Annotated in this window: 119 protein-coding genes and 2 pseudogenes (2 of these 121 only partly in view); 58 read left to right on the top strand and 63 right to left on the bottom strand. The window is 64.3% G+C overall.

Going from position 1 to position 111,131, the window contains the following annotated elements; all coding sequences use genetic code 11:
• Positions 1-822, top strand: partial view of a hypothetical protein gene (locus AC07X9_RS14650; RefSeq protein ID WP_086485797.1) — the 3' portion only. It extends 66 nt beyond the left edge of the window; the window shows 822 of its 888 coding nt (coding positions 67-888); its start codon lies off the left edge, out of view; it ends in the stop codon at positions 820-822.
• A 223-nt stretch (positions 823-1,045) separates the two neighbouring features.
• Positions 1,046-2,071 carry a hypothetical protein gene (locus AC07X9_RS14645; RefSeq protein WP_086485798.1) on the top strand — a complete coding sequence of 342 codons (1,026 nt, stop codon included), beginning with the start codon at positions 1,046-1,048 and terminating at the stop codon, positions 2,069-2,071.
• On the opposite strand, the gene AC07X9_RS14640 is transcribed toward AC07X9_RS14645, so the two are convergent.
• The 3 genes from AC07X9_RS14640 to AC07X9_RS14630 form a co-directional block, all read right to left on the bottom strand.
• The gene (locus tag AC07X9_RS14640; protein ID WP_086485799.1) at positions 2,068-2,979 is read right to left on the bottom strand and encodes a 3'-5' exonuclease; all 912 of its coding nucleotides are present in this window, start codon (positions 2,977-2,979) and stop codon (positions 2,068-2,070) included. The genes AC07X9_RS14645 and AC07X9_RS14640 overlap by 4 nt on opposite strands.
• Positions 2,979-3,608, bottom strand: coding sequence for an antitoxin Xre/MbcA/ParS toxin-binding domain-containing protein (locus AC07X9_RS14635; RefSeq protein ID WP_176342121.1), 630 nt, complete (start codon positions 3,606-3,608; stop codon positions 2,979-2,981). The genes AC07X9_RS14640 and AC07X9_RS14635 overlap by 1 nt, the downstream gene beginning before the upstream one ends.
• A gap of 191 nt (positions 3,609-3,799) precedes the next feature.
• Positions 3,800-5,101: a hypothetical protein gene (locus AC07X9_RS14630; RefSeq protein WP_086485801.1), complete on the bottom strand. Its 1,302-nt coding sequence runs from the start codon at positions 5,099-5,101 to the stop codon at positions 3,800-3,802.
• 118 nt (positions 5,102-5,219) lie between these two features.
• On the opposite strand from AC07X9_RS14630, the gene AC07X9_RS14625 reads away from it, so the two are divergent.
• The 6 genes from AC07X9_RS14625 (at position 5,220) to AC07X9_RS14600 (ending at position 9,553) form a co-directional block, all read left to right on the top strand.
• Positions 5,220-5,570 (top strand): ArsR/SmtB family transcription factor, encoded by a 351-nt coding sequence (locus AC07X9_RS14625; RefSeq protein ID WP_086485802.1) that lies wholly within the window; start codon positions 5,220-5,222, stop codon positions 5,568-5,570.
• Positions 5,567-5,983 (top strand): arsenate reductase (glutaredoxin), encoded by a 417-nt coding sequence (arsC, locus tag AC07X9_RS14620; RefSeq protein ID WP_086485899.1) that lies wholly within the window; start codon positions 5,567-5,569, stop codon positions 5,981-5,983. The genes AC07X9_RS14625 and arsC overlap by 4 nt, the downstream gene beginning before the upstream one ends.
• Complete coding sequence (gene arsB, locus AC07X9_RS14615) at positions 5,967-7,046, top strand: ACR3 family arsenite efflux transporter (RefSeq protein WP_411778949.1); 1,080 nt, start codon at positions 5,967-5,969, stop codon at positions 7,044-7,046. The genes arsC and arsB overlap by 17 nt, the downstream gene beginning before the upstream one ends.
• Entirely contained in the window at positions 7,043-7,366 is a 324-nt protein-coding gene (locus tag AC07X9_RS14610; RefSeq protein WP_086485804.1) for a YnfA family protein, read from the top strand. Before arsB ends, AC07X9_RS14610 begins: the two co-directional genes overlap by 4 nt.
• Positions 7,363-8,112 carry an arsenical resistance protein ArsH gene (gene arsH / locus AC07X9_RS14605; RefSeq protein WP_086485805.1) on the top strand — a complete coding sequence of 250 codons (750 nt, stop codon included), beginning with the start codon at positions 7,363-7,365 and terminating at the stop codon, positions 8,110-8,112. The genes AC07X9_RS14610 and arsH overlap by 4 nt, the downstream gene beginning before the upstream one ends.
• Before the next feature lie 73 nt (positions 8,113-8,185).
• Positions 8,186-9,553 carry a phospholipase effector Tle1 domain-containing protein gene (locus AC07X9_RS14600; protein WP_086485806.1) on the top strand — a complete coding sequence of 456 codons (1,368 nt, stop codon included), beginning with the start codon at positions 8,186-8,188 and terminating at the stop codon, positions 9,551-9,553.
• Here AC07X9_RS14600 and AC07X9_RS14595 read toward each other — a convergent pair whose 3' ends face one another.
• From AC07X9_RS14595 to AC07X9_RS14575, 5 genes are all read right to left on the bottom strand, one after another.
• Positions 9,554-10,432, bottom strand: a complete 879-nt coding sequence (locus AC07X9_RS14595; protein ID WP_086485807.1) for a DNA/RNA non-specific endonuclease — start codon at positions 10,430-10,432, stop codon at positions 9,554-9,556.
• A gap of 55 nt (positions 10,433-10,487) precedes the next feature.
• Positions 10,488-11,045, bottom strand: coding sequence for a hypothetical protein (locus tag AC07X9_RS14590; protein WP_086485808.1), 558 nt, complete (start codon positions 11,043-11,045; stop codon positions 10,488-10,490).
• An 88-nt stretch (positions 11,046-11,133) separates the two neighbouring features.
• A complete protein-coding gene (locus AC07X9_RS14585) occupies positions 11,134-12,447 on the bottom strand; it encodes a hypothetical protein (RefSeq protein ID WP_086485809.1) in 1,314 nt (437 codons plus the stop codon).
• 6 nt (positions 12,448-12,453) lie between these two features.
• Positions 12,454-12,708, bottom strand: a complete 255-nt coding sequence (locus AC07X9_RS14580; protein ID WP_369596837.1) for a MerR family DNA-binding protein — start codon at positions 12,706-12,708, stop codon at positions 12,454-12,456.
• Positions 12,633-12,884 (bottom strand): MerR family DNA-binding transcriptional regulator, encoded by a 252-nt coding sequence (locus tag AC07X9_RS14575; RefSeq protein ID WP_369596838.1) that lies wholly within the window; start codon positions 12,882-12,884, stop codon positions 12,633-12,635. Before AC07X9_RS14575 ends, AC07X9_RS14580 begins: the two co-directional genes overlap by 76 nt.
• A 73-nt stretch (positions 12,885-12,957) precedes the next feature.
• Between AC07X9_RS14575 and AC07X9_RS14570 the strand changes: the two genes are divergently transcribed.
• The 7 genes from AC07X9_RS14570 (at position 12,958) to AC07X9_RS14540 (ending at position 20,921) form a co-directional block, all read left to right on the top strand.
• Complete coding sequence (locus AC07X9_RS14570; protein ID WP_086485810.1) at positions 12,958-13,608, top strand: cation efflux transmembrane domain-containing protein; 651 nt, start codon at positions 12,958-12,960, stop codon at positions 13,606-13,608.
• Positions 13,609-13,700: 92 nt separating this feature from the next.
• Positions 13,701-14,030 (top strand): hypothetical protein, encoded by a 330-nt coding sequence (locus tag AC07X9_RS14565; protein ID WP_140159593.1) that lies wholly within the window; start codon positions 13,701-13,703, stop codon positions 14,028-14,030.
• A 152-nt stretch (positions 14,031-14,182) separates the two neighbouring features.
• Positions 14,183-15,340: a TolC family protein gene (locus AC07X9_RS14560; RefSeq protein WP_369596856.1), complete on the top strand. Its 1,158-nt coding sequence runs from the start codon at positions 14,183-14,185 to the stop codon at positions 15,338-15,340.
• Complete coding sequence (locus tag AC07X9_RS14555; RefSeq protein WP_086485898.1) at positions 15,337-16,485, top strand: efflux RND transporter periplasmic adaptor subunit; 1,149 nt, start codon at positions 15,337-15,339, stop codon at positions 16,483-16,485. Before AC07X9_RS14560 ends, AC07X9_RS14555 begins: the two co-directional genes overlap by 4 nt.
• A gap of 3 nt (positions 16,486-16,488) precedes the next feature.
• Positions 16,489-19,704, top strand: coding sequence for an efflux RND transporter permease subunit (locus tag AC07X9_RS14550; protein WP_086485812.1), 3,216 nt, complete (start codon positions 16,489-16,491; stop codon positions 19,702-19,704).
• Complete coding sequence (locus AC07X9_RS14545; RefSeq protein ID WP_086485813.1) at positions 19,701-20,309, top strand: cation efflux transmembrane domain-containing protein; 609 nt, start codon at positions 19,701-19,703, stop codon at positions 20,307-20,309. The genes AC07X9_RS14550 and AC07X9_RS14545 overlap by 4 nt, the downstream gene beginning before the upstream one ends.
• A 60-nt stretch (positions 20,310-20,369) precedes the next feature.
• Positions 20,370-20,921, top strand: coding sequence for a manganese efflux pump MntP (locus tag AC07X9_RS14540; RefSeq protein WP_086485814.1), 552 nt, complete (start codon positions 20,370-20,372; stop codon positions 20,919-20,921).
• A 279-nt stretch (positions 20,922-21,200) separates the two neighbouring features.
• Here the strand turns inward: AC07X9_RS14540 and cueR are convergent, their stop codons facing one another.
• From cueR to copC, 5 genes and pseudogenes are all read right to left on the bottom strand, one after another.
• Positions 21,201-21,587 carry a Cu(I)-responsive transcriptional regulator gene (cueR, locus tag AC07X9_RS14535; protein ID WP_086485815.1) on the bottom strand — a complete coding sequence of 129 codons (387 nt, stop codon included), beginning with the start codon at positions 21,585-21,587 and terminating at the stop codon, positions 21,201-21,203.
• Entirely contained in the window at positions 21,584-23,923 is a 2,340-nt protein-coding gene (locus tag AC07X9_RS14530; protein ID WP_254908103.1) for a heavy metal translocating P-type ATPase, read from the bottom strand. The genes cueR and AC07X9_RS14530 overlap by 4 nt, the downstream gene beginning before the upstream one ends.
• 21 nt (positions 23,924-23,944) lie before the next feature.
• Positions 23,945-24,157: pseudogene (locus tag AC07X9_RS14525) on the bottom strand (YHS domain-containing protein); the annotation flags it as partial.
• 94 nt (positions 24,158-24,251) lie between these two features.
• Positions 24,252-25,169: a copper homeostasis membrane protein CopD gene (gene copD / locus AC07X9_RS14520; RefSeq protein WP_086485817.1), complete on the bottom strand. Its 918-nt coding sequence runs from the start codon at positions 25,167-25,169 to the stop codon at positions 24,252-24,254.
• Positions 25,169-25,546, bottom strand: coding sequence for a copper homeostasis periplasmic binding protein CopC (gene copC, locus AC07X9_RS14515; RefSeq protein ID WP_086485818.1), 378 nt, complete (start codon positions 25,544-25,546; stop codon positions 25,169-25,171). Before copC ends, copD begins: the two co-directional genes overlap by 1 nt.
• 131 nt (positions 25,547-25,677) lie before the next feature.
• On the opposite strand from copC, the gene AC07X9_RS14510 reads away from it, so the two are divergent.
• Genes AC07X9_RS14510 through AC07X9_RS14500 form a run of 3 tightly spaced genes read left to right on the top strand, consistent with a single transcriptional unit; the run spans position 25,678 to position 26,956 of the window.
• Positions 25,678-25,956 carry a hypothetical protein gene (locus AC07X9_RS14510; RefSeq protein WP_086485819.1) on the top strand — a complete coding sequence of 93 codons (279 nt, stop codon included), beginning with the start codon at positions 25,678-25,680 and terminating at the stop codon, positions 25,954-25,956.
• The gene (locus AC07X9_RS14505; RefSeq protein WP_086485820.1) at positions 25,953-26,393 is read left to right on the top strand and encodes a periplasmic heavy metal sensor; all 441 of its coding nucleotides are present in this window, start codon (positions 25,953-25,955) and stop codon (positions 26,391-26,393) included. Before AC07X9_RS14510 ends, AC07X9_RS14505 begins: the two co-directional genes overlap by 4 nt.
• Positions 26,390-26,956 (top strand): RNA polymerase sigma factor, encoded by a 567-nt coding sequence (locus tag AC07X9_RS14500; RefSeq protein ID WP_254908075.1) that lies wholly within the window; start codon positions 26,390-26,392, stop codon positions 26,954-26,956. The genes AC07X9_RS14505 and AC07X9_RS14500 overlap by 4 nt, the downstream gene beginning before the upstream one ends.
• On the opposite strand, the gene qatD is transcribed toward AC07X9_RS14500, so the two are convergent.
• The 4 genes from qatD to AC07X9_RS14480 all read right to left on the bottom strand — a co-directional run bounded on the left by qatD (position 26,925) and on the right by AC07X9_RS14480 (position 31,497).
• Positions 26,925-27,719: a Qat anti-phage system TatD family nuclease QatD gene (qatD, locus tag AC07X9_RS14495; RefSeq protein WP_217884250.1), complete on the bottom strand. Its 795-nt coding sequence runs from the start codon at positions 27,717-27,719 to the stop codon at positions 26,925-26,927. The two genes, AC07X9_RS14500 and qatD, sit on opposite strands and share 32 nt — an antisense overlap.
• Positions 27,710-28,969 carry a Qat anti-phage system QueC-like protein QatC gene (gene qatC / locus AC07X9_RS14490; protein ID WP_086485821.1) on the bottom strand — a complete coding sequence of 420 codons (1,260 nt, stop codon included), beginning with the start codon at positions 28,967-28,969 and terminating at the stop codon, positions 27,710-27,712. The genes qatD and qatC overlap by 10 nt, the downstream gene beginning before the upstream one ends.
• On the bottom strand, positions 28,963-29,532 hold the full coding sequence (locus AC07X9_RS14485) for a Qat anti-phage system associated protein QatB (RefSeq protein WP_086485897.1): 570 nt from the start codon (positions 29,530-29,532) through the stop codon (positions 28,963-28,965). Before AC07X9_RS14485 ends, qatC begins: the two co-directional genes overlap by 7 nt.
• Before the next feature lie 201 nt (positions 29,533-29,733).
• Positions 29,734-31,497 (bottom strand): KAP family P-loop NTPase fold protein, encoded by a 1,764-nt coding sequence (locus tag AC07X9_RS14480; RefSeq protein WP_176342123.1) that lies wholly within the window; start codon positions 31,495-31,497, stop codon positions 29,734-29,736.
• Between the two features lie 241 nt (positions 31,498-31,738).
• Here AC07X9_RS14480 and AC07X9_RS14475 point away from each other — a divergent pair, with 241 nt between their 5' ends.
• From AC07X9_RS14475 to AC07X9_RS14430, 10 genes are all read left to right on the top strand, one after another.
• Positions 31,739-33,604, top strand: a complete 1,866-nt coding sequence (locus AC07X9_RS14475) for a copper resistance system multicopper oxidase (protein WP_017184146.1) — start codon at positions 31,739-31,741, stop codon at positions 33,602-33,604.
• Positions 33,601-34,806, top strand: coding sequence for a copper resistance protein B (locus tag AC07X9_RS14470; protein WP_086485824.1), 1,206 nt, complete (start codon positions 33,601-33,603; stop codon positions 34,804-34,806). The genes AC07X9_RS14475 and AC07X9_RS14470 overlap by 4 nt, the downstream gene beginning before the upstream one ends.
• Before the next feature lie 32 nt (positions 34,807-34,838).
• Entirely contained in the window at positions 34,839-35,309 is a 471-nt protein-coding gene (locus AC07X9_RS14465) for a DUF305 domain-containing protein (protein WP_017183606.1), read from the top strand.
• Positions 35,310-35,410: 101 nt separating this feature from the next.
• Positions 35,411-35,818 (top strand): DUF305 domain-containing protein, encoded by a 408-nt coding sequence (locus AC07X9_RS14460; RefSeq protein ID WP_017183605.1) that lies wholly within the window; start codon positions 35,411-35,413, stop codon positions 35,816-35,818.
• A 30-nt stretch (positions 35,819-35,848) separates the two neighbouring features.
• Positions 35,849-36,286, top strand: a complete 438-nt coding sequence (locus AC07X9_RS14455; RefSeq protein ID WP_411778945.1) for a DUF411 domain-containing protein — start codon at positions 35,849-35,851, stop codon at positions 36,284-36,286.
• A 7-nt stretch (positions 36,287-36,293) separates the two neighbouring features.
• Entirely contained in the window at positions 36,294-36,746 is a 453-nt protein-coding gene (locus AC07X9_RS14450; RefSeq protein WP_026002481.1) for a hypothetical protein, read from the top strand.
• A 34-nt stretch (positions 36,747-36,780) separates the two neighbouring features.
• The gene (locus AC07X9_RS14445; RefSeq protein ID WP_017183603.1) at positions 36,781-37,140 is read left to right on the top strand and encodes a hypothetical protein; all 360 of its coding nucleotides are present in this window, start codon (positions 36,781-36,783) and stop codon (positions 37,138-37,140) included.
• A gap of 235 nt (positions 37,141-37,375) precedes the next feature.
• A complete protein-coding gene (locus AC07X9_RS14440; protein WP_017183601.1) occupies positions 37,376-37,984 on the top strand; it encodes a hypothetical protein in 609 nt (202 codons plus the stop codon).
• A 321-nt stretch (positions 37,985-38,305) separates the two neighbouring features.
• Positions 38,306-38,869: an NfeD family protein gene (locus AC07X9_RS14435; protein WP_441347667.1), complete on the top strand. Its 564-nt coding sequence runs from the start codon at positions 38,306-38,308 to the stop codon at positions 38,867-38,869.
• 35 nt (positions 38,870-38,904) lie between these two features.
• On the top strand, positions 38,905-39,672 hold the full coding sequence (locus AC07X9_RS14430) for a slipin family protein (protein WP_086485896.1): 768 nt from the start codon (positions 38,905-38,907) through the stop codon (positions 39,670-39,672).
• Between the two features lie 46 nt (positions 39,673-39,718).
• Here AC07X9_RS14430 and AC07X9_RS14425 read toward each other — a convergent pair whose 3' ends face one another.
• Positions 39,719-42,433, bottom strand: coding sequence for a cation-transporting P-type ATPase (locus tag AC07X9_RS14425; protein ID WP_086485895.1), 2,715 nt, complete (start codon positions 42,431-42,433; stop codon positions 39,719-39,721).
• A gap of 43 nt (positions 42,434-42,476) precedes the next feature.
• A complete protein-coding gene (locus tag AC07X9_RS14420; protein WP_254908105.1) occupies positions 42,477-44,147 on the bottom strand; it encodes a cation:proton antiporter in 1,671 nt (556 codons plus the stop codon).
• A 46-nt stretch (positions 44,148-44,193) separates the two neighbouring features.
• On the opposite strand from AC07X9_RS14420, the gene AC07X9_RS14415 reads away from it, so the two are divergent.
• Positions 44,194-44,343, top strand: a complete 150-nt coding sequence (locus AC07X9_RS14415) for a hypothetical protein (RefSeq protein ID WP_495197983.1) — start codon at positions 44,194-44,196, stop codon at positions 44,341-44,343.
• Positions 44,344-44,393: 50 nt separating this feature from the next.
• The gene (ppsA, locus tag AC07X9_RS14410) at positions 44,394-46,787 is read left to right on the top strand and encodes a phosphoenolpyruvate synthase (RefSeq protein WP_086485893.1); all 2,394 of its coding nucleotides are present in this window, start codon (positions 44,394-44,396) and stop codon (positions 46,785-46,787) included.
• A 4-nt stretch (positions 46,788-46,791) separates the two neighbouring features.
• Here the strand turns inward: ppsA and AC07X9_RS14405 are convergent, their stop codons facing one another.
• Together AC07X9_RS14405 and AC07X9_RS14400 are read right to left on the bottom strand one after the other, a co-directional pair.
• Positions 46,792-48,273, bottom strand: a complete 1,482-nt coding sequence (locus tag AC07X9_RS14405; protein ID WP_086485892.1) for an L-lactate permease — start codon at positions 48,271-48,273, stop codon at positions 46,792-46,794.
• Between the two features lie 3 nt (positions 48,274-48,276).
• Entirely contained in the window at positions 48,277-48,945 is a 669-nt protein-coding gene (locus AC07X9_RS14400; RefSeq protein WP_086485891.1) for an NAD(P)-dependent oxidoreductase, read from the bottom strand.
• 130 nt (positions 48,946-49,075) lie between these two features.
• Between AC07X9_RS14400 and istA the strand changes: the two genes are divergently transcribed.
• Together istA and istB are read left to right on the top strand one after the other, a co-directional pair.
• Positions 49,076-50,590 carry an IS21 family transposase gene (gene istA, locus AC07X9_RS14395; protein WP_021238707.1) on the top strand — a complete coding sequence of 505 codons (1,515 nt, stop codon included), beginning with the start codon at positions 49,076-49,078 and terminating at the stop codon, positions 50,588-50,590.
• Positions 50,577-51,305 carry an IS21-like element helper ATPase IstB gene (gene istB, locus AC07X9_RS14390; protein ID WP_031304487.1) on the top strand — a complete coding sequence of 243 codons (729 nt, stop codon included), beginning with the start codon at positions 50,577-50,579 and terminating at the stop codon, positions 51,303-51,305. The genes istA and istB overlap by 14 nt, the downstream gene beginning before the upstream one ends.
• Before the next feature lie 96 nt (positions 51,306-51,401).
• On the opposite strand, the gene AC07X9_RS14385 is transcribed toward istB, so the two are convergent.
• Positions 51,402-51,818: a Rossmann-fold NAD(P)-binding domain-containing protein gene (locus AC07X9_RS14385; protein WP_086485890.1), complete on the bottom strand. Its 417-nt coding sequence runs from the start codon at positions 51,816-51,818 to the stop codon at positions 51,402-51,404.
• A gap of 11 nt (positions 51,819-51,829) precedes the next feature.
• Positions 51,830-52,765, bottom strand: coding sequence for a 1-phosphofructokinase family hexose kinase (locus tag AC07X9_RS14380; protein WP_086485889.1), 936 nt, complete (start codon positions 52,763-52,765; stop codon positions 51,830-51,832).
• A 166-nt stretch (positions 52,766-52,931) separates the two neighbouring features.
• Here AC07X9_RS14380 and AC07X9_RS14375 point away from each other — a divergent pair, with 166 nt between their 5' ends.
• The 3 genes from AC07X9_RS14375 to AC07X9_RS14365 are packed head-to-tail and all read left to right on the top strand — an operon-like array spanning position 52,932 to position 56,262.
• On the top strand, positions 52,932-54,518 hold the full coding sequence (locus AC07X9_RS14375) for an MBL fold metallo-hydrolase RNA specificity domain-containing protein (protein WP_217884251.1): 1,587 nt from the start codon (positions 52,932-52,934) through the stop codon (positions 54,516-54,518).
• Positions 54,515-55,387, top strand: coding sequence for a universal stress protein (locus tag AC07X9_RS14370; protein ID WP_086485887.1), 873 nt, complete (start codon positions 54,515-54,517; stop codon positions 55,385-55,387). The genes AC07X9_RS14375 and AC07X9_RS14370 overlap by 4 nt, the downstream gene beginning before the upstream one ends.
• 44 nt (positions 55,388-55,431) lie before the next feature.
• A complete protein-coding gene (locus AC07X9_RS14365; protein ID WP_086485886.1) occupies positions 55,432-56,262 on the top strand; it encodes a universal stress protein in 831 nt (276 codons plus the stop codon).
• A gap of 106 nt (positions 56,263-56,368) precedes the next feature.
• On the opposite strand, the gene AC07X9_RS14360 is transcribed toward AC07X9_RS14365, so the two are convergent.
• The 3 genes from AC07X9_RS14360 to AC07X9_RS14350 form a co-directional block, all read right to left on the bottom strand.
• The gene (locus tag AC07X9_RS14360) at positions 56,369-57,199 is read right to left on the bottom strand and encodes a universal stress protein (protein ID WP_086485885.1); all 831 of its coding nucleotides are present in this window, start codon (positions 57,197-57,199) and stop codon (positions 56,369-56,371) included.
• Positions 57,200-57,315: 116 nt separating this feature from the next.
• Positions 57,316-57,765, bottom strand: a complete 450-nt coding sequence (locus AC07X9_RS14355; protein ID WP_086485884.1) for a universal stress protein — start codon at positions 57,763-57,765, stop codon at positions 57,316-57,318.
• A gap of 204 nt (positions 57,766-57,969) precedes the next feature.
• Positions 57,970-58,203: an aldo/keto reductase gene (locus AC07X9_RS14350; protein WP_254908081.1), complete on the bottom strand. Its 234-nt coding sequence runs from the start codon at positions 58,201-58,203 to the stop codon at positions 57,970-57,972.
• Between the two features lie 258 nt (positions 58,204-58,461).
• On the opposite strand from AC07X9_RS14350, the gene AC07X9_RS14345 reads away from it, so the two are divergent.
• From AC07X9_RS14345 to AC07X9_RS14325, 5 genes are all read left to right on the top strand, one after another.
• Positions 58,462-59,199: a LuxR family transcriptional regulator gene (locus AC07X9_RS14345; RefSeq protein WP_495197985.1), complete on the top strand. Its 738-nt coding sequence runs from the start codon at positions 58,462-58,464 to the stop codon at positions 59,197-59,199.
• A gap of 108 nt (positions 59,200-59,307) precedes the next feature.
• On the top strand, positions 59,308-59,934 hold the full coding sequence (locus AC07X9_RS14340) for an acyl-homoserine-lactone synthase (RefSeq protein ID WP_086485882.1): 627 nt from the start codon (positions 59,308-59,310) through the stop codon (positions 59,932-59,934).
• On the top strand, positions 59,931-60,815 hold the full coding sequence (locus AC07X9_RS14335; protein WP_086485881.1) for a phytanoyl-CoA dioxygenase family protein: 885 nt from the start codon (positions 59,931-59,933) through the stop codon (positions 60,813-60,815). The genes AC07X9_RS14340 and AC07X9_RS14335 overlap by 4 nt, the downstream gene beginning before the upstream one ends.
• Positions 60,812-61,426 carry a GntR family transcriptional regulator gene (locus AC07X9_RS14330; protein WP_086485880.1) on the top strand — a complete coding sequence of 205 codons (615 nt, stop codon included), beginning with the start codon at positions 60,812-60,814 and terminating at the stop codon, positions 61,424-61,426. Before AC07X9_RS14335 ends, AC07X9_RS14330 begins: the two co-directional genes overlap by 4 nt.
• Before the next feature lie 52 nt (positions 61,427-61,478).
• On the top strand, positions 61,479-61,709 hold the full coding sequence (locus tag AC07X9_RS14325) for an EexN family lipoprotein (protein ID WP_254908080.1): 231 nt from the start codon (positions 61,479-61,481) through the stop codon (positions 61,707-61,709).
• 11 nt (positions 61,710-61,720) lie between these two features.
• Here the strand turns inward: AC07X9_RS14325 and AC07X9_RS14320 are convergent, their stop codons facing one another.
• Together AC07X9_RS14320 and AC07X9_RS14315 are read right to left on the bottom strand one after the other, a co-directional pair.
• Positions 61,721-62,110: a type II toxin-antitoxin system VapC family toxin gene (locus AC07X9_RS14320; RefSeq protein WP_086485879.1), complete on the bottom strand. Its 390-nt coding sequence runs from the start codon at positions 62,108-62,110 to the stop codon at positions 61,721-61,723.
• Positions 62,107-62,352, bottom strand: coding sequence for an AbrB/MazE/SpoVT family DNA-binding domain-containing protein (locus AC07X9_RS14315; RefSeq protein WP_011542865.1), 246 nt, complete (start codon positions 62,350-62,352; stop codon positions 62,107-62,109). The genes AC07X9_RS14320 and AC07X9_RS14315 overlap by 4 nt, the downstream gene beginning before the upstream one ends.
• 160 nt (positions 62,353-62,512) lie before the next feature.
• Between AC07X9_RS14315 and AC07X9_RS14310 the strand changes: the two genes are divergently transcribed.
• The 5 genes from AC07X9_RS14310 to AC07X9_RS14290 all read left to right on the top strand — a co-directional run bounded on the left by AC07X9_RS14310 (position 62,513) and on the right by AC07X9_RS14290 (position 70,184).
• A complete protein-coding gene (locus AC07X9_RS14310; protein ID WP_086485878.1) occupies positions 62,513-63,445 on the top strand; it encodes a nucleotidyltransferase and HEPN domain-containing protein in 933 nt (310 codons plus the stop codon).
• Between the two features lie 355 nt (positions 63,446-63,800).
• Positions 63,801-64,364: an RNA polymerase sigma factor gene (locus AC07X9_RS14305; RefSeq protein ID WP_217884262.1), complete on the top strand. Its 564-nt coding sequence runs from the start codon at positions 63,801-63,803 to the stop codon at positions 64,362-64,364.
• Positions 64,361-65,359: a FecR family protein gene (locus AC07X9_RS14300; protein WP_086485877.1), complete on the top strand. Its 999-nt coding sequence runs from the start codon at positions 64,361-64,363 to the stop codon at positions 65,357-65,359. Before AC07X9_RS14305 ends, AC07X9_RS14300 begins: the two co-directional genes overlap by 4 nt.
• Positions 65,360-65,445: 86 nt before the next feature.
• Entirely contained in the window at positions 65,446-68,007 is a 2,562-nt protein-coding gene (locus AC07X9_RS14295; RefSeq protein ID WP_254908079.1) for a TonB-dependent receptor, read from the top strand.
• A 20-nt stretch (positions 68,008-68,027) separates the two neighbouring features.
• The gene (locus AC07X9_RS14290) at positions 68,028-70,184 is read left to right on the top strand and encodes a prolyl oligopeptidase family serine peptidase (RefSeq protein ID WP_176342127.1); all 2,157 of its coding nucleotides are present in this window, start codon (positions 68,028-68,030) and stop codon (positions 70,182-70,184) included.
• Here AC07X9_RS14290 and AC07X9_RS14285 read toward each other — a convergent pair.
• The 14 genes from AC07X9_RS14285 to trbB form a co-directional block, all read right to left on the bottom strand.
• Complete coding sequence (locus AC07X9_RS14285; RefSeq protein WP_176342126.1) at positions 70,181-71,914, bottom strand: asparagine synthase-related protein; 1,734 nt, start codon at positions 71,912-71,914, stop codon at positions 70,181-70,183. The two genes, AC07X9_RS14290 and AC07X9_RS14285, sit on opposite strands and share 4 nt — an antisense overlap.
• Positions 71,911-72,558, bottom strand: a complete 648-nt coding sequence (locus AC07X9_RS14280) for a lasso peptide biosynthesis B2 protein (protein ID WP_086485874.1) — start codon at positions 72,556-72,558, stop codon at positions 71,911-71,913. The genes AC07X9_RS14285 and AC07X9_RS14280 overlap by 4 nt, the downstream gene beginning before the upstream one ends.
• A 70-nt stretch (positions 72,559-72,628) precedes the next feature.
• On the bottom strand, positions 72,629-72,763 hold the full coding sequence (locus AC07X9_RS14275; protein WP_140159597.1) for a benenodin family lasso peptide: 135 nt from the start codon (positions 72,761-72,763) through the stop codon (positions 72,629-72,631).
• Positions 72,764-73,073: 310 nt separating this feature from the next.
• The gene (locus AC07X9_RS14270) at positions 73,074-73,298 is read right to left on the bottom strand and encodes a DUF2274 domain-containing protein (RefSeq protein WP_086485873.1); all 225 of its coding nucleotides are present in this window, start codon (positions 73,296-73,298) and stop codon (positions 73,074-73,076) included.
• Entirely contained in the window at positions 73,298-74,590 is a 1,293-nt protein-coding gene (locus AC07X9_RS14265; protein WP_086485872.1) for a TraB/TrbI/VirB10 family type IV secretion system protein, read from the bottom strand. Before AC07X9_RS14265 ends, AC07X9_RS14270 begins: the two co-directional genes overlap by 1 nt.
• Positions 74,587-75,600 (bottom strand): P-type conjugative transfer protein TrbG, encoded by a 1,014-nt coding sequence (gene trbG, locus AC07X9_RS14260; RefSeq protein WP_086485871.1) that lies wholly within the window; start codon positions 75,598-75,600, stop codon positions 74,587-74,589. Before trbG ends, AC07X9_RS14265 begins: the two co-directional genes overlap by 4 nt.
• Positions 75,597-76,280 (bottom strand): conjugal transfer protein TrbF, encoded by a 684-nt coding sequence (trbF, locus tag AC07X9_RS14255; protein ID WP_086485870.1) that lies wholly within the window; start codon positions 76,278-76,280, stop codon positions 75,597-75,599. The genes trbG and trbF overlap by 4 nt, the downstream gene beginning before the upstream one ends.
• 21 nt (positions 76,281-76,301) lie before the next feature.
• A complete protein-coding gene (gene trbL / locus AC07X9_RS14250; RefSeq protein WP_086485869.1) occupies positions 76,302-77,669 on the bottom strand; it encodes a P-type conjugative transfer protein TrbL in 1,368 nt (455 codons plus the stop codon).
• Entirely contained in the window at positions 77,666-77,914 is a 249-nt protein-coding gene (gene trbK-alt, locus AC07X9_RS14245; RefSeq protein WP_086485868.1) for a putative entry exclusion protein TrbK-alt, read from the bottom strand. The genes trbL and trbK-alt overlap by 4 nt, the downstream gene beginning before the upstream one ends.
• A gap of 1 nt (position 77,915) precedes the next feature.
• Positions 77,916-78,638 (bottom strand): P-type conjugative transfer protein TrbJ, encoded by a 723-nt coding sequence (trbJ, locus tag AC07X9_RS14240; protein ID WP_086485867.1) that lies wholly within the window; start codon positions 78,636-78,638, stop codon positions 77,916-77,918.
• Positions 78,635-81,124, bottom strand: a complete 2,490-nt coding sequence (gene trbE / locus AC07X9_RS14235; RefSeq protein ID WP_086485980.1) for a conjugal transfer protein TrbE — start codon at positions 81,122-81,124, stop codon at positions 78,635-78,637. The genes trbJ and trbE overlap by 4 nt, the downstream gene beginning before the upstream one ends.
• Positions 81,121-81,390, bottom strand: a complete 270-nt coding sequence (locus AC07X9_RS14230) for a VirB3 family type IV secretion system protein (RefSeq protein ID WP_086485866.1) — start codon at positions 81,388-81,390, stop codon at positions 81,121-81,123. Before AC07X9_RS14230 ends, trbE begins: the two co-directional genes overlap by 4 nt.
• The gene (locus tag AC07X9_RS14225) at positions 81,390-81,722 is read right to left on the bottom strand and encodes a TrbC/VirB2 family type IV secretion system protein (RefSeq protein WP_086485865.1); all 333 of its coding nucleotides are present in this window, start codon (positions 81,720-81,722) and stop codon (positions 81,390-81,392) included. Before AC07X9_RS14225 ends, AC07X9_RS14230 begins: the two co-directional genes overlap by 1 nt.
• Entirely contained in the window at positions 81,719-82,702 is a 984-nt protein-coding gene (gene trbB, locus AC07X9_RS14220; RefSeq protein WP_086485864.1) for a P-type conjugative transfer ATPase TrbB, read from the bottom strand. Before trbB ends, AC07X9_RS14225 begins: the two co-directional genes overlap by 4 nt.
• 395 nt (positions 82,703-83,097) lie before the next feature.
• Between trbB and AC07X9_RS14215 the strand changes: the two genes are divergently transcribed.
• Positions 83,098-84,204, top strand: coding sequence for a Fic family protein (locus tag AC07X9_RS14215; protein WP_086485863.1), 1,107 nt, complete (start codon positions 83,098-83,100; stop codon positions 84,202-84,204).
• Here the strand turns inward: AC07X9_RS14215 and AC07X9_RS14210 are convergent.
• Together AC07X9_RS14210 and AC07X9_RS14205 are read right to left on the bottom strand one after the other, a co-directional pair.
• Positions 84,177-84,629 carry a CopG family transcriptional regulator gene (locus AC07X9_RS14210; protein WP_086485862.1) on the bottom strand — a complete coding sequence of 151 codons (453 nt, stop codon included), beginning with the start codon at positions 84,627-84,629 and terminating at the stop codon, positions 84,177-84,179. The two genes, AC07X9_RS14215 and AC07X9_RS14210, sit on opposite strands and share 28 nt — an antisense overlap.
• The gene (locus AC07X9_RS14205; protein ID WP_086485861.1) at positions 84,626-86,689 is read right to left on the bottom strand and encodes a conjugal transfer protein TraG; all 2,064 of its coding nucleotides are present in this window, start codon (positions 86,687-86,689) and stop codon (positions 84,626-84,628) included. Before AC07X9_RS14205 ends, AC07X9_RS14210 begins: the two co-directional genes overlap by 4 nt.
• Positions 86,690-86,978: 289 nt before the next feature.
• On the opposite strand from AC07X9_RS14205, the gene AC07X9_RS14200 reads away from it, so the two are divergent.
• Positions 86,979-87,251 (top strand): type II toxin-antitoxin system TacA family antitoxin, encoded by a 273-nt coding sequence (locus AC07X9_RS14200; protein WP_086485860.1) that lies wholly within the window; start codon positions 86,979-86,981, stop codon positions 87,249-87,251.
• Positions 87,239-87,757, top strand: coding sequence for a GNAT family N-acetyltransferase (locus tag AC07X9_RS14195; protein ID WP_086485859.1), 519 nt, complete (start codon positions 87,239-87,241; stop codon positions 87,755-87,757). The genes AC07X9_RS14200 and AC07X9_RS14195 overlap by 13 nt, the downstream gene beginning before the upstream one ends.
• Positions 87,758-87,815: 58 nt before the next feature.
• Here AC07X9_RS14195 and AC07X9_RS14190 read toward each other — a convergent pair whose 3' ends face one another.
• From AC07X9_RS14190 to AC07X9_RS14135, 12 genes are all read right to left on the bottom strand, one after another.
• Positions 87,816-89,561 (bottom strand): relaxase/mobilization nuclease domain-containing protein, encoded by a 1,746-nt coding sequence (locus AC07X9_RS14190; protein WP_086485858.1) that lies wholly within the window; start codon positions 89,559-89,561, stop codon positions 87,816-87,818.
• 244 nt (positions 89,562-89,805) lie between these two features.
• The gene (locus AC07X9_RS14185) at positions 89,806-90,531 is read right to left on the bottom strand and encodes a lytic transglycosylase domain-containing protein (protein WP_441347666.1); all 726 of its coding nucleotides are present in this window, start codon (positions 90,529-90,531) and stop codon (positions 89,806-89,808) included.
• 66 nt (positions 90,532-90,597) lie between these two features.
• Positions 90,598-90,942, bottom strand: a complete 345-nt coding sequence (locus tag AC07X9_RS14180) for a DUF736 domain-containing protein (RefSeq protein ID WP_086485857.1) — start codon at positions 90,940-90,942, stop codon at positions 90,598-90,600.
• Complete coding sequence (locus AC07X9_RS14175; protein WP_086485856.1) at positions 90,933-91,532, bottom strand: S26 family signal peptidase; 600 nt, start codon at positions 91,530-91,532, stop codon at positions 90,933-90,935. The genes AC07X9_RS14180 and AC07X9_RS14175 overlap by 10 nt, the downstream gene beginning before the upstream one ends.
• A complete protein-coding gene (locus AC07X9_RS14170) occupies positions 91,529-92,047 on the bottom strand; it encodes a DUF2840 domain-containing protein (RefSeq protein ID WP_086485855.1) in 519 nt (172 codons plus the stop codon). The genes AC07X9_RS14175 and AC07X9_RS14170 overlap by 4 nt, the downstream gene beginning before the upstream one ends.
• A gap of 277 nt (positions 92,048-92,324) precedes the next feature.
• Positions 92,325-93,182 (bottom strand): replication initiator protein A, encoded by an 858-nt coding sequence (locus tag AC07X9_RS14165; RefSeq protein ID WP_441347665.1) that lies wholly within the window; start codon positions 93,180-93,182, stop codon positions 92,325-92,327.
• 31 nt (positions 93,183-93,213) lie between these two features.
• Positions 93,214-93,474, bottom strand: a complete 261-nt coding sequence (locus AC07X9_RS14160) for a helix-turn-helix transcriptional regulator (RefSeq protein ID WP_086485853.1) — start codon at positions 93,472-93,474, stop codon at positions 93,214-93,216.
• A gap of 127 nt (positions 93,475-93,601) precedes the next feature.
• Complete coding sequence (locus AC07X9_RS14155; protein WP_254908078.1) at positions 93,602-94,081, bottom strand: DUF2285 domain-containing protein; 480 nt, start codon at positions 94,079-94,081, stop codon at positions 93,602-93,604.
• Positions 94,082-94,166: 85 nt separating this feature from the next.
• A complete protein-coding gene (locus tag AC07X9_RS14150) occupies positions 94,167-94,373 on the bottom strand; it encodes a transcriptional regulator domain-containing protein (protein WP_086485852.1) in 207 nt (68 codons plus the stop codon).
• A gap of 134 nt (positions 94,374-94,507) precedes the next feature.
• Positions 94,508-94,825: a DUF736 domain-containing protein gene (locus tag AC07X9_RS14145; RefSeq protein ID WP_086485851.1), complete on the bottom strand. Its 318-nt coding sequence runs from the start codon at positions 94,823-94,825 to the stop codon at positions 94,508-94,510.
• Between the two features lie 586 nt (positions 94,826-95,411).
• The gene (locus tag AC07X9_RS14140; protein WP_086485977.1) at positions 95,412-95,864 is read right to left on the bottom strand and encodes a hypothetical protein; all 453 of its coding nucleotides are present in this window, start codon (positions 95,862-95,864) and stop codon (positions 95,412-95,414) included.
• 144 nt (positions 95,865-96,008) lie between these two features.
• Complete coding sequence (locus AC07X9_RS14135) at positions 96,009-96,173, bottom strand: hypothetical protein (RefSeq protein WP_170935532.1); 165 nt, start codon at positions 96,171-96,173, stop codon at positions 96,009-96,011.
• 429 nt (positions 96,174-96,602) lie between these two features.
• On the opposite strand from AC07X9_RS14135, the gene AC07X9_RS14130 reads away from it, so the two are divergent.
• Positions 96,603-96,878: an HU family DNA-binding protein gene (locus AC07X9_RS14130; RefSeq protein ID WP_086485976.1), complete on the top strand. Its 276-nt coding sequence runs from the start codon at positions 96,603-96,605 to the stop codon at positions 96,876-96,878.
• A gap of 96 nt (positions 96,879-96,974) precedes the next feature.
• Here the strand turns inward: AC07X9_RS14130 and AC07X9_RS14125 are convergent, their stop codons facing one another.
• The 3 genes from AC07X9_RS14125 to AC07X9_RS14115 form a co-directional block, all read right to left on the bottom strand.
• Complete coding sequence (locus AC07X9_RS14125) at positions 96,975-97,295, bottom strand: DUF736 domain-containing protein (protein WP_086485850.1); 321 nt, start codon at positions 97,293-97,295, stop codon at positions 96,975-96,977.
• A gap of 431 nt (positions 97,296-97,726) precedes the next feature.
• The gene (locus tag AC07X9_RS14120; RefSeq protein WP_086485849.1) at positions 97,727-98,329 is read right to left on the bottom strand and encodes a DNA-3-methyladenine glycosylase I; all 603 of its coding nucleotides are present in this window, start codon (positions 98,327-98,329) and stop codon (positions 97,727-97,729) included.
• On the bottom strand, positions 98,326-98,511 hold the full coding sequence (locus AC07X9_RS14115) for a hypothetical protein (protein WP_140159596.1): 186 nt from the start codon (positions 98,509-98,511) through the stop codon (positions 98,326-98,328). The genes AC07X9_RS14120 and AC07X9_RS14115 overlap by 4 nt, the downstream gene beginning before the upstream one ends.
• Positions 98,512-99,166: 655 nt before the next feature.
• On the opposite strand from AC07X9_RS14115, the gene AC07X9_RS14110 reads away from it, so the two are divergent.
• From AC07X9_RS14110 to AC07X9_RS14095, 4 genes are read left to right on the top strand one after another with little or no spacing between them, the layout of a single operon-like run.
• Positions 99,167-99,745 (top strand): hypothetical protein, encoded by a 579-nt coding sequence (locus AC07X9_RS14110; protein ID WP_086485975.1) that lies wholly within the window; start codon positions 99,167-99,169, stop codon positions 99,743-99,745.
• A gap of 23 nt (positions 99,746-99,768) precedes the next feature.
• Entirely contained in the window at positions 99,769-100,461 is a 693-nt protein-coding gene (locus tag AC07X9_RS14105) for a hypothetical protein (RefSeq protein ID WP_254908077.1), read from the top strand.
• A complete protein-coding gene (locus AC07X9_RS14100) occupies positions 100,461-101,768 on the top strand; it encodes a hypothetical protein (RefSeq protein WP_086485846.1) in 1,308 nt (435 codons plus the stop codon). Before AC07X9_RS14105 ends, AC07X9_RS14100 begins: the two co-directional genes overlap by 1 nt.
• A gap of 13 nt (positions 101,769-101,781) precedes the next feature.
• On the top strand, positions 101,782-102,321 hold the full coding sequence (locus AC07X9_RS14095) for a hypothetical protein (protein ID WP_086485845.1): 540 nt from the start codon (positions 101,782-101,784) through the stop codon (positions 102,319-102,321).
• A gap of 50 nt (positions 102,322-102,371) precedes the next feature.
• Here the strand turns inward: AC07X9_RS14095 and AC07X9_RS14090 are convergent, their stop codons facing one another.
• Positions 102,372-102,602, bottom strand: a complete 231-nt coding sequence (locus AC07X9_RS14090) for a hypothetical protein (RefSeq protein ID WP_176342092.1) — start codon at positions 102,600-102,602, stop codon at positions 102,372-102,374.
• Between AC07X9_RS14090 and AC07X9_RS14085 the strand changes: the two are divergent.
• Positions 102,579-103,259: pseudogene (locus tag AC07X9_RS14085) on the top strand (ATP-binding protein); the annotation flags it as partial. The gene AC07X9_RS14090 and the pseudogene AC07X9_RS14085 overlap by 24 nt on opposite strands.
• 1,733 nt (positions 103,260-104,992) lie before the next feature.
• Here AC07X9_RS14085 and AC07X9_RS14080 read toward each other — a convergent pair.
• Positions 104,993-105,814 carry an IS5 family transposase gene (locus AC07X9_RS14080; RefSeq protein WP_053556532.1) on the bottom strand — a complete coding sequence of 274 codons (822 nt, stop codon included), beginning with the start codon at positions 105,812-105,814 and terminating at the stop codon, positions 104,993-104,995.
• Positions 105,815-105,888: 74 nt separating this feature from the next.
• Between AC07X9_RS14080 and AC07X9_RS14075 the strand changes: the two genes are divergently transcribed.
• Genes AC07X9_RS14075 through AC07X9_RS14060 form a run of 4 tightly spaced genes read left to right on the top strand, consistent with a single transcriptional unit; the run spans position 105,889 to position 109,152 of the window.
• Positions 105,889-106,263 carry an ATP-binding protein gene (locus tag AC07X9_RS14075; RefSeq protein ID WP_086485843.1) on the top strand — a complete coding sequence of 125 codons (375 nt, stop codon included), beginning with the start codon at positions 105,889-105,891 and terminating at the stop codon, positions 106,261-106,263.
• Positions 106,256-106,948 carry a hypothetical protein gene (locus AC07X9_RS14070; RefSeq protein WP_086485842.1) on the top strand — a complete coding sequence of 231 codons (693 nt, stop codon included), beginning with the start codon at positions 106,256-106,258 and terminating at the stop codon, positions 106,946-106,948. The genes AC07X9_RS14075 and AC07X9_RS14070 overlap by 8 nt, the downstream gene beginning before the upstream one ends.
• Positions 106,941-107,546 (top strand): HNH endonuclease, encoded by a 606-nt coding sequence (locus tag AC07X9_RS14065; RefSeq protein ID WP_086485841.1) that lies wholly within the window; start codon positions 106,941-106,943, stop codon positions 107,544-107,546. Before AC07X9_RS14070 ends, AC07X9_RS14065 begins: the two co-directional genes overlap by 8 nt.
• On the top strand, positions 107,524-109,152 hold the full coding sequence (locus AC07X9_RS14060) for an Eco57I restriction-modification methylase domain-containing protein (protein ID WP_086485840.1): 1,629 nt from the start codon (positions 107,524-107,526) through the stop codon (positions 109,150-109,152). Before AC07X9_RS14065 ends, AC07X9_RS14060 begins: the two co-directional genes overlap by 23 nt.
• Positions 109,153-109,408: 256 nt before the next feature.
• Here AC07X9_RS14060 and AC07X9_RS14055 read toward each other — a convergent pair whose 3' ends face one another.
• Both AC07X9_RS14055 and AC07X9_RS14050 read right to left on the bottom strand, forming a co-directional pair.
• Entirely contained in the window at positions 109,409-110,341 is a 933-nt protein-coding gene (locus AC07X9_RS14055; RefSeq protein ID WP_086485839.1) for a DUF2493 domain-containing protein, read from the bottom strand.
• 314 nt (positions 110,342-110,655) lie between these two features.
• A protein-coding gene (locus AC07X9_RS14050) for a DUF7146 domain-containing protein (RefSeq protein ID WP_086485838.1) crosses the window boundary here: on the bottom strand, positions 110,656-111,131 show its end. It continues 571 nt past the right edge of the window; 476 of the gene's 1,047 nt are visible here — the last part of the coding sequence; its start codon lies beyond the right edge, outside the window; the stop codon is at positions 110,656-110,658.

The raw sequence follows: 111,131 nt of genomic DNA, 5'->3' as shown, positions 1-111,131 counted from the left end.
ATCCTGCCACCCAGGATCGGCGAAGCGAGCACGCCACCGCTCGCCGAGCTGCAGATCACCCGACTTCCGACCCCGACCTACAACTGGAACACCGGAGAGCTTCGCCTCGGGGAGCGGACGACGGTCGTGCGGCACGGCTCCAACGACCTGCGGCGGGATGCCCGGAAAGTGACGCGCCTGGCCGACGCCGCCGCTTGCGACGCCGCTCTCCTGCACGCGGCCGCGCCCTCCATTCGCGATATCGACGTGGCGGCTCCCGGTGGCCTCCTGCAGTTCCGGGCGCCTATGCCCGCATGGTCCTGGACCATCGACGCCGCTGTTCGCGACGTGCTCGCCGCTTGCGGGCTGTCGGCCGTCGAGGTGCTTGAGATCGCCGCCAGACGGGATGGCGGGCGCGTCACCATCGAAACCGGAGATCCGGCGGGACCGCGAACGATGATCCTGACGGGAGTCTTCCCGCTGATCACGGCTACGCTGCCTATCGGGCAAGGCCTCGTCATCCGTGTCGCGCAACGGTCTGAGCTGATCACCAGCGAGGTCTTTCCCGCCAGCATCTGTTCGGCATGCGTAGGGCGCCTGCTGTCCGCGGTGGTGGAGACGAAGTTGCCCCAGTTCGACCGTCTGACGATCACGGCCAGCCGCAATTCCGCCAGCGGCACGCGCTTCGTCCTGGCGTCGCGGCCGGTCCAGCTTGCGCAGACGCCCGCCGAGGTGCTCGACACTCTGCCCGAGGACGCCCGCGATCATTTCGGACCTCCGCGCTGGGGGCGCGATCCGTCGCTCCTGCAGCGCGCGCTCGGGCTGCTTCGCAAAAACCGCTGACCACCTGCCCTCGCTTCCCAAAAACCGTCCAGCACGATGTCCAGCGCCGGCTTCGCGTGATCACGATCATGTGACGAGACCTTGGCTGCCCCTTCCATGCAATTCCCCTACATGAGCTATAAAGTGACATCGATCTAACCTCGGCCAAACGGAAAATCAAGATGAGTGTCACTTTTTCGTTTGAGTGGAGAAAGTTCGCGTGCGATCGTCCCGAAGGAAAGACATGACTGACAAGGCACCGCCACAATCCGCGCCCGCGCAGGACGAGAAGGATCCCGCATGGCTCGCGCTGCCGGAGACGAAGAAGGCGGTCGCGCGGAGCCGCGCGCTGGTGTTCGACGAATACACCGCGCTTGCGGTGCCCACCCAGGGCGACCTGGCCGAGGCAATGGCCGCACTTAACCTCGGCCGCACCAGGTTCTATTCACTGCTGCGCAAGTGGACGCGACGCAGGAGCCTGATCGACCTGGCGCCACATGCCAGGGGCCGAAGCCGCGTGGAAGAAGGCATCGCAGACGAGGCGGGCCGGGCGGGTGACGAGATCGTGGCGCGCGTTATCGAAGGCGCGGCGTTGAAACGCGACGCAACCGTGCCGCCGTTCAGCCTCAACGCCAAAAGTCCGACAGGCCACGTGGCCCACTCCTTCGGCGAAGTGCTGGTCATCGATCACCCCCGGCCGGACCTCTTCGTGGCGGCGGACGACGCTGAATTCAGGCCATCGCTCTGTCTGGTGATCGACCTCTTCTCGACGACCGTACTCGGCAGCCGGGTCTACCGCGGCGATCCTACCGCAGACGAGGTCAGGCAGGCAATCGTCGATGCGGTGAATCGCACGGGAAGCCTCGCCCCCGCGGGCAACCGCATAACGCCCACAATCCTGCTGCCGGCGGACTGGTCCACTCAATGGCGCGAACTCGAGAAAATGCTGAAGCAAGCCGGCGCGGACGTTGTCGTGCGCCGGTCGCCAAAGCTGCACCGCGGACATGTCTCGCGCCGTCTCGTGGGAACCAGGATCGACGAGGTGAAGCTTCTCACGAGGCAACCGCGCCACGACTTCCGGACCGCGCAGTCGGTGCCTTCGAGGCACGCCGTCCTCTCGATCGAGGATGCCCGCCTCGTTATCGACGCCGCGATCGCGCGGAGGAACGGGAGACTGATGCCGGGGACATGGCCGGCACAGCTGGACCTCGAGGTCGAACGGCTGACGAACGGCCGCGTCTCGCTCGCAGACCGCTCCAACCCAAGCTAGCTCGGCAGCGAGTAGCGGTTGCCGCTGTGGATGACCTGCACCCGCGGACCAGGGCGGCGCGCGCCCATGCCCGGCGCGTAGACGTGGTCCTCCAGCCAGCGACGCTCGCAGTCGACGTCGCCATCGCGGACCTCGCGCCACCATTCCTTGAGGCGCCCGTCCCAGCGGTAGCCCCGTGCCTTCAGCACGTGCCGCGCCTCGAAGCCGGCGCCCTCGGCGCTCACCTTCCACCCGGCCCTGTTCATCCCCTCCAGCGCCGACGCCAGCACCGTGCGCCGATCGGGGCCCGCATGGGCCAGAAGGGCGATCAGCGCATCGACGTCGGCAGCGGCGCGGTGGGCGTCGAAGAACCAGCCTGACTGCGCCGCCAGCCAGCCCAGTGCCCGGCCCTCGAATCCGAACTCGTCCCAGTCGACGTCCGCCAGACTGCATCCCCAATCGAGCCCGGCTGCTCGGGGCAGACGGCGCTCGACGAAGGGCCGGTCAAAGGCGGCGTTGTGGCTGAATACCGCCCCGCACGACGTCAGAACTGCTGCGGCCTCGGCGGCGTCGATGCTCTGCCCGGCGAGGTCGGGGTCCGTCAGACCCGTCACCCGCGTGATCTCAGCATGGAGAGGAACACCGGGATCCTCCCGCCACGAACGCGCTCGCCCGATCCGAACGATCCGCCCTTCCTCGTCATAGGCGAAGCGGCGGATCGCCAGCTCGATGATCTTGTCGCAGGCGACATCCAGGCCGGTCGTCTCGACGTCGAGAGCGGCAGCGACGGAGAGCGGCCGGGCTGCATCGTATGCGTGCAGCTCGAGGGAACCATCGCCCAGGTCCAGGCGGCGCAGGACGCGGTAGTTCAGGCTCGATGAGAGCAGAGCGGCCGCGCTGGCAAGCGCGGGGTCAGACTCGCGCAACATCAATGCACCGTCGGGTAGGCAGCTGCGATACCGTTGAGCAGGAACATCTGGATGCGACGGAAGCCGATCTCCCCGTCGTTGAGGAGAAGGTCCGCGATCGACCGGCCACCGAAGGCGCTGCGGGGCTGACGGACCCAATCCGCAGCCATGCCGTCGGGAATGCCCAGTATGATGCGCTCGGACTCCACGATCACGAGGCGGCGGATGTCGTTGGCGATGGCGACCGAGAGCACCGCCGATCCATTGCCCGAGCGGGCATCGGCGATCCAGCGATCGAGCAGGTAGGTGCCGCAGCCCAGATAGCCGGCGATGTCGTCGGAGCCGAGGTGCCAGTGGAACATGGCATAGCAGAGTTCGGCAACGAGCAGCGAACGCCGGTTGCCCTCCTCGTCCGCGCGAATGTAGCGGGGCACCGTTCCGCCGAGCCCGGCTTCCGACATCCAGAACCTGTTCTTCTCCACGGCGAGTTCGGTTACGACCTCGTCGCCTCGATGCCCCGACACGTAGAGGTAGAGGTCGCTGTATCCGTCGACACCATAGGCATCCAGGGTCGTCACGGCGCTTGTGAGAATATCCAAGAGGCCGGAAAGATCGCGCTTTCCGACGGCGTTTGTTTCAGCATCACTCATGGCGGTTCCCCCTTCGAGAAAATTGGCCAACATGCGAAAGAGTGTAAACCCTTACATGATGTCAGGGTTGCCGTCAAGAACATTGTGAGAACAAATCGGATTGCGTAATGGCCGACGGGTCAGGGCGACCGGCATGATCGGGTGCGCGCCGGCTCGCCAGGCGTTGGCCGCGCGAACTAAAGCCGGGCTCGCTACTCGTCCGAGGCTGCCGCGAGACTCCACCCGCCATCGTCGCTCATCCGGTCGTCGAGACGCTTCATCACCAGCAGCGCCTCGAGCATCTGGGTGCTGTCAACCATGCGGGCGTGGGCTGCCGGCCGGCGGACGGCCATCAGCGTCAGCATGTCGTGATCGAAGCGCTGGCGGTTGACGAAGATCACCTCGAACACCTGCTCCCAGTTGTCCTTGCGGAGGATCACGTCCTTCAGCTCGCCGAGCTCCGTGTAGTTGATCAGGGCCGACGACTGCTCACCCGACTTCAGCGCCGACTCCCGGACGCCTTTGGCCTTGGCGAACACCCCCTGGTCGACACGCTGCTTGAACCACTTCGGACCCGCGTGTGCGAGGAGCTTCTCTGCGAGGAATTCCCGCAATCGCCGCTCGAAGGCCAGGACACCGCGGTAGGCGTCGATCTGTGCGTCCGTCGCGCGGATCGACACCGAAACCCCTCCGAACGAGAACAGCGCGACGGCGCCGTCCTCATCGCGTCCGCCGGCGGCGAGTCCGCTTTCGATCATGACCTCCACCGCCACCAAAGGAGGTGCGGCGACCAATCCGGAGTCGACCTCCGCACGCCGGTAGTGGCGCTCTCGAACCCGGCGGTCCCGCCAGAAGCTTGGCGGCAGGTCGGGGCGCGTCCGCCATCCGCCCATCAGGCTCCGCACCGCCTCGTCGTAGGACGAGCCATCGATGCCCCGCATGTCCCCCACGCCCGCGATGACCGACATCTTGAGGCTCGTGCCCGCGATCGCAGATCGAACGTCATCGGGAAGGCCGATCGAGGCCAGCGTCTTGCCCAGCTGCGAGGTTCCCACAGCGGCGCCAAAATCCCCCAGCCGGCCCCTAGCGCGAGCAAGGTCGGCGGCGATCTCGGCGAAGCCGGAGCCGATGATCGACATGTCGGCCACCTTCGGCCCCTGCAGCGCGGCGGCCCAATTGCCGATGCGAAGTCGATCAAGCTCGCCGATGCCGCCAACCCGATCGATGATCCCACTCATCCGCCGCTGCTGTTCGGCCAGATCGCGGATGATCTTGCCGACACCGAGATCGTTCCGGGCCAGCCCCTGAAACCTGTCCATCGTTGCGCCCAAACCGAGCCGTTCGATGTTCAGAACCGACGCGCGCGCCACGTCCAAAGCGGAGCCCACTTCCGCTTTGCCGATGGACATCCCCAGGTCGCGCCTGATCACGTCCAGCGCGCTGCGTCCCATCAGCTCGTCAATACGCGAGATGCCGAAGAGTGCGCGTTCGAGGTCCGACCGGTTTCCTGCCATGCCAGACGTATACCTCAGCATCCGACCGGCGACCACAATCCCACGTTGAAAGCTTCCTCGACGTTGACTCTTTGACGATCATCGAATAGTTCGATGATCGTCAAACCGAGGGTTTAGAGTGGAGCAAGATAGAGCTGTTGAAGCGCTCGCCGCGCTTGCCCAAGACACGCGGCTGAACGTGTTCCGGATGCTGATCCGGGCGGGTCCCAGCGGGATGACCGCAGGCAGCATCGCAAGCACCCTGTCAGCCCAGCCGTCCACCATGTCGCATCATCTCGGGCTGCTGGAGCGGGCGCGCCTTGTGCGATCGCACCGTGAAGGGCGCACCGTAATCTACGTGGCCGACTACGAGGGCACGCGCGAACTCCTTGGATTCCTGACCGAGGACTGCTGCCAAGGCCGCCCAGAACTCTGCGGGCCCCGCATCAGCGACCCGCTCTCCTGCTCACCCAATGGGAATTGCGAATGACCACGACCATCTACCACAACCCGGCCTGCGGGACCTCGCGCAACACCCTGGCGATCATCCGCGCCAGCGGCACCGAACCGGCCATCGTCGAGTATCTTCAGGATCCGCCCTCGCGGGAGCGGCTGGTCCAGCTCATGCGCGACGCGGGCCTATCGCCCCGAGACCTGCTCCGCCAGAAGGGCACGCCATATGCGGATCTCGGCCTCGCCGACCCGACGCTCAGCGATGACCAGCTAATCGACGCGATGGTCGAACACCCCCTGCTGATCAATCGCCCCCTCGTCGAGACACCACGGGGTGTGCGGCTTTGCCGTCCGTCCGAAGCAGTGCTCGAAGTCCTCGCGACGCCCCTCGCCACCGACTTCATCAAGGAGGACGGCGAGGTGGTGAAGGCCGATGCCCGGGCTGATTGAAATGTCCACCTCGCCCACCACAACCGCCAAGCCCGCGATCTCGACGTTCGAGCGCTACCTCTCCGTTTGGGTGGCGCTCTGCATCATCGTCGGCATCGGCCTGGGTGCAGCGCTGCCGGGTCTCTTCGGCGCGATCGCCGCGGCGGAGGTCGCCCGCGTGAACCTGCCCGTGGCTTTGCTCATCTGGCTGATGATCATCCCGATGCTGCTGAAGATCGACTTCGCCGCGATGGGACGGGTGCGCGAGCACGCCCGGGGCGTCGGCGTCACGCTGTTCATCAACTGGGCGGTCAAACCGTTCTCCATGGCACTGCTCGGCACCGTGTTCATCGGCTGGCTGTTCAGACCGCTGCTGCCGGAGGCGCAGATCGAGAGCTACATCGCCGGGCTGATCCTGCTGGCCGCAGCGCCATGCACGGCCATGGTATTCGTCTGGTCAAACCTGTGCGATGGCGAGCCCAACTACACGCTCAGCCAAGTCGCGCTCAACGATCTGATCATGGTGTTCGCATTCGCCCCGCTGGTGGGTCTTCTCCTTGGCGTGGCCTCCATAACAGTGCCTTGGGACACCTTGCTGCTCTCGGTCGCGCTCTACATCGTGGCGCCGGTGATCGTCGCTCAGCTGATCCGAATTGCGGTTCTGGCGAACGGCAGCAATGCGGCGCTCAATCGGCTGCTCGCAGCGCTCGGCCCCGTCTCGCTGGTGTCGCTGCTGACGACGCTCGTGCTGCTCTTCGGCTTTCAGGGCGAGCAGATCCTCGCGCAGCCGCTCGTCATCGCGCTCCTCGCCGTGCCGATCCTCATTCAGGTCTACTTCAACGCGGGTCTCGCCTACTGGCTGTCGAAGCGCCTCGGCGTCGCGTGGTGCGTCGCCGCTCCGGCCGCGCTGATCGGGGCGTCGAACTTCTTCGAGCTCGCGGTCGCGGCCGCGATCTCGATCTTCGGCCTGAACTCGGGCGCGGCCCTTGCCACGGTGGTGGGCGTGCTGGTCGAGGTCCCGGTGATGCTCTCGGTCGTCTCGATCGTGAAGCGCAGCCGCCTCTGGTATGAGCGCTCGGCATGACCATCCCCATCTACATCGGCGCGGCCCTCGCAGAGATCGGCGGCTGCTTCGCGTTCTGGGCATGGCTTCGGTTGGACAGGTCGCCACTCTGGCTGCTTCCCGGAATGGTGTCGCTGGCGCTGTTCGCCTGGCTACTCACCCTCGTCGATAGCGACGCGGCAGGACGGGCCTACGCCGCATACGGCGGGGTCTACATCTGCGCATCGCTAGCCTGGCTCTGGGCCATCGAAGGACTGCGCCCGGATCGCTGGGACCTGATCGGCGCATCGCTTTGCCTCGTGGGCGCGGCGGTGATCCTTCTCGCGCCGAGGACCGCATGATGCGCGTCCGGAATCTCCCTGCGCCGGACGCCTTCCCGGCGCTAGATGATCGATACCTCATCGCGCGGCCAGCAATTGGCCTGGGAGATGTCGAGCCGCGCCCCAGGATCCTGCTGCTCTACGGTTCGCTGCGCGAGCGTTCATTCTCGCGCTTCGCGGTTGAGGAAGCCGCACGGTTGCTGCAGCTGTTCGGCGCCGAAACGCGCATCTTCGACCCCTCGGACCTGCCGCTTCCCGATCAGGTACACGGCGACGACCACCCCGCCGTCCATGAGCTCCGCGAGCTCTCGATGTGGTCCGAAGGGCACGTCTGGTGCAGCCCCGAGCGGCACGGGCAAATCACCGGCATCATGAAGGCGCAGATCGACCACCTGCCGCTCGAGATGAAGGGCATGCGGCCAACCCAGGGTCGGACGCTCGCCGTCATGCAGGTCTCGGGCGGATCGCAGTCGTTCAATGCGGTCAACACGCTGCGCCTGCTCGGGCGCTGGATGCGCATGTTCACCATCCCCAACCAGTCCTCGGTCGCCATGGCCTACAAGGAGTTCGACGAGGACGGGCGTATGAAGGCTTCTGCCTACTACGACCGGATCGTAGACGTGATGGAGGAACTGGTGCGCATCACCGTGCTTATGCGGCCTCACGCAGCGCAGCTGGTCGACCGTTATTCGGAGCGCAAGGCAGCGGGATCGTCCGGGAATCCGCAGACGGACCATTCGGCCGTCGCCATTGGAGATGCACGCTGACCCTGCGTAGTTTCCACCAGCGCCGATGCACCCTATATGGGCCGCGCGGTCAAATGGCGGTGGAGGAAGTTGCATGAAGCGCTTGGTGTTCTGCTTCGACGGGACGTGGAACAAGCTCGTTCCCGATCTCGCCACCAACGTGGTGCTCACGGCCGCAAGCATCGACCGCATAGACAAGAAGGGCGTCGCGCAGATCATCCACTACGACGAGGGCGTCGGCACCGGTGCCCTCGACTCGCTGCGCGGCGGAATGTTCGGCACCGGCCTCATCGATAACGTGCGCGAGGCCTACCGCTTCCTCGTCTTCAACTACGACCCGGGCGACGAGATCTACGTCTTCGGCTTCTCGCGCGGCGCATACAGCGCTCGGACCTTCGTCGGCTTCATCCGCCACGTCGGCCCGCTCCACCGGCTCCACGTCGGCCGGATCGACGAGGCGGTGAAGCTTTACCAGGAGCGCAAGGAGGGCAAGGACGGTGCCGGCGAGGCGATGCGCCGATTCCGCGCCGAGTTCTCTAACAAGGTCTGCATCGGCACGGCCGACGACGACTGGCGCTGCGCGAATCAGCCCGGCTACGTGGCGGGCAGCGCTCCGCAGCTCAGGGTCAAGTTCCTGGGCGTTTGGGATACGGTGGGCGCCCTCGGCGTCCCCGAGATCCTGCCCTTCAGCGGCTGGCTCAATAGCGAATACGACTTCCATGATCCCAGCCTGGACTCCTTCGTCGAAAGCGCGCGGCACGCAGTCGCCATCGACGAGCGGCGCGAGTTGTTTCCGCCCGTGCTGTTCGGTGACCTCGTCACGCTGAATACCGCCGCGGGCTTCGAGAACGAAGATCCCAAGGCGCCCTATCAGGAGCGCTGGTTTCCCGGCGTGCACGGGTCGGTCGGCGGCGGCGGCGATATCCGCGGCCTGTCCGACGACGCGCTCGCCTGGGTCCTCGCTGGCGCCAAGCGGGCCGGGCTGAAGCTGGATACTACCGTGGGCACGCGCATCCACGGCTTCCGCCCCGATCCGCTCGCGCCGCTGGTGAACGAGGCCGACCCCGAATGGAGCATGACGCAGCTCGCCAAGGACGACCGCGATGGCCCAAAGCATCTCTGGCAGCTTTCCGCGAGCGCCATCCGCCGCTGGCGCACCCCGGCGGAACGGCTGGGTGGCAAACCCTACCGGCCAGATTCACTCGCCAAGGTGGCCCATCAGCTCGACGCCATGGGACCGTGGGACTTCATCCCGCCCGCCGACCTGCTGGCGACCGAGAAAGTCAAGGTTGGCGACCTGCTGAGCACCTATGCGCATCGGCACTACGGCAAGGCAGACCTCTGGCCGCACATCCTCGAAGCGAACCAGGACGTGCTCGACGATCCGGACGAGATATTCCCGGGCCAGGAGATCAGGATTCCACGGTTGCCAGCCGCGACTGCGCCTCCGCCGACGACCTGATCAGGGTCGAACGGGCTCCGACGCCGGCGTCTCGCCCGCGCCGCCACTTGGCGCTGGCTCGGCGCAGCCCAATTCCTGATCGAGCGGTGTGAATGGTGCGGTGCGCATGGGGAAGAGCCGAAGCCGTGCGCGAAGCTCCACCTCGTCGAGCGAGCGGCGCATCCCGCAGTAGTTAGCTGCGCGCGGTGTATCCTGGTCGAAGATGAACGCGGTCATACGGCCATCGAGAGTGACGACCACCTTCCAATAGCCCGAGGGCACGCGGTGCCGCTCATCGGCGCCGGGCATCGGACGCATGAGGCGCTCGAACAATGGGCCGGTCAGCACGTGAACGGCAACCTTCTCCTTCTGCGCAAGCCGCGTCTCGCGGGCCTCGAGCCGCTGCCAGCTCGCCTGGTTCAGCGCTGATGACTGCGGCGTGATGTTGGACAGCCTGTTGGTGTCGGGCCAGAACGGCGTGCCGGAAAACGCCGCGAGCGGGGCCTGGTGCCCACGATCCACGCCGAGGGCTTCGTTGGCACCGTCGTAGTCCTGCTCCTCCAGCGTCTCTTCCGGCGCCAGCCAGGGATCCACGCTCCACCCCCGCGACTGCGACTTGCCGACGGTCTCCGGGGTGATCCGGTAGGCGACCCAGACCGCCATCTTAGTCAGCGGATCGGCCGACAGCGTGTAGATCTCGCGCACGATCGTGTCCGCGTTCTCCGGTGCGCCGAGCGGGCAGGCTTCGACGCAGTGGAAGGTGTGCAGCCGCGCGTCGTCGGCGAACGCAGGCGCGGGGGTGGCCGATATCGCCGCTAGTGTTGCGACCAGGACCGCCGAGCGGCCCAGAAATCGAGCGATCATCGCGTCCGGAAGCAGTGTCCAACTTGGCATCATCATCTCCCGTTATGACGCGTCCTAGGCTAATACCATGCCGATCGGCGTGGTATGCTGGTTAATCACCTACTTGCCAGCCCTCGGCTTGCTTCAGCGACAGCTCCATTGCCTGCTCGATCCATTCGTCGGAGATGCCGTGGCGCTCGCTGATCGGCCGGATGAAGGCGTCAACCTCGTCAGACAGTTCCTTGAAGAGCTCGACCCGCGCCTCACACCAGGCGATCATCGCCGTCCTCCCCTGCGGGCTCATGAAAGCTATGTCGTTCTGCCAGAAGAAGCGATGGGCCAGCACGTCGCGATCTTCCTTCGCCTGCCTGAGCCGTGCCAGGAGGTCCGGCGGGAAGCCCTCCAATCCTTCGATCTGCTTCAGCATGTTGCCATAGGTCCTGGCGAGGCCAACCTCGTAGGCCGCGTCGAACGCGACATGCCAGCTTGCTTCATTGTCGTGCGACGCCTTGGTGCCCAGCGTGCGCATGACGATGTCAGCGTTGACCATGCCATGCTCGAGCACCTGAGCCATATACATCGCCAAGCCATAGCGCGAGTACACCTCGCGGATCTGCTCCTCCTCGAAGGAACCGGTTGGCCATATCGACCCGGGCTCGTGACCATCCATGCGTTTCTGACCTAAGCGTGGCCAGCAAGGCCGGCAACGACAAGCGTTGCTCGCACAACTGAACGGTCAATGGGGTTAAATACCCGCCTCAGTCGTCGAACTCGGCCGGCTCGGCGAGGAAGTGCTCGACGATGCAGAGCGACGCCAGATGCCGCTCGTGGGGCCAGTCCGTTCCGCAGGGGCAATCGTCATCCCGCGGTTCGCGCCGCCACACGCCATCCTCGCCAACGCGGTGATACCAGCCGCGATCAACACCTACTGCATCAATCTCCTGGCCGGGATGCCGCACCATCAGCGCGCCGAGGTGAACGAGGTCGGGCTCGACGAGATCGAGCGCTAGCCCCTTCTGATAGAACAGGCCGCCGGCGTGCTGGGGAAACTTAACCAGCGTTGGCGCCTCGAACACGATGCCCCCGTGCTCCCGCAGCATCTGCATGACCTTTGGGTAGACGCGCGGGAAGCCTCGATCGGGCGAACCGAAAAGGGTGATTTCGGGAACCTGGACGCCGATCCCGCCAGAAAAACCATCAACCTGATCGAAGAAGTCCTCGATCTTCCCGCCACGATAGAATGCAACCACAGGCGAGGCGATCTTCACGAAGCTGTCGTCGTATTCCGGCAGCTCGATCCCGCGGCGGAATGCCGGAATATCACCCAGCGGGTTCTCTACGCCCGGTATCGGGATCCAGGGCAGACTAAGCAGCGCATCGAGGATAGGATCCTCGGTGGACGGGGGGAAAACGTCACCTGTAGAGACGAGACCGGCTTCTGCGGCGAACTCGCGAAAGGTGGCGCAATCCGCCTCTATGTGCGCGACAAAGCACTTGGCCGGCAGCGGCGCGTTGCGTAACGGTCCGAGGAGGTAGGCCCGCTGGACGCTGGCACGGGTCCGGGCGCCTTCTAGGGCGATGGCCGTCAGATCTGTCAGGCCGACCGCCTGGCAAGCCGCCCGATCAAGCACGTAGAGATGACCGACACCATCGGCGGCCTCGTAGCTCGCCATCTTCTTGCGAAGGAACAACGGGCGCTCGTCGCAGTCCTCACAGAGTTCTGCGGTGAGTTTGTCGGAATACCGGTTCCCAGCGAACCACGCCGAGACGGACGCCTCGCCCGAACAATCGAGATAGAACGACCGCCACCCGTAGTGTTGCAGAATCGCCTGGTTCAGCGCCAGATCGGAGTGCTGGCCGGTGAACGCGCCCAGCACCTCGTCAGCGTAGCGGCCCCATCGAAGCATCTCGGTCGGAATGCAGCCGTGCCGATCGAACGACGTGGTGGCGGAGGGCCGGTTCGCCGGGCCGTAGTGCTGCGTCTGTCCGCGGAACAGAACATCCTCGCCGAACTCGGCCAAGCACGCCTTCAACCCGGCCAGGTCGTCCACCCTGATGTTCATCGTTGCCATTCTCGCCTACCCCTGAGCTCCGTTCTGCACATTCGCCATATCGCTCGAAAACGCCTCGAGAATGCGGCATTCCGCGACCGTGCCGCCCGCGCAGGTGGAGATGGCCGCCGAAAGCTGCCGGCGAAGCGACTGCAGGTCGGCGATCTTGCGGTCAACCTCGACGAGATGCTGGCTTGCCAGCGCATCTACCTCGCCGCAGTCCCGATCCCGCTGCCCAGCGAGGTCCAGCAGCGCCCGGATCTCCTCCAGGCTGAAGCCCAAGTCCCGGGTCCGACGGATGAATCCAAGCCGGGCCACACGTCGTCGGCGCCGTAGGAACGGTAGTTCCCCTCGGTGCGCGCCGGCGGATCGATCAGTCCCGCGCGCTCGTAGTAGCGGATCGTCTCGATCTTCACGCCCGTCGCCGTGGACAGCCGCCCTATGGTGATCGCCGTCATGAAAAAAACCTCTTGAGCCTGTAGCTACTACAGGGTGCATATAGGCTTCCACTACGATTCTTTCGGGGTGGAAATGGCCTGCACCAGCTGCCCATCGGACAAGGTAAGCCCGAGCAACGATCCCGCCTGGCGCCGGGCGCTTTGGATCGCGCTCGGCGTCAACGGCGCGATGTTCGCGGCCGAGATGGCCGCCGGCGTCGCGGGCGGGTCGAAGGCGCTCCAGGCCGACGCGCTAGACTTCCTCGGCGACGCGGCGAACTACGCCATCGGTCTCGGCGTCGCCGGCATGGCGCTCGCCTGGCGCGCCCGAGCCGCGATGCTCAAGGGCGCCACGCTGGCGGTCCTCGGCCTCTACGTGCTGGCATCCACGGTCTGGGCGGTCTGGCACGGCCGGACGCCCGAGGCCGAACTGATGGGGATCGTGGGCATCGCGGCGCTCGTCGCGAACGGCGCGGTGGCGCTCATGCTCTACCGCTTCCGCAGCGGTGACGCGAACATGCGCTCGGTCTGGATATGCTCGAGGAACGACGCCATCGGCAACGTCGCCGTAGTGCTCGCAGCAGCGGGCGTGTTCGGCACCGGCACGGCATGGCCTGACCTGTTCGTGGCGGCGATCATGGCTGGGCTCGGCATCTCCGGAGGCATCCAGATCATGCGGCAGGCCGGTGGCGAACTTGCGTCGACGCCTGAAGCCACCGGAAGCCGCGAACGGAGGGCGGTGTGAACCGGGGTAGCACGCTTCGGCGCGGGTTCCTGATGGAGGAGCTTGCGTGCCATCGGGTGACGCGCGGTCCTCGAAATGCTATCGGGCGCCGCATGGCTCGCATGGTCGGCATCCTGATCGGCATCGCGCTCGCCCTGTCGCTGGCGACGGGCGGGGTCGCGCACGCGGCCGAGCGGATCTGCCTGCCTGGCACAGAAGCGATCGCCGAAGGCCACAGCGACGGGGATCGCGACCAGAAGCGGGACGGTGAAAAGGGCCAGGCTCATCACCATGGCACCTGCAGCGGGCACCACCTCGCTGCACCCTCGGATGGCCAAGTCCTGAGACCGGCGCTCGTTGGCGGTGTCTCGCCAAACATAGCCCCCGTCACCCTCGGCACGCCCGTCGTTCCGCTGGCCGAACTGAGACCGCCGATAGCCTGACGCCGTGACCGCGTGCGCGTGAACGCGCGCCGCAGCCCACATCGTCAGGAGCAATCAACATGCATCGTGTCATCGCGGCCGTCCTCGCCGCAGCGCTCTGCGCACAGGCCGCGCAGGCGTAGAGCGCCCCGCCCGGCGGGGAGCGCCTCACCCTGCCGCAGGCACTCGAACTCGCCGGCGCCGGCGCTCCGGCCGTGGAAGCCGCCAGCGCAGGCCTCCGCGCGGCCCGGGCCCAGCGTCGGGTCGCTGGCCTGCGGCCAAATCCCACGGCCAGCCTCGAAGCCGAGAACGTGGCCGGCAGTGGTCCCTACGCCGGCATCCAGTCCGTCGAGGCCACGGCCAGCCTGTCGCTGCCCATCGAACTCGGCGGCAAGCGGTCCGCGCGCATCGGCGTGGCCGACGCGGAGACGCGCCGCGCAGGCCTCGCAGCCTCGGTGGCCGAGGCCGACCTCGCGCTGCGGGTGACGCAGGCGTTCAGCACGCTCGCGGCCGCCGAACTGCGGACCTCGATCATGCGCGAGCAGGCGGGTTTCGCCCGCGAGGGTCTACGCGTGGCGCAGGTGCGCGTCCGGGCCGGGCGCGCCTCGCCGCTCGAGGCGGAGCGAGCCGAAGTGGCGCGGGTGAACGCCGAGACCGCCGCCGATCGCGCCGACCGTGCGGCCCGGCTCGCCCGTGCCAACCTTTCGCGGCTCATCGGGCGTGACCCCGGGGAGATCGACACCGCTTGGTTCGACCACGTGGCTCTTGGTCCACGGCCGGCAGCCTCAAGCCAGGGAAGCCTGGCGCTCGCCACCGCGCGAGCGGACACCGACATCGCGGACGCGCAGCTCCGCCTCGCGCGGAGCCAGAGGATCGGCGACCTGACCGTCAGCGCCGGCGCACGCCGCCTCGAGGCCACCAACGACGTAGCGGCGGTCGTCGGGGTGAGCATTCCCCTCCCGCTGTTCAACAACGGCAGGGCGGCGGTCGATGCCGCCCAGGCCCAGCGGGACCAGGCTGCGGCGCTCGCACGCGCCGCAAGGATCGAGGCGGAACAGGCGATCGCGGCGGCGGAGAACGATCTCGCCGACGCCGAGGCCAACGCCCGCAACGCGGCGGGACCGGCCTTGGCGGCCGCGCAGGAGGCGGCGCGCATCGCCCGGATCGGCTATCGCGAGGGCAAGTTCGGCCAGCTCGACCTGCTCGAGGCCGAGCGCACGCTCGCAGAAACCAGGGCGGCCGCGATCGACGCGCTTGCCGCATACCACGACGCCGAGGCGCGACTGACGCGGCTTACCGCCCGCACGCCCATCACCGAGGACCAGCCATGACGAGCAAATACCTGCGGGCGCTTGCGCCCGTCACCCTGGCGCTGGCCCTGGCCGGCTGCGGGGGAAGCCAGCCCGAGGAGAAGGCCGGCGGGGAGCGCGGCGAGAAGGAGTCCCATGCCGACGAGGGCGCGGTGAGCCTCTCGCCGCAGCAGATCGCCGAGGCCGGCATCGCCATAGTCCGACCCACCATCGGCGGGGAGGCCGGCGCGATCGAGATCAGCGGCACCGTCGAGGGCGATCCGCAGGGGGTGCAGGTCGTCTCGGCCGCCATCGGTGGCCGTGTCGTCTCCCTGACGCGCAACCTCGGACAGCCCGTCAGCCGCGGCGACGCAATGGCCATCCTCGAGAGCCGCGAGGCCGCTTCACTGAAGGCCGAGGTCGAAGCCGCGCGTGCCAGGGCCGCGCTCGCGCAGACCAACCTGCGCCGCGAGCAGCGACTGTTCGCCGAGCGCGTCTCCCCCGAGCAGGACCTCGTTGCCGCCCGCACGGCCGCGACCGAGGCCAACGTCGCCCTGCGGCTCGCCCAGCAGCAGCTGGCCGCGACCGGCGGCGGCGGCGGAGCGCTCAACCGCATCGCGGTCCGCGCGCCGATCTCAGGCCAAGTCATCGCCCGCTCGGCCACGCTCGGCCAGACCGTGGCTGCCGACGCCGAGTTGTTCCGCGTCGCCAACCTCTCGCAGGTGTCGATCGCGATGTCGCTCCTGCCGGCCGACGCGGGGCGGGTGAGGCCGGGCGCAGGGGTCACGGTCACCGCGGCCGGGCGGCGCCAGGAGGCGCGGGTCACGTTCGTCTCGCCCGTGCTCGACGAGACGACCCGGCTCGTGCCGGTGATCGCGAGGCTCGCCAACAATGGCGGAATCTGGCGCGTGGGAGAGACGGTCAACGCCTCGATCATCGTTCCGGCAAGTGGCGACCGCACCGTCGCGGTGCCCTCGACTTCGGTCCAGATGATCGAGGACCGGCCGCACGTGTTCGTGCGCACTCCGACCGGGTTCAAGGCGGTGCCCGTCACGCTAGGCCGGACCAACGGCGGCCAGGTGACTGTCCTGTCCGGGCTTACCGGAAGCGAGCAGATCGCCTCGGCCAACAGCTTCACCCTCAAGGCGGAGCTCGGCAAGGGCGAAGCCGGCCACGACGAGCACTGAGCCATGATCGCACGCATCGTCACTTTCTCAGTCGAGCGGCGCTGGCTCGTCCTGCTGCTCACAGCCGCCGCATCCATCCTCGGCATGTTCGCGCTCCAGCGCCTGCCTATCGACGCCGTCCCCGACATCACCAACAACCAGGTGCAGATCAACGTGGTCGCGCCCGCGCTCTCGCCGGACCAGGTCGAGAAGCAGGTCGCGTTCACCGTGGAGACGGCGCTCGCCGGCATTCCCGGGCTCGAATACACGCGCTCGCTCAGCCGCAACGGCTTCGCGCAGGTCACCGCCGTCTTTGACGAGGGCACCGACATCTACTTCGCGCGGGCGCAGGTGGCAGAACGGCTCCGCACGGCGGAGGAGGACCTGCCGGACGGCGTGAACCCGGAGATGGGGCCGATCGCCACGGGCCTCGGCGACATCTTCATGTGGACCGTCGAGTTCCGCGAGCTCGACAGCGTCAACCACAAGAACGGCGAGCCCGGGCTGCAGAAGGACGGCAGCTACATCACGCCGGAGGGCGACCACCTCGTCAGCGAGGCCGACAAGGCGACCTATTTGCGCACCGTGCAGGACTGGATCGTGACGCCCCAGCTTAAGGGCACCGCCGGCCTCGCTGGCATCGACTCGCTCGGCGGCTATAACAAGGAATACCTGGTCGTTCCGGACGTCCAGCGCATGGCCTCGATGAAGATCACGCTTGAGGACCTCGCCAAGGCGCTCGAGCGCAACAACACCAGCGTGGGCGCTGGCATCGTCAACCGCAACGGCGAAGGTCTGTCCGTTCGAGCCGATGGCCGTGTCCGCAACGCCGACGAACTGGCCGCCACCGTGATCGCCACCCGCGAGGGCGTCCCGATCGTCCTCAGCCAGGTTGCGGCCGTTCAGATCGGCCAAGGCCTTCGCATGGGTTCGGCTTCCGAGAATGGGCGCGAGGTCGTCGTGGGCACTGCCGTGATGCGTATCGGCGAGAACAGCCGGACCGTGTCCACCGCCGTCGCCGAACGCCTGCAGGGCCTCGGCCGGTCCCTCCCGGTGGACGTCATCGTCAAGCCCGTGCTCAATCGGACCGACTTGGTCAACTCGACCATCGCGACAGTCGCGCGCAATCTCGGCGAAGGCGCACTGCTCGTCATCGTCGTGCTCTTCGCTCTGCTGGGAAATTTCCGCGCGGCACTGATAGCAGCCCTCGTCATTCCGATTACGATGCTGCTCACCAGCATCGGCATGCTCCGTGCCGGGGTCTCGGCGAACCTCATGAGCCTTGGCGCGCTCGACTTCGGCCTGATCGTCGATGGCGCCGTCATCATCGTCGAGAACTCGCTGCGCCGGCTCGCGCACGCGCAGCACGACCGCGGCGATGTGCTGTCATTGCGCGAACGCCTCGACATCGTCGCGGCCTCGGCGCGGGAGATGATCCGGCCTTCTGTATACGGACAGGCGATCATTATCCTCGTGTTCGCGCCGCTGCTCACTTTCACGGGGGTCGAGGGCAAGACCTTCGAGCCAATGGCGCTCACGGTGATCATCGCCCTGGCCTTCGCATTCGTCCTGTCTCTCACGTTCGTCCCGGCGGCGATCGCCATCTGGCTGTCGAAGCGGGTGGAGGAGAAGGAAAGCCGGGCGCTCGGCTGGCTGCGCGAGCGCTACGAACCGGGCCTCGACAAGGCGATGCGCCGCCCCAGCGCGACCCTCGGCATAGCGCTGGGCGCGCTCGCCCTCGGCGGCGTCACGTTCGCAACCCTCGGCCAGGAGTTCCTGCCGCAGCTCGACGAGGGCAATCTCCTCGTCCAGGCGATCCGCATTCCCGGCACTTCGGTCGACCAGAGCCAGGCGATGCAGTCGCAGGTCGAGCGGGCGATCGCCAAGCAGCCCGAGGTCGCCTTCGCGTTCTCGCGCACCGGCACCTCGGAGATCGCCTCCGATCCCATGCCGCCCAACATCAGCGACACCTTCGTGATCCTGAAGCCCCGCGACGACTGGCCCGATCCGGACCTCGCAAAGGCCGAGTTGGTCGAGCGCCTGGAAAAGCGCCTCTCATCAATCCCCGGCAACGCCTACGAGATCACCCAGCCGATCCAGATGCGCTTCAACGAGCTCATCGCGGGCGTGCGCGGCGACGTGGCCGTGAAGGTGTTCGGCGACGACTTCGCACAGATGAACGCGACCGCCGAAGCCATCGCCGACGTGCTGCGGCGGACGGAAGGTGCCACAGACGTGCGCGTCGAGCAGACGGAGGGCCTGCCGATGCTCGACATCCGCCCCAATAGGACGGCGATGTCGCGGGTCGGCGTGACGGCGGCCGATGTCCAGGACACGGTCTCCGCGACGATCGGCGGCCGCCAAGCAGGCATGATCTTCGAGGGCGACCGCCGCTTCCCGGTCGTCATCAGGCTGCCCGAGGCCGCCCGTTCCGATCTGACCGCGATCGCGAAGGTGCCGGTGCCGACGCCTGACGGCGCGTTCGTGCCGCTCTCCACCGTCGCCGACATCGCGATCGTGGACGGGCCCAACCAGATCAGCCGCGAGAACGGCAAACGGCGCGTCGTCGTCCAGGCGAACGTGCGAGGCCGGGACGTGTCGAGCGTGGTCGACGACGCAAGGGCGGCGATCGATGCACGGGTGAAGCTGCCCGCCGGCACATACCTCGAATGGGGCGGCCAGTTCGAGAACCTCGCATCCGCGAGGGACCGCCTGATGATCGTGGTGCCGGTCTGCTTCGCCGTCATCATGCTGCTCCTCTACGGAGCGCTTGGATCGATCCGCGACGCGCTCATCGTCTTCACCGGTGTTCCGCTTGCGCTCGTGGGCGGCGCCTTGGCGCTGGCCCTGCGGGGCATGCCGTTCTCGATCTCCGCTGCAGTCGGCTTCATCGCGCTCTCGGGCGTGGCCGTCCTCAACGGCCTGGTGATGGTCACCTCGATTCAAGACCTGCTGCGCCGAGGCCTGGAGCGAGCCGCCGCCGCGCGGGAGGGTGCGCTTGTTCGACTCCGGCCGGTCGCGATGACGGCGCTCGTCGCTTCGCTTGGATTTGTGCCGATGGCGTTCGGACACGGGGCCGGCGCCGAGGTGCAGAAGCCGCTGGCGACCGTGGTCATCGGCGGGCTGATCTCGGCGACGCTGCTGACGCTCTTCGTCCTGCCGACGCTCTACGCTCGCTACGGCGAACGCCGGGATCCGGCAGCCGGCGTCGGGTCCGAGGTTGACGAGGCGACGACATGAGCGAAGAGCACATCTCGCTGGACACCGCCGAGCAGCGGCGGACCCTCTGGATCGTCCTGCTGCTGAACGTCGCGCTGGCCGCGGCCTTTGGCATCACCGGCGCGACGGCGGATTCCAGCTCGCTCATCGCCAACGGCCTCGACAACGCGTCAGATGCGCTTGTCTATATTATCAGCCTGCTGGCGCTCACCCGCTCGGCGGCCTGGAAGCGAGGCGCGGCGCGAGCCTCCGGCGTGCTGCTTCTCCTGTTCGCCGCTGGCGTGCTGTTCGATGCGGCGCGGCGTTACCTTACCGGCAGCGAACCGCTCGGGCCGACGATGATCGCCATGGCCCTGGCAGGCGCCGTGGTGAACGGGATCTGCCTTTGGCTGCTCAAGCGGGTGGAGGAGCCGGACGTGAACATGCGCGCGGCGACCACCTTCAGCTTGAACGACTTCATCTCGAACGGCGGGATCGTGGTGGCAGGGGCCCTGGTTCTCTGGACCGGCCGCAACTGGCCGGACCTGCTCGTCGGCGTGGCGGTAGCCGCGATCGCGATCAAGGGAGGCGTCGAGATCCTGCGCGACGCAAGCGCAGAAGTGCGGCGCGACAAGCTTCAAGACTGACGGGCGATTTTTCAGGAAAGTCCGGCTGATAGTTGCTGCGCGGTCTGATAACGGAACACCATGTTTGCACTTCTTCTTCTCTCCCTCGCACTGGCAATGGACGCCTTCGCCGTGTCGCTCGTGCGGGGTGCCGCAGGCAAAGGTCGCAAGATTGATGCTCTGATCCTCGGGAGCGCATTCGGTTTAGCACAAGGCCTCATGCCGTTGGTCGGCTGGCTGCTAGGCGTCGCTTTCGCAGAGACCTTCAGGTCAATTGACCACTGGATCGCGTTCGCGCTGCTGACGGTCCTTGGCCTGCGAATGATCAGGGAGGCTCGCTCAAAAGAGACCGAGACGGTCGCAAGAGGGCCACTCTCACCCTTGGGCCTACTGGTCGCCGCATTCGCTACGAGCATTGATGCCGCCGCTGCGGGAGTCGCCCTCCCGCTACTCGGTGTGCCGATACCGGTCGCGTGCCTTGTGATAGGCGGGGTGACCGGCGTGCTATGCGCGAGCGGATACGTAGCTGGCGCTCGGATCGGGACGAAGCTCGGGAAGAAAGCTGAACTGGCAGGCGGTATCGCGTTGATCAGTCTTGGAATAAAGATACTGATAGAACACCTCAGCGCGTGAGGCCCTACCTTCGCGGTAGCATAGATGTAGCCGTGATGGCGGCAACGGGAAAAGCATCGGTGCGGTGCCAGCACAGCTTCGTTAACAAGCGTTCGGGCCGCGGAACTCCCCGCTGTGGAGACGACGCCCCGGGAAGCAGAATCGCTCAGCTCGGCAGGCCATCGGCGGCACTACCCACGGCTGGTTCAAGATTCGACGGATGCCGGGCCCCGGATGCCGAAGAGAAGATTGGCAATGCGAAAGGCTGGCGCCGGACGGCTATGACCGCACTCTGGCGTCTTATTCGGCAAGCGTGTCGATGATGGGGCACTCGGGCCTGTCGTCGCCGTGACACTTCGACGCGAGGTCGAGCAGCGTGGCACGCATCTGCTCGAGCGCCTGTGCCTTGCGCCCGAGTTCCTCGGCCCGCGCGGTCGCCAGCGCCTTCACGTCAGCGCTCGACCTCGACCGGTCCTGCCAGAGCCCGAGCAGCGCACGGATTTCTTCGATCGGGAAGCCGAGGTCGCGTGCATGGGCCACGAACCGAAGCCGAGCGACATCAGCGTCCGAATAGTCGCGATAGCCGCTGTCCCGGCGCGGCGGCGACGGGATCAGCCCGATCTTCTCGTAGTGGCGGATCATCCGCTGCGAGACGCCGCTCGCATTCGAGGCCTGGCCGATGTTCACAGCCGCACCGTATTCAACCTCAGCGCATTCGTCACCACCGCAAAGGACGACAGCGCCATCGCCGCGCCGGCGAGCATCGGCGATAAGAGGATGCCCGCCACAGGATAGAGCACGCCGGCCGCGATGGGCACGCCGACACCGTTGAAGACGAAGGAGAACCACAGGTTCTGGCGGATGTTGCGCATGGTGGCATCCGCCAGCCTGCGCGCCCGCACCATCGCGGCCAGGTCGCCCTTCGTCAGCGTCATGCCCGCGCTTTCGATCGCGACATCCGTGCCGGTGCCCATAGCCACGCCCACGTCAGCCGCGGCGAGCGCGGGCGCGTCGTTGATCCCATCTCCGGCCATGGCGACCACGGCCCCATTGGCCTTCAACTCGCCGACGATCCTCGCTTTGTCCTCTGGCCGCAGATCGGCGTGCACCTCGTCGATGCCGCCGATCATCCGCGCGACAGCATCGGCAGTGCCGCGTCCGTCGCCGGTCAGCATCACGATCCGCAGGCCCTCGACATGCAATTCAGCAATTGCGCCGCGGGCCGACGCCTTCACCGGATCGGCCACGGCGAGCATCCCGGCCAGCTGGCCGTCCACCGCGACGAGCATGACGCCAGCGCCTTCCGCCCGGCGCGCCTCGGCCTGCGCCCGAAGCCCCGCGGGATCAGCACCAGCGGCTTGCATCATCGCCGCGTTTCCGATCGCCACGGCCCGCCCCGAAACCGTGGCGGCCACACCCGCGCCGGTCGTCGAGGCGAAATCCTCAGCCGCAGGGACGTCGAGCCCCCGCTCCTCGGCGGCGACCACGACCGCATGGGCAAGCGGGTGCTCGGACCGGCGTTCGACCGCGGCGGAAAGCGCCAGAAGCTCGTCCTCGCCGATGCCGCCCACCGTCTCGACGGCGATCAGCTTGGGCCTGCCCTCAGTGAGTGTGCCGGTCTTGTCGATCACCAGGGTATCGACCTTTTCCAGCGCCTGCAGCGCCTCGGCGTTCTTGACTAGGACGCCGGCGTGCGCGCCGCGCCCGGTGCCGACCATGATCGACATCGGCGTCGCCAGCCCGAGCGCGCACGGGCAGGCGATGATGAGCACGGCGATGGCGTTGAGCAGCGCGTGGCCGAAGCGCGGCTCGGGCCCGACCAGGTTCCAGACGACGAAGGTCGCGACCGCCACCGCCATGACGAGGGGCACGAACCACGCCGAGATGCGATCGGCAACGGCCTGGATCGGCGCGCGGCTGCGCTGCGCCTCTGCGACCATCCTGACGATCCGGGCGAGCACCGTGTCGGATCCGATCGCCTGCGCCTCCATGACCAGGCTGCCGGTCGTGTTGACGGTGCCGCCCGTCAGCTTCGCGCCAGGCTCCTTCGCAACGGGGGCCGGCTCGCCGGTCAGCATGGATTCGTCGACGGCGGAGCGCCCCTCGACAACGGCGCCGTCCACCGGGATGGCCTCGCCGGGACGGACCCGTAGCCGGTCGCCGATCATAACCTCGGACAGGTCGACCTCAACCTCGGATCCATCCACGCCGATGCGGCGGGCCGTCTTTGGCGCCAGGTTCATCAGGGCTCGAATCGCCCGGCCCGTAGCTGCGCGGGCGCGCAGCTCGAGCACCTGCCCGAGCAGGACGAGCGTGACCACGACGCCGGCCGCCTCGTAGTAGACGGGCACCATCCCGTGCATGCGGAAGGTCGGCGGGAAGAGCTGTGGGGCTACCGTCGCGACCAGGCTGTATAGGAACGCCGCCCCCACGCCGATCGCGACCAGAGTGAACATGTTGAGGTTTCGCGTGCGGATGGATGACCAGCCGCGCTCGAAGAAGGGCCAGCCGGCCCATAGCACGATCGGCGCCGCCAGCGCCAGCTGCACCCACGGGTTCCAGGCGGCCGGCACGAAGTGGACCCCGAGCATCTCGGCGACCATCGAGACCAGCAGGAGCGGAACGGCGAGCGCGCCCGCGACCCAGGTCCTACGCGTGAAGTCCACGAGCTCCGGGTTTGGGGCGTCATCCAGAAATGGCTCCTCGGGTTCGAGAGCCATGCCGCAGATCGGGCAGGTGCCCGGTCCCTCCTGCCGGATCTCGGGATGCATGGGGCAGGTCCACATTGCGCCTGGAGTGGCCTGCACTTCCGGGCGGGGCGCGTTGCTCAGGTAGGTCGCCGGATTTGCGACGAACTTCGCGCGGCATCCAGCGCTGCAGAAGTGGTAGTCATGGCCGGCGTGCTCAGCATGATGCATCGTAGTCAGCGGATCGACATCCATTCCACAGACCGGATCCTTCTCGGTCCCCTTGGATTGACCCCCGCCGCAGCACGCGTGCGCGGCTGCCGGAGCCGCCGCCACGGGCACCGGTTCCAGATAGCGCGCCGGATCAGCGGCGAACTTCGCCCGGCAGCCGGCGCTGCAGAAATGATGGTCCTGATCCCCGTAATGGGCATGGTGGGGCGTGGCCGCCGGGTCCACGGTCATGCCGCAGACGGGGTCCTTCACCTGACCGTCCACTTGATCGCGGACGTTCTTGCCGGCTCCTCCGCAGCAACCGTGGCCTGCATGCGCCGTAGATTTCGGGTCGGTCATAGCCTTCTCCTGTTCGACGCATGAGGATGTAGGGCTTGACACCGTGTCAGGGTCAAGAGCCAATTTCAGACCGCGGCCGAACCCTTTTCAACGCTCAGCCCGAAGCCGGAGGCTCGAGCGTCCCAAGCCACGCGACCAGGCCGAGTATCGCGACCCCCGTCGCCGCCTCGAGGCCGACGCTGAGCCGAAGCCGGGCCACGGCCGCAGACCCACCATCGATCCCGGCCGCGATCGCCGGGGTCAAACGAAACCGGTTCGAAGCGGCCAAAGCGAGCATTGCGGCGAACAGCGCGAGCTTGAGGATCAACAATTGGCCGTAGGTGCTAGCACCCAGCTTCCAGCCCCCCTCCACTCCGACCAACAGCGCGCCGTTCACGAGACCAGTTAGAACGATTAGGCCGACGATGACGCTTCCGCTGACGGCGAACCCGTCAAGGGCCCGGTGCAGACGGTGCAGCGATCCTGCAGATCCGCCGCGGGTGGTCGCGGCCGCCCATAGAAGCGCCGCAAGGGCTCCGAGCCAGGCCGACGCCGCGAGCAGGTGAATCACGTCGCTGGTGAGGTGAATCCACCCTGCCATACCTTCGCTCGCCACGCCGTGGCCACTCCACGCGAGCGTTGCGGTCGCGAGGGCCGCCATCGCCGTTATCGCCGGGACGGTGACCCGGCCGCCTGCCCGCCAGGCGCAGGCTAGCGCGAGGACTACCAGCAGGGCGATCACGCGCACGACGAACGCCCAGCCGACGGCGGTCTCCAGCGTCACTGACCCGAGCGTCGCGCGATCGAGCGAGAGCAGCGGCACACCCATCATCCCGGCCGTCGTGACGAGGTAGCCGCAGACGCTGAGCAGCAGGCCGGCAATCGCGAGGAGCGACAACGGCGCCCGGAGCCGGAACGGCCCGGGCACCTGGCTCCCTTGCGGCGTATAGAGCGAGAAGAGCGGAAGACCGAAGAGCAGCCCGAGGTTCAGGTATAGAAACCAGCGGGCGACGATGAGCTGCTCCTCCAGCATCAACGGACCGTGAAGCTCAGGCTACCGGTGATGCGGTGCGTGTCCGCGGACACCGCATGCCAGTCGACCCTGTAGGTCCCGGCGGATAACGGCCGGGGCAGGCGCGCGACGAGGGTCCTGCCGTCGGGACCGACCGTAGTCCGGACACCCGAAACCTTCATCGGGCCGTGGTTCGCCATGCCAGACATGCCCGTCATGGTCACCTCGGCGCCTGAGAGTCTAGGCATCAGCCGCTCGCTGAATGCCAGCGTGGCCACGTCGGTGCTCCGCACCACGGCGCGCGCCGCCGGGGCGGAGCTGACGAGCTTGGGATGGGCAATGGCGGGGACTGCTTGGCCGAGCAGAAGCAGGGCGGCGGGCAGGAGGAACTTCTTCATCGCGTATCTCCGTCTGGATTTGACTGAGATACGCAGCTTGGGCCCGCCCCCCTCGGTCCGGCTACGCTTTGGAGCCGAGGGTTCTCACGCTACAATGCGTAATGCCTGGACGCAGGGGCGGGAGTTAGACGATGAACCAAGTAGACGCGGCGCTCTCGCGCCTGAGGGACCATCCGGTCGATCCCCGCCTGGCGGACATCGGCCAGGCCGTTCTCGCGGAGGTCGATTTCCAGCGGCGCCATGGCCCGCCCCTATCAGGCTCGGTCTTCGGGTTGGCGGCGGGGCTGGCGCTCACCATAGGGCTGCTGGGGACGGCCCTGCCGAGCTGGGAGAACCGCGCCTCGCCGATCGCGCCATTCGGCGCGCCACCCGCGCTCGCGCCTTCCACCCTGCTCGGAACAGGCGAATGACCGATCGCCGCCGACTGCTCGTCATAGCCCTGATCGCCTTCCTCGCGGCCATCGCGGGCGCTTTCCTGGGCCGCGCCTTCATCACACCGCAGGTGGCTGTGGAGAGCGAGCTGCATGCGCTGCTCCACCACGACCTCGGCCTCGACAAGGCCCAGGAAGCGAAGATGGAAGCGATCGAGCGGAACTTCGCGACGCGCAAGGCCGCCCTCGAAAGGGAGCTACGCGCAGACAACGTGAGGCTCGCCGAGGCCATCGAGGCGGAACACGGCTACGGCCCGGCCGTCAGTGCCGCCGTCGACCATTCGCATTCCGCCATGGGACAGCTGCAAAAGGAGACGCTCGAGCACATCTTCGCGATGCGGTCGGTGCTCAGACCCGATCAGGCCGCCAAGTTCGACGCGGCGGTCGTGAAGGCGCTGACGGCCCCCGAACGGTGAACGCGCAACTCGCCGCGTGCCCGGACGGCGAACTCGCCGCGCTGGCGCTCGGCGGGCGGCAGCCCGCCTACAGCGAGCTGATGCGTCGCCACCGGGACCAGGTGTTCCGTCTCCTGCGCGGCTACACCAACGACGACGATGCCGCCCTCGACCTCACGCAGCAGACCTTCATCGCCGCGTTCGGCGCGCTTGCACGATATGACCAGGCAAGGCCGTTCCGCGCCTGGGTAGCGCGGATGGCGATCAACAAGGCGCACGACTGGGCACGCCGCCGCGCCGTGCGCAGGTTCCTCACGTTCGCCCGTCCGATGGACGAGGCCCAGCACGTCGCCGATGCGTCGGCGTCCGCCGAGGACGGCCTCGCCGATCGTCGGGAACTCGCCTCGGTGATGTCTGCGATTGCAGACCTGCCCGCGAACCTCAAGGATACGCTCCTGCTGCGCACCGTCGAGGGGCTCAGCCAGGCGGAGACCGCCGAGTTGCTTCGGATCAGCGAGAAGGCGGTGGAGACGAGGCTGCGCCGGGCGAGGGTCAAGCTCGCGGACCGCCTAGAGGACCGGTGATGGCGTGCTGCGCGGGGGAGCGGCGGCGATCGGACGAGAGTAGCGCGCGAAGGTTGCGATGGACCAGATGGTCCACTTCCGCGCGGGTCATCTCCAGCGTCGATGCCAGCATGTCGTAGGCAGCACCGACGTCGAGCGGCGTCGATGGCCTCCCCTCGGTGCAACCGAACGGACCGTCCGTCTCGGTGAGCAGGCGATCGCGCGGCATCGCCTTCACGGCCGCCCGCCCCGCCGCACTGGCGAGCATATTCGCCCCGACCGAGAACCAGCAGCCGAGCCCGGCCGCCCGCTCGACCACTGATGGCTTCGCGGAGAACCAATGCAACACGCACTCGCCCGCCGTCGGCTCGGTCTCTATCAGCTCCAGGAGCATAGCCGCGGCGCCCCGGCCATGCAGCGAGATGATCTTCCCGCCTGCGGCCGAGCAGATCGACAGTATCTCGGACAGGACTTCGCCTTGGACATCGAGCGTGGCCCGGTGCGGTGCCGATCCGTCGAGGCCCACCTCGCCGACGTAGTCGGTCTCGTTGATGAGCGAGCGGAACAGCGGCAGCTCATGCCGCCGAGCGGCGGCGAGTTCGGGGTGAAGGCCAAGGGCGGTGCGGATGCGGCTGCCCTCCGGCGCCAGACGGCGAGTGCCCTCGAAGGCGCTAGGAGTGGTCGTGACAGAGAGCACGTACATGCCGCGGCTCGCCGCCGCGTTCGCCACCGCCTGGGGATCGGAGAACAGGTCGAGGTGACAGTGGAAATCGATCAGCGCCATCGCACCCGTCTAAACAGACCGCCGAGTTCTGCCAAACCCCGACCGACAGCATCGACCGTGGCGACGCGAGCTACGTGATCGGACGGCAGAGGGCCTGATCGCAGCACCCAGCGCTCAAGCTGCCTGGAGTCCATGCCCACGGACCGCGCCGCCCCCTGCCTTGCCGCTAGGACATCGTCGTTACGGGCACTGTCGCGGAGCTCGTTCAGATATGGCGTGCCGTCGCGCACCCCTGCCGCGTCGAACGCCGCCCGCCGGATCAGGCACGGCACGCATCGGCCGCACTGTCCGTTGCCGCGCTTGCCCTTGCCGCACGAGTAGGACTGCGATGCCAGGCGCGCCAGCTGCGGATGGCGCGCCTGCCCGAGCATCTCGCCCTTCGTGGTGGCGAAGAACGGGTTGTCGATCCGCACGTCGAGGCCAACGCCTGCCAGCACTTCGTTGAGCGTCGATAGCAGGTAGGGGTGGACGGTCCGGGTGCTGAGCGAACCGATCCTGCGCCGGGTCAGCGGCGGATTGATCGCGATGAGCGCGTTCTCAGGCACGATCAGGCGGTTCAGCCCGCAAGCGGCCGCCGCTACGACCCCATAGCCGTAGAATAGGAGCGAGCGCGACCGGGTCGACGGTTCATAGGGCTGCCGCCACCTTTCGCGGATGCGCCCCTCGAAGCGGTCACCGGCCAGACCGAGGCCAGCCTCGAGGATACGCTGCGGCGAGATCTCCTTGGCCGAGCCCTGACTGACCAGAAGCGGCCGTCCGCCCGACTCCCGCAGATGGAGCGCTCCCAGGAAGCTGTCGAGGCCACCGGAGAAAAGGCAGACGGCGTCGTATGAGTGCGGCCTAAGCCGCACGTCCGGCGGGGGCGAGCCTCCACCCGTTATCTCGAGATGCCAGACGTCCCCCGTCAGGAAACGCAGCGCGCGCGTCAGCGCGTCCACCTGCGACAGCCAAGGTGCCGGATCGAGGACCGAGACGCGCAGACCGATCGAGCGGGTCCACCCGTCGGGCGAGCCCGCGCGCAGGACGAAGCGGTCGGCCGCGAAGACTGCCGAGGCTACGGCCAGAAAGTCCCAAGCCGTCGTCGAGATCGGTCCGGGCAAGGTTCGCACGCTTTCCAGCAACGCCGCCCCCAGGCCCGGGAGCTCAGCGCTGCCACGACCGAACAGCCAGACGCCGATCGTGCCCGGCCGCGCATGCGCAGCGGCGGCGTCCGCCGCGACCGGCGTCGCGACGACCATAGTGCCTACCATTCGGCGAGCTCCCCGTAGACCGTGGACGTGATCTCCACGACGATGTTCTCGATCTGCGCGGGCGCAAGCGCACCTCCGTTGCGCTGGACGATCGGCGTGGCGACGTGGTCCGCGACCTCGCGCACGAGGTCGCGCAGCGCGTTCTCGCGCCGGACGGCCGTCGCCGGGTCGACCTGATCGGCCGAGTGGCCCTGCTCCGCCATGACGGAAGCGAAGACCAGCTCGGCCACGAAGCAGACCGTCGCGATCACGACCGTGCGGTCGTCGATCGCAGCCGGATCGAATACGTCGGCACCGTCCAAGCTCTCGACCAGCGCCTCGGTTATCGCAGCGCGGACAAGCTCCTCGTCGAGAATTCCGGGCGGGCAGAAGCGATCGACGATGGCGTCGATCGCGGCCTCCATCGGCAGTCCGGCGAGCTGACCCAGGTCGAACCCGTCGGCGCCGGGCTGCCCGCGCGCCGCAGCCGCGAAGCAGCCGATGGCCGCCCCGCCGGTGCGCGCGGCCCTGGCGTGCCGGGCCGATGCGCCACCTCCGCCCATGGCGCGCGCGTAGCGACCCAAGGCTGTCCTGCCCCTGGCGACGTCACCCGTGCCCATGTAGTCGCGCAGAGCCCGCCGAGTGCCCGCAAGGGGCGAGGCGGGTAGCACGTCGGCCCCGGGTGGCGGCTGGGGTTGGTCCGGCGGCGGCGGGTCCTGGTCGGCCCATGGCGGAACCAACGGCGACCCGCCCGGCGGCGACGGCTTCGATTGCGACGTGCCCACTCAATCCCCCTTTATGTAACCCATCCGCTTCAGCAGGAACTTCGTGCCCGAATGCATGGCCTTCGCCGGCATCGTGTCGACCAGCGCGCCTAGCTGCCGCTTGGCCGCCGCCGAAGCCTCGCCGAGGATGACGGCGCCGTGGATGCCCTCGACCTTGCTCGACCAGTCCATCTCGCGCAGCCTGCCGACGATGAGACCCATCGCCGTGACCCGCTCCTCATCCGCCAGCGCACCGATGGCGGCGGTCGCAGCGGGCGAGTTCGCGCTGGCCACAGTCATCAGCGTCTCGACCGTGCGCACCACAAGGTCGGCCGGGCCGCCTCTGGTCGCGGGCGCCATCACATCGCGGCTGAGGAAGAGCGCGGGGCGCAGCGCATCGGGGTCCGTGAAGTGCGGCTCGAGATCCCGCCACTGGTCAATGAAGGATTCGAGTCCCGTCCACGCCGGCGGCATGGCCGGCCGTTCCTCGCCGTCCTTCATGCTCGAGGCGGGCAAGATCATGAGCCGGGCCGCGTCGCCACCCGCCATCACCATCGAGTAGAGCGCCTCCGTCGCGGCCGCGTCGGTGACACGCTCGAAGATGGCGAGCTTCAGCAGGGTCGCCAGATCGACATTCATCTTCCTCGACTGCGCCAGGTCGCGTCGGAGCAGAACCGCATTCAGCAGGCGTTTGACGATGCGCGGGTTGCCGCCGATGTTCGGCGCGATGGCGAGTATCGGTGCAACCCGATCCGCCGTCCCCAGCATGTCCAGAAGGCCATCCGCCCGCCCGGCCGTCTGGTCGATGCCGGTGGCGTCGAAGGTGGTCCCCTGCCAGGAATTCTGCAGCGCCTTGAGGAGCTCGGCCTGCACGTCGGAGAGCCGGGCAGGGGCGATCAGCTGGGTGAAGAGCGAGTAGAGGTAGGCCCGCACGTCCTCGGCACCGATGCGCGGAACGCGGAACGGGACCTGGATGACCTTGTCGAGGTAGTCCTTGACGTGGGAGCTGTCAGGATCGCGGAAGTGGCGGGCGACCGAATGCCGGACCATGTCCTCGTCGGCGGCGATCACGAACGACGTGCCGGGCATGAACAGGAAAAGCCGGATCGCCTCCAGGGTCCCGATCGCGACATCCGGCAGGCACCTGTCGAGATTGTCGATGAACACTACGAGAGGACGGCCCAGCTCCTCCAGGATGTCGCTGAACTCCTGGCGGAACGCGCTGATCTCCTTCGGCGGCGTCCTCGCCTTCTCCGGCTTGATGAGCTTGCCCCATCCCTCGCTGGCCGCCTTCCCCACCTCCTTGGCGGCGTCGACGTCGTCCGACTTGACGTTGCCGGACACGAGCGACGAGATCGCGTCACCCGCCTTCGTCAGCAGCCCCGGCGGCACGCCCAGAGCCATGCCGATGCCAAAATCCGCAGCCACGCCCAGAGCGCGGAAGTAGTTCACGCGCGCCGCCAGCGCCTTGGCCTTGCCCAATATGCCCTCATCGTCCTTGGCGGCCTTGATCAACGTGTCCGCCACGACCTCCATCAGGGCAGCCTTGGAGTCGTCGAAACCCTGGAACAGCCACGCGTCGAACTCGATCACGACCGGTTTCGGATCGTGTCGCTCCAGGTCCTGCTTCACCAGATTCAGGACGGTGGACTTGCCGGTGCCCCATGTGCCGAACACCCCGACGGACACCGGCAGCATCTCAGGACTGCGCGCAAGCGCCGAGATCTGTTCCGCGACCTCGGTGAAGTTGAGGAAGTCGGTCTTGCTGTCCCTGTCGCTCCACATGCGCCTGCATTCCCCCATTCCGACCCAACACGCACCTTGGGGGCTCCCCCGTCCACGTCCAGTTCCATCGAAGCCGAAATGGAGCATTCGCTACCAGGCGTGGTCCATCGGTCGTGCCCGAAGATAGAAGCTTGACCCTGACACTATGTCAAACCCCACATCGTTAATTGGCCGAGGGGTGTGGCCCCCTGGCGCGTAATCACCGGGGACGAAGTCCTCGCAAATGGAAGACCGTATTCGAATGAGCCATCAGATCGACCGACGCCAGCTACTTCGCGGCGCCAGCCTCGCGGGAGGGGGCCTCGCGCTCTCCGCATGGATGCCGGCCTGGGCCCAGCCAGTGTCCGCTGGCATCGCCAGGGCGCTGCCCACGGTCTCGGGCGAGGACATCCAGCTGCGCGTCGCGCACCAGACCATGACTATCGATGGCCGCACCTCGCACGCCATCGGCATCAATGGCACCGTGCCCGCACCGCTCATCCGCCTGCGCGAGGGGCAGAACGCGCGACTGACCGTCGTCAACGAGCTCGACGAGGAGACCTCGATCCACTGGCACGGGCTCATCCTGCCGTTCCAGATGGACGGCGTGCCCGGCATCTCGTTCCCCGGGATCAAGGCGCGCAGCACCTTCACCTACGAGTTCCCGATCGTGCAGTCCGGCACCTACTGGTATCACAGCCACTCGGGCCTTCAGGAGCAGATGGGCCACTACGGGCCAATCGTCATCGATCCAGCCGGGGCGGATCCGGTCGCATACGACCGCGAGCACGTGGTCGTCCTCTCCGACCACAGCCAGCTCCACCCGCACGAGATCTTCCTGAAGCTCAAGAAGCAGGCCGGCTACTTCAACCGCCAGCGCCAGACGCTCGCCGGCCTGCTCAAGGGCGAGGACCAGCCGCTGAACGAGCGGCTGATGTGGGGCAAGATGCGGATGGACCCGACCGACGTGTCGGACGTCACCGGCTCAACCTACACCTACCTCGTCAACGGCCATGGCCCCCGTGACAACTGGACCGCGCTGTTCCGCCCCGGCGAACGGGTGCGCCTGCGCATCATCAACGCCTCGGCCATGACGACCTTCAACGTTCGGATACCGGGCCTGCCCATGACCATCGTCCAGGCAGACGGGCTCAACGTGCGCCCCGTTCGGGTCGACGAGTTCCAGATCGGCGTGGCCGAGACCTACGATGCCATCGTCACCCCTACCGACGAGCGCGCCTACACACTGGTCGGCGAGAGCGTGGACCGGTCCGGAATGGCCCGCATGACCCTAGCGCCGCGCGAGGGGATGGCCGCCGAAGTTCCGCCGCTGCGCAAGCGGCCGCTCGCCACCATGAAGGACATGGGCATGGGCGCCATGGACCACGGCTCGATGCCGGGCATGGACCACGGCGCGACCGCCGGCGCCGCGGCGGGTGCCATGGACCACTCGGCGATGGGCCGCGGGCCCGCGAACGCGATGCCCGGCATGGACCACTCGCAGATGGGTGACGCCGCGCCCGCCGCAGCCGGCGCAATGGCGGGAATGTCGCACGGCGGCGCCGGCATGGACCACAGCATGCGCGACTTCTCGAACGCGCCCGGCGTGAGGAAGGGCCCCGGCGTGCAGACGATCTCGCCGATGCCGATCGATCGGACCGGCGAGCCGGGACAGGGTCTCGAGGATGTCGGCCACAAGGTGCTGACCTACCGCGATCTCATCGCGCTGGAGCAGAACCCTGACCTGCGCGCGCCATCGCGCGAGCTGGAGATCCACCTCACCGGCAACATGGAGAGATACATGTGGGGCTTCGATGGCGAGAAGCTCTCCGAGATCAAGGATCCGATCCCCTTCACCACCGGCGAGCGGGTGCGGGTGACCCTTGTGAACGACACGATGATGGCGCATCCGATCCACCTGCACGGCCACTTCTTCGAGCTCGTGACGGGGCACGGCGCATTTAGCCCGCGCAAGCACACGGTGCTGGTGCAGCCCGGCGGAAAGGTGAGCTGGGACGTGACCGCCAACGAGGGGGACTGGGCCTTCCACTGCCACCTCCTCTACCACATGCATTCGGGAATGATGCAAACCGTCCAGGTCCGCTCCGGCAAGGGAGACGCGGCATGAAGGCGCTCCTCCTCGCCGGTCTCGCGTCGCTCGCCCTGACCACCCCCGTCGCCGCGCAGCACGCCGGCCATGCCGGGCACGGTGCGGCCGCGCCTGCCGCGTCGGCACCTTCACCGCAGCGGGCCAGGCCGGCGGCGAAGCGCCCGCCCGCGGCCGGGAAGGCGGCGCCTCGTCCACCCGCGCCGGTGCCCGTCGTCAGCGGGCCCGCCGACCCACACGCGGGGCATACGGCCGCACCACCCAAAGCTCCGCCGGACCCGCATGCCGACCACGAGATGGGCCAGACGGCTCCGACGGCCGACCTGCATGCCGGGCACGACATGTCTCAGATGGCGCCGCAAGCAGATCCGCAGGCCGGGCACGACATGTCACAGATGCCGGCGGCTGCCGATCCGCATGCGGGCCACGAGATGCCAGCAATGCCGATGGCCGGCCAGCCGAAGGTCGGCACCGACCTTCCAGCGGGCGACGCTCCGGCTCCAGCACCTCAGCCCGGCCTTGCCGCGGCGCGCTATTGGGGCGCCGAGGCGATGGCCGAGGCGGACCGCCACCTGCGGCGCGAGCACGGCGGCATGACCTATCCGACGGTCATGCTCAACATCGCCGAATACCAGGCGAGGGAAGGCCGCGACGGCTACCGGTGGGACGGCGAGGCGTCATTCGGCGGGGACATCGACCGCTTCGTGCTGAAGAGCGAGGGCGAAGGCACGTTCGGCGAGCCGCTCGAACAGGCCGAGGTGCAGGCGCTCTACAGCCGCGCGTTCGATCCCTATTGGAACCTGCAGGTCGGCATCCGCCACGACATCACGCCGAACCCATCGCGGACCTACGCGACGATCGGCATAGAGGGTCTCGCGCCATACTGGTTCGAGGTCGAGGGCGCGCTCTTCGTGTCGAACAAGGGCGAGGTCTCGGCACGCGCCGAGGCCTACTACGATCAGCGGATCACGGAGGACTTCGTCCTGCAGCCGCGCGTCGAGGCGAACTTCTCGGTGCAGGACGTGCCCGAACTCGGCACTGAGTCCGGGCTCACCGACCTCGAGGTGGGGCTGCGGCTGCGCTACGAGCGAATCCGCGAGTTCGCGCCCTACGTCGGCGTGTCCTGGGAACGGCAGTTCGGCGACACCGCGCGCTTCAGCCGGGCGCGCGGCGACGGCACGGGCGGGTTCAGCTTCGTCGCAGGCGTGCGAACCTGGTTCTAGGGCGGACGGGCAACTCGGAAAGGAGACAGGCAATGGAACATGGCGAACATAAGGGCGGGATGGCAAACGGCTACTTGAGTCTCGCCGTGCAGACCCTGATCAGCGGAGTGATCATGTATCTGGTCATGTTCGTCATGATCGACGGGCTCGACAGCTTCTACAACAACCTGAACATGCTCTACATGACGGTCATGATGGTCGCGCCCATGGTGGTGCTCATGATCGTGGCCATGCGGCACATGTTCCCCTCCAGAGCGGCCAACGGTCTGATCATCGGCGCCGCGGCCATCGCTTTCCTCGGCGCCTTCGCCCTGATCCGGACCCAGACGACCATCGGGGATCGGGCATTCCTCCGCTCCATGATCCCGCACCACTCGGGCGCGGTGCTCATGTGCCGCGAAGCCGACCTGCAGGATCCCGAGATCAAGCAGCTGTGCAGCCAGATCATCGAATCCCAGAAGCGGGAGATCGACCAGATGAAGGGGATGCTCGAACGCCTCTGACGACATCGCGCGCCGCCCCTGCGGAAGTGCGCGCGATTTTGGCGAGGGCTGGCTGCTCCATCTGCGTATCGGCAGTGGCGGGAGAGACGAAGGAGAACCTGATGAGGAAGACGCCCCTCGCCCTGGCTGCAATCGCGATCGCCATGGCCAACCCCGCAGCCGCCCAGAGTCGCGGCCAGGCGGACGACCACAGCAGAATGAACCACGGCCAGATGGACCATTCCGCCATGGGCGGCATGATGCAGCCCACGCCGGCTAACCCGTATCCGCCGGCCGAGATGGAGATGCACCGCAAGATGACGGCTGCGGTCGGAGGCGACGCGACCGAAACCTGGGTCCGCAAGATGATCGAGCACCACCGCGGCGCCATCGCGATGTCGCAGATCGTGCTGAGGCAGACGCGCGATCCGCGCGTGCGCCAGATGGCGACCAAGAGTTCGGCGCAGCAGCAGCGTGAGGTGGGCGAACTGGAGGCCTGGCTGAGGCAGCACGGCAAGCGGGCGCAGTGATCCGCTTGGATGACCTGAAGGGAAAAACAGTTGAAGAAACACTGGGTGGCGGCACTGGCCGCCGTGTTCGTCGCGACGGCGGCGAACGCCGCGACGCCGATCCTGATGCACCGCGACGCGGGTTGCGGCTGCTGCGCCAAGTGGGCCGAGCAGGTGCGCGCCGAGTTCAAGCGGCGCGTCACCGTCGTGGACGACCCGTCGCGCGCCGCCTTCCAGCGCGCGCGGGGGGTCCCGCAGCGGCTCTCGTCGTGCCACACCGCCGTCATCGACGGGCTCGTCTTCGAAGGCCACGTGCCGGTGGCTGACATCAAGCGGCTTCTGGCTCAGCGCCCGAGGGGCGTCGCCGGACTGGCTGTCGCGGGGATGCCGCTGGGCTCTCCCGGCATGGAGGTTCCGGGCCAGCACCGGCAGCCCTATGTCGTGATGTCGTTCGGGCCAGCCGGCGAGCGCGTCTTCGCGCGGCACTGACCACGGCATGACTCGCCACACCAAAACGATTGGCCCCTCCCCGAGGATGCCATCGAGCGATCCCGAGGGAGCGCGCCCGCACGGCCCGCTTGCCGCATGGCGGGCGCGCTCCTACAAGCCCGCCATGTTCCGGTTGGTCTCGACACTCCTGATCGCCCTTGGCCTTTTCCTAGGACCGATCACCATGGACATGGGTCCGGCCATGGCCGCCGCGCAGACCATAGGTGCAGGCGAACATGGCTGCGCGGACATGCCGCACCCGGCACCTGACGAGAAGAGCAAGACGAGCGGATCGCCAAGTTGCGCAGCCCTCTGCGCAGCCATCCCCGCGCTACCTGCCGACCTGCGCGCGCTGCCCGCAACGCCGAGGACGATCCTCGTCGCGGCGGCGACACTTCCGCTAACCGGGATCGCGCCGAGGGTGGAAACACCTCCGCCGCGACTGAATCCAGAAACCTGACATCATCTTCGATCGAAATTCTGGAGTCACATCAATGAAACTACTTCTCTCGGTGATCGCGCTCGCGATCGCCACACCCACTCTCGCCCAGAACGCGCCTGCGGGCGCCCACGCCGGACACGCGCAGCACGCCGAACAGGCTGCGCCCGCGGCTGGCACCGCCTGCTCCCCCGAGCATGCGGCGATGGGACACTGCACGCCGAAACAGAGCACCCCGGCCGCTCCGGCTGGGCAGCCGGCCGAGCACCAGCACGGCGACGGCTGCTGCGAGAAGGACGCGAACGGCAAGATGGCGTGCTGCGAAAAGGCGCGTGCAGCAGGACGGAAGATGGATTGCTGCAAGGAGCCGGGCGGTGCTGCTGCCGCCACTCCGTCGGACCACGCCGGCCATTGAATGGACGGGAGGCGCCCAGCGGCGCCTCCCGCTCTTCTTCGGTTCGCCAGGTTGTGGAAGATCTGTCCGACCGTGCGAGCTCGATGCTCGCCGGGTCCCCGGATGAGCTACAAGAGATGACGATTGATCCGCCGATCGGCGGATTTCCTCTGATTGGATGGTGGGTGCCGAAGGCACTTGAAGGGAAAAATGGTTTTCCTGCCGACGGCTGAACACAACCGTCGAGGATACCGAAATGCTTCCTGCTCAAATCGAAGAGAACGAGAACTACAAGTTCGTCATCGATCACCGCAACCCGCTCTGCATCGTGCTCGCGTCGCAAGCGCTGCTTGCGGCGAACACGCCCGTCCAGCCCCTATGGCACCGCGAGGCGGGCGATGAGCGTTCATTCAAGGCGCTCGTGCGCTGGATCGGCGTGCGGCGCAGCCGCTGGCAAGAGTGGGGCCGGCTGGCAGAAGCCCTTGGCCGCGACCGGTTCTACCACCACATGGCTGAACGCATGGCATTGGAGCCGATCGGCGAGTGCGTCGCCAGCGTCATGCAGCCGCTCGACGATCCCCGCGCGCTAATGGTCGGCGAGATGCTGAACGGCGCTACCGGGTTGGTGACGGAAGAACTCTACGTCCACCGCTTCGACACGGCCGCCAAGCGCAAGCAGTTCCTCGATTGGTTCTACACCGGCGACAACTGCAACCATGCGGCGACATTGATCCAGGTGGCCTACTCTCATGGAACCACCGTGTTGGGGGAGATGCTCGATCAGATCGCCAATGGGCCGAAACCCTTGAAGGCGAATCGCAAGACGGGGCGAAGAGCAGCGCCGAAAAATCGGAAGGCTGCATAGTCTCTTCGACTGCCGCTGCATGACGCAGCGGCAGTTGCCCTCCAGGCGAATGAGCGGATACCTTCAGGTCGCCGCCGGTCTCATATCCCAAAGGGGGGGGCAGCCGTGACCTCATCACAGCCGCCTCACGAATTCCCAGCACGACTTCCTGCTGGTCGAGCCGGAGCATCGCCCAAAATATGGCGGCCCGAGCCACGAGTGCGGAGGAGCGGATGATGGACCTCAATCGCGCGTTTAAGCCTAATTGAGTCCAACTACTGCCTAATTGCGTCCAAATTCAGCCTAATTGCGTCCGTTAAGACCACGAACCCCAACATCGCGTTGATCCTGATGATGATCGGCGCCTATGGCTTGTTGTTCGAGTTCATGAATCCAGGTGCCCTCTATCCGGGGACCATCGGCGCGATCTGCCTGCTGGTTGGGCTCTATGCCCTCTCGGTCCTGCCGGTGAACTACGCCGGGATAGCACTGATCCTCTTCGGCATGGCCCTCATGGCGGCAGAGGCCTTCTCCCCATCCTTTGGCATATTGGGTATTGGCGGGATAATCGCATTTGTGCTCGGCGCCACGATCATGTTCGACACCGACGTTCCGGAGTTTCGCGTTGCGCTTCCCGTGCTCGGCGCTGTCGCTGTTACGAGCCTGGGCGCAACCCTGCTGATCATGCGGTTGGCATTGAAATCACGTCGCAGCAGGGTCGTGAGCGGCCGCGAGGAAATGATCGGTGCGTCAGGGCGGATCCTGGATTGGGAAGGAACCAGTGGCCATATCCACATCCATGGCGAACGCTGGCGTGCCAGCGGTGGAGAAGACTTTCACACAGGCCAACTGGTCCGCGTTGTTGGCCTCGAAGGGCTGACCCTGAGGGTCGAACGAACAGCCTAGCATCGTTAGCTCAGGACAAGGAAAGGGGACGAATCATGCCCATGCTCGGTGATCTCGCATTCTATCTACCGCTGCTTGTTTTTCTGCTCATCTTCCTGATGGCAGCCATCAAGATCCTCCGGGAATATGAGCGAGGCGTGATTTTCACACTGGGACGCTTCACGGGCGTGAAGGGGCCGGGATTGATCCTGCTCGTGCCCTTCGTCCAGCAGATGGTGCGCATCGATTTGCGGACGATCGTGCTCGACGTGCCAACCCAGGACGTGATCTCGCGGGACAATGTCTCTGTGAAGGTGAATGCCGTGCTGTACTTTCGCGTCGTCGCGCCCGATCTTGCGACCATCCAGGTCGAAAACTTCATGCAAGCGACGAGTGAACTCGCCCAGACAACGCTACGCTCTGTCCTCGGAAAACATGAGCTGGACGAGATGCTGGCCGAGCGTGACAAGCTCAACGCCGATATCCAGGAAATCCTCGACTCCCAGACTGACGCGTGGGGTATCAAGGTCGCCAACGTCGAAATCAAGCATGTCGACATAGACGACTCCATGGTTCGAGCGATCGCTCGTCAGGCCGAGGCTGAACGCGAGCGGCGGGCCAAGGTCATCAATGCGGAGGGCGAGCAGCAAGCCGCGGCAAAACTGCTCGAGGCGGCCGAAATTCTGGGACAACGGTCCGAAGCGATGCAACTGCGCTATCTGAATACGCTCAATGTTATCGCCGGAGAGAAGAACTCGACAATCGTGTTCCCATTCCCTCTGGACGTCATGGACCTTCTGAAAAACTCGAAGCGCGACGTCTGAGAGATCGGAATGCGATTACATGGCTGCGTCAGATATCGGCCTACCATCATGATGGCACGGGAGCCGTCGGCCTGCGAAAGCTCAGCCGCATCTGTTTTTCGATTTCGATCAACGCAAAGAACATGGCCCCGACCATCACGATGATAATACCATCGATAAGCGGCACTGCTTGTGTCCCGAAAACTGTCTGGAACTGCGGTACGTAGGTCATGGCGAACTGGGCGGCGGTTATCGTGATCACGGAGAACCAGACTATAGGTGTCCCTCGTACGGCGGCGAGAGTCAGCGACGTTCCGTGAATGTTACGGATGAAGAAGAGGTGAAAGATTTCCAGGACGACCAGGGTGTTGACCGCCATTGTCTGGGCAAGAGGAATCGGATGACCCTTGTCGATTGCATAGGCGAAGACGCCGAACACGGCGATGACGAACAGGCTTGATACCAGCAGAATATGCCAGACCAGTTCGCCAGTCAGCAAGGGAGCGCCCCGATCACGTGGCGGCCGCCGCATGGTTCCCTTCTCGCTCGGCTCGAAGGCCAGCGCTAAACCCAGTGTCACTGCAGTAACGAGGTTGATCCAGAGAATCTGCACCGCCGTGACCGGCAAAGTCATGCCGGCGAACAAGGCGACGATGATGGTCATCGCTTCACCCGCGTTCGTAGGCAAGGTCCAGCTGATGACCTTCTTGATATTGTCGTAAACCGTGCGTCCCTCGCGCACCGCCGCAGCAATCGAGGCGAAATTGTCGTCGGCAAGCACAAGTTCGGATGCCTCCTTGGCAGCTTCGCTGCCTTTCACCCCCATCGCCGTGCCGGCGTCTGCGCGTTTGAGTGCGGGGGCGTCGTTTACTCCGTCCCCGGTCATCGCAACGATCAATCCGCGTGATTGCAGCGCTGTGACCAGCCGCAGCTTGTCGGCGGGGGATGTGCGCGCGAAGATGTCGGTTTCGATCACGGCATCGGCAAGCTCACCGTCCGACATTTCTTCAAGATCCGCGCCTGTCAGCACGCGTTCGCTGTTGTGCAAGCCGATTTGCGTGGCGATCGCCCGAGCCGTGGCACCATGGTCGCCGGTAATCATCTTCACCCTGATGCCCGCGCGGTGGCATTCGGCGACGGCTTCGATTGCCTCGGCGCGCGGCGGGTCGATGAGGCCGACAAGACCGACCAATATGAGATGCCCCCCGAGGTCGGACATGTTGAGGACAGTGTGCGATTGCGGGGCATTGCGCGACGCCACCGCGATCACACGCTGTCCCGCGCCGGCCAGTTCCTCGACACCTTTCTGCCAGAAAGCCAGGTCCAGCGGGGCAACATCGTCTTCACCCACTCGCTGGTTCCGGCACATGGCCAGGACGGCCTCGGGCGCACCCTTTACGTGGATGAAGGCATGGCCTTCATGGTCATGATGCAGAACCGCCATATACCGATGGGCCGCGTCGAACGGGATCGCGTCTGTTCGGGCAAGACCGCCGAACGGCGCGACGCCCCCGTCGGTGACCTTTCCTGCCAGAGTAAGCAAGGCTCCCTCCATCGGATCGCCTTCCGTGCGCCAACCGTCATCGGTTCGGTGCAGGGCCGCGTCATTGCACAGCGCGGCGGCGCGTGCGAACTCCAGCAGAATGGGGTGGTCAGCGGCCTGTACGGTCGCGCCATCCACCTCGAACATGCCCTCCGGGACATATCCCTCGCCAGTCACGGTGAACCGGCGGTCGGCGGTGAGAAGTGACGTGACCATCATCTCGTTGCGCGTGAGTGTGCCCGTCTTGTCGGTGCAGATGACGGAGACCGAGCCCAGCGTCTCTATGGCCGGCAAGCGCCGCACGATCGCGTTGCGACGAGCCATGGCCTGCACGCCCACCGCAAGGGTGATCGTCAGCACCGCCGGCAACCCCTCGGGTATCGCCGCCACCGCAAGGCCAACCACGATCATGAACATTTCGTCGAAAGGCAGATGCCGGACCAACGTACCGAAGGCCAGCAATCCGGCGCTGACCACGAGAATGAAGAGTGTCAGCCAGCGCGCGAAGACGTCCATCTGTCGTACCAGTGGCGTCGTCAGCGTTTCCACCTTTGCGAGCATACCGCTGATCCGGCCGATCTCGGTCCCGGTGGCCGTCGCCGTGACGATGCCCCGGCCCGTGCCCGCGACAATGAGCGTTCCGCTGAACAGCATGGACGTGCGATCGCCGAGGGGCGCGCTCTCCGCCACGGGCGCGACATCCTTATCGACAGGAACGGACTCACCCGTAAGAATGGCCTCTTCAACCTTCAGAGCTCTGGCTTCGATGAGCCGGAGGTCTGCCGGTACGCGATCCCCGGCCTCCAGCAGAACGATGTCACCTGGCACAAGGTCGATCCCGTCGATGCTCTGTCGTTTGCCGTCGCGCAGAACCGCCGTATGCGGGGCCAGCATGCCCCGGATCGCAGCCATAGCGTTTTCCGCGCGTCCTTCCTGGATGAAACCTATGATCGCGTTTGCGATAACAACGGCAAGAATGACGCCCGTATCTATCATGTGGTCAAGCACTGCGGTGACAACTGCGGACGCCAGCAGCACATAGATGAGGATATTGTGAAAATGCGCCAGAAACCGGAGGATGGCGCTTCGCTGCCGTGCTTCGGGAAGCCGGTTCGCGCCGTACTCGGTCAACCGGCGGGCGGCCTCACTAGAACTCAACCCGGCAGGATCGGCACCGAGCGCGACAAGGACGTCACTGGTTGCCCGAGCGTGGTAATTCGATACCGTCTGCTTGTTCATTCCGATCCGCTCACTTTATTGTTCCGCTGCAGTCGCAAGGAGGTCAATTGAGGATGGGCTCCTCGGGAATGGCGGGAAACCGGGTTCTTTCCCGCTCCTCCTGCCCGCAAAGGATGTCGACCGCCCTGTCCGCGGCATCCTGGAAGGGCTCCAGGATCAGGTCGGCACCCGCATTGCTGAAATCTTGCCCCTCTCCATCGCCGCGCGCCGCGACCGCGACCCGCCCGGTGAAACCCGAAAGACGGGAGAGTTGGATAAGCGTTCTCTGGACGTCTTCAGCATTCAGCCCCGGCAGATGAACCGGGACCGTCGAGACCAGCCATTTCGCGGAAACGAGGGGCAGTTCGGACACGAACTCCGGATCTCCGGCATCTCCGAAAGCGGCATCAAGCCCGAGTTCGCGCCATCGCTGTACTGCCGCAGGGTTGAAATCGATCCCCAATATGCGAAAGCCCCTGTTCTTCAGGCGCATGCCGATCGCCGTGCCAAAGCGTCCGAGCCCGAAGATCAAGATATCGTAGCCCGCATTGGCTTGAGGTGCGCCATCGTGCGGCTCTCGCGGCGTCTCTTTTCTCTCGAACAGACCGAGGAGGGGCTCGAGCCGGTCATAAAGGTGATGGGAATAGGTGATCATGTAGGTGGACGCCGCGATCGTGACGAGGCCAACGAGCGTAACGAGGCCAAGCGCGTCCTGCGTCACATGCCCCAGCGATACGCCCATCGCGACAAAAATCAGTGAGAATTCGCTGATCTGGGCAACGGTGAGCCCGGCCAGGAAACCTGTGCGTTTGCGGTACCCCATTGTACCCATGATCGTGAGCACGATCAGGGGGTTTCCTATGAGAACGAAAACCGAAAAAACTAGAGCGCCGGTCACATGAGTGCCGAGCAATGACAGGTCGAGCCCGGCGCCGAGTGCAATGAAGAAGAAGAGAAGCAAAAAATCGCGCAACGGTGCCAGACGCGCAGCGATGGTCTCGCGATAAGGGGTCGAGGCCAGGGATACCCCCGCCAACAGGCCGCCAACTTCCTTGCCGAGACCGACCAGTTCGCCGACGGCCGCGAATATTGCCGCCTGCGCGATGGCGAAAATCATCATGAGCTCCGGCGCCTGCGCGAGCCGCCGCGTCAGTGGATCGGCGAGGTAGCGGACGAACAGGATGACGAGCGCGACCATGGCACCGCCCGACAGAAGGACCATGGGGATGCTCTGCCCCTCTCCATGCGCTTCGGAAGCGCCAATGCCGATCGCCGACAGCACTATCATCGCAAGGACCACGACAAGATCCTGTACGATCAGGAAGCCTAGGGCGATTTGTCCGTGCAGCGAGTCTATTTCGCGCTTGTCGGAAAGCAGCTTCACGATGATGATCGTCGAGGAGAAGGTGAGCGCGACCGCCACATAAAGGCTGGTCACATGCCCCAGGCCAAGAGCTAGGCCGATCAGATAGCCGAAGATGGATGTGAACAGGACCTGGCCGAGCCCGGTAAGAAGGGAAACCGTGCCGAGTGATCGTATCAGTTTGACGTCCAGCTTGATGCCGACGAGGAACAGCAGCAGAGCGATCCCGAGTTCCGAGAGCAGGTCGATCTGCTCGGCGGATTGCACAAGGCCGAATGCCGATGGGCCGGCCAGCAGGCCCACGGCGATAAAACTGACGATCAGCGGTTGGCGCAGCACGATGCCGATGAATCCGACAACTGCCGCCAGCACCAGCAAGGCAGCGATCTCGCCAAATGTGGACTGGACAATGACCTCCATGGAACTCCTCGATGCTGACCCGACAACCGATTGGCTCGGCGAACAAGCCGACCTCGATGGAATCTGGTCCCGCTGCTATAAGCATGACGTGATCGCTGACCGCCAAGCCGTAACAATACTGACAGACCTGCTGTTTTGTCCGGCTTAGGATCAGCATCGGATGTGACACGCTCAAGGTCAACCAACGAGAGGTAGAAAATGGCGGCCAAGCAACCTGAAGCGGCAGTTCTCTGGCTTGAAGAGCTTGGCATTGCAGATGTGCCGATAGTTGGCGGCAAGAACGCTTCGCTCGGCGAACTCGTGCGCCAGCTAGGCGATGCGGGCGTCAGGGTTCCCGGCGGATTTGCGACAACGGCGCAGGCTTTTCGGGAGTTCCTCGAAATCAACGCCATCGAACCCGCCATCCGCGACCATATCCGTCGTTATCGCGCCGGTGACGTGACGCTCCAGGACGCGGGGCACGAGATTCGTGCGCTGATGCTGGCGAGCACCTTGCCTGCCGATTTGGCTGAACAGGTTCGCGCGGCATATGCCAAGCTTGGCGAAAGAACCGGCGCGCGCGATCCGGCGGTAGCTGTACGCAGCAGCGCGACCGCCGAGGATCTTCCGGACGCAAGCTTTGCCGGCCAGCATGAGACCTTCCTCAACGTCCGCGGCGAACAGGCTCTGCTCGACGCCTGCTTGCGCTGCTTCGCCTCGCTTTTTACCGATCGCGCGATCAGCTACCGCGAAACCAAAGGCTTCGATCATCTGGCGGTCGCGCTTTCGATCGGTGTACAGCAGATGATTCGCGCCGATATTGCCGGCTCGGGCGTGATGTTCACGATCGACACGGAGTCCGGGTTTCCCGGGATCGCCACCATCAGTGCGGCCTGGGGGCTTGGGGAAACCATTGTCCAGGGCGCGGTCAACCCTGATCGCTACGTTGTCTTCAAGCCACTTCTCAGCCAGCCGGGATCGCGCCCCATTATCGAGAAGACGTTAGGCGACAAGGCCATCCGTATGGTCTACGCCGACGAGGGGGGAAAGCAGACCCGTCTCATTGCCTCCACCCCCGCAGAGCGTCGCTCATTTGTCCTGAATGATGATGAAATCCTTGAATTGGGGCGCTGGGCCACCGCAGTCGAACAACATTATGGCCGACCGATGGACCTTGAATGGGCCAAGGATGGCGGCAACGGCCTGCTTTACCTGGTTCAGGCACGGCCAGAGACCGTTCACGCCGGTCTCCAACAGGCACAGTTTCGCCGATATATTCTCAGGACGGAAACGCAGCCGCTATTGTCAGGTGTGGCGATCGGCAGCGCCGTCGCCAAAGGCAAGATATGCCTGATCCATGACGCCTTGGACATTACCCGATTTCCGGACGGCGCGATTCTGGTCACCGGAAATACGGACCCCGATTGGGTTCCGATCATGAAACGGGCAGCCGGCATCATAACCGACCGCGGCGGCAGCACCAGTCACGCTGCTATAGTAAGCCGGGAACTCGGCGTTCCAGCGGTCGTCGGCACCAGAACGGCAACATCTGTGCTGCAGGAAGGACAGGACGTCACGCTCTCTTGTGCGAGCGGCGACAAGGGATTGATCTATGGAGGCCTGCTCGACTTCACGGTCGAAGATATCGACCTGTCGGTCGTGCCGGAAACAGCCACCGAAATCATGCTCAACATCGCGGACCCGGCAGCGGCGTTCCAATGGTGGCGATTGCCAGCCAAGGGCGTAGGCCTTGCCCGTATGGAATTCATCATCAACAATCTGATCAAAGTCCATCCGATGGCGCTGCTTCATCCGGAAAGGGTGTCTGCGGCGGACAATCGCCATATCCGGGAACTTGTTCGCGGCCACGAGCGCCCTGCGGACTATTTCGTCGACATGCTGGCGCGCGGTATCGGCCGTCTTGCCGCACCCTTTTTTCCCCACCCGGCGATTGTCCGGCTAAGCGATTTCAAGACCAACGAATATGCGCATCTGATCGGAGGTTCCGCGTTCGAGCCGCAAGAAGAAAATCCGATGCTCGGTTTTCGCGGGGCGTCCCGCTACTATGATGAACGTTACCGCGAAGGCTTTGCGCTGGAGTGCCAGGCGCTCCGCAAAGTCAGGGAAGATATGGGCTTCACGAATGTGATCGTGATGGTGCCGTTCTGTCGCACGCCTGCGGAGGCGGACCGGGTGCTTTCCGTGATGGCGGAGTATGGTCTCAGGCGAGGTGTGAACGGCCTGCAGATATACATGATGTGCGAAATTCCCTCCAACGTCATCCTGGCCGAGGAATTCGCCAAGCGGTTCGACGGCTTTTCCATCGGCTCCAACGATCTCACGCAGCTGTTGCTCGGCGTTGACCGGGACTCGGAATTGCTCGCCGCGATGTTCGACGAGCGCGACGAAAGCGTCAAAATCGCCATCGGCGAGGCGATCCGCAAGGCTCACGCCGCCGGCATCAAGATCGGAATCTGCGGTCAGGCGCCAAGCAATTATCCCGATTTTGCGGAGTTTCTGGTCGGCCAAGGGATCGACTCGATCTCGCTAAATCCCGACAGCTTTGTGAAGACTTGTTCTGTCGTTGCAGCTGCGGAGGGCGCCGCCCAATGAGCGTTCAGACCTGCCCCCATGCCAGCAGCAGCAACCCTCCCGCCAAAGCGTAAACAAGGCATAGAGGGAAGGTTTTCTTGAGCACACGCCCTTCGCGCCCGATCAGCCCCACGGTCGCTGCGCCGGCTACGATGTTGTGCGGAGCTATAATGTTGCCGATAGCGGCTCCAAAACCTTGGCCGACGAGCGCACTCAGCGGTGGAAGCTGCGTTGCCTCTGCTGCAGTCAACTGAAAGCCGCCGAACAGGATGTTCGAAGCAGTGGCCGAACCGGTAATGAAGGAACCAAGGGCCGCGACCAGCGGGATGGCCAGCGGCCAAGCCGAACCGAAAATGCTTGCTGCCGTCTGGGCTAGAACATCGATCATGCCGCTGTGCACCAAGATACGCGAAAGCAGCAGAACGGAAACGAGCGCGACGCTTACCATCGGAAGCCGCCGCGCCGCGTGGATCAGCGAAGGCAGTATTACGCGCCGCCTCTCCCGGCTCGCTGTCGCTGTCGCTGCCAAGGCGAGCATAAGCATCGTGCCGGGATGATATAGCGGCATAACCGAACCCGTGAAGCGATCCGTCAGCTTCCAGTCGAGAACAATGGACTGCAGTAAGGTCGTGAGCGTCGGCACAGTGCGAGTTGCCGTGATCGCCACAAGGATGAGGATATAGGGCAGGACGGCACTCATGACCTCCTTCGTCCCTGGATCGGCCACCGCAGAATTCGCAGGCCTCCGCCCTTTGGCGAAGGCCGCGAACATGACGCCGCCAATGAGGGCGCCGCCGAGCGTAGGCAATTCGGGGCCGGTCAACCACGCGAGGCCCAGTGCAGGCAGAAAAAAGCAAAGCGCGGCGATCGCTACGACAGTCGGATCATGATCGCCCTTATTGCGCCGGGCCAGGAGAGACACGACCAAAACCAGAGACCAGCCAAGCGCCGCATGCAAGAGCATGATCATGAGCGCCAGTTGTCCGGCATTGACGGGGCGCAGGCTCAGCAGTGGCAAGATTGGCGTGCCGACTGCGCCGAAGGACACACCTGCGGCATGGCCGATCAGGGCGAGGACCAGTGCGCGGTGCGGTGAAAAGCCGAACCCCACGAGCATGGGAGCGACCAATGCAACGGGCGTACCGAACCCGGCAGCGCCTTCGAGCAGCAGGGCGAAGAACCACGCCAGAATGATCACCGTCACTTGCTGCTTGTCGGACACTGAAGCCAGCCAGATGCCAAGACGTTCGGACGCGCTGGACCGGGCCTGTACCTCGTACAAGGCCAGAGCGGGAAAGATGATCCAAAGGATCGTCGCTGTCATGAACGCGGCTTCGAGCAGGGGGCCTGCCAAGCTCATCATATCCGGCACATATCCAAAGGCCAGGATCGCAATGACAACTGCGGCAACAGCGCTGATCAGGCCGGATCGCGCCGCCGACCATCCCAACACCGCCATGCACAGCAGGAGCAGGCCGATCGGGAGCAGCGCAAGCAGGGCTGCCACTTCTCAAGCCAGCATTTCAATTGAGATCGGGTGAGCGGCGCGACCAGTGGACTCGAACTGCGAAAGATTATCGATCGTTGTTTCAGCTATGGAGGTTAGGGCTTCCTGCGTGAAGAATGCCTGATGCCCCGTTATCAATACGTTCGGGAAGGTCAGTAGCCGCGCGAAAACATCATCCTGGATGATTTGGTCTGACAGGTTTTCAAAGAAGAGGTCACTCTCCTCTTCATAGACATCAAGGCCAACATGGCCGATTTTGCCGGCCTTCAGTCCTCGGATGAGGGCGCGGGTCTGAACAAGCGCGCCGCGCCCGGTGTTTATGACCATGACGCCCGGCTTCATCATATCGATCTGTGCCGTATCGATGAGATGATGGGTCTGCGGTGTCAGCGGGCAATGCAACGTAACTACATCGGAACGGGCGAGAAGATCGTCCAATTCGACATAAGAGCCACCGAGCTCAGTAAACTCCGCGACGGGATCGGGATCGAAACCCAGCAAATTGCAGCCGAAACCGCGCATTATGCGCGCCACGCATATCCCGATTTTTCCTATGCCTATGATGCCGACGCTACGTCCTGCCAGGTTGAAACCCAGCAATCCGTCGAGAGCGAAGTTCCCTTCCCGGACCCGCGCATGAGCACGATGAATCTTGCGATTCAGCGACAGCATGAGTGCGACCGTATGTGAGGATCAGCGTGCAATAGGCACCCCCTTCGTGGGGTGATCGGCGTGCAAAAAGGACCCCTTCATCCCGGGGATTTAGTCGGCCGACTGGTTTTGATCAGTTGGCGAGAACGGGATGTTGATCGTGGAGACAGTGGTTCGGATTCGGCGTGAGCATGCAGCGGGTAAGGCGATCAAGGCGATCGCTCGTGACCTTCGTTTGTCGCGGAAGGTCGTCCGCAAAGCGATCCGGTCGCCGGAGGCGGCGTTCAACTATCAGCGCAAAGTCCAGCCGCTGCCGCGGATCGGTCCTTATCAGGATCGTCTCGATGCGCTGCTTGAGGAGAACGAAGGTCGCGGCCGCCGCGATCGGCTACGGATGACGCGTATCCATGACCTGCTGGTGCGCGAGGGGTTCGATGGATCCTATGATGCGGTGCGCCGCTATGCGGCGCGCTGGCGTGCTGCGCGGCGGAAGGATGCTGGCGAAGGCGCACCGGCGTTCATCCCGATGACCTTCCAGCCGGGTGAGGCCTACCAGTTCGACTGGAGCCACGAGGATGTGGAGATCGCCGGCAAGCCGATGCGGGTGAAGGTGGCGCATATGCGTCTCTGCGACTCGCGCGCACCCTATGTCCGGGCCTATCCGCGCGAGGGCCAGGAGATGCTGTTCGATGCCCATGCCCGGGCGTTCGCGTTCTTCGGCGGTGTGCCGCGACGCGGTATCTACGATAATATGAAGACGGCGGTGACGGCCGTGTTCACCGGCAAGGAGCGTGTGTTCAACCGCCGCTTCCTGATCATGACCGATCATTACATGGTCGAGCCGACCGCCTGCTCGCCGGCGGCGGGATGGGAGAAGGGCCAGGTCGAGCAGCAGGTCCAGACAATCCGAGGCCGCTTCTTCCAGCCGCGGCTCCGGTTCGCCAGCCTGGCCGAGCTCAACGGGTGGCTGGAGGCCGAGTGCCGGCGCTGGGCCGAGCATCATGCCCATCCCGAACGCGGGGATATTACCGTCGCCGAGGCGCTGGATATGGAGCGACCGGCCCTGCAGCCGATCCTGGCACCGTTCGACGGCTTCCATGAGAGCGAGCATGCCGTCACCGGCACCTGCCTCATCAGCTTCGATCGCAACCGCTACTCGGTCATGTCGACGGCCGCACGCCGGACCGTTCAGGTGCGCTCCTATGCCGATCGCATCGTCATACGCTGCGGCGATGCGATCGTCGGGGAGCATGAGCGCCACTTCGGTCGGAACCGCACGATATACGATCCCTGGCATTATCTGCCGGTCCTCGCGCACAAGCCCGGCGCGCTGCGTAACGGCGCACCGTTCCAGGACTGGGATCTGCCGCCCGCCCTGCACCGATTACGGCGAAGGCTCGGCACCGGGGACGAGGCCGATCGCAGGTTCGTGCGGGTCCTCTCGGCGGTGCTCACCGATGGCCTGGAGCCGGTAGAGGCTGCCGTGCGCGAAGCGTTGGCGAACGGAACGGCCAGCGACGAGCTGATCCTCAACATCCTCTCCCGGCGCCGCGAGCCGGCGACACCCCACAGCATCGTCACTTCGGAAGACCGGATGCTGCAGCATCCTCCGCTCGCCGACTGTGCCCGCTATGATCTGCTGCGAGGCTATGATGCAGCGGCATGATATGATCGACACGATGCGCGGCCTCGGACTCAAGGGCATGGCGGCGGCGTTCGACGAGGCGGTCACCACCGGCCTCCAGCGCAAGCGCACCACCATGGAGATACTGACCGACCTGCTCCGTGCTGAGGCGACCCACCGGGATGCAGCCTCCATCCGCTATCGGATGACGGCTGCGAGGCTGCCCGTGGTGAAGGACCTGGAGCGGTTCAGCTTCGAGGGCACACCGATCAATGAGGAGATGATCCGCTCCCTTCACGATGGCTCCTTCCTCCCGCCTCGCCGCAATATCGTGCTGGTCGGCGGCACGGGGACAGGCAAGACCCACCTCGCCATCGCGATCACCGCCAATGTCGTGCGAAGGGGCGCTCGCGCCCGCTACTTCAACACCGTCGATCTGGTGACACGCCTCGAAGAGGAGACCCGGATCGGCAAAGGCGGGACCCTGGCGGCGCAGCTGTCGCGGCTCGACCTGATCGTTCTCGACGAGCTCGGTTATCTGCCGTTCGCCCGCTCGGGAGGGCAGTTGCTGTTCCACCTCATCAGCAAGCTTTATGAGCGGACCAGCGTCATCATCACCACGAACCTCGCCTTCGGCGAATGGCCGACCGTGTTCGGCGATCCCAAGATGACCACGGCGCTGCTCGACCGCGTCACCCACCACTGCGATATCGTCGAGACGGGCAACGACAGCTGGCGCTTCAAAAACCGCAGCTGACAGCCACCTTCGGCGCCTTCAAAAATCTATCTTGCGCTGCGCGCGCCTCCGGTCGGGCTACGCCCGCCCTCCGCCGCACGCAGCGCAAGGCCATCTTCAACAAACCAGCATCATATTATCTGAAAAGGGGGTCCCTCTTCGACGCCGATCGGGGGTCCCTTTTGAACGCCGTTTGACAACCGTATGTTCCGCGACCGCCTCGGGAGAATAGGCCGGGACACGGGCGATCACGATGCCGAGATCATGCGCCGCAACGAGATCGACATGATTGAACCCCGCCGATCGCAGCGCGACGATCCCAACGCCATGGTGGCTCAATCTCTCCAGGACGGAACGGTCCAGCGTATCGTTCACGAAGGCGCAGACGGCCTTCGCATCTCCGGCGAGCGGTGCGGTCTCGAAGCTCAGTCGCGGTTCCAGAAACAGGAGTTCATGCCGGTCTCCGCCTTCTCGATTGGCCGTGACGAGGAAATCCCTGTCGTATGGTTTCGTGCTGAATACCGCGACTTTCATCCTACCCTCCGTCAATAACCGGATATCCCGATAGCAGCAGTCAAGCGCTCGACATCTTCGCGACGGCAAAGGTCGGTGCCGGGCGTCATCACCGCAGCGGTACCCGCCGCGATCCCGAGGCGGAAGGCATCCTCGACGCTGTGCCCAATGGCCAGCCCGTGTGTCATGCCAGCGACAAAGCTGTCACCCGCGCCCACAGCGCTTCGCACCTCAACGGCGAGGGCGGGAAGCGTCAGGACCCCTCCCGCATGCGCCATTATGGCACCTTGATGGCCCATGGTAACGGCAATGACCTCGGCGCCACCGGATTCAACAACACGCTTGGCCTCGGCGATGATCCGCCCGGAATCCCGAAGCGACGTGCCGACAAGTTGCTCCATCTCACCGAGGCTCGGCTTCACCAGATAGACCCCACCGCGAGCGAGCGCAGCCTTGAGAGCCGGCCCGGACGTGTCGAGCACCAGTCGCATGTTTCTCGTTTGGGCGATTTCGATTATGTCGGCATAGAAATCATCCGGTACGCCGCGCGGCAGCGAGCCGCTGACAACGAGCCATGAGCAGGTCAACTGGGAAACGGCGTCAAGGCACCGCTGACATTCCTCGAAGGTCAGTTCCGGCCCCGCAGGCACGAAGCGGTATTCCTTGCCCGTTTCCTGCTCATGGACGGCGAGGCTGATGCGCGTGTCTCCTGCGATTTCCACGCATCGTTTCGGGACGCCGGCCCGATCCAGCAGGCCGCCGAGCACGGGTCCGGTTACCCCACCGGCGAGATACACCGCCTCGACATCGCAGCCCAGGCGCGCGAGAACCCGTGCGACATTGATGCCGCCGCCGCCCGGATCGAACCGTTCATTGGACGTACGGACCTTGTGAGTGTGTCGGACGGTCTCGGCCTCGCTGGATCCGTCGATGGTGGGATTGAGCGTCAGCGTTGCGATAGCCGTCATTTATTGCTCCTCGGACTGGCCTTGAGCGTTCGATTCGGCCAGAATGTTAACAACTGGCCGGCGTTAAGTCGAAAAACTGCGAGTAAATTCCAGCGAGAGGAATGAAATGGCAGCGCATGCAAGCATCACTTTCCATGGAGCAGCAGGGACGGTCACCGGCTCTTGCATGGAGCTTCTCTACGGCGAGCGCCGCATCCTTATCGACTGCGGACTGTTTCAGGGAACTCGGACCATTGAGACACTCAATCGCGAACCGTTCACCTTCAATGCCGGTGCCCTTTCTGCGGTCATCCTGACCCATGCCCATATCGATCATAGCGGCCTGCTGCCCAAACTTGTAGCGGCAGGCTATTCCGGCCCCATCTTCTGCACTTCCGCGACCCGCGATCTATTATATCACATGCTTCCGGATGCAGGACGCATTCAGGAGTATGAAGCGGAACGAAGAAATCGCCGGGCGGATCGCGCCGACGAACCCGCGATCGAACCCATCTACACTGAAGCTGACGCCGTGGCAGCCTTAGAGCAAGCCCACGCCATAGGTCTCAGGCAGTGGTTCGAACCGGCCCCGGGTTTCAAGGCGCGACTGTGGAATGCGGGCCACATTCTCGGCTCGACATCGGTGGAACTGGAGGCTGGCGGCAGCCGAATGCTCTTTTCGGGTGATCTGGGGCCGGATCACAAGGCGTTCCACCCCGATCCAGAGGCCCCTTCGGGATTCGATCATATCATATGCGAAAGCACTTACGGGGACCGGGTCCGCGAAGACATCACGATCGAGCAGCGGCGCACATTGCTCGAAGCCGAGATCAAGGCAGCGCTGACACGGGGCGGCAATCTCGTCATTCCGGTGTTCGCGCTTGAGAGAACCCAGGAACTGCTGCTGGATATCGCCAGCCTCATCAACAGTGGACGTCTAGCTCATCCGCGCGTGTTCATCGACTCCCCTCTCGCGAGCCGGGCCACGGAGGTCTTCGCAAAGCACGCGCATGATCTGGAGGACATGGGCAGCGGAGAGGTCTTCAGGCACCCATCCTTCCACTATGTGGCGAGCGCGGCGGAATCGATGCGGCTGAACCAGATGTCCGGCGCCATCATCATGGCGGCATCGGGCATGTGCGAGGCCGGAAGAATCCGGCATCATCTGCGGCATAATCTCGGCCGGCGTCAGTCCACGATTCTCTTCGTCGGTTTCCAGGCCGGAGGATCGCTGGGTCGCACCATCCTCGACGGGGCGAACCGCGTCCGCATATCCGGCCACGACGTCGTCGTGAAAGCGCAGGTCCGCCGTATCGACAGCTACTCGGCCCATGCGGATCAGGAGGATCTATTGCGCTGGATGGATGCGCGGAAGCCGATCGAAGGCAGCCTTTTCCTGACGCATGGGGAGTCTGGTTCGACCGAGGCGCTGCGGCGGCTGGCGCAAGCGGCGGATCTGACGCAATCGATCATCCTGCCCCGGATCGGTGAGAGCTATGCACTGTCAAAAGGAACTCCCGCCCGCCGTTTGAAGACGGGCCGCATTGAAGTGCAGGAGGCGGTTACGCGGGACTGGCAGAATGATTATGCAGACTTCGCCACGAGGCTGAAGCGCGAGCTTGCTGAGATTGAAAGCGCATCGGCGCGGCGGGAGGCATTGGCGAGAATGTCCGCAGTACTCCAATCTTTCCGTGAACATCGGTCCGCACGCCCGTCGCGTTCCGGCACCAAGCGGACCGGAAATGATCGGCGCAAGTCGCCAAGGAGAGCATGATGGAACACATCCTCGTCGCCAGCGATTTCTCGCCCCGTTCCGACCGCGCACTGCGCCGCGCAGTGCTGGTGGCCCGGCAGTTTTCCTCCAAGATCACTCTCTTGCATGCGCTCGATGACGAGCTTCCCGAACCGCTCTTGGCCGTCCATCGCGACAGTTGCGAAGGACTTTTGGCGGAGATGGCTCAGACGGTTGCGACCAGCGACCAGATCACATGTGCGTATCGGGTGATCATGGGAGACCCATTCCGCGTGCTGGTCGACGCGACCCGTGATCTGGAACCTGATCTCGTCGTTATGGGGCCACATCGCAGAAATCTGTTGAAGGACATTTTTTTTGGCACGACCGCCGAAAGGACGATCCGCGAAAGTGCGGCGCCCGTCCTCATGGCCAACGGCGTGCCGGCAGGTGCCTATCAAAGAGTTCTCATCGCGGCGGATCTTTCTGAATGCTCGCTGGAGGCAACCAGAGCAGCCCGGACGCTCGGCTTTCTCGAAGGAGCGCACATTACGATGCTGCACGTTCTCGATGCACCGGAACATAGCATGATGCAGCGTTCGGTGATGCCGGCCGATGACATCGAGGATAATTTTCTGAGCGCGCGTGCCGAAGCGAACCAAAGCTTACAGTCATTCGTTTCTGCGGTCGGCGTTCAGCCCGACCAAAAAATCGTTCAACCGGTCAAGCTCTCGGTCTCCGATACGATTTTGGAGGCTGCCAGGAAAGCGCGTGCCGACCTGCTCGTCATCGGCACGCACGGCCGAACCGGGATTGAGAAATTCTTCCTCGGCAGCATGGCGGAGGAGGTGTTGAGATATGCAGAGCTGGACGTCCTGGTCATCCCTTCGTTGACAAGGGGTGCGGGATGAAGCCTACCGAACCGTCAGTCGCGGGCTAGCAGGAAGGAGATATCATGGAGACCCATCAATCGATACTCGTGGCAACCGATCTGAGCGCGCGGTCCGACCGGGCCGTCGACCGCGCTGCGCTCCTTGCCGAGAGTGCGAAGGTGCGCCTGTTTATCTGCCATGTGGTCGAGCCTGGCTCGAAGCTTGGCAATGACGACAGCTTGGCCAACGCGGCGGTACGGGCGGTCGTACCTGATACGACGGCCGACATTGAGGCACTGGTGAAGGAAGGCTCAGCTCCCGAGGTGATCCTGGAGCAGGCGCAGCAGAATGATTGCGGGCTGATCGTAACGGGCGTTGCTCGCTTCAATCAACTGGGAGATTATTTCATCGGAACGGCTGTCGATCGTATTATCAGGGAGGCCGCCGCTCCTGTGCTTGTCGTCAAACAGCGTCCGCGATCAGACTATCGCGTGATAGTGGTGGCAACCGACTTTTCAACCTGTTCGCGTCACGCGCTCGTCACGGCAGGGGCTTTGTTTCCAACGGCAGCAATTCATCTGGTGCATGCTTTTCACGTGCCGTTTGAAGGCTTCCTAAGCGTTGAGGAGAACGAGCCGGCATTGCGAGCGGAGGTCCAGGGGGAATTCGACAGTTTCTTGGGCGATGCTGCCATCCCTCTCGGTCTCTGTGAGAGACTGACCTCACATCTACGCTACGGCGAAACGCAGTCGGTCGTGCAGAAGGTTGCCCATGAGCTTGGTGCGGATCTCGTTGTCCTCGGCACCCACGGCCGTAGCGGTTTCTCCAAGGCAATGTTTGGAAGTATGGCGGAATCCGTCCTCAATTGTGCGACGTCGGACACCATGATTATACGAGAGCCCACAGGGGGCTAGAAAGCCGCCTGTGGGAACCAACAGCGTCAATCATGGTATCGGACCCGCAACCAGAATCCGTTACTGTTGCAGAGCAACGCCATGTCCGAGCACGTCAACATGGCGATCAATGCGAAATGAAGATTGCGAGCTTCGGTGCATCAAGGATAGACCGTGTCACTCCTCCAAGGACAAATTCACGGGCGCGCGAGTGGCCAAAGGCGCCCATGACGAGCAAATCACGGCTATCGCGAACGCAGTAGTTTTGGAGTGTGGTTGCCGCGTCCTTGCCTTCAATCGTGACATCCACGGCCTCTGCATCGATGCCGTGCAGCTTCAGATTGCAGATTGCGTCCGACGATTTCGCGGTCTTCGAAAGATCTTTTTCGCCCGTGATTTGAACAAGCGTTACCGAATCTGCCCGTCGCAACAGCGGCATGGAGTCGGACAGCGCTCGCGCAGCAACGCTGCTCCCGTCCCAGGCCACCGCGACCCGCTCGAACTTCACCTCGCTCGCCTCGGGCAGCAAGAGAACAGGACGGCCGCTTTCAAAAACGAGTCCCTCTGCAACCGCGATCGACTCTGCATGTCCATAGACAGGCACGATTGAAAGATCATGGGTTCTTGCCCGTACTGCGATCTGCCAATGAGTGACCATGCCGGGACAATCAATCACGATGCAATCGCCGAGCAGATTTTCCAGAATAATCGATCTAAATGAGCTTGCCAATGCGTCGGCATTCACAGCGCTTTTTTTGTTCTCGCCAGCAATCATGCCGTCGATGCTCAAAAGTTTGTTCGCTAGCCAATTGGACATCGGAGGTATGTGAACCTGACAAACGCCTAGCGAGGCTTTGGCTTCAAGGCGCCTCGCCAAATCCGCAACCTTTTCGAGCGCCCAGTTGGGGGTAGGCTCGGGATGAGTGCTGGCTTGCAATAGGATGTCACGCACTTTCATTCTCCTCCGGCCATTTGAATACTTCCGATGTCGCAACGCCTAGGGGTCTGGACTCTGATCGGCCCTTTAAATCCCTACGCGCTCAGAAAGAGCTGAGTTTTTGCGGGGGCAGGGTCTCAGCGGACCACGAGCACCGGAATATCGCTATGGGTAAGCACCTCGGATGCCTTACTGCCGAGCATGAGGCGCCCCAATCCCCTGCGTCCATGTGAAGCCATGACGATAAGGCCACATTGGCGATCTTGCGCGGCGGCGATGATCGCCTCGGCCACCTCTGCGTCAGGAACATGGAGTGTTTCGGCGCTCACTGCCAGTCGTTCCGCCGACTGCCTCGCACCGGCCAAGATGCTTTCCGCCGCCTTCTGCTGACCTTGGGCATACTCAGTCAATGCGGCGTCGCTCCAGGCGAGATCATAAGCCACTCCGCTGGAAAACACAGGCAAGCGCTCCGTAACGGTGATGATTGTGACCTCAGCACCGAGAGCTTTCGCTAAGGCAATGCCATGATCCACACCCTTTTGAGCTACTTCCGATCCGTCCGTCGAAATGAGAATCCGATTATACATGCATTTTCCTTTCTGGTGGATGTCAACGTGGCAACAAATCTTGAGTGATTCGGCGTTTCGTCAAACCGGAACATGCCTCATGGCGTTGCGGTAGCGGGGCATTGCCCTGGTACTTCGTTTTTAGGCCAGTCCTCCCCGTGTATGGAAATGTAGCTCTACATGGGACCGATTGCACCCGCTTTGGTTGAGCCGATGTCGGAATACTCAACCGTCAGTCAGGGCCTCCCCGATGATCTCCTCGGACTTTCTTGCCGAATAGATATCGGCAGTGTCGATGCTGTTTACGCCCGCGTCTATGCATGTGTCGATCTGGCGACGCGCGCCTGCCAGATCAGTATCACCGGTCTTGGCGAATGCTCCCAGCCCGCCGAACGTCATGGCGCCGAGTGTGAGTGTCGAGATCTTGAGGCCGGAACGGCCTAGCAGACGATATTCCATGAGATTCTCCATGACACGGATAAGGCGTTGGCCCACAAGGAGAGGAGTGGCTCTGATTGCCACGGCCGCCGGTCGAATGCGTCCTGGCAGCAGGACTTCGACGAGTACGGATATGGAACGAAAACGGAGTGTGCAACAGGACTTCAGGCACAGCGGTGAGACAGGACACCTGGTGTCCACCAGATGAAAGGCGACCGACGAGTTGGCGGGTTGGGAACGCGCTTGCGGTCGCGGTAGTGGACTATGCGACTTGGTTTGGTGGAGTTACTCGGCGACGACATATTAGCGGCATCTTCGATTGACCATCTGCGTGAGGCATTAGCGCGCGCGACCTGCGACATGGGTTTCGATCGTTTTGCGCTTTCGCTCGAAATCGGCTGCGGGGCCGACAGCAGCACGTCCCTTCTGGTCCATGATTATCCGGCAAGCTGGGCCGATGTGTATATCGGCTTCAATCTGGCGGCGACCGATCCGGTTCGCCGCGCCGCCGAGCGCAGCGTGTTGGGCTTTGGCTGGCGAAACATCCTCGACCTGGTTCCAATGACCGAGATGGAAAGAACCACCTTCGAAACCGGCAGGCGACATGGCCTTGTCGACGGGTTCACTGTTCCGCGACACCTTCCCGGCGACGTTATCGGGTCATGCTCGTTCGTTACCGGCCTTGAAAGATCGATCCCGCATGCGATGCTGATCGTTGCCGAAATGCTCGGCGCAATGGCAATAGCAAGCGCAAGACAGCTTTCGGGATGGCGGGTCCGGTCGGCAGCCCCAAGGTTAACGGACCGGCAGCGCGACTGCGTCCTTTGGGCTGCGCGCGGTAAGACGGACTGGGAAATCTCCCGGATTCTCGACATCAGCCATGAAACGGTGATCCAGCACCTCAAGGATGCCCGCGAACGCTACGAAACACACAAGCGCGCGTCGCTGATCCTTTGTGCCTTGTACGACGGGCTGATCAGCTTCGCCGACATTTTCCGCTGGCGGGTTCGAAGCTGACGGTCAACCGCCCCGGTTCGGCGCGCTGTCTCTCCCCATTTCTTGGTATGGGCGGCTCGCTGGGGGCGATGTTCTCTCCCACGCGGTTTCAACCGCGGAGAACATGTCATGCCAGAGGAGATTGGCGAACAAATCGAGATTGATGAGAACGGCGCGCTAAGGGCGATGTTCCGCGCGCGCAAGGAGGTCTTCATCGACCTTCTGAAATGGGATCTCCCCGTCCTTGCCGACGAGTTCGAAGTCGATCAGTTCGACCGCCAAGCAGAATATCTCATTCTGCTCGAGCAAGGCGTCAGGCATCGCGCATCGACGCGTTTGTTGCGGACCGACCACCCCCATCTGCTCGGCGACCTGTATCCGCATCTGTGCGCGGGGCCGGTGCCGACTGGCCCCACCATTCGCGAGATCACCCGTTTCTGCCTGGACCGTCACCAGCGGGCGGAAGACCGGCGCAGCGCCCGCAACCAGCTCGTCACCGCACTTGCCGAGCATGCGCTGGCGACGGGTATTACGGCCTATACCGGTGTCGCCGAGCAGGAGTGGTTCGAGCAGATCCGGCGTTTCGGCTGGGACTGCAAAGCACTGGGCCAGCCCGTCGTTCACGAGGCGCGCCGCCTCGTTGCGCTTCACATCCAGATCGATGACGAAACGATCGATGGCTTGCGGGCCGGTGGCGTATACGAAGCCCCACGGCTGATGCTGGCGGCGGCCCACACAGGCAGGAACGGCCGATGAGCAAGCTCGATCCTCTCCGCCGCGTCGATTCCACTTGGATCGACCAACTCCGCAACGAGGGATATTGCATCATTCCCGATGCTTTGCCGACCGGAGCCCTTGCCGCCCTCGACGCGGATCTTGATCCAATCTTCGCGGCAACCCCCTTCTGCCAGGGTCGCTTCTATGGTGAGCGGACCAAGCGCTTCGGCAGTTTGCTCAAGCGCTCGCCTCATGCAGCACAGCTCGTCCTCAATCCGACAATCCTGTCGATGGTCGAGGAGATTCTGGCGCCGGCCTGCGACCGCATCCAACTCAATGTCGCTCAAGCCATCGAGATCCATCCCGGCGAAGTGCGCCAGTTTCCACACCGCGATCACGACATGTGGCAGGGCGAAAAGGGAAGCCACGAATATCTCGTCAATGTGATCTGGCCGCTGACTCCCTTCACGCACGAAAACGGTGCGACGCAGATCTATCCCCGCAGTCACGGGCCGAACGGCATGGCGCGCGAGGAACCGGGCGAGGCGGTCGTCGCCGAATGCCGTCCCGGCTCAGCCATCTGTTTTCTTGGGTCCACGACGCACGGCGCGGGTGCGAACCGAACCGGCCATGTGCGGCGCGGTATCGTGATCGGTTACTGCCTTGGATGGCTCAAGCCCTATGAGAATCAGTGGCTCGCCTACCCGCCCGAGGTCGCTCGTACTTTCCCGCCCGAACTGTCCGCGCTCGCCGGCTATACGCAGCACCGGCCCAATCTCGGCAATTTTGAAGGCCAGTGCCCTTCGATCCTGCTCGGCAAGGAGGTGCCCGAACATATCGGTGCGATCGACGCGCTCAGGCCGGACCAAGCGGAGATGATAAGAGGCTTCGGCCAACCGGTCGGGGGGCTGAACCTATGAGCCCCGCCTATGTTCTCGAGCCGACCTACGACACGCTAAGGTGCCGGTTGTTCGCCGGCGTCTGGCCGTCGGGGCAGCGCCTTGAAGCCGCCCGGCTCGCAAAGGAATTGGGTGTCAGCATGACGCCCGTGCGCGACAGCCTCAATCGGCTTGCCGGTGAGCGGCTCGTGCATTCATCGCCCGGCGAAGGGTTCCAGGTTCCCCTGCTGAGCGAAACCGAGCTTCGGGGACTGATAGATTGGCACCGCGCTCTCATCGGCGTTGCACTTGGACCGCGGAGTGCGATCGCGTTGCCCACGGATTTACCGCAAGGCCATGACGGTATCGGTGAGCGCACGGCGATCCTGTTTACGGCAATTGCAAGTACGACCGAAAGCATGGAGCTTCATTGGGCTCTCGGCAATGCGGCCGCGCGCCTCGGCTGTTATCGGCGGCATGAGGAAACCGTGCTCGATGACGCGCATTCGGAACTGGCCGCTCTTGAAACGCTCGTGCGCGGTGGAAACCGGCCCGGGCTTGTGCGGGCAATCGAGCGGTCTCATGACCGCCGCCGCGCCGTTGCCGGCGATCTGGTCCATGCCGCCCGCTATGCCGGATCCACTGATGCGTGAAGCTGGACCGCGGATGGCGCTCAATCCCCTGGGCGGACCACAGAGAGGAAGAATGATGATGAAACTGTTCCTGGCGGTGCTGATGGGTCCGTTGGTCCTGACGGCCTGTGCTCAGGCCGTTCCGCGCAGTAGCGAATATTTCGCCGCGCATCTGGATGAGGCCCGCCGGATTGTCGCAGGTTGCCGCGACGGGACGGTACGCGGGGAAGAGTGCGCCAATGCGGCCCGGGCCGTCGAAGAAGCCGATGCGAAGGAGCGGTTCAGGCGTTTCAGGGGGCGCTGATCGGTGCGCCGCTATCGAATCACCGAGACTTTCACGCCAGCGGCGTCCGCAATCGTCCGCCACGTCTTGTCCGCCGTGAGAGCGGGCAATCCATCGCGCAGCGCGAGCGCCAGGCAGAATCGGTCGCCAAAGGATAGGCCTGCCTCGGCCGTCACGGCCCTCAGCCTTCCAGCGATAGTCGCCAAGGCCTGGTCCGCTTCGACAATGGCCATCGGCAAGGGATGCAGCATGGCGTCCACTTCATTTGCAGGCATGCCCGCATGGATGAAATGGCTCACCACTTCGGCATAGTTGACCGAGGTCATACGCGATGCGGCAATCGCATCGGCCACCTTTGCGGCTCCGGCCTCTTCCTTCAGCAATGCCAGCAGCGCCGACGCATCGAGAACCGCTTCGCTCACTCGCCGGAGTCCTCGCGGCGACCCGCAAGGAATGCATCCACCGACGCCTCGGGCTTTCCGGCGGTGTATTTCTTGGCGAGCGCCTGCGCATGCGCGATCGATTGGGCGACGGTTCGCAGGATGACGCCATCGGGCGTCTCTTCGACGAGCAGCGAACCGCCGCCGGCAAGGCCCAAGCGCTTGCGGATGTCGGCGGGCAAGCTCATCCGGCCGTTCGGGGTGATCGTGACCTGAACCGTCATCGCGTACCTCTTAAACCCTTCGCTCGTGAGTGTCGAAGCCAATCATTACCCAGTGGCGACATTATGCCATAAATCTCCAAATATGTCGCGATTCAATTTCTGAGGCATGATTGGTGTTTCCTGGGTGCAAAGCGCACCATGTGCTGTTAGGCTATCTTCCATGCGCACTGGCCTCGATCATCTTCCGGCACAGAAAAGACGCGAAATCGAGCGCGTCGTGCAGATCATTTTCGAGGAATTCGAAGATGCGCTGGCGCTCGCTAAGCATCAGTGGAAGAAGAAGGGCCGGATCGAGAAGATCATTCTCTATGGCAGCTATGCGCGCGGCGGCTGGGTCGATGAACCGCATACGGCCAAAGGCTACCAGTCGGATTTCGACCTGCTCATCATCGTCAACGACAAGCGGCTGACCGACCGGGTCGATTATTGGCTGAAGCTCGAGGACCGGCTCAACCGCGAACTGTCGATCACCAAGACACTCAAGACCCCGGTCAATTTCATCGTCCACACGCTGCAGGAAGTGAACGATGGCCTCGCCCATGGCCGCTATTTCTTCATGGATGTCGCACGCGATGGCGTCGCGCTCTACCAGTTCGAGGACAGCGAACTGCACAAGCCCAAGCCGAAGACGCCCGAACAGGCGCTGGCCATGGCGAAGGAATATTTCGAGGAGTGGATGCCCACGGCGATGGGCTTCAAACGTAACGCCGGTTACGCGATCCGTGATGGCGATAACAAGCTCGCGGCATTTTTGCTCCATCAAGCCACTGAGCGCCTTTATCACTGCGTCCTTCTCGTCGTGACCTTCTACACGCCACACGTCCACAATCTCGGCTTCCTGCGCACCCAGGCCGAACGCCTCGACCTTCGACTGGTGGACGCATGGCCGCGTGAGCGGAAAACCGACCGCACGCTCTTCGAAAAGCTCAAGGAAGCCTATGTGAAGGCCCGCTATTCGAAACACTACCGCATCAGCACCGAGCAGCTCGAATGGCTCGCCGCCCGCGTCGAGGAACTTGGCGGACACGTCCATACAATCTGCACCGAACGCCTCACCGCCCTCGAACAGGATGTCGCGCGGGAGGGATCGTAACCCATAAGGCCGGGGCGCGCGCGGCCCGGTCGCCGCGAATGCGGCGATAGAGCCCGGCGGCCGCAAGGCCGGCCCGCCTCCGACACTTGTCTTCCCGTTCCATTCCCGTCATGTTCTCGTCCGCGCAGCTCAATTCTGGCGAAGGGCAGCGCTGAACTATCCGCCAGGCATCAAGCACGCCAGTCCATGAAGGACAGGCGACCGTACCGGACAAGGGCTTCCGCAAGGACACCCGACGGCGGCACAGCACTGGAAACGCACCGGACCGGCTTTGCCGGTCCCTGTGCGCTGCCGTCCAAGGTTGCCCGCTGTGCCTGCGTCCTTATTTCCGCCGTTTACGACCGAGCATCACCGGCTGTCGGTATCATCGGGCTGCCATAACAGCCCGGCCTCGGCCGACGTCCCCGCACCATGCGCGGACAGCGCCCATGCAAGCCTCGAGGCCTGCTTCCAAACCGAACGCGGCAAGCTGTTGACCTACCTCGGCCGCAGGGCCGGCCATGACGTCGCTCCGGATCTGGTGCAGGAGGTCTTCGCGCGGGCCGCGGGAAGTTCGCAGGCATCGAGGCTCATCAACCCGGCAGCTTTCCTCAGACGGATCGCGCGCAATCTGCTGATCGACCGCGCGCGGCGCAGAGCCGCGAACGATGTGATCGTCTTTCCTCTCGAGGAACAGCGCGACGCGGCCTGTCCGCCGCAACAGGAATGGGGACTGGAGGCCGAAGACTTGCTGAGGCTCTACCAGGAGGCCGTGGACACCCTGCCGGAGAAGACGCGGCGCGTGTTTCTGATGCACCGCGTCGATGAATTCAGCTATCGCGAGATTCACGAAGAATTGGGGATCAGCATCGCGACCGTGGAATATCACATGATGAAGGCGCTCGCCCATATCGCGCGAAGGGTGGACGCCGCCCGATGACCGACAGGCATGCGGAGGCGGACGACCGCCGGGCGGTGATCGAGGAGACGGCGGTCGGTTGGTTCGTCAGGATGCGAGGCGAGGATGCCGATCAGCTTCGCGCCGAATTCGATGCTTGGATAGATGCTTCGCCCGAACACCGAAAAGCCTATGACTGGGCGCAGAGGCATTTCGGCGCTTCGGAAATTCTCAAGACCCCGGCACCATCCAAGATCCGCCAGACAAAAAGGCACTGGGGCTGGCTGGCAGCGGGAACGGCAGTTGCGGCGGCCGTCCTGCTGGCAATCAACCTCAATCCACCTTTTCGGGCGCCTGTCGCGAACAACGGTCCAGAGGCAATACAGCCGGGATCATCGCTTGCGACGGCACATGGCGAAATCCGCATCTTCCGGCTGACCGACGGATCGAGCGTGACGCTTGACAGCGACAGCCGGATCGAAGTCGCCATGAACGATTCCGAACGCCGGCTGCGGCTGCTCGGCGGAAAAGCGCGCGTCGCTGTCGCACGCGAACGCCGCCCGTTCATCGTGGAAGCCGGAGCCGGTGCGGTGGAGACCGAGGAAGCCTTGTTCGACATTGGCTTCAACCGGCCGAACCGCATCCTGGTAAGCCTCGTCTCGGGCAAGGCCGCCATAGGTGGATTGGTGCAACCTGCGGCCTATTACCGGGGGAGCCAACCGCTGATGATGGGAAGGCCGATGGCCTATTCCGCAGGTAGCTTCGATCCATCCCCCTTCACGGGCCATATCGCCGACGACCGCGACTGGCCGAGCGGATGGGTGGAGTATCGCGAGATTTCGCTCGGGGCGCTCGTCGCCGAAGCCAACCGCTATGCCGCTCCTCCCATCAGGCTCGACGATCCCGAGACCGGCGCGCTGAAGGTTTCGGGCCGGTTCAAGCTGACCGACACCGAGACCTTCGCAAGCCGGACTGCCGAGCTGTTCGACCTTACGGTCAGCCAGCGACCCGACGGGACATATCTCGCACGACGATAATTTTTGCGCGGCCGGCTAAGGTCGCGCCAGACGCTACGTCAACACCCTCCATCGAAGACCAATCAGGTTCACGAAGGGGGGACTGCATGACGACAAGACGCATTCGCATGATGATCGCGCTGCTCGCAGGAGTGGCGGCCGCGACCATGCCCACTGTGGCACATGCCCAGGATGATCGGGCCTATCACTTCGACCTTCCCGCGCAGGATCTGGGCGATGCACTGCGCAGCGTCGCCGCCCGTGCCGGATGGGAACTTTATGCCTCGGCCGATGACATCAACGGCATTGCGGCACCGCGCCTCGAAGGCACCCTGACGGCGCGCCAGGCGATCGAGCGGCTGTTGGCGGGAAGCAATCTCACCGCCCGCTTTACCAAGGGCGGCGTGATCATCCGGGGGCGATCCCAGGCCGCGGAAGCGGTGACGAATGGTAACGGCGAGAGCGAGATCGTTGTGACCGGAAGCCGCATTCGCGGTGTGCCTCCCGCCGCCCCGGTTTCGACCATTACATCGGACGATATGCGGCGCGCGGGTCAGACCGATCTGGGCGAGGCCATTCGCAGTTCGCCGCTCAACTTCGGCGGCGGCCAGAATCCCGGCATCGGCACCAATCAGGGCTCCGCCAACGTCAACGTCAACGGCGGCTCCTCGGTCAACCTGCTCGGCCTTGGCCCCAATGCGACGCTGACGCTGCTCAACGGCAACCGCATGAGCTACACCGGCGTCAATGCGGCGGTCGATGTAAGCGCTATTCCGGCCGTCGCCGTGGACCGCGTCGAGATCGTCACCGACGGTGCTTCGGCCATTTATGGTGCGGATGCGGTTGCCGGTGTCGTCAATGTCGTGCTGCGCCGTGATTATGAGGGCGTGACGCTTCAGTCGCGGTTGGGCGGTGCGACCGATGGCGGCGGCTTCCAGCAGCAATATGGCGCGATCGGCGGCTACCACTGGGCAAGCGGCGGTGTGCTGGCGGCCTATGATTATCTGGCCAATGACGCCATTCTGGCGAAGGATCGCAGCTTCACGACGAACATGGGCTCCGACGCCACGATCTATCCCCGGATCGGGCGGCATAGCGTGCTGATCAGCCTGAACCAGGATATTGGCGATGCCGTTTCTGCCAGCATTGACCTGCTGTTCAAGGACAGCCGGCAGGACATCATCCAGGGTTACCTGACGGGACAATCGCATTTCGCAAGCGGCGCGGATGCGCGCGCCGACACCCGCTCGTTCACCATTGCGCCCAATTTGTCGGTGCGGCTCGGCGGCGACTGGACCATGCGGTTCGTCTCCTCTTTCGCAAGCGACAATACGCGCATCCACTCGAACGTCTATGCCAGTAACACCGTCACTTCGACCGGCTACCGGCGCTATGACAACAGTTCGATCTCGGCCGAACTTGGAGCGGAAGGCCCGCTCATCGACCTTCCGGCAGGACCGGTTCGAGTTGCATTCGGCGCGGGTTACCGGCGGACGTCGATCGACCTTGTCGCCGGAAACAACGGCGCCATTGTCACGGCCTTCGATCGGCATCGCAACAACATCTTCGGCTATGGTGAAGTCCATATGCCGCTGCTTGCGCCCGGCCAGGATTCGGCACTGGGCCGCTCGCTCGCGCTGACCGGGGCGTTCCGGTATGAGCATAACAGCGGCGTCGATCCGGTGGCGGTGCCGAAGCTGGGGATCGTCTATTCGCCCGTCACGGGTGTGACGCTCAAGGGAAGCTGGGGCCGCTCGTTTCGCCTACCGGCGCTCTACCAGCAATATTCCGGTTTCTCCGCGCTGCTCCTGCCGGTGGCGGGCTATGGCACGGGCTATCCGGTCAGCGCGACTTTCATCGGCCTTGCCGGAGCCAATCCCGACATGACGGCCGAGCGGTCGGAGAGCTGGACGGTCACCGCCGAGGTCAAACCCGGCTTTCTTCCCGGCTTTTCGTTGAACGTCAGCTACTTCGATTTCGATTATCGCGACAAGGTTGCAAGCCCTGTGATGTCGGTCGTCGGGATGCTGAACAACCCAGCCTACGCGTCGCTCATGACGTTCAATCCGAGCGCAGCGCAGCAACTCGCCAGCTATTCGGGCGCGCCGATGGGGCTGCAGAACATCACCGGGCGTCCTTATGATCCAGCGGATGTCGTCGCGATCGCCGATATCCGGGAGCGCAATGTCGCGCGCCAGATCTATCATGGCGTCGATCTTTCGGCACGCTACCGGCTGGAAATGGCAGGCGAGCAGCGCCTCGATTTCAGCTTTGCCGGGACATGGATCAATAGCCGCCAGCAATTGCTGGAGGGGCTTGCCTTCGTCGATCTGGCAGGAAACCTCTTCAACCCGCCGCGTTTCAAGAGCCGGATCGGCCTCATCTACAGCGCGCCGAACCTGTCACTCTCGGGCTTCGCCAACCTTTCTTCGGGGCTGACCGATCGGCGCAGATCGACGATCTACAATATCGATGGACTTTCGACCTTCGATCTCGCGGCTCAGGTCAACCCCGGCAGCGGCTTCGAGCTGGGTGCGGCAATCAACAATCTCTTCAACCACAAGCCCGACGTCATTGTGACGGGATCGCCTTACGAGACGACGTTCGATTCGACGAATTTCTCGAGCACCGGACGCTTCATCTCGGTCTTCCTGCGTAAATCGTGGTGAGATCAATGCGATTGGTCGGCATGATCGCTCCCGCGGCGGCGCTTGCGCTCGCGGGAGCGGCCCCCGCAATACCCGCAGTACCGTCCGTCCAGCGAACCTGGACCATGGCGGATATTCTTGCCGTTCCCGAAGTGAAGGATGTGGTTCTTTCGGCGGACGGGCGGTTCGCCGTCTATGTGCTGCGCACGAACAATGAAGCCGAGGATCGGCCCGAATTTGCCTTGCATCTGCTCAGCATCGGGGACCGGACCGACCGGATCCTTGCGACATCGCCCTGGATCGATCGCGTGCGGGCCATTCCCGGCAGGAGCACGTGGAGCGCGCTGGCGGATTTCGGGCGCGGGGTGCAACTCTACGAGATCGGCAATGACGCGGCGGTGACACCGGTCATCGTCAACGAGGCGCTCGCATTGGTGGGCAGCGCGGACGGCGCCGAGTATGGCTTCACGGAGACGCTGCCGCTCCGCTTCGGCGTCATCTCCTACGACTGGTCGCCGGACGGACGGCAACTTCTCTATGCAACGCTGGAGGCCGGCGGGAAGCTGAAACCAATCCACGGCGAGGCGGTCACCCGGCTAAGCGCGAGGCTACGCCGGGCGCCGCCAAGCTTCATGCATTATTACGTCAGGAACGAGCGGGGCGAAACCAGTCCCGTCGTGATGCGTCCGGCCAGTGATCGGGTCGCCCGTTTCCTCGGCGCCTTGCCGGTCTGGGGCAAGGATTATCTCGACTATGGCGTTCAGGGCGATGACAAGGGCATACCCAGCGTTCACCGCTACCGTTGGCATTTTGCCACGCGAACGACGACGACCTTGCCCGAGGATGGCAGCGGCATTTTCTGGGGCCGGGTGACAGGCCCCAAAGGCGGGGAACTCACCGTGACTGGCGCATCGGCCGGCCGCCACCTGGTCGAGCGTTTGCCCGGCTCCGACGGTGCCGTGATCGACTATGGTCCAACGGGAGTTATCCTTTCCGACCCCCGCTCGCCCGGCTCATGGCGCGCGGCCAATGGCGCCTTCACGATCGCCGCGGTGCGCCTCGCCGAGGAAGCCCGTTACGCGCTGCTGCGGATCGGGCGCGATGGCAAGACCACGCTCATCGGGACGGACGAAAGCCTGACGCATTGCACCTTCAGGGCCGATGCGCTCGAAGGCGTCTGCGTGCATGAGGGTCTGGCACGTCCGCCCCGCCTGGTTCGGGTCGAGGCACTGAGCGGACGGATCACGACGCTCGCAACGCTTTCTCCGCGCCATGACGCAATCACGCCCCTGCGCGTCGAGAAGCGGCAATGGACCAATCGTTTCGGGTACAAAGCCAGCGGCTTTATCGTTTATCCTCGAGAGTATCATAAGGGGCAGCGCTATCCGGCGATTGTCGTTACCCATGACAGTGATGCGGATGAGCGCTTTGCGGCGCCCGATCTGCAATGGAACTATCCCGTCCAGCTGTTCGCCGAACGCGGCTATGTCGTGCTTCTCGTCAACGAGCCCTGGGGTCGGCAGAGCCCTGCGCTCGAGCAGGCGTGGCGTTCATTGAACGATTGCGATGGACGGGTCTCACCTGCCGAACTCCAGCGCCTGATCTGGCTCAACGGGGCCGAGACCATCCGGAGTCTGGTCGAGGATCTGGCACGGCAGGGACTGATCGACCGCGATCGGCTTGGCATTGCCGGTTACAGCGCCGGTTCGCAGCTGGTGAACGTGACGGTTACGCAAACCAGCCTGTTCCGTGCCGCATCGAGCGGCGATGGGGCCTTTCTCGAGCCTGCCGCACATCGCTATAACCGCTGCGGCTACCGCGCGATCTATGGCGGACCACCGGGCGATCCCGTAGCCTTTGAGCAGTACCGCGCGCTGGCGCCGTCTTACCGCGCTGCCCGTTCCTCAGCAGCCATGTTGCAGCAGTTGGCCGAGCCCCGCGCCGGCGCCATCGATTTCCATCAGGCGCTCGAGGCAGCGCATATTCCCGCCGAGCTCACACTCTATCCAGGTGAGACTGCGGCATCGGATGAAACCCACATCTTCCATATCCCCTCGAACCGCCGCGCGGCGATGGAAGAAAATCTCGCCTGGTTCGATTTCTGGCTGCTGGATCGCGCGCGGGAAGGCTCGCCGGCGCTGCGGGAACGGATCGAGCGATGGCAGCTCATGAAAGCTCGGTGGCAACGCCAACCTTAGGTAGCGCCCCATTGCCGCGCCCAGCATTCGGCCGCTGCCAGCGCAAGGAGTCTTTGCGGCACGAGGGGGTCGATCGCATTTCCTTGCCTGCGCGCCAATGTCCTACCGATATCTTCGATAATGCCCTGCTCGCGCAGGATACCGTCACGCAGCAGCGAAAGGACAGTGGCCTCGTTGCGCCGATAGATGCGCTCGACAAATCCGCCCGGCCCGCCTTTGGACCGGCGCCCAAGCAGCGCCTCTGGAATATGCCCGGAAAAAGCGTCACGCACGGCTGCCCGATCGCGCCCGCCTGCAATCCATTCCCAGCTCGGGACGGCAAGGCAGCGCTCGACGATGGGCTGGGCCAGCAATGGCGCAACCGAGGGTGGCTCCGTCCAGCGGCTGTGAAACCCGTCATTGCCATGAGCGCGGGCGAGCATGCGTACATGCGCGATCGCGCCAGGGAGCTTGCCTGCTGGCGTTTCAAGCCAGGGATGCGATCCGCAAGCCGCCCTCGCCCTCGCAAGCCGCGCGGAATTCAGGAAACGTGCATCGCCCGAACCGTCCTTCCGCTTTCCCTGGCTTAGCCAACGGGCAACTGCAGATCGCAGAATAGCCGACATGCCGGCTTGTGTGAGCGTTGCAATGTCGCTGAGCGTGCGGCGCATCTCCATCAGACTCGAACGTGCCATGAAGCGATCGACGAGCGGAGTTGCCGATCGCATCAGGCAGAAGACATTGTCACCACCATTGCCCGAGAAATATGCGTCGATCCTCTGCTCCGCGCCGATCCGGCTACGGGCATGGACAATGGCCTGGACGTAATGGGCAAGGAAGGGGCGCGGAACATGGGGGACGACGGGCGCGGTGCTATCCACGTCTTCGAGTTCGTAGGCTGAACTGACCCAGGACATGGGAAAAGCATCGGCGACCTGGCGGGCATAGGTGGTTTCATCGCCGCCCGGCCCTGGTGCGACCATGGTAAGGCCGTGAAGCGCGGTCGCTGATCCTGCAAGCCCGGCACTGACGATGGTGGAATCAAGACCGCCCGATATTCCAAGGAGAACCGAGGGAAAGCAATTTCCCCAACTGCGCAGCGTATCGGTGATCGCGGTGTGAAGCAGCGCTGGCTCGACCGCGGCAATCCTGTTCCTGTCCGGCACGTGCTTCCACGGGGACCAGAGCGCGTTCACGGCAATATCGCGCCCCTTGAGGCACAAGGCCTCACCCGGCAGCAATTCGTTAAGGCCGGCGAGGCAGGTCCGTCGTCCCAGCAGATGCGGCGCCCAAAGATGGATAACGAGCGCGTCGGCATTGAGCCGCCATCGATCGTTCCAGCGAGGGATCAATTCGGGAAGGATCACGACCCGGTCCCGCTGGCGGTACCAATAGGCGGGGATGGTCCCGGAAGGGTCGCGAATGATGCGAATTTCACCCTCGGCAGTCCGAAGCACAGCAATATAGCCGCCCCAGTAACGGCTGATTAGCCCGGCTCCTGCGGAGCGGGCTATGGCGTCAGCTTCGTGCCCGGCAAGTTCCGTGACGCGCCGGCTTGGCTCTGTCCGGGTGAACAGGTGGCCGATAATGATCCCGTGATCGCCGACGGCAATGACATGCTCACGCGTGGCCCTGATATGCAGGCCACCAAGCGAGCGGGCAAATGTGAGGCTTGCAGGCGATTGCTCCACGGTAGGCGGCGGGTTTCCTGCCGCCTCGTCGAATGTCATCACATAGGCTGGAGCGGTCATAGCGCCAGGATGGGCTTGAAATCGGCGATGCGTTCGAGCGGGTCGCTCACCACACGATTTTCGCATTGCACCCAGCAATGTGCGGCAAACGGCAATTGTACGCCCATGACGACGGTCGGCGTGTGGCCAAGGGAATCGAGCATGGCGGCCATGGCGAGGCTGCGGGGCAGGCATTGGTCGGCAGCGGAAATGAAGCGCTGCGCCTGGAGGAACGCCGCGGCAATTGCGGCCTCGCTAGCTCCGGGAACCTGGTGCGGCCGCTTCTTGCGCAGGGCCTGTGCCTTCTCCAGATCCCGGACGACGCGGGCGAATCCTCGCCGCCTGAGCGTTAGCTTTGCGCTCCATTGCCGGAGGACCGCTTCGCCTGCCAGCCTTGCGGAAACGCGCGGCAATGAACCGTCGATGTAGCTTGCGGAGGCCGGCATGGCCTCGCTTTCCGTTTTCCGCGGCGGGGCGTCCGGCTCAACGAGGCGATGTTGAGCGAGCGTCTCGATTTGAGAAGGGGAGGCATGCCCGCTCGCAAAGGCGAAAAAGCTGCGCGCCATTTCGCCGCGCAGCAGAAAATAGCGCCCTTGCCTGGCATCGAGGAAAATCGGCACCTCGTCCACGATCCGGTAGTGGAGGCCGATGGCTAGCTGCGTCATATCGGCGCGTCATCTTTCGGGCTGCTGGAGTGAGGTGCCGGGATACGTCCCGGCACCTCACGATGCCGGCTCAGTCGTCTTCGCTGAGGCCTTCGCCAAGGCGGAACTGGATGCCGTCGGTGTCCAGTTGGCCCACCGGCAGCACACCGCGGGTGAGCTCGGCAGCGTCACCCAGGTCAACGAGATCTTCGTGCTTGCGTTCCATTGCGGTTACTCCTTCTTCACGCGACTCGATCAGTCGCATGAGGAAGGTTCCAGATCAGGTCGGGGCGATCTATTTTATAATCGGATTATAATTCGATTATAATCGAAGGCATCTTCTACGCAGGCATGGACAATTACGGGAAATCGTGACCGAGTAGTGAGAACGTGCGTTGGGAGCACGCACCGACGCCTTTAGCTTAAAGCCTGGACATTCGCGCCAGTCACCCGGTCACACGCTCGCGAACGAGCGCTTCAGCAAGCCTAGCATGTGTGCATCAACTTGGAACCCAAAGATGAATTGGGTGGCACATTCATCCGGAGGGGCGCCTGTTTCTGGCAAAGCCCCGATCGCTCGCCATGAAACGCTCCAGCATCGGCGAAATGAGGCGTTCGACCGGCAGAGCCTGCGATAATCCCGTCGCAGCGGCATGGGCCTTGGCATAGGCCAGCAGATCGCGATGGACCGAAGCCGGTAGTTCGACAGTGATCTTGACCGGCTTGTCATCGTCGATTGGACCCAGTTTCAGCTTGCTCATCACTGTTCCTTCGGCAGTGGCTCGAGCACCAAATCGCGCGTCACGATGACGCGAAGCACATGACCTGGGCGTATAATGAGCGTTGGCGGGATACCGAGTTGACGCTGCACGACCTGGCGTCCCGTTTGATTGATCGTGTCCTGCGTGCCGTAGCGCAGCGCTTCGACCAGCGCGTCGTCGCTGTCGGTTGCGAGTTCGGAGCCGACACCCAGCAACGTCGAGACCAGCGCGGCCTTGAGCACGCTGCCCCAATGATAGTTCACGCGATCCCGGATCCCGGCCATACCGGACGCATCGCCACCTGGCTGGCGGTCGAGCAGGATCGAGTGACCGCCTGGAAGAATAAGCCGATCCCAGGCGAGCAGAACGCGGCTTTGGCCGGCCGAGACTTCGCTGTCATATTCCCCGATCAGCCGCGATCCCTGCGGGATGAGCAGGATGCGCCCCGTCGGGCTGTCATAGACATTCTGCGTGACCTGGGCGGTGATCTGGCCAGGGATATCCGACTGGATACCGGTGATCAACGCGGCCGGGATGATGCTGCCCGCCTGCACGATATAAGGCGAGACCGGCGGAGCGATCCGCTCATTGCTAACGGTGGAGCGGTCGGCGGCGACGGCCATAAAGCCCCGCTTGCCAGTCGGCACGGGAGCCGGATTGGCCGCAATGCCAACTGAAGCGGGCGGCATAGCCTGCTCGGCAGACGCCGCCAAAGTGCGCACGCTGCTCATTGCCTCGCCAAGGAACAATCGGCTGGTGCGCGCGGTGTCGCGCTCCTGCATGATGCGCTGGCGGGCCTGTTCCACTGCAGTGATGCGCGAGTCCACCGATTGAGGAGCCGGCGTCCCTATGGGCGGCGCGGGAACGGGCTGACCATTTTGCTGCGCCGAGAGGATCGGGCGGCCGAGGTCGCCCGGGAGCGGCTGACCGAGCTTAGGAACCTTGTCGTAACTGGCCGGCGCCGCGGTCACAGTGTCAGCCTTGTTCCGGCTCTCGGTCTCGACGAGATTCGGCGCGTCGATGGGACGCGCGGGCAGAAGCGCATAGACGAGCGCGCCGCCGATGCCGAGGCATGTAACCGCACCGATGGAGGCAAGCGCCTTGCGTGAAAGGCGCATGACGCGCGGCGGATCGCCGCGCAACCGGAATGCCTGCCCGTCATGGACGGGCGGCGGAGCGGCAGCTGGCGCCGCTTCCGGTTCCTCTCCGACATTCGGCCTGGCTGCGGGATCCTGCGGCAGGCCGACGACCGGCTTCCCAGCTTCAGCCCTTTCTCCTCCCGGCCCGGTCATGACCGGCCCTTACGGCGCGGACTTTCGCGCTCGATGCTGACCTTTGCCTCTCGCTTGCCCGAAGCAAGCCGTAGCTCGGCACGGGAAAAGAGCCGGTCGACGATCATGTAGCGGCCCGCGACGCGGTAATTGACCAACTCGGTAGGCCCAGTGTCGCCAGTGACGAACAGCGGCGGCATGTCGGTGCGCTCCACGCCTTCGGCAAATTCGACGAAAACCTGTCGGCCGTCATCGAACACCCGCACCGGCCGCCAGTCGGGCCTGTCCCCGCCGATCCGATAGCGAAAATTGAGCGCTGTGACATCGACGCCCGAAGCCGGCGGCGCGTTGCGCGCCCGCTCGGTTTCGGCGATCCGCAGTGCGATGAGCTGATCCTGCGGATAGGTCCACGACACCGAGGCCATCCATGCCGAAGGCGTCGCGCGCAGTTCCAGATGATAGGTGCGCCGGTCGGTGTTGATGACGAGGTTGGTCGTGATATCCGACCGGGTGGGTTTGATGAGGATATGAACGCGTGCGTTCGCGCCGCTGCCGCTAACGGTGTCGCCGATGATCCAGCGCACCGTATCCCCCGCCGCGACCGGTCCCGGCCCGACAAGCTGTTCGCCTTCCTGAAGCGCAATGTCCGTCACCTGGCCTGGAGCGGCATAGACTTGATAGAGCGCGCCATCGGCCCAGGGATATTGCTGGATTGCATTGAGATAGCCGTCGCGGGTGGGCTGCACGCGGGCGGCTGCATTGGCGGCGCCCACACGGCGGCGCGGATCAGCCGTCTCCGATGGCGGCCTGCTGCTCTCGACCGGCTTCAATTGGCCCGGCAGCGGTAGTGGTTCGGGGATCGCCACGACCTGCACGGCACGCTCCGGCTTGGGAGCCGGTGTCGCGAGTATCTCACGCGGCGCGTCCTGGACGATGGCCCGCGGCTTCGCCGACGTCGTGGTACAGGCGCCAAGCGCTGACGCGGAGATCAGCAAGGCGGGAATAGCCTTGCGAAATGAAATCTGTCTCATTGGCTGAGTTCCTTCGACCAGTTGAGGGCATTGACGAACACGCCCAGCGGGTTCTTTCGCAGGCCATCGGGCGTGCGCGGGGTCTGGACGGTGACGGTAAGGATTGCGGACCAGCGCGAGGTCTCGGCAAGCGCACCGTCCTGATAACGGCGCTCGGTCCAGGCGACCCGGAAGCTGTCGTTCGAGGCGCGGATCACGCTCGACACATCGACCGCGACCTGCACTTTGCCGACCAACGCGAAGGGATCGTTGCTGCGCGCATAGTCGTTGAGCGCGAGCCCGCCCTTGTCGGTGGCGAAGTCATAGGCGCGCAGCCAGTTCTCGCGCAGCACGATCGGATCGGCGGGAACCGAGCGCACGCCTCCGATGAAGCGCGCAAGATGGAATGCGATCTGGGGATCGGTCGGTCGATAGTCGGCATTGGCCGGCGCCACGGCTTGCGCTGCGCCGAGCTTGTCGACCTCGACCACCCAGGGCGTGATGTGCCCACGGGCCGATTGCCAGACGAGGCCGGCAGACAATCCGCCCGAAAGCGCAAGACAGCCGAAAAAGGCGAGCCGCCAGTTCCTTGCGGCAACCCGCGCCGAGCCGATACGATCGTCCCAGGCCTGAGCGGCGCGCTGATAGGGCGTGACGGGCTCGGGCGATTGGCCATAACGGATGGATGGGCGTCGAAACATAGGCGGTGTCCTTTCGGGAATTCAGCTCTTGTCGGAAACGTCGGGGCCACTGCCGCCGCCATGGCTGTCGCCGCCCTTGAGGGTGTGCGTCGCCATGGTCGCGCCCTGCGTCATGGCCTGGCGATGCTTCATGGCTTTCGCCCAGGCAGGCGGCCCGCTCGGTGAAGATGACGGTCCCGCTCCGGATACCGTGGCAGCGGCGGAAGCCGGATCTTCCGGCGCCGCTCCGAATGTGGAGCGCGCGCCGCTACGAAAGTTCGACCGCAATGCCTGCCCAGCCTTGTCGGCCATCTTGCGCAAGGGCGAGACGGCAGCCCTGCCGGCACTGGCAAGCGCGGCCTCTCCCGTAGCAGCTATCCCTCCGGCAACGGCGCTGGCGCCGGTCTGGCCGAACGAGCCCATGCTATAGGCGGCAGCCGCGGCGCCGGAGGCACGGGCAGCACCGCTAGCTGTCGCGGCGGTGGCCCTGCCGCCCGCCGCGACCGCGGAACCGGCGGCGCCGGCTGCAAGCTTTGCGCCTGCAGCACCGCCAGCCAACGAAGCGCCCGCGAGCAACGCTGTTCCGGCGGCGGCGCCTGCACCGAGTTGCGGACCGCCGGCGACAATGCCGTTGGCGATCCCGGGGCCGAAGATCCCGAGGCCCAGCAGCGTCAGCGCACCGAGCGCGATCGCCATGACCTGTTCGATGTCGGGTTCGGGACCGACGCCGGCATTGATGAACTGGGTGAACAGCGTCGTGCCGATCCCGGTGATGACCGCCAGCACCAACACCTTGACGCCTGACGAGATGACATGGCCCAGCACCTTCTCGGCCATGAAAGCGGTGCGATTGAAGAAGGCGAAGGGCAGCAGCACGAAGCCGGCGAGCGTCACCAGCTTGAACTCGATGATGGTGACGAACATCTGGATGGCGAGCACGAAGAAAGCCAGCACCACGATCAGCCAGGCAACGAGCAGGATCATGATCTCGGGGAAATTGGTGAAGAGCCCGACCGGTCCGACCAAATCCTCGGTCGCGTCGAGCAGCGGCGCGCCGGCATCGAGACCGGTCGCCGCGACCGTGCCGGGCTTCATGAAGTCGGCGAGCGCCATGGCGCCGCCCGAAGCCTTGAGGCCGAGCCCGGCGAAGCTGTCGAACAGGATATTGGCGAGACCCGAGAAATTGCCGATGATGTATGCGAAGACGCCGATATAGAGCGTCTTCTTGACGAGGCGCTGGAGCACATCCTCGTCGGCGCCCCAGGCCCAAAACAGTGCGGCGATCGTCACGTCGATCGCGATCAGGGTCGAGGACAGGAAGCCGACTTCCCCGCCAAGCAGTCCGAACCCGCTGTCGATATAGCCAGTGAAGACACCCAGGAATGTGTCGATGACGCCCGTATCGTTCACGGCCGGCCCTCCCTGCGATAGAAGCGGCGGCGCTTTTCTTCCCAGGCGGCCTCGCAACCGCTGTCGGGCATGGTGAGCGTCCGGCAGCGGCGAAGATCGCGTGTCTGTGGATCGGCTGCGCTCTCGTCCGCCGGGACGATGGGTGTCTCGACGTGGCGGTCCTCGCGGAGCGTGATGCCGATCGTCAGCGCCATAAGCAGCCCGCCAAGCCCGCCGGCCGCCGCGATCTTCGCCGTGCGGCTCATGTCAGTTCTTGCCCCGGAAGCGGCGGAACCGCTCGCGCGCTTCGGCCTCGATCGCAGCGTTGCGCGCGGATTCGAGCGCCTGGGCGCGGCCCTGCGCGGCGACCGCGGCGGTGAGGTCGGCGAGCTGCTGCGACTGGAGCGCGAGCAGCTGGTTGCCGGCCTGCGCCGCCTGCAAAGCGCCGCTCGCCGACTGGCTGGCGCCGACCAGCGTGTCGATCGACGATCGGGTGCCGCCCAAATTGCCGACCACGCCGGCCTGCACGCGCAGCGCATCTTCGAGCGCGCCGACGCTGTCCTCCCAGCGCGCATTGGCATTGGCGACCATCCGGGCATGGTCGCCGGTGAGCGCTGCGCCCTTGTAGCGACCGTCGAACGCCTGCTGGATGCTCTGCACATCATAGGCGATGCGCTGAGCCTCGCTTAGCAACTGTCGCGTCTGGTTGACCTGGTTCTGGAGGGTGGACAGCGTCGAGACCGGCAGGCTGGCGAGATTCTTCGCCTCATTGATGAGGCTGGTCGCTGCTTGCTGGATCTGCTGGATTTGATTGTTGATCTGTTGCAGCGCGCGGGCCGCCTGCAGGACGTTCGACGCATAGTTGGTCGGGTCATAGACGATGCCGCCGAAACCGAACTGCGCCTGTGCCGGAATGGCAGTCATCGTGCCGGTGACAGACAGTGCGATCGCGCCGGCCAGCAGAGCGCGACGAAGCGGATATTTCTTCATGAGCGTAACTCCTCGGGATCGAGCGGCAGCAAGAGCTCGTCGCTCGGTATGGATGCAGTCAGCGGATCGGGTTCGGGCAGCAGGCCGGCGGCCCAGTCGAGGCCGCGGTGCCTGAGCCAATGGGCGGCGAAGGCGGGCGCCCCATGCGCGGCGACGAGCTCGCCGATGCGGAGCTGGTCGGACTTTGACGATGCGGCAGTGAAGGCGAGCGCGACTTCGCCCAGGCCCAGTTCGAACAGCCGGTTGCCGCGCCGCGACTGGCAATAATAATCGCGTTTGGGCGTTGCCCGGCTCAATATCTCGATCTGCCGCGCGTTGAGCCCGAATCGCTCATATACGCGTGAGATCTGCGGCTCAGCGGCGCGCTCATTGGGGAGGAAGATGCGCGTGGGGCAGCTTTCGATGATGGCGGGCGCGATTGTGGACGTCTCTATGTCGGCGAGGCTCTGCGTGGCAAAAACCACGCTCGCGTTCTTCTTGCGCAATGTCTTCAGCCATTCGCGAAGCTGCGCGGCGAAGGCCGGGCTGTCGAGCACCAGCCAGCCTTCGTCGATGATGATGAGCGTGGGGCGCCCGTCGAGCCGGCCTTCGATCCGGTGGAAGAGATAAGCGAGCACCGCGGCGGCCGATGCCGCGCCGACCAGCCCTTCGGTCTCGAACGCCTGGAAGCTTGCCGCGCCCAGATGCTCGGTCTCGGCGTCGAGCAGCCGCCCCCAGGGACCGCCGACGCAATAGGGCGCGAGCGCCTGCTTCAACTCCTGGCTTTGCAGGAGCACCGCCAGCCCGGTGAGCGTGCGTTCGGACGGCGGCGCCGAGGCGAGCGAACCGAGCGCCGTCCATAAATGCTCCTTGGCGGCAGGATCGATCCTGACGCCCTCGCTGGCAAGGATAGCCGCGAGCCATTCCGCGGCCCAGGCACGTTCACCCGGATCGTCGATCCGGGCGAGCGGTTGCAGGGTCACGCCCTCACCGCCTTCCCGGTCATGCAACGCGCCGCCCAAATCCTGCCAGTCGCCGCCGCAGGCGATCGCTGCCGCCCGGATCGAGCCGCCGAAGTCGAAGGCGAAGATCTGGCTCTCGGGATAGCGGCGGAACTGCAATGCCATCAGCGCCAGCAGCACGGACTTGCCGGCGCCGGTCGGCCCGACAATCAGTGTATGGCCGACATCGCCGACATGAAGGGAAAGACGGAACGGGGTCGAGCCTTCGGTCTTGCCGTAAAGCAAGGGGGCATCACCGAAATGCTCGTCCCGTTCCGCCCCCGCCCACACCGCTGACAGGGGGATCAGGTGGGCGAGATTGAGCGTGGAGATCGGGGGCTGGCGGACATTGGCGTAAACATGGCCGGGGAGCGATCCGAGCCAGGCCTCGATCGCGTTCATGCCTTCGATGGTGCAGGTGAAGTCGCGGCCCTGGATGATCTTCTCGACCAGCCGCAGCTTCTCTGCCGCCAATGCAGGATCGCGATCCCACACCGTCACGGTTGCGGTCACATAGGCGATTCCCGACTGGTCCGCGCCCAGCTCCTGCAAGGCGAGGTCCGCGTCGACCGCCTTGTTCGACGCATCGGTGTCGGTCAGCACCGATGCCTCGTTTGTCATCACCTCTTTGAGGATCGCGGCGACGCTCTTGCGCTTGGCGAACCACTGGCGCCGGATCCTGGTCAGCAATTTGGTGGCGTCGGTCTTGTCGAGCATGATCGCCCGGGTCGACCAGCGATAGGGGAAGGCCAGCCGATTGAGGTCGTCGAGCAGGCCGGGAAAGGTCGCCGTCGGAAAGCCGGTGACGGTGAGGGTGCGCAGATGATGCTCGCCCAGCTTCGGCTCGAGCCCGCCGGTCAGGCCCTCATCGGTGAGCAGCGCATCGAGATAGCAGGGCGTCTCGGGCACCTGCACGCGCTGGCGCTTGGTCGATATGCATGAATGCAGATAGGTCAGGGTCTCGGCGTCATCGAGCCAGCCCACCTCGGGCATGAAACCTTCGACCAGATGGAGTACCCGGTTCGTCCGATCGATGAAGCCGGCCAGTTGCTCATGTGGATCGACGCCGCTGCCCGAACGGCCTTCATAGAGCCAGTTCTCCGCGCGCGCGGCCTCCTCGGCGGGCGGCATCCACAGCAGGGTCAGATAATAACTGCTCTCGAAATGGCTTCCCGCTTCCCGGAACTGCTCGCCGCGCTCCATATCGACGAGTGCCGAGACCGGATCGGGAAATGCACTTTCCGGATAGTCCAACGCGGGAACGCGCTGTGCTTCGACGAACACGGCCCAGCCGGAACCGAGACGGCGCAGCGCATTGTTGAGCCGCGCGGTCACCGAGACCAGTTCGGCGGGCGTGGCGCTGTCGAGATCGGGACCGCGAAAGCGCGCCGTGCGCTGAAACGAACCATCCTTGTTCAGCACCACGCCCGGCGCCACCAGTGCGACCCAGGGCAGGAAATCGGCTAGGCAAGCGGCCTTGGGGCGATATTCGGACAAATTCATCATGGCCGCATCCAAACCGGATATTTGAGGTGGCGGCGGGCGACATCGACGAACTGCGGATCGCGCCGTGCGGCCCAGACCGACAGCGCATGGCCGATCGCCCAGAGCGCGAGGCCAGCGATCCACAGGCGCAAGCCCAAACCGATGGCCCCGGCGAGCGTGCCGTTGACGATGGCAAGGCTGCGCGGCGCGCCGCCGAGCAGGATGGGCTCGCAGAGCGCGCGGTGGACCGGCGCGTAATAGCCGGGAATGTCGTCCGCGCCGTTCATCACACCAGCGCCCCGCCACCAAAACTGAAGAAGCTGAGAAAGAAGGAACTGGCGGCAAAGGCGATCGACAGGCCGAACACGATCTGGATCAGCCGCCGGAACCCGCCCGAGGTGTCGCCAAAGGCGAGGCTGAGGCCGGTCACGATGATGATGATGACGGCAACGATCTTCGCCACCGGGCCTTCGATCGATTCCAGGATCGATTGCAGCGGTGCTTCCCAAGGCATCGACGAGCCGCCGGCATAGGCAGGAACAGCGGTCATCAGTGTGACGAAGGCGGCAGTAGAGGCGAGCGCGGCGCGACGGGCGCCACGCCGGACGGCATAGGTCATGGGGTATCTCCTCGGGAGGTTGAGTGGGGGGTAAGGCGAAAGTCGCCGGACACCGGGTCGATCCCGTCAACGCTGGCGAGTTCGGCAAGGCGGCGGCCATGGCCGTCGCGGACCAGCACCGCGACGAGGTTGATGGTCTCGGCGATGAGCGCGCGCGGCACGGTCACCACGGCTTCCTGGATGAGCTGCTCCATCCGGCGCAGCGCACCCAATGCGCTGCCGGCATGGATGGTGCCGATGCCGCCAGGATGGCCGGTGCCCCAGGCTTTGATCAGATCGAGCGCCTCGGCCCCGCGCACCTCGCCGATGGGAATGCGATCAGGGCGCAGGCGGAGCGATGAGCGAACGAGATCGGAGAGCGACGCGACGCCGTCTTTCGTCCGCATCGCGACGAGATTGGGGGCCGCACACTGCAGCTCGCGCGTATCCTCGATCAACACCACGCGATCGCCCGTCTGTGCCACTTCGGCCAGAAGCGCGTTGGTGAGCGTGGTCTTGCCGGTGCCGGTGCCGCCGGCAACGAGGATGTTCAGCCGCTCCATGACGCCGGCGCGCAGCGCGTCGGCCTCATGCTCAGACATGATGCCCGCCGCCACATAGTCCGCCAGCGTGTACACCGCGACGGCAGGCTTGCGGATGGCAAAGGCCGGCGCGGTCACGACCGGCGGCAGCAGCCCTTCGAACCGTTCCCCTGTTTCCGGCAGTTCGGCCGAGACGCGGGGACTGCGGGCATGGACCTCGACGCCGACATGATGCGCGACCAGACGGATGATCCGTTCCGCGTCGGCAGGGGCCAGCCGCCTTCCGGTATCGGCAAGGCCGGTGCCCAGCCGGTCCACCCAAAGGCAGCCATCCGGGTTGAGCATGACCTCGACGATCAAGGGATCGGTCAGCCAGTGTCCGACCATCGGGCCGATCGCGGTGCGCAGCATTCGCGCACCACGCGATCTCGCTTCTGTATCGGTCCAGCTCGATGCCATCGTGATCCCCGTTTCCGGCACGGACCAGGAATGTCCGCGCGACGGGGATGATTAAGAGACGCAGAAAAAGTGCTGATTCAACAAAGATTTGCGATCGTAGCAGGCTGGCGAAGGAATACAGGGAATGGCGTAGGCAGCCGCGACCGGAAACGCCGCATCGAGGACCTGCAGCGCGCCATCGCTTGAGGATGCCTTCGACGGGATGAATGGTCGCCGCTGCCCAGCAGGTAAGGGATTCGCCGAAAGGCCAAGTGTGGCTTTACGTTTGGGCCGTTTCGTAAACCGCCTGTATCGATGCGGTGAATAGCCGCCTTATTCACCGCATATCATGCGGCGAATATTCTTGCTCTTTGCGGTGAATAATCGCTATAATCACCGCAGAAAGTGCGGTGATTATGACCTATATCCATGAACTGCCGGACTGGCCGAATTTGCGCTGGAGCGACGAGCAACTCGCCCAGCCGCTCGCCGCCGTGCGCCACCGACAGGGAAGGTTGATCGGCCATATGGAGGCGCTCGGATTCCCGCTACGCGAAGAAGCCGTGCTTCAAGCGCTCACCGAGGACGTTATCAAATCCAGCGAGATCGAGGGCGAGGTGCTGGACAGGGAGCAGGTGCGCTCTTCCATCGCCCGCCGTCTCGGCATGGACATCGGCGGTTTGGTGGAAGCGGATCGCAACGTCGAGGGCGTCGTGGAAATGATGATCGATGCCACGCAGAACTATGCACAGCCCCTGACCGCCGAACGGCTGTTCGGCTGGCACGCGGCGCTGTTCCCCACCGGACGCAGCGGCATGAGCCGCATCACCGTGGGCGCATGGCGCACCGCCGACGCTGGCCCGATGCAGGTTGTGTCGGGGCCGATCGGCCGCGAGCGCGTCCATTATGAAGCCCCCGCGTCGGAGCGGCTCGACGCAGACATGTCCCGCTTTCTCGACTGGTTCGAGACAGCCGCGCCGGACCCCGTCCTGAAAGCCGGGATCGCGCACCTATGGTTTGTCACCATCCACCCCTTCGATGACGGCAACGGACGAATTGCCCGCGCCATCGCCGACCTCGCGCTGGCGCGCGCGGAAGCGACAGCACAGCGTTTCTACAGCATGTCGTCGCAAATCCGTACCGAGCGCAAAGCCTATTACGACATGCTGGAGCGGGCGCAGAAGGGTGACCTCGACATTACGCCCTGGCTGTTGTGGTTCATCGACTGCCTGGATCGCGCCTTCGACGGCGCTGAAACCATCCTCGCCAACGTCATGCGCAAGGCGCGGTTTTGGGAGTCCGTCGCGGGCCAGCCCTTGAACGAACGCCAGCGCAAGGTCGTCAACCGGCTACTGGACGGCTTCGAGGGCAAGTTGACCAATGCCAAATGGGCGGCGATCACCAAGGCATCGTCCGATACCGCCCTGCGCGACATCACCGATTTGCTCCGGCGCGGCATCCTTGAGAAGGAGCCGGCCGGTGGGCGCAGCACCAGCTATTCACTGGTGTTACCCAAGTCCTGATCCGACCGAGTCGACCTCGTTACATCTTCAGCGATCTCATTCCTGAACCGCGGCCCAAGCTCCATGCGGCGGTTCAGCATATCGACGAACCGCTCCCATCGCTCGCGTCCCTGCGCCCTCGCGGCCTGCGTCGCTCCATCCGGGAGCGATGGCGTCGCATTGAGCCAGTTTCGCACAAACAGCGCGAGAGTCTCGTTCGACAGTTCGACATGCCATTCGAGGCGGCCAAGATCACGGGTCAGCCGGTCGAGCCGGCGGGCAAGTGCTGCTTCTAGTCGCTCGGCAGCATCGGGCGACAGGAAGGACTCCAGCGCAGCCTCGATGATCGCGGCCTGGCTGCTGTTCCGCGCGGTGGCGTGATCAGCGAGCCGGCGCGCCAGATCAGTCCGCAGCCGGATGCTGCGCTTGACGTGGCCTCCGCTCACAGCACGATCCCGTCATCCGGGTCGAGCGACGCATTACGGGCATTGCGGCGCATGGTCCGCTCCGCCTCGCGTTTCGCCCGGGCGGCATCCTCATCCTGATTGTCTTCATCGGGCGTTTCTTGCCCAGACATGTCCTTTGTGGGAGGAACGATTTCCTCATGCTCGCCAAGATCGGGCTCGCGGCGGATGCCAGCATTGGCTGCGTCGGCGGCAGCGTCAGCCTGATCGCCTTCCCGGGTGCCTTGCGGCTCCGCATCATCGGCTTCCGCCTTCCCGGCCCCGTCATCAGCCGCGGCATGATCGGAGGATGGGGCTGACGGCGCATTCACCGGTATGAGCGTGGACCAGTCATCCTTGGACCGTCGCTTCGGATCGAGTGGTTTGGGTGTCGGTGGCGGCAGCAACCGCGCGGTAAAGCGCGGATCGGTGAAGTAGCGTGCCTTCATAGCCCGGATTGGCGGTACGCCCCCCACCATGACAATCTCCTCCTCCGAGGATAGCTGTATGATCTCGCCAGGCGTGAGTAAGGGGCGCGCCGTCTCGGTTCGCGAGACCATCAAATGTCCGAGCCAGGGCGAAAGCCTGTGCCCGGCATAGTTTTTCATCGCTCGCATTTCGGTGGCGGTGCCGAGCGCATCCGAGATCCGCTTGGCGGTGCGCTCGTCATTGGTCGCGAAGGCGACGCGGACATGGCAATTGTCGAGGATGGCATTGTTCTGCCCATAAGCCTTCTCGATCTGGTTGAGGCTCTGGGCGATGAGGAAGGCCTTGATCCCATAGCCTGCCATGAAGGCGAGCGCGCTTTCGAAGAAGTCGAGCCGCCCGAGCGCGGGAAATTCATCGAGCATGAGCAGCAGGCGATGCGGACGGCCCTTGGGATTCAGCTCCTCGGTCAGTCGCCGGCCGACCTGGTTGAGGATCAGGCGGATGAGCGGCTTGGTGCGACTGATGTCGGAGGGCGGGATGACCAGATAGAGCGAGACCGGCACCGGCCCATCGACGAGATCAGCGATGCGCCAATCACAAGCGCGCGTTACCCTCGCCACGATCGGATCGCGATAGAGGCCAAGGAACGACATGGCGGTGCTGAGCACGCCCGAGCGTTCGTTCTCCGACTTGTTGAGCAGTTCGCGCGCCGCGCTGGCAACGACAGGATGAACCCCGGACCCGCCCAAGTGCGGCGTCGTCATCATCGCGCGCAGCGTCGTTTCGATCGGACGGCGCGGATCGGAGAGGAAGGCGGCGACGCCGGCGAGCGTTTTGTCCTCTTCGGCATAGAGGACATGGAGGATCGCGCCGACCAGCAGCGCATGGCTGGTCTTCTCCCAATGGTTGCGCTTCTCGAGGCTTCCTTCCGGATCGACCAGCACGTCGGCGACATTCTGGACATCGCGCACCTCCCACTCGCCCTTCCGGACCTCGAGCAGCGGATTATAGGCGGCGCTGGCCGGATTGGTGGGATCGAACAGCAGAACTCGGCCATGGCGGGAGCGAAAACCGGAGGTGAGCTGCCAGTTCTCGCCCTTGATGTCGTGGACGATGCAGCTTCCCGGCCAAGTGAGGAGCGACGGTATGACGAGACCGACGCCCTTGCCCGACCGGGTCGGCGCAAAGCACAGAACATGCTCGGGACCATCGTGGCGCAGATAGCGCTGCGCGAAGTGGCCGAGAACGACACCATCGTCGCCGAGCATCTTCACCCGCCGCACTTCACGTTCGCTCGCCCAGCGCGCTGAACCATAGGTTTCGGCCTTCTTCACTTCCTTTGCCCGCCAGACCGACATGGCGATCGCGATCACGATACCGGCCATCGCGCCAGATACCGCGATCAACGCGCCGGTCTCGAATATCTTCGGCGCATAGGCGTCGAACGCGAACCACCACCAGAAGAAGGCCGGCGGCGGATAGATCGGCCATGACCCCAGCGAGAACCACGGCTCGCCCAGTTCGGGTTGATAGGCGAGTGCGTGCGCGGTCCATTGGGTTGCCGCCCAGATGCCGGTCAGCGTTACGCCGAAGACGGCGATGACCTGGCCCCAAAGGATTTTGGTAGCGGACATAATGGCACCCTTGATGAGCGCCGGCGCCAGCCGCCGACGCGGTGGAGCTAATCAAGAGACGCAGGAAACACGGCGATTCAATGAGGATTTACAAGTGTAGCAGACTGGCGAGGAAAGACAGGGAATGGCGTAGCCGCCAGCCCCGAGGCTGGATGGCTGAGCATTGGGATTGCGGGGCCAGCCATTTCGGCTCGCCACTGCGAGGAGCTTCCGACCTCGTGACCGGGACAAGGCATTCATTGAAAGGACGGTGCGCGTATGCTATTGTCATACACAAAGGAGTGCCATCATGGCCAAAGCATCACCAGCCATACTCAGTGTTCGCGTCAACCCGGCGGAGCGGGCAATGCTCGAAGCGGCAGCGCAGGCGGCACGCACAAACCTCAGCGACTTCATCCGCCGCAAGGCGGTCGAGGCGGCCGAGCAGGATTTGCTCGAACAGCGGCAGGTCGTGATCCCGGTTGAAGATTGGGAAAGGTTCGAAGCCTGGGTTCATGCCGAACCGAGGCAGATCGAGGCGCTCCGCAAGCTCGCCTCGTCGCGTCCTGCATGGGAAGGCTGACGCCACCCCGTCCGCTGGCGAAGGAAGATGATCGCGATGCATTCGACTGCGGGCGGGACTCTCTTAACCAGTGGTTCCGCCGAAATGCGTGGCGCAATCAGCAGTCAGGCGTTTCGCGGACCAGCGTGATCTGTGATTCCGTGACGGGGCGGGTCGTCGGCTATGTCAGCCTGTCGGCGGCCCAGATAGAGCGCGCCTTTGTCCCGAAGGCCGATCAGCGCAATCGTCCCGACCCGCTGCCCGCATTGCTTCTGGGGCAGCTCGCGGTCGATCGCGATCATCAGGGTCGTGGCTATGCCCGGTCGCTCATGCTGTTCGCGCTTACGACCGCCGTGAGTCTTTCACGGAGCATCGGATGCTTCTGTGTTATTACCCATCCGCTCGATGATGGGGTGCGCGACTTCTATCGGAACTTCGGTTTCGAAGACCTTCCTTTCGATCCGAACCGCAGCATGGCGGTGCGGATCATGGACCTGATTCGCAGCGGATTTGATGTCGGCGAGTGATCCGTTCTTTCCCAAGGTCAAGGGACGGTCTCCGGGGCGGCCACGCCGTCATTGACCTTCATAGGCCAAGCCCCCGTCCGCGGCCGAGCGACCAGTCGACGCCACCGCCCGGCATCATCGTACCGCTGACATGCTTGCCCAGATGCTGGTCGAGTACCGGCCGCCAGGGGACGAGCTGGAAACCGAGCCCATCGTCGATCATCGCGAACCGGCTCGAGGCGAGCGTCACCCGCTCGCGATATACGCCGCTCACATAGTCGCCGGCCGCCGATGGCCGATGGGCAAGGCCAGTACGCCGGGCGATGGCGTCGATTTCCTGGCTGAGCTCATTGCCCTTGAGGGTCGTGATCAGGTCGCGCGCGAAGAGGAAGCCAGCCCCACGCCGCTGCGCGAGCCCGGCGCCTTCGAGACGGATGGCGCGCGCTTCCATCGCCTCGCGGATTTCGAGCCCGAAGCCGGTGCCGGCTGCGACCGGCTCGCGAGCGATGAGTTGGCGATCGAGCCAAGTGGCGCCGGGCGCGTTCACCTGTTCGGCTAGCGTCAGGTCAGAGCGGGTCGCCAGCGACAGGCGTGCATTGCCCCTGGCGTCCTGCCAGCTCCGCGTTTCGACAATCGCCCCGGGTCTGGCGTCGCCGGTCATCTCCATATCGTCGAAGCGCAGATGATGCGTTCGTCCGTCGGCGCCGTCGATCACTGCATAGGCCGTGCCCGCCAGTTCGTCGTGCAGACCGCGCTCGACCAGGCGGCCGATGATAGGATCGGCCGGAGCTTCACCATGGAGCGCGAAGCGGCCGGTATCGGGCACACGGCCGCTGTCGCTCATTGCCCGGTGCATGGTCTTGATGATGTCGGTGCGGATGGAGAGGTCGCGCAGCGTCTCTTCCGCGCCGGATTTCAATGACCATACCGCCGGCCCCTCGCGGTCAGCCAGCCCCAGCCGTTCGAGCTTGCCGGCACGGCCGATCAGCAGGCGGCGCATTTCGGGATCGTCGCCACCGCCCGGGCGCAGATCGACCATGCCGGCCATCTCATCAGCCATGCGCTGCAGACGGCGATCGAGGCTCGTCCAGCGATCGGCATCGACTTCCCGCTCCAGGGCGGCGCGGATCTCCTGTTCGCTGCGCGGCCCGAGTTCCATCGTGACGCGCTCCTCGGCGCGGGCGCGCATGCCTTCGCGAATATAGTCGCGGTCGATGACGAGATCGGCACCGGTCTCGTCGACGCCTCGCACGAGGACATGGATATGAGGATTGTCGGTGTTCCAGTGATCGACCGCCACCCAGTCGAGCCGGGTGCCCAGATCGGCGCTCAAATCGTCCATCAGTTCGCGCGTGAACGCCTTGAGGTCGGCCATCTGACCTGCATCCTCGGGCGAAACGATGAAGCGAAAATGGTGTCGATCGTCTTCGCAGCGCCCGGCGAAGGCGTCACCGTCCGCCTGGTCGGAGCGAGCATCGAACAGGCTGGCGTCGCGACCGTCGCGCGTCACGCCATCGCGCTTGAGGTAGGCGATATGTCGGGCGAGCGGCGCCGCGCGAAACTTCGAGCCCTTGTGCCTGACCACACGGGCCTTGATGACGACGCGCCGGGCATTGGCTTGAGTGCGAGTGCGCAGCCGCGCAATGCGACCGCGGCCATGACGTCCGGTGCCCCTGCCGCGCGACGGTCCCCGCCGGCTATAGCCCGCCTTGGCGGCCGCCCGGCGCACCTGAGCCGCGAGGCTCTGAACCTTGCGGCCCGATCCCTTGCCAACGTCGCGGCTCCTTCCCGGCCGAACCCGGAAATCATCGTCGCCGGTGGTCATCGCGGCCCCGGAATCGATGCTGCCACCCGCCGACCCTTTGAAATCACGCCATAATCGGAAAATCGCGCCACCCGGCTCGATCCGGTGCCACCTGAAAATCTCCGTGACTTACAACCACATGACGCCCCACAGGTGGCGCGTCTTTTATCTCGCCATCGACGTTTCCCTTCGATTCCAGTGCGTTGGCCCGTTCTCCAACGCAGTAAATCCCACGCCTGACGACGCCAGAGAACGCCATGGCCGCTCATTGTTCGCTCCGTCCGGAAAGCGGGACGAAGAGACCGTGCGAACCGGACGATGTAGGGCGTGGCGGGAGGCCCGAAGGCGGCGAGACAGGCGCAGAGGAGATGCTGTCCCGCTGCGCGATGGGCGCGGGATCGGCGGCGGTTTCGTTGCCGTCCGATGCGCCGTCGCCGCGCAGCACGAACAGCGCCGCGTCGCGCCAGGATGGCGTAGCCGGTGCGCGTGGAACCGCAGGCACGACGGCGGGCGAAGCGATGCCGGAGGTGCCGAGGTTCGGCGCGAACTGCGCGGCATAGGCGATGGTCTCGGCGGGGAGCGGGCGGCCGCGCTGGCGCCAGTCGTCGACACGGCCCGGACCAGCGTTATAGGCGGCAAGCGCGGTGGGCAGGTCATGATATCGATCGATCATCTCGCGCAGATAGGCCGCGCCAGCGTGAATGTTGGCGCGCTCGTCCCATGGATTGTCGCCAAGGCCATAGCGCGCGGTCAGACCAGCCCAGGTACCGGGCATGATCTGCATGAGGCCCATGGCGCCGGCGCGCGAGATCGCCGCCGGATCGCCGTTGCTCTCGGCGCGCATCACCGCCCAGATCCATGCCTCGGGAATGCCGAAGCGCTGTGCGGCTTCGGCAACATGAACGGCGTAGGGATGCGCCGTCGCGGCAGCGGCAGGCACGGTGGCCAGCGCGGCCGTGGCCGAAAATAGGGAGGCGAGTGTGCCGGTCAAGGCCGATGCGCCAGCGAGGCGAACGGCGCAGGACCTGCAGCGCGACGCGAAGCGGATGCGCACGGTTCACTCCGCTTTCGGACGCCGCAGGCGCGGCGACCAGAGCAGGACATGGCCGTCATCGCCGCGATTGGAACGCAGGAGATTGGCGCGGATCGGGCGGGCAAAGCCCGGACAATCGAGCTGGACCGCGACGAAGGCGCCGGCTTTGCCGTCATGGTTCCAGCCCGATCCGACCTCGGGACCAATGCCTTCGGGCGCGCTGGCGTCGGGGAGATGGACGCGCCAGTCCGGCGCGCGGCCGTGCCCGGTGAAGCCGGTCGGCACGAGCCGCAGCGCGACATCGAGCGTGAGCGTGCGTAGACGGCCGACGAAGCCGTCGCGGTCCTGGGTGAAGCAACCTATCTGCATGAAACTGCTCCTTCATTGCTGGTGGGAAGTGCGTTACCCGCGTGAATGGAACGCCAGCGCAGCGGCGCGGCAGGCGTGTCGCGGGTAAGGAGGGGTGACGCGCGGCCGATCAGGCCGGAGGCGGGGATCGGCCCGAAATAGCGCCCGTCGAGGCTGTCTTGCGCAGCATTGAGCAGGAACAGTTCGTCGGTCCTGAGGACGCGGCAGCCGCGCCAAACCGGCAATGGTCGGCCATGGCTGTCGGACGCGCGCGCGACCGCAACGGTGCGCCCGTCGATCGTTACCGCCCCATCGCCGCGGCAGATCAGCGCGCCCGGATGCGCGGCGACATGCTTGAGCAGCGGCACGCCGACGGGCAGATAATGGCGCTCGGCCATGAACCGGGCGAGCGCGGGTGGCGGCGCGACGGCGACCATGTCGCCGATCGCCGGTCGGGCAAACGGATTGACGCGATAAAGGCCGATGGGCGCACTGGCGCTGGCGTTCCAGAGCAGCAGCTTGGGCAGTGGCAGAACCGCCGCGACCAGCGTGACGCCAATCACGCCGCCGGCGATGTGCGGCACGAACCGCGAGAGCGCACGGCGGCTCATTGACCCAGCGCCTTGCGCTTGAGCCACGCCCGATGGCGTTCCACCGTATAGGCGCGCGCCGGTTCGCCTGCGCTCAGGCGGTTATGGACATGCCGCCAATGCTCGGGCGCGATGTCGCAGGGATCGAGGCCTTCCGCCTCGATCCTGTCGATGACCTCGAGCACCTTGCGGACCTTCGGCCAGCCCTGGATCGAGAGCAGCAACTCACCGCCCGGCCGCACGAAGGGTGCGGTGGTATAGGCCTCGCCCGGACGAACCGCGCGCAAGATGTCGATACGCGAATGGATGGTGCCGAAGTCGTTGGCCGACCAGCGCACGAACGCGACGACGGCATCGGGCCGGAAGGCCACGATGCGTGTCTTGCGGCTGACGATGCGCTCTGACGCGATCCGGCCGAAACGGATCCAATGCTCGAGCCGCTTCTCGATCCAGATCAGTTCGATCTCGGTGCGGGCGCTGCGAAGCGATGGCACAGCATCCGAGCGGACACGCCCACGGGCATGCGGGTGGTTCATGGAACATCTCCGGGGAGGGGAACGAAGTGCAGCCGATCTGCCGTCGAGCCGCAGCGTGGCGGCAATGCGGGCGTCGGCGCGCGCCGCGCGAAATCCACAGCCACGCGCCGGGTTAGGAAGAATATGAAATATTCTTCTCTATTAGGATGGTTAGAGGGCCGACGATTTTGCGCGGATTCCTGCGGCTCTCCGGGCCATGCCGGTTCCTGATAGGACGACTCTCGGGTTCCCGATAGGACGACTCCGGCGGTTCCTGATAGGACGACTCGCACGGACCTTATCCACAAGCCGGGAGCTTGAGCCGGCGCATGGCGGCATCGAGCGGATCGACCGGAACCGGCGCGAAATTGAGGCGCTCCTTGCCCAGGGCATGTTCGATCCGGAGCGTGTAGCCGGGAAGCGGCTGACGCCGCACGATCGCGCGCAACTCGAAGGCGAAGCGCTTCAATGGCGAGAGCGCGCCCGACTTCATATGCAAATGCTCGAAGTCGAAGCTCCAGCCCGCCGCCTGGCGGCCGCCATGCTTGCGCACGATCCGGTAGAGCCAGCGTTCAAGGCCGCCGGTCAGATCGAAATAAGCGCGATCGATCGTCAGCACGAGCGCGCGGTCGAGCACGCCCGCATAGAACCAGTCGGCCAGGATCAGCTCGATCCCGAGCGGCCGCCCTTGCGCGTCGAGCCGCTCCTGCCACTCGTTGATCCACGAGAAACGATGGCGGCGGCGCTGATGCTGCTGGCGGATCGATGTGGCGACGGTCGTCGATTGCAGCCGGTCCAGCGCGGCTTTGAGGCGGTCATAATTGTCGCGGCCGGTGCCGCGCCGAATATAGGTCAGTATCTCATGCGGGGTTGTCGCCATGAGCCGCGAAGTCGGCCGTCCGGCATCGCGTGCCTCGACGAGCTGGCTCGCCGCCCAGATCAGGATGTCGGCGTCCCAGATAGTTGCCATGCCATGGTCGGGCACGGCTTCGACCGAAATCCAAGTCTCACCCATGCGGAAATCGATCGGGGCGACCCGCCGCGATTTGGCGAGGCTGAAGAAAGGCCAGGACATGAGATCCTGAGCATCGCGCGGCGCCGGATTGGCTGGCACCGAGCGGAACAGGTCAAGCTGCGTGCGCTCGACCTTTGTCACAGCAGAGGATGATGGGCGACTTGGCACGGCCTCAACGCTCCGGCTGCACGTCGAACCGCTTGGCGGGAAGGCAGATGCCGGTGCCCGGATCGGAGGTCGAGCGCCGCCGGCCAAGTTCCGCCCAGGCGTCGAGCGCGTCGATCGAATAGACGACGCGGCCGCCCAGCTTGTGGAAATTGGGGCCGGTCCCATAGCAGCGGTGCTTTTCGAGGGTACGCGGGGAAAGGCCGAGCCGCGCGGCGGCATCGGGTGTCTTCAGAAATTGCGGCGAGCGCGGTGCTGCTTGCTCCATGATGTTCCTCCATCGAAACCGGGATCACGCACGGCGGCGATCGACCGGACTGGAGGAAAGTGGCGGAGCAGGAGCGTCGGGATGGAGCGGCTGTTTTGGCCCATGCATTTTTGTCGCACCGGCGGGATCAGCCACGCAGCAAGGCGCGGTATCCCCCGTTCATAAGCGCGAGCGCTTCGTCGATCAGGCGCTGGGTGCGGCGGCGCTCGGCGGACGATTTCCACTCATTGCCGCGGCCGATGGTCATGGCAGGATAGACATGGCGGCGGGCGATCTCGTGGGTCGTGACCCCGGTCCGCTCGCGGCCGAGAACGACATCGAGAATGTCGAGAAGCATTCCGAGTCGCCGCCGCTGGAACGGTGTCGGCGCGAAGCCGGACGGCAGGCGCATGGGCGGGGCACCTGCCAGACGCCGATCGAGCCGCTGCGCTGCTGCGTGCCGCAGATCGATCGCGTCATCGCGCACGATCACATAGGCAAGCGCGCTGCCCTTGAGCGGATCGCGGACCCAGAGGCGGTGCGGCCCGTCGATGTCGCCGAGGATGAGATGCCGGCCGGTCGAGAGCGCGCGGTCGGCAAGGATGATCGGCCAGGCGTCGAGATCCAACGGCGCGGCTTCAGCAAAGCCGGGAGGCGCCGTATCGAGGATGACCGTCGTGGGCGCGAGCGACGCCTGCCAGAGCGCTGGTTCATCAGCCGCGAACGAGCCAGGCGCGCAAGGGAAAGGCGAGGCCCCAGCGCCGGGCCATCACCTCCTGCTCCTCGGTGGAGCTCCGCCTCGTGCGCATGACCTTCTGATAATCGGACCGATAGCGGGGATTGCGCCGCAGAAACTCCTGTGCAAATCCGGGCTTGTCGAGAAGGCGTCGATCGCCATCACTTGGCGTTTGGCCGGACATGCGCGCTCCCCCGAAAGCAGGAGTGCAGGCTGTCGTTTGACGTTTTTGCGGGCCATTCCAACAACTAGGGATGCGGATCCCCATTTATGGGGATATCCGCCGGCTCGCCAGGAGCCGGCGGATCGCTGCGGGCGTCAGTCGCGTTCGCGGCGGGCGGGGCGGTTCCAGACCAGGTCATGTTCGCCGTCCTCGCCTGCGAAGAGCTGCGCGAAGATGGGAGCGACGAAGATGGGATCATCGAGCTTGACCGAGAGATAGGGCCGGTCGTCGCTGGTCCGCTTGCTCCAGGCCGCACCGACCTCCGCATCGCCGACATAAACCCGGTGGCTGGGCGCATTACCGCTGGCCTGTTCGTCCGCTACGATGCGAACCGACTTGGCCTGAACTGAGAGGGTGACGATCTGGCCCCGGAATTCGCCCGAGACCTTCTTGAAGCTGCCGATCTTTGCCATGATGTGTGTTCCTTTCACTTCGGGGCCACGCCAATCGCGGCCTCGATGTGCTGGACGAGGCGGCAGGCGAACGGCGCCGCAGCCGAAGGCCCGTAGCGAAGCGGAGGACGGCTTGGGCCGGACTTTCTTGGCTCGCGAGGAACGGCGGCACGCCGGGGGAAGAAAGTCCAGCCCGAGCCGTTGCGGCAAGACGGGCGAGCGCCAGCGGCCTGACGGCATAGAGCGCATCGACACGAGGCCGTGCTTGGCGCGGCGCAGGATCCGGAGAACAGCATTGGCCAAGACTTGGGCATCGGGGATTCGGGTGAACGGGCGCTGAAGGATCGCCTCGGCTCAGCGCTGGCACTGTCAGTATCGCCAAAGGCATCGCATCGGGTGCCCGCCACCGATCTGGCGTATGCCGGTTCCAAGCGCCGGGAAAGACACCAGACTATCGACCGCCCCGCCAGCGCAATCCAGCGATCTGCCTCCTTCCCATCAGCAGCATAGCGGCCGAAAGGCATGATCTGGTCTAAAACCGGCTCCGCATGGGACAGCTACGCAGGGAACAAACCTGGCTTCGGTCGGGCGGCGGATATCCGGATCGTTACCGCGCCGTCGTTGCGGGAGTACCCGCGGCGGCCTGCGCCGGTCCTGGAATCTCGAAGCGGGCGAGCCGCATCCATGCGGTGACCGCGATGGTGAAACCGCCGAACCAACTCAGCGACGAGCGCATCACGCCCGGATCGATCGCCAGCCCGACCACGCCTAGGACGGCATGATAGCCGGCAATGCCAGCGGGGATGGCGAACAGTAGCGCTATGGCCAGCCTGACGATCGGCGAGCGGATGATCGTGAAGAGAAACTGGCCGATGATAAGCACCGCGACACCCGCCGCGAAGCCGCCAAGAATGGCGGCGAGATAGCCATAGTCGTGATCGCGCATCCAGAATGCGAGGCTGATACCGGCGGCGCCCGGTAGCGCATAAGTGGCGAGACGGAAGAGCAGCCAGAGGAGGTAAAGGCCGGCGAATAAGCCGAAAACGAGAAAAATAGTCATGAAGAGCGTCCTTTCGAAACGTGAATCGTCGGACGCGCTCGCCACCACCTCCACAGCGCTATGTTGCGTCCATTGGAGTAGCGCATGGAAGCACCGACCAAAACAGAAATCTGTCTTCGGCCGGGAAGCGAGTTGATCCACCGATCAGGATGGGAATGGGTCATATTCATGTACCACTTGGGCTGGATTGCCGTCGAACTCGTCCCAAGGCATCACCGCGTAGCCGTCGTCGGTCCTGATAAGGACGATGACCGTCATCAGTGTTTTCGCGAGGTTCCAGGCGAGCGACTGGGCGGTGGAAAGCGGCATCACGCGAACTCCTGTTCGGCAAGCGAAGACCATCTCCGCTCGACAGGTGCCCCGGCGGCCGGGGTCTGGCCGCAATCACCGCGCCGGCTCGTCCAAGCGGCCGCACGCGCACGCGTAGCGGACCCTTTATGGGTTGATTGACGGAGGCCGGATTTCGGCCACAGGGATCAGCACCTCACCCGAGCGGTGGTGGTATTCGCTTGCCGGACGGGGCCAGGGCTCTCCGCTGCCACCTCGTCGTTTGGCTGGAAACTCACATCGACTGAGATGAACTTTCTGCGGCCGCAGCGAGTGGGAGCCTGATGCTGCTGACCGGCATGATGCGCGATGGAAGATGACCGCGAAGCGACTGCTGCTTAGGGTGCCGGACCGTCTGCGACGATGCGATTCGGTTCGGGGCGGACAGTTTTGAAAAGTGGAGTGATATTCGTGAATAACAACGACCTGGCCGATGCCCTTGCCGCCTCGAACGGCATTACCAAGTCCGACGCGCGCAAATATGTCGATGGTGTCTTCACCGCCATCGTGGACGCGGCGGCGAAGGGCGAAGAAATCTCGCTGAACAGCTTCGGCAAGTTCAAGGTAAAGGACAGTCCGGCGCGTGAAGGCCGCAATCCTTCAAATGGCGAGACGATCCAGATCGCAGCATCGAAAAAGCTGACTTTCGCGCCCGCCAAAGCCGTGAAGGACAAGCTTAACGGTTAAGCACAGTGATACCGGGACAGGCTTCGGCCTGTCCCGGTATTTCCTGATCGTGGGAAAAGGGGATCGGCCCCGCCCGAGGGCGGGGCCGTAGCGGGATCAGGCCGGCGGGTTCCAGATGATGACCTTCTTCGTCGGGTCGTCACCGGGCGCGTTGGCAATATTGCCGTAAATGGTGCCGAACTCAGGCGCGGACAGCGAGACCGAGACATATTCGGCGCCGGTATTCTGCGAGAAGCGGTTCCAGCCTGCGCCCAGCTCGAAGCCATTCTTGCGGCTGATGATGCGATAATCGGGTTCGGATTCCTTGGCCTTGCGGGCGTTGGGGATGATGGAGATCGGCGCCGAAACGCTGAGGGTGGCGAGCGTGCCTTCGAGGCTGCCGTCGTTCTTCACGGTGAGGTTAGCGATAGTGGCCATGACAAAACTCCTTCGGTTGCTCGGGGACCATCCCCGATGGCGCCCAAAGGAGAGCCCGGTTGCCGACGTCACCGCAGCGCAAGCGAAGGGGAACCCCCTCGCGGGGTTGACGGCATAAGGCACCCGAGGATCGCATGCAGGCGACAAGGAGGGGTTGGTCTCCAGCGCCGAAAGAACTATCGCTTGGCCACAGCTTGCCGGCGAAGGCGGGTACTGACGGTTCGCTACCACCGACCTTTCGCACCGGTGCCCATGGCGCCCTGCTCGAGGCCCATCCGTGCGCGCCGCACCATAGGGGCGCTGCGGATCCAGCGGGATGCTACGATGTCTCGCATTTGCAACCCGAAGCCGAATGTTGGCCGTTCTGCGCCGTGCAATGCAGCCATATGGCTTCTTGCCGCCGCGTGGGCGATGACGCGATGCCGATGCGATCAGCCCGGCCGCACGAACCCGGCCCGCACTTGCTCCACTTTCGCGCGGGTGATGCAGCCCTCCGCATGATCATTGATGAGACCCATAGCCTGCATGAAGGCATGGACCGTGGTCGGGCCGACAAAGGCCCATCCACGCTTCTTCAAATCCTTTGACATGCTAACGGACGCCGGTGAGGTCGAAGCGACATAGGGAGCGTCCTCGCCTCGTGGTTCGAAGCTCCAAACATAAGCGGCAAGCGAGCCTGTTTCGCGCACCAGTTCCTGGGCGCGGCGGGCATTGTTGATGGTCGCTTCGATCTTGCCGCGATGGCGCACGATGCCGGCATCCTGGAGCAGTCGTTCGACATCGGCTTCGGTGAAAGTTGCAACCTCGTAGAAATCGAAACCGGCAAAGGCGGTGCGGAAATTCTCGCGCTTGGTGAGGATGGTGCGCCACGACAGGCCGGACTGGAAGCCTTCGAGGCTCAGCTTCTCGAACAGACGGCGATCGTCATCGACCGGAAAGCCCCATTCATGGTCGTGATAGGCGATATAGCCGGGTGACGCTGCGCACCAAAGACAGCGGGGTTTGCCGTCAGTCGGCGTAAACAATGCGCTCATGTCGCGTGCCGCAGCGGCGCATCCAGACGGGCCTGCAACTTTTTGCGCATCCGCCTCGTGTTGGCGATGATTTGTTGCACGCGCGATGGCGACAATTCGAACTGACGGGCCAGCGCGGCATAGCTCGCGCCTTCGCTATGAAGCTTTTCAATCTCGGCGTTACGCGCGCCTTTCCACGCCATGGACATCATCCTTGCATCGAATTTCGAAGCCATTCGATAGCTTGCGGCGAGGCGTGAGCGCAAGGGTTTGTTTTCTATTTGTTCTATGCTAATTGCTTGGCGGCCATCGGGCGTCAGGGCCGCGAGCCAACATTACATAGCAAGATCGATGACTGTTACACCGTTCGTAGACTTCGGTTCCCGCCCCGATAACGGACGTAGCGGGCGCACTCAGAGCTCCTTGAAAGCGGTCGTACATTAATCTGCTCGAGGCCATCGAATTGGCAGCGGCTGTTACACCTGGCGCCGTGAGCTGCGCTACTCGCTGGGCGCCCAGCATGGCGCGATGGAAGCGGAGCCGATGTTTGTGCCCGTTGTCGCCGACCGCGGCGAGCGAAGCGATATTGCGATAGAAGTTGAGATCGAAGGCGCCGTCGTCCGGATTGCGCGAACGGCCATGACCGACCTGGCAGCAGCGGTAGTGCAAGCCCTGTGGCCGGATTTGGCCGGATATTCAGGCCGCCGCGTTCCGGGCCTCGCGCGAAAGCCTGAGGAATGCTGGGAAATCGGGAAAACCCGGGGGCGGCGAGCAAGTCCAGCTTGCATCAAGGCGAGCCAGTGCCGAGAAGAAGGAAGAACCTGTCGGTCATCCGGCGGGTCGGGGCGGGATTCGTCAATGTCGCTGGAGAAGTTTCAACTGCCGCCGCGGGGCGAACCGCTGGTGCTGGCCTGGCCACAGGACGGCAGAGCCGACGGCTTCTTGCACTTCGACGATCCCGCCGTGTGGCGGTCCTTTGTCGAGACCCTGTCTATTCACCCGGCGATCCCGCAGATCGTGACCGCCAAGTTTGGGCGGGCGCAGAAGCTGTACCTGCTTGGCTGGCTCGACTTCAGCCTAATCAAGGCCGGCGAGCTGGCCGCCTTGATCGCGCTCGAGCTGGCACTGATGGATCGCTATGGCGGCGCGATCCCGAAGTCGAAGCGCAGCTTTGCCTCCCTGCTGCAGTATATGGTCACGGCTGACGGCCTGACCGACGCCGAAATCCCGATGGTCGTGCGATGCAATGGCGCCGCGGTCGGCCAGCTCACCGGAGAGACCCGGCCGACGCTGGCGGAGCGTCGGAACCTCCTCGCGCACGGCGACCCGTTTGACGGATTGCCGGCCGGAGGCTTGCTTGAACTCGTTCGCGATCTGATCAACTATGCCTATCGCAGGTACATCGCCGAGGCTCGGGCTCAGGGGATCGCGTCATGACCCCGTTTCGGTGGCGTAACTGCATGGCCGACGTCCACGCCTATCGCCACGACTACACCGTCCAGGCCTACGTCGATGACGTGGTCGCCCCGGCCGTCGCGACGCTCAAAGCCAAGATCGAGGAGCTTAGTCGGAGCGACTGGGCGCCGGCGCCGTTCGCTCAGGCTGACCTGAAGAACATGCTTCGCGAGACGATGCTGGCGTTCGGCCTTTCGATCCAATCGATTTGGGAGCGCCAGATTCGCACCTATCTGATCGGCTGCGCGAGCGAGTTGCGTCCCGGCGAGCCCGTCGCCGCCAAGCTCGAAAAGGCCGACTGGCCGGAGCTGTGCAAATGGTTTCGAAAGCTCCGCGGGATCAACCTGGAGGCCTTTCCGAGCTTTCCGATGCTCGACACGCTACAGCTTCTCGGGAACGCCTGCCGGCATGGCGACGGCAAGTCCTCGATCGAACTGGCGCTTCGCCATCCCGAGCTTTGGCCGGTGATCCCGCCCTTGCCCAAGGGCTTCGGCTTCTCCCCGCCGCTGCCGTCGTCGGTCAGCCGCATGGAAGTCTCAGTGGATTGGCTGCGGGACTTCGCCAAGGCGATCGCCGCGTTCTGGCGCGATGCCGAATATATCTACAACGAGAGCATCGAGCGCAAAGACCCGCATCTTGAGGCCAGGCTGGTCCGCGATCGGGTCGAGCGGACCTGGCTCCCGCAGGCGACCGACTGATGCCGGCGAGCCAGGCCCTGATCGAGGCGGTCGAGGCCCTGTGGCGCATTCCGCGTCCCGGCCCCGACAACCTCCTATCGGCGCCGCTGTTCACGGACTTGGCCGAGATTTGCAACGCCGAATATGGCGGGGGCAAGCCGACCTTCGCGCTGTCGAGCGCGCTTCGTTCGCTTGGTCTGCCGTGCGATCTGCCGAAGGCGCAGGCGCATCTGTCATTGCTCCCCGGTCAAGCGGCGGAGGCGCTCGCCGACGCCTATCAGCGCAAGACGGCGCGGCGGCTGCATCTCTGTCCTCTCGACACGGCCGACGAGCTGCCGGCGCTCGCTTTCGGCAGCGCGCAGGTGCGTCTGTATTCGAGCGACGAGCTGGCCGGCCTGTTTGACGCGACGCGCCTCGCGCGCAACTTCCCGACCCGGCCGCTGGAGGCGGATCGGCTCGCACAGTTCCAATGGCTCGTGGTCGAAGAGCTGGTCCAGCTCGATCACCCTCCAGAGCGGCGCGCCTTCCCCTGGCTCTATGAGACGATCGGCCGGGACTATGGCGAGATCGATCCGCACCTGGGGAAGTTTCCGCCCGCCGTGGAAGGGGCGCTGGCCTTCCTGCTGCTGGCCCCGTGGGAGCAGTGGTCGACCATGCAGGAGGTCAGCTGGCGGGGATTCCGCGTGCCCTGGATCCACACAGTCAGCGATGATCTCTTCATCCGGCCAAGCCCGCCGCCGAGCCCCGAGACCTTGTCGCTCGAACCGCATATCGTGACCGATAGTTGGGGCGAGGATGTCGAGCTGGAGCGGCCGACAGCGATCCCGCTCGAAGACGAGTCGACGCCCGAGCTCATGAAGTTCGACGGGGCCGCCTGGCATCTATTCGAGCACGGCCGGGCATCAACACTGTTCGAGACGCCGATCGTCCACTTCCTAGTCCGCGCCTTTCTCGCGGACGGCATGGATGAAGTGATGGCGCATATGACCGCGATCGAGGCAGCGCTGGGACTCGAGGCGGATCATCGCAACAAGCGCAAGACGGACTCTCACAAGAACCTCGGCGCGACCAAGCGCGTGATGGCGCGGATCGCCGCGCTGCTCGGCGACGTGCAGGCCGCAGCGGACTATAAAGACCTGTTCGAGATGCGCAGCGCCTATGTCCACGGCCGCCAGGGTCTGGCCAAGGTCGGGACGGCCGACCGCGTCCGCGCGCGCAGCCTCGCGCGGCGGATTGTGCGCGCGCTGATCGACGTCGCGGCGCAGCCGGCGCAGCCGCGCGACGTCGTCATGGCGCAGCTGCTCGACCGGGGAGCCCCGATGCTATGATGGAGGCCGTGTCATGGCAGTGACAGTCAAGGCAGTCCGCAAGGCTTTCGGGCTCTTGTACGAGTCGATCCTGGACCGAAACTTCCGCAAGACGCTCGACCTCAACAAGTGGAGCGAAAGCGAACTGTTGCCGCTCGTTCGGACCTTCCTGCTGGGCTATTTCGGGCACTGTTATCCGGAGGAATGGGTTCGCCTACCGAGCGCGCCCAGCGAATGGGGACGGATCGACTTCCAGATCGGCGATGTCGCCGTTGAGTTCGCGGTGCGCAGGCCGGGCGACCGCAAAGGCCCGCTGTCGGCCAAGGTCAATCAGACCGAGATGATCAAACTCCTCATGTATGACGGACCGGCCCTGCTGGTGCTGTTCGACTTCTCGCAACACCCGTTCGAGGAGACCGACATCGAGCGCTTCCGTGACTATCCCTCGCTCGGCCGTGGCAACTTCAAGCGATCGGCGTTCAACGTCGCCTATTTCCACATCAAGTCAGCGCGCCCGCTCACCTGCGGGTGCATCTCAAAGAACATCCGCATCGCGAAACGGTCGAAGCGATAGGCGCCCGATCCGGATCGGCAGGTATTTTTAGGCGGCCAGATAATCGTTCGTCAGGGCCCTACAGGTTGGCGGCGAATCGCTACGACAGGTTTCGCCGACATTTCTGCCGCTCCCAGCGACGTGTCGAACGGCAAATCTTGCCGGGAGCCGACATTGGCGTCTGCCCGACCGATACCACAGAACGGCAGAGATTGGCCGGGATCTGGTCGTTCGGATGCTGGCATCATGTTGGCCGTGCTGATTTCCTGCGTACAACGATGGACCTTTTTTGCTACGGTCATGACGTAGGGCCTTCCCTATGGATTGATCGACAGCAGTCTGTTCTGGCAGGACAGTGGTATTACGACGGCTTTGGACAGGGGGCACAAACGGTCATGGCGAAAGTCCCATTCAGCGTTTCGGCACGCGCCGCGCGGCTGATTGGGCGCGAAAACGTCGGAACGCCCCAAGGCGCTGTCACCGAGCTGGTGAAGAACGCCTATGATGCCGATTCCGCGGTTTGCGCTGTTTTGTTCCTGCCGAGATGGTCAGAGTTGCCCGCCAGAATCACGCAGCGGGAATATGATACGCTGCTGCGCCTCGCCCCGACCATCGATAAATTCTTCGTCGCCGATGGCGATATGTGGGTCCGTGCGCCCTGCGACTTTGTCGAGGACCAAGAAACACTCGCAGGGGCGTTCGCGCAATTCCTCGACCTTTGGATCGTCGACAACGGTCATGGCATGTCGGCTGAGACCATCAGGGACCGCTGGATGGTCATCGGTACCGATACCAAGGAAATCAACGATCGATCGGTTGGAGGGCGCATCGTCACCGGTGCGAAAGGCATCGGCCGTTTCGCGCTCGATCGCCTCGGCCAGGAATGTGAACTATTTTCGGCACTGCCCGGCAGCCACGAGACCACGCACTGGCTCGTCGATTGGACCGAGTTCGAAGGAGCGGGAAAGATCATCAGCGATGTCGAGGCGGTACTTGAAACCGAGACGCGCTATTTATCCGACGTCTATGCGGAATTCGCCCTCGATTCGGTGCTTCCGCAGGTTGGGCCTGCCCGCGAAGGTGAAGGCAAGCCTCTTGACTTCACAAACGGAACGGCAGTTCGGATCGGCCTCCTGCATGACGTCTGGGACGCTCGCGACAGCCTTCGCCTGAAGGAGACGCTGGAAGCGCTTCTTCCGCCGCATGACCGCGGTGATTTCGATATCTTTGTCTACGATCATCGCGCGGCCAACGAGAGCGGCTTCATCGACAATTTCCCGCCCGATCATTTCGACTATCGTATGGTGGCCGAGGTCTCCGACACCGGCGAAGTCACGATCATCTTGGACCGACGCGAAATCGACGTGCCGCGTATCCGGCCGCGGGTCTTCGAGCTCGACACCATGAAGAAGGCGCCGTTCAGAAAGCAGGACTTCAATGCCGGCTCAGTGACCTACACCACCGATTTGGCGCGGCTAACGGGCGCAAAAGGCGAAACCCTGGCCGATTTCAAAGCCATCGGCCCGTTCTTGTTCACACTCTACTTCTTCAAGCTTACTAACCCCACTAGCGATAATCTGCTTCGCTATCCCCAGAAGAATTTCGACGTGGGCAAGCGCAGGCGCTGGCTCAAGTCCTCGGGCGGTATCCGGCTGTACCGCGACAATTTTCGAGTGCGGCCGTACGGCGAGCCCGGTTCGACAACCTACGACTGGCTGCTGCTCGGCGACCGGGTCGCCCGCAATCCGGCACCGGCATCGCGGATAGGCTGGCGCGTACCGCCAACCCAGGTCGCGGGGACGCTGCATATCAGCAAGGTGGGCAATCCGCACCTGACAGACCAGTCAAGCCGCGAAGGGGTCATGAATGAGCGAGCGCTCGACGCCTTCCGCACAATCGTGATCGCGCTGATCAAGGAGTTTGAGAACGACCGCGCCTATGTCCTCGGGCAGTTCAGTGCTGCTTTCGACCTTGACCATAAAGAAGAGAAGGAAGCGGAAGAGGGCCGCCGTATCGCCGAGGAGCTACTCGGCAAAGCGGACGGATCGGAGCCTGCGGACGACGATGAACAATCGCCCACCGAAGGGTCCCAGTCGGACCTGTTCGGCCAGCAAACGCCTCCTGCCGAAGAAGCACAGCGCGATAATGAACTCGCTCTGCGACAAGTCTCGCAGGCCTATAGTTCCGAGGTTCGCAAGAATGAAAGCCTTCGGGACGACATCCAGGTAATGCGGGGCATGGCGACGCTTGGGACCGTGCTTGTCTCCTTCACGCATGAACTGAAGCAGATCAAAGCCAATATCGACAGCCGCTCGCAACGGCTGTCCGATGCCATCGAAAATGTCGCCGATAAGAGTCGGCTGGCCGCCCTGACACCCGCGCACAACCCTTTCCGGATGCTGGAACGACTGCGACGGCAGGACGAAAAGGTCAGCCGATGGGTCAACTTCGCTCTGTCGGCGGTGTCACCGGCTAAGCGGCGGCGGCGGGTGGTGAATCTCGCCGAATATCTTGCGGGGGTCGAGAGCTACTGGGCAGAATTCCTGCAATCCAAGAGCATTTCGTTGGAAGCCAACCCAAGCGCCAGCGCAGGCGTCACAGTGCTTGCACACGAAATTGATCTGGATAGTATCTTTTACAACTTGATCAACAATTCGGTTGAGAGTCTGACTCGAAACTATCGGCTGTATTTTCATAGACGTACGATGCGTCGAGTGAGGAGCTGGACGGAAGCGGTGAACAGCCAGCAGCGGGCCGATGCGAGGGTCTGTTCGAAGTCCTTTGCAAGGCGACGGTTGCGGCCGAGCCAGGCGAATGTCCGCTCGACCACCCAGCGTCGCGGCAGGATTTCGAAGCCCTTTGCCCTGTCGGACCGTTTGATGATCTCGATGGTCCACTGCCCGAGCCGGGCGAGGCTACCCCTGAGCTTCTTCCCGGCATAGCCGCCATCGGCGAAGACGTGCCGCAGCCATGGGAACGAGCGGACGATCTCGGCCAGCAGCAGCGGAGCACCGTCACGGTCCTGGATATCGGCGGTGTGGACCACGGCATGAACCAGATTACCTTCGGTATCGGTCACGATATGACGCTTGCGCCCCTTGATCTTTTTACCTGCATCATAGCCCTGCGGACCTCCGCTTTCGGTCGTCTTGACGCTTTGGCTGTCGATTACACCGGCACTGGGCGAAGCCTCACGGCCCTGGGCGGTGCGTAGGTCTTGCAGCAGATAATGGTTGATCCGTTCCCACAGGCCCGCATCGCGCCATAAGTAGAACCAGCGCTGCACGGTCGAGGCCGGCGGAAAACAGGGGGGCAGCATCCGCCAGGGCAACCCGCCGCGAAGCAGGTAAAGGATCGCCTCGACAATGCGCCGGACTGGCCATTTGCGAGGCCGCCCAGTCTGCGATGGCGGCGGGAAAAAGGGCTCCAGAACGGCCCACTCACCATCGGTCAAATCGCTTGGCAGGGCGAGGCCTTTGCGCGAATGATGCGCGCGGGTGGTATCGGTCCACATCGCTGATCTCCGGAAGTTCTTCGCAAAACCTCCTGAATCAACGGCAAGGCACGGCGTCAAGCTAACCTGCTGATATCACCCACCTTAGTTTCGGGTCAGACACTGAGGCCTTCGTAAAGCCGTCGGCCCCAATCGAGCGCAAGATAAAGATCGACATCAGTGCGGAGGATGATGGGTGGATCGACATTCGCTACGTCGACAACGGTCCAGGCATTCCGAATGAGTTCAATATCGCCGAGGATATCTTTCAGTTCGGCGCTTCCTCGAAAAGGGAAGCGGTCAGTGGCGATGCTGCCGGAACCGGCCTAGGCATGTGGCTGCTTAAGACCGTCGTTGAGGAGTATCGCGGGTCCGTCGCATTGCAGAGCGTCATGGGCGAGCCCGGCTTCTCCATCGGTATCCGGTTGCCATTGTACCGCTCTGCGAACGCCGAGGCGACGAATGACTGAAGCGGCACAGGCCATCGAGCGCCCTGTCATCGCCTATGTCGATGAAGACGAAGACGCCCTCGAGGATTTTCTCATCGATGCAGATAACAGCAACCTCTTCCGTGAGGTGATCATCCTCAAGCCTGAAGCGCACCTCGCCGATATGGTCGAGGCGCTTCTGGCACTGCCGATCGACGCTCTCGTATCGGACTTCCGGCTCTCCGACGCGTCACCCGTTGAATATGATGGCGGGCAGTTGGTCACGGCCTATCTGGCGACGCGAGCGGATTTTCCCTGCTTCATTCGTACCTCGTGGGACAATGACGCGTTACACGGTACAGACGACGTTAACCGCGTCTATTCGAAGGAAGATGGTTCGCAGGATCTCAATCGGCCCTTGTTCGATCGTATCAGCCTCCAGATTGCCCATTACAAGTCGCAACTGCAGAGATGGTCGGCCGAACTCGAAGCGCTTTTGGCAATCGAACGCAGCACCCTCTCCGCCGCCCAGATCGAGCGGATCGTACAACTCGACACGCGCATAGAAGCCCAGTTCGGAGCAGACCATGCCGTGAGCCAAGAGGCGCGCCGGGCGATCTTCGACGGCGGCCTGCACAGCCGTAAGCAGGAGCTTCTGGCGGATACCGAAAGGCTCATCGCGGATATCAGGCGATCGCTCGGCGAGGAAGGCGCTGCCGATGGCTGACGGTCTGACGATACGCGCCAGCCTGCCGATGCGCGGAACAGTTGCTGCGCAGACGCGCTACGCACTCTACCGAGATGATCTCCGCCGCGATTTCGCCAACGCCTGCGGATATTGCGGCGACGACGACCTGAGGGTCGACCGGATTACGTTCCACATTGATCATTTCGCCCCGCGCAAGATTTTTCCGGCGCTCGAATGCGACTACGGAAACCTCGTATACGCTTGCCGCTTCTGCAACATGGCCAAGTCGGACCATTGGGTCGGCAGTGACGCCACTGTTCCTAACGACGGGAAACGCGGGTTCGTCGATCCATGTAGCGATCAATATGAAACGCATTTCCGGCGCGATCCCTCCGGTCGCATCGTGCCTGTGGGGGAACTCGGAGCCTATATCGCGAAACGTCTGCGCTTCGATTTGCTACGGCACGAACTGTTGTGGCAGGCGCGACGAGCACGTGCGTTGCGAGACGAGGTCAGAGCGCTGATTGCAACAATGAAGGCTCGCGCGGTAGGCGGTGATGCATATATCGAGCTGCTCGAACGCTATGTGAGCCTGACTGAAGCGATTGATGACTATGAATTACGCGCTGCCGCTTAGGGATCGAGCATCGATCCGGCTTACCGGCGCGATCTACACACCAACGGACGTCGCCTCGGCGGTGACATCCCACGTCCGGGACCTGGTTCGCGCCTTGCGGCCCGCGATCCTCGAACCCAGCATCGGGGACGGTGCCTTTGTGGATCCGCTTGCGCGGCATTTTCCGGGCGCTAGTCTGACCGGGGTCGATATCGACGCCGGAGTTATCTCAGCGCTGGACCTATCCGCAGGTCTCTGGCCCGGTGAGACTGCGTTTCATGCGAGTGATTTTCTGGCATTTGCCTGCGAAAGGATTGCATCGAACGGTGACCGGTTCGACCTCATTATTGGTAATCCACCGTTCATCCGGAAGCACAACTATTCCGATGAATTCAAAGAAAATTTGGAGAATCTGGCAGGCTTTGTCGAGTACCCGCTCCACCAGCTCAAGAATAGCTGGGCAGCTTTCCTGGCAGCGTCGACGCGCTTGCTCGCGGACGGCGGCGTCGCTGCTTTTGTTATACCCTATGAGATGATGACGGTTGCCTATGGGCAGCAGGCCCTCCTCTGGCTTTGCGCGGAATTTCCCAGGGTCGACCTTTTCATTTCTGACCAGAAGGCGTTCCCTACGCTCGATCAGGATGCGATAATCTTTGTCGGCCAGAAGCAACCCGCAGTACCGGCGGGTCTGTTCATTCAACGTGTTGTCGAGATGACAGACTTAGGAGCGGCTCAGGAGCACGCACTTGAGATCGCCGGGGAAGAATCGCTTGCGCTAGAACTCAACAAGTTTCTGATCCCTCCGGCGACGCTGCCTTTGATCCAGCGCCTCCAACGCGAGAGCCCAAAAGTCTCCGATTATTGCACCAGCGCTCCCGGCATCGTCACCGCAGCGAACGACTTTTTCATACTTACCGAAGCGCGCGCGAAGGAACTCCAACTCCTGGAATTGACGCTGCCTATCCTGAAAAAGGGCAGCTTTGCGAGCCGGCTACCCATCTTCTCGGCGAGCGACTTTGCAGCGATCGTAGAGCGCGAACCTTGCCGCTTTCTTCGGTTGAAAGGCAAACGAAGCGAATTTCCGGCGGAGGTCGAGGCTTATCTCATCGCGGGCGAGGAACGCGGTTTTCATAAGCGCTACAAGTGCCGCAACCGCGAGAGATGGTACGAAGTGCCACTCGTCCCGCGCGCTGAAGGGTTCGTCTTTAAGCGTTCGCACGAATATCCGCGAATATGCTTGAACGCCGCGGATGTCTACATCACCGATACCGCCTATGGCCTGAAGGTGCGTGAAGGCTATTCAATGCGGGGGATTTGCTTCTCATTCTACAACTCCCTGACGCTGCTCTTCTCTGAGATAGAGGGGCGCTTCTACGGTGGGGGAGTGCTCGAATTGTCGCCGAACGAATTTCGTGCGCTACCCCTGATCTATCATGAACCGAGCGACACCGAGTTCGAGGCGTTTCTCGCCGCGCACTCCGGCGCAACCGGCATATCGTCGATACTCGATTTCGGCGACCGATGGCTTGGCGAGAAATTAGCGCTGGACGAGGCGGAACTCCGGTCGTTGCGTGTTGCTTGGTCATCGGTGCGCTCGCACCGCCTTCGGCATGGCAAGCCGATTTAGTTGCGACGCGTTTGCGCCAGGTCGATAAGATTGAAAGGCTCTGTGCAGCGTTGGCGATCATCGATGCGCGTCGGACTCATACGGCTATGCTGATGGACCAATGGCAGCTCGGGATGCGCTATAAGGAGTTTATGACCGGTCCCAGGGTGCGAAGGTGATCTATCGGGTCAGCATCTAGAAGGTCCGTTATCCCAATGCAGATCCCACAAGCTGCCGTTCCAGACCGTCCGACATGCCGGCCGCCTTGGCATAGGGCTTAATCGCCCCCCTTCTTGCGGAAATCCCACACCCGGATGCCCATCTTGCGGGCCTTGTCGGCGAGATTGTCCTGGATGCCGGTGCCCGGAAAGACGATGACACCCTTGGGCATCTTCTCGAGCATGGCATCATTGCGCTTGAAGGGGGCGGCTTTCTTGTGCCGGTTCCAATCGGGCCGGTAGGGATCCTGCGGAACGCCGCGGTCACGCGCCCAGCATGCGGCGATTCGTTCGGCCCCAGTGGGCGTTGCGCCATGCATCAGGATCAGGTTTGGAAGCTGAGCATAGACCTTGTCCAGCACGGCGTAGATGCGCTGATGATCGTTGCAGTCGACTCCGCCGGTAAAGGCGATGCGAACGCCATCGGGATCGAACACCCGTTGCTTCTCCCAGGCGCGCTTGTCGAGCGCCTTGCGGCTGTCGAGCACGGCCGAGGTCAGCGCCTTGTGGTTCACCATTGCCCCTGAACGCGGCAGCCAGGGCTTGCGGATATGGATGCGGAACTGGTCGGCGGCGGCGTCGCGGAAGAATTCCATGGTGTCGCGGCGTTCGATCATAGTGATGCCTTCGGCGATCTTGCGCTCCAACTCGACCGACTTGACCTCGCTGCCATCCTGTTCGCGCTGAAGCCGCTTCTGCGCACGCTCATTGTCGTCGAGCTCGCGTTCGACCCGCTCGCCGGCGCGGTGAAAGACATTGACGATGCCCCAGGCGAGATCTTCAAGGTCGGGTTCGATCCTGGTGTCGATGAGGCAGGAGGCCAGCGCGTCGAACATCTCGGCGACGGCGCCGCCGGCGATGCGGTCGTCCGGCAAGGGCCGATGGTCGGGTTCGTCCTCGAAGGGACGGTAGCCGTAGAGCTGCATTTCCTGAAGCAGATAGGCGGTGGAGCCGGGCTGTGTTTCGCGATCGTCGTCCTGGTTGGTCGCCATCGAAAGTCTCCGTCATCTGACAGCCGCGCCTCTCGCGGCCTTCGTGGCGACGTCCGGCGGCGGGCGGAGCGGGACAGAACCGCGCCCCTTCGGGCGCGGCCGGAGCGAAGCGGAGGATGGCGGACGGGCAGCTATTTTGCTTCGCGATGCAAAGAACCGAAGGTTCGGCGGAAAATAGCCGTTCGGCCGCCATTGCCGCCCCGATCCATTTGCCGCAGTCGCCCTCTACCGAAGGCACGAGCGCGCGGCGTCTCGAAGTTGCCGGAGATGATGGCGATCACCCGGGACCGCGGACGTTCCCGGCAGCCCAGCCCTTACACCTGCGTCAGGAAGCGTTCCGCATCCTCCGTCCGGAGTTGATCCCGCAGCCTCGCAATGAGCCGCTCCCGCCCAAAGGCGGTAAGATCGTCGTTGAAATCCCCGAGCCTGGGTTCGAGCGGCATGACCTCGATCCCCGCCGGGATCCCCCGCTCGGCAAGTGTCTCCAACGCTCCCGACCCGGCGGGATCGTCATCGCGTGCGACATAGAGCCGGCGCAGCATGGCCGGGAAGAGGATGGCAGCGAGATGCGCGGCCGAGAGCCCCGCGATCGCGGGCATCATGGGCATGACCTGGCGCAGCGACAACATGGTCTCGATGCCTTCGCCCGCCATCATGACGGGGCCACCTGGCCCGAACCGGACGCCATGTCCGAGCAGGTGGCCCATGGCGCGGCGCGGATAGGCGACCGGCGCCTTGTCGGAGCCGTCTAGCGCCAGCCAGGTCCGGTGAACCCCGGTGACGCCGCCGT

The sequence above is a fragment of the Sphingobium sp. GW456-12-10-14-TSB1 genome, assembly GCF_059424385.1.
This window is presented reverse-complemented; position numbering and strand designations above follow the sequence as displayed.

Bases quoted from the DNA above. Each gene is read 5' to 3' on its own strand.
- AC07X9_RS14645 (WP_086485798.1), top strand. From the start codon at position 1,046: ATGACTGACAAGGCACCGCCACAATCCGCGCCCGCGCAGGACGAGAAG.
- AC07X9_RS14640 (WP_086485799.1), bottom strand. From the start codon at position 2,979: ATGTTGCGCGAGTCTGACCCCGCGCTTGCCAGCGCGGCCGCTCTGCTC.
- AC07X9_RS14635 (WP_176342121.1), bottom strand. From the start codon at position 3,608: ATGAGTGATGCTGAAACAAACGCCGTCGGAAAGCGCGATCTTTCCGGC.
- AC07X9_RS14630 (WP_086485801.1), bottom strand. From the start codon at position 5,101: ATGGCAGGAAACCGGTCGGACCTCGAACGCGCACTCTTCGGCATCTCG.
- arsC (WP_086485899.1), top strand. From the start codon at position 5,567: ATGACCACGACCATCTACCACAACCCGGCCTGCGGGACCTCGCGCAAC.
- arsB (WP_411778949.1), top strand. From the start codon at position 5,967: ATGCCCGGGCTGATTGAAATGTCCACCTCGCCCACCACAACCGCCAAG.
- AC07X9_RS14610 (WP_086485804.1), top strand. From the start codon at position 7,043: ATGACCATCCCCATCTACATCGGCGCGGCCCTCGCAGAGATCGGCGGC.
- arsH (WP_086485805.1), top strand. From the start codon at position 7,363: ATGATGCGCGTCCGGAATCTCCCTGCGCCGGACGCCTTCCCGGCGCTA.
- AC07X9_RS14600 (WP_086485806.1), top strand. From the start codon at position 8,186: ATGAAGCGCTTGGTGTTCTGCTTCGACGGGACGTGGAACAAGCTCGTT.
- AC07X9_RS14595 (WP_086485807.1), bottom strand. From the start codon at position 10,432: ATGATGATGCCAAGTTGGACACTGCTTCCGGACGCGATGATCGCTCGA.
- AC07X9_RS14590 (WP_086485808.1), bottom strand. From the start codon at position 11,045: ATGGATGGTCACGAGCCCGGGTCGATATGGCCAACCGGTTCCTTCGAG.
- AC07X9_RS14585 (WP_086485809.1), bottom strand. From the start codon at position 12,447: ATGGCAACGATGAACATCAGGGTGGACGACCTGGCCGGGTTGAAGGCG.
- AC07X9_RS14575 (WP_369596838.1), bottom strand. From the start codon at position 12,884: ATGACGGCGATCACCATAGGGCGGCTGTCCACGGCGACGGGCGTGAAG.
- AC07X9_RS14570 (WP_086485810.1), top strand. From the start codon at position 12,958: ATGGCCTGCACCAGCTGCCCATCGGACAAGGTAAGCCCGAGCAACGAT.
- AC07X9_RS14565 (WP_140159593.1), top strand. From the start codon at position 13,701: ATGGCTCGCATGGTCGGCATCCTGATCGGCATCGCGCTCGCCCTGTCG.
- AC07X9_RS14555 (WP_086485898.1), top strand. From the start codon at position 15,337: ATGACGAGCAAATACCTGCGGGCGCTTGCGCCCGTCACCCTGGCGCTG.
- AC07X9_RS14550 (WP_086485812.1), top strand. From the start codon at position 16,489: ATGATCGCACGCATCGTCACTTTCTCAGTCGAGCGGCGCTGGCTCGTC.
- AC07X9_RS14545 (WP_086485813.1), top strand. From the start codon at position 19,701: ATGAGCGAAGAGCACATCTCGCTGGACACCGCCGAGCAGCGGCGGACC.
- AC07X9_RS14540 (WP_086485814.1), top strand. From the start codon at position 20,370: ATGTTTGCACTTCTTCTTCTCTCCCTCGCACTGGCAATGGACGCCTTC.
- copD (WP_086485817.1), bottom strand. From the start codon at position 25,169: ATGCTGGAGGAGCAGCTCATCGTCGCCCGCTGGTTTCTATACCTGAAC.
- copC (WP_086485818.1), bottom strand. From the start codon at position 25,546: ATGAAGAAGTTCCTCCTGCCCGCCGCCCTGCTTCTGCTCGGCCAAGCA.
- AC07X9_RS14510 (WP_086485819.1), top strand. From the start codon at position 25,678: ATGAACCAAGTAGACGCGGCGCTCTCGCGCCTGAGGGACCATCCGGTC.
- AC07X9_RS14505 (WP_086485820.1), top strand. From the start codon at position 25,953: ATGACCGATCGCCGCCGACTGCTCGTCATAGCCCTGATCGCCTTCCTC.
- qatD (WP_217884250.1), bottom strand. From the start codon at position 27,719: ATGGCGCTGATCGATTTCCACTGTCACCTCGACCTGTTCTCCGATCCC.
- qatC (WP_086485821.1), bottom strand. From the start codon at position 28,969: ATGGTAGGCACTATGGTCGTCGCGACGCCGGTCGCGGCGGACGCCGCC.
- AC07X9_RS14480 (WP_176342123.1), bottom strand. From the start codon at position 31,497: ATGTGGAGCGACAGGGACAGCAAGACCGACTTCCTCAACTTCACCGAG.
- AC07X9_RS14475 (WP_017184146.1), top strand. From the start codon at position 31,739: ATGAGCCATCAGATCGACCGACGCCAGCTACTTCGCGGCGCCAGCCTC.
- AC07X9_RS14470 (WP_086485824.1), top strand. From the start codon at position 33,601: ATGAAGGCGCTCCTCCTCGCCGGTCTCGCGTCGCTCGCCCTGACCACC.
- AC07X9_RS14465 (WP_017183606.1), top strand. From the start codon at position 34,839: ATGGAACATGGCGAACATAAGGGCGGGATGGCAAACGGCTACTTGAGT.
- AC07X9_RS14460 (WP_017183605.1), top strand. From the start codon at position 35,411: ATGAGGAAGACGCCCCTCGCCCTGGCTGCAATCGCGATCGCCATGGCC.
- AC07X9_RS14450 (WP_026002481.1), top strand. From the start codon at position 36,294: ATGACTCGCCACACCAAAACGATTGGCCCCTCCCCGAGGATGCCATCG.
- AC07X9_RS14445 (WP_017183603.1), top strand. From the start codon at position 36,781: ATGAAACTACTTCTCTCGGTGATCGCGCTCGCGATCGCCACACCCACT.
- AC07X9_RS14440 (WP_017183601.1), top strand. From the start codon at position 37,376: ATGCTTCCTGCTCAAATCGAAGAGAACGAGAACTACAAGTTCGTCATC.
- AC07X9_RS14430 (WP_086485896.1), top strand. From the start codon at position 38,905: ATGCCCATGCTCGGTGATCTCGCATTCTATCTACCGCTGCTTGTTTTT.
- AC07X9_RS14425 (WP_086485895.1), bottom strand. From the start codon at position 42,433: ATGAACAAGCAGACGGTATCGAATTACCACGCTCGGGCAACCAGTGAC.
- AC07X9_RS14415 (WP_495197983.1), top strand. From the start codon at position 44,194: ATGGAACTCCTCGATGCTGACCCGACAACCGATTGGCTCGGCGAACAA.
- ppsA (WP_086485893.1), top strand. From the start codon at position 44,394: ATGGCGGCCAAGCAACCTGAAGCGGCAGTTCTCTGGCTTGAAGAGCTT.
- AC07X9_RS14400 (WP_086485891.1), bottom strand. From the start codon at position 48,945: ATGCTGTCGCTGAATCGCAAGATTCATCGTGCTCATGCGCGGGTCCGG.
- istA (WP_021238707.1), top strand. From the start codon at position 49,076: ATGTTGATCGTGGAGACAGTGGTTCGGATTCGGCGTGAGCATGCAGCG.
- istB (WP_031304487.1), top strand. From the start codon at position 50,577: ATGCAGCGGCATGATATGATCGACACGATGCGCGGCCTCGGACTCAAG.
- AC07X9_RS14385 (WP_086485890.1), bottom strand. From the start codon at position 51,818: ATGAAAGTCGCGGTATTCAGCACGAAACCATACGACAGGGATTTCCTC.
- AC07X9_RS14380 (WP_086485889.1), bottom strand. From the start codon at position 52,765: ATGACGGCTATCGCAACGCTGACGCTCAATCCCACCATCGACGGATCC.
- AC07X9_RS14375 (WP_217884251.1), top strand. From the start codon at position 52,932: ATGGAGCTTCTCTACGGCGAGCGCCGCATCCTTATCGACTGCGGACTG.
- AC07X9_RS14370 (WP_086485887.1), top strand. From the start codon at position 54,515: ATGATGGAACACATCCTCGTCGCCAGCGATTTCTCGCCCCGTTCCGAC.
- AC07X9_RS14365 (WP_086485886.1), top strand. From the start codon at position 55,432: ATGGAGACCCATCAATCGATACTCGTGGCAACCGATCTGAGCGCGCGG.
- AC07X9_RS14360 (WP_086485885.1), bottom strand. From the start codon at position 57,199: ATGAAAGTGCGTGACATCCTATTGCAAGCCAGCACTCATCCCGAGCCT.
- AC07X9_RS14355 (WP_086485884.1), bottom strand. From the start codon at position 57,765: ATGTATAATCGGATTCTCATTTCGACGGACGGATCGGAAGTAGCTCAA.
- AC07X9_RS14350 (WP_254908081.1), bottom strand. From the start codon at position 58,203: ATGGAATATCGTCTGCTAGGCCGTTCCGGCCTCAAGATCTCGACACTC.
- AC07X9_RS14340 (WP_086485882.1), top strand. From the start codon at position 59,308: ATGCCAGAGGAGATTGGCGAACAAATCGAGATTGATGAGAACGGCGCG.
- AC07X9_RS14335 (WP_086485881.1), top strand. From the start codon at position 59,931: ATGAGCAAGCTCGATCCTCTCCGCCGCGTCGATTCCACTTGGATCGAC.
- AC07X9_RS14330 (WP_086485880.1), top strand. From the start codon at position 60,812: ATGAGCCCCGCCTATGTTCTCGAGCCGACCTACGACACGCTAAGGTGC.
- AC07X9_RS14325 (WP_254908080.1), top strand. From the start codon at position 61,479: ATGATGATGAAACTGTTCCTGGCGGTGCTGATGGGTCCGTTGGTCCTG.
- AC07X9_RS14315 (WP_011542865.1), bottom strand. From the start codon at position 62,352: ATGACGGTTCAGGTCACGATCACCCCGAACGGCCGGATGAGCTTGCCC.
- AC07X9_RS14310 (WP_086485878.1), top strand. From the start codon at position 62,513: ATGCGCACTGGCCTCGATCATCTTCCGGCACAGAAAAGACGCGAAATC.
- AC07X9_RS14300 (WP_086485877.1), top strand. From the start codon at position 64,361: ATGACCGACAGGCATGCGGAGGCGGACGACCGCCGGGCGGTGATCGAG.
- AC07X9_RS14295 (WP_254908079.1), top strand. From the start codon at position 65,446: ATGACGACAAGACGCATTCGCATGATGATCGCGCTGCTCGCAGGAGTG.
- AC07X9_RS14290 (WP_176342127.1), top strand. From the start codon at position 68,028: ATGATCGCTCCCGCGGCGGCGCTTGCGCTCGCGGGAGCGGCCCCCGCA.
- AC07X9_RS14285 (WP_176342126.1), bottom strand. From the start codon at position 71,914: ATGACCGCTCCAGCCTATGTGATGACATTCGACGAGGCGGCAGGAAAC.
- AC07X9_RS14280 (WP_086485874.1), bottom strand. From the start codon at position 72,558: ATGACGCAGCTAGCCATCGGCCTCCACTACCGGATCGTGGACGAGGTG.
- AC07X9_RS14275 (WP_140159597.1), bottom strand. From the start codon at position 72,763: ATGGAACGCAAGCACGAAGATCTCGTTGACCTGGGTGACGCTGCCGAG.
- AC07X9_RS14270 (WP_086485873.1), bottom strand. From the start codon at position 73,298: ATGAGCAAGCTGAAACTGGGTCCAATCGACGATGACAAGCCGGTCAAG.
- AC07X9_RS14265 (WP_086485872.1), bottom strand. From the start codon at position 74,590: ATGACCGGGCCGGGAGGAGAAAGGGCTGAAGCTGGGAAGCCGGTCGTC.
- trbG (WP_086485871.1), bottom strand. From the start codon at position 75,600: ATGAGACAGATTTCATTTCGCAAGGCTATTCCCGCCTTGCTGATCTCC.
- trbF (WP_086485870.1), bottom strand. From the start codon at position 76,280: ATGTTTCGACGCCCATCCATCCGTTATGGCCAATCGCCCGAGCCCGTC.
- trbK-alt (WP_086485868.1), bottom strand. From the start codon at position 77,914: ATGAGCCGCACGGCGAAGATCGCGGCGGCCGGCGGGCTTGGCGGGCTG.
- trbJ (WP_086485867.1), bottom strand. From the start codon at position 78,638: ATGAAGAAATATCCGCTTCGTCGCGCTCTGCTGGCCGGCGCGATCGCA.
- trbE (WP_086485980.1), bottom strand. From the start codon at position 81,124: ATGATGAATTTGTCCGAATATCGCCCCAAGGCCGCTTGCCTAGCCGAT.
- AC07X9_RS14230 (WP_086485866.1), bottom strand. From the start codon at position 81,390: ATGAACGGCGCGGACGACATTCCCGGCTATTACGCGCCGGTCCACCGC.
- AC07X9_RS14225 (WP_086485865.1), bottom strand. From the start codon at position 81,722: ATGACCTATGCCGTCCGGCGTGGCGCCCGTCGCGCCGCGCTCGCCTCT.
- trbB (WP_086485864.1), bottom strand. From the start codon at position 82,702: ATGGCATCGAGCTGGACCGATACAGAAGCGAGATCGCGTGGTGCGCGA.
- AC07X9_RS14215 (WP_086485863.1), top strand. From the start codon at position 83,098: ATGACCTATATCCATGAACTGCCGGACTGGCCGAATTTGCGCTGGAGC.
- AC07X9_RS14205 (WP_086485861.1), bottom strand. From the start codon at position 86,689: ATGTCCGCTACCAAAATCCTTTGGGGCCAGGTCATCGCCGTCTTCGGC.
- AC07X9_RS14200 (WP_086485860.1), top strand. From the start codon at position 86,979: ATGGCCAAAGCATCACCAGCCATACTCAGTGTTCGCGTCAACCCGGCG.
- AC07X9_RS14195 (WP_086485859.1), top strand. From the start codon at position 87,239: ATGGGAAGGCTGACGCCACCCCGTCCGCTGGCGAAGGAAGATGATCGC.
- AC07X9_RS14190 (WP_086485858.1), bottom strand. From the start codon at position 89,561: ATGACCACCGGCGACGATGATTTCCGGGTTCGGCCGGGAAGGAGCCGC.
- AC07X9_RS14180 (WP_086485857.1), bottom strand. From the start codon at position 90,942: ATGCAGATAGGTTGCTTCACCCAGGACCGCGACGGCTTCGTCGGCCGT.
- AC07X9_RS14175 (WP_086485856.1), bottom strand. From the start codon at position 91,532: ATGAGCCGCCGTGCGCTCTCGCGGTTCGTGCCGCACATCGCCGGCGGC.
- AC07X9_RS14170 (WP_086485855.1), bottom strand. From the start codon at position 92,047: ATGAACCACCCGCATGCCCGTGGGCGTGTCCGCTCGGATGCTGTGCCA.
- AC07X9_RS14160 (WP_086485853.1), bottom strand. From the start codon at position 93,474: ATGGAGCAAGCAGCACCGCGCTCGCCGCAATTTCTGAAGACACCCGAT.
- AC07X9_RS14150 (WP_086485852.1), bottom strand. From the start codon at position 94,373: ATGTCCGGCCAAACGCCAAGTGATGGCGATCGACGCCTTCTCGACAAG.
- AC07X9_RS14145 (WP_086485851.1), bottom strand. From the start codon at position 94,825: ATGGCAAAGATCGGCAGCTTCAAGAAGGTCTCGGGCGAATTCCGGGGC.
- AC07X9_RS14140 (WP_086485977.1), bottom strand. From the start codon at position 95,864: ATGACTATTTTTCTCGTTTTCGGCTTATTCGCCGGCCTTTACCTCCTC.
- AC07X9_RS14135 (WP_170935532.1), bottom strand. From the start codon at position 96,173: ATGCCGCTTTCCACCGCCCAGTCGCTCGCCTGGAACCTCGCGAAAACA.
- AC07X9_RS14125 (WP_086485850.1), bottom strand. From the start codon at position 97,295: ATGGCCACTATCGCTAACCTCACCGTGAAGAACGACGGCAGCCTCGAA.
- AC07X9_RS14120 (WP_086485849.1), bottom strand. From the start codon at position 98,329: ATGAGCGCATTGTTTACGCCGACTGACGGCAAACCCCGCTGTCTTTGG.
- AC07X9_RS14115 (WP_140159596.1), bottom strand. From the start codon at position 98,511: ATGGCGTGGAAAGGCGCGCGTAACGCCGAGATTGAAAAGCTTCATAGC.
- AC07X9_RS14110 (WP_086485975.1), top strand. From the start codon at position 99,167: ATGTCGCTGGAGAAGTTTCAACTGCCGCCGCGGGGCGAACCGCTGGTG.
- AC07X9_RS14105 (WP_254908077.1), top strand. From the start codon at position 99,769: ATGGCCGACGTCCACGCCTATCGCCACGACTACACCGTCCAGGCCTAC.
- AC07X9_RS14100 (WP_086485846.1), top strand. From the start codon at position 100,461: ATGCCGGCGAGCCAGGCCCTGATCGAGGCGGTCGAGGCCCTGTGGCGC.
- AC07X9_RS14095 (WP_086485845.1), top strand. From the start codon at position 101,782: ATGGCAGTGACAGTCAAGGCAGTCCGCAAGGCTTTCGGGCTCTTGTAC.
- AC07X9_RS14090 (WP_176342092.1), bottom strand. From the start codon at position 102,602: ATGACCGTAGCAAAAAAGGTCCATCGTTGTACGCAGGAAATCAGCACG.
- AC07X9_RS14080 (WP_053556532.1), bottom strand. From the start codon at position 105,814: ATGTGGACCGATACCACCCGCGCGCATCATTCGCGCAAAGGCCTCGCC.
- AC07X9_RS14070 (WP_086485842.1), top strand. From the start codon at position 106,256: ATGACTGAAGCGGCACAGGCCATCGAGCGCCCTGTCATCGCCTATGTC.
- AC07X9_RS14065 (WP_086485841.1), top strand. From the start codon at position 106,941: ATGGCTGACGGTCTGACGATACGCGCCAGCCTGCCGATGCGCGGAACA.
- AC07X9_RS14060 (WP_086485840.1), top strand. From the start codon at position 107,524: ATGAATTACGCGCTGCCGCTTAGGGATCGAGCATCGATCCGGCTTACC.
- AC07X9_RS14055 (WP_086485839.1), bottom strand. From the start codon at position 110,341: ATGGCGACCAACCAGGACGACGATCGCGAAACACAGCCCGGCTCCACC.